This window comes from Micromonospora yongxingensis (assembly GCF_052601155.1).
Map to the genome: position 1 here is coordinate 228,193 of NZ_JBQXEO010000001.1, position 111,689 is coordinate 339,881.

General features: G+C 73.4%; 113 protein-coding genes, 1 pseudogene and 2 riboswitches (2 of these 116 only partly in view). Of the genes and pseudogenes, 64 read left to right on the plus strand and 50 right to left on the minus strand.

Going from position 1 to position 111,689, the window contains the following annotated elements:
* The 3 genes from ACTWLT_RS01055 to ACTWLT_RS01065 form a co-directional block, all read left to right on the plus strand.
* Window positions 1-1,667 carry the 3' portion of a M4 family metallopeptidase gene (locus ACTWLT_RS01055; protein WP_445316762.1) on the plus strand. The gene continues 727 nt to the left of window position 1, outside the view, so 1,667 of the gene's 2,394 nt are visible here — the last part of the coding sequence; its start codon lies off the left edge, out of view; its stop codon occupies window positions 1,665-1,667.
* Between the two features lie 135 nt (window positions 1,668-1,802).
* Window positions 1,803-2,576, plus strand: coding sequence for an enoyl-CoA hydratase/isomerase family protein (locus ACTWLT_RS01060; protein ID WP_445317035.1), 774 nt, complete (start codon window positions 1,803-1,805; stop codon window positions 2,574-2,576).
* 96 nt (window positions 2,577-2,672) lie between these two features.
* Window positions 2,673-4,247 carry a serine/threonine-protein kinase gene (locus ACTWLT_RS01065; protein ID WP_445316763.1) on the plus strand — a complete coding sequence of 525 codons (1,575 nt, stop codon included), beginning with the start codon at window positions 2,673-2,675 and terminating at the stop codon, window positions 4,245-4,247.
* Between the two features lie 69 nt (window positions 4,248-4,316).
* Here the strand turns inward: ACTWLT_RS01065 and ACTWLT_RS01070 are convergent, their stop codons facing one another.
* From ACTWLT_RS01070 to ACTWLT_RS01085, 4 genes are all read right to left on the minus strand, one after another.
* Complete coding sequence (locus ACTWLT_RS01070; protein WP_252417264.1) at window positions 4,317-4,760, minus strand: HNH endonuclease; 444 nt, start codon at window positions 4,758-4,760, stop codon at window positions 4,317-4,319.
* A 226-nt stretch (window positions 4,761-4,986) separates the two neighbouring features.
* Window positions 4,987-6,198: a hypothetical protein gene (locus ACTWLT_RS01075; RefSeq protein WP_445316764.1), complete on the minus strand. Its 1,212-nt coding sequence runs from the start codon at window positions 6,196-6,198 to the stop codon at window positions 4,987-4,989.
* A gap of 66 nt (window positions 6,199-6,264) precedes the next feature.
* On the minus strand, window positions 6,265-7,827 hold the full coding sequence (locus ACTWLT_RS01080; protein WP_445316765.1) for an FAD-dependent oxidoreductase: 1,563 nt from the start codon (window positions 7,825-7,827) through the stop codon (window positions 6,265-6,267).
* Window positions 7,828-7,876: 49 nt separating this feature from the next.
* Window positions 7,877-8,365 (minus strand): MSMEG_6728 family protein, encoded by a 489-nt coding sequence (locus tag ACTWLT_RS01085; protein ID WP_445316766.1) that lies wholly within the window; start codon window positions 8,363-8,365, stop codon window positions 7,877-7,879.
* 94 nt (window positions 8,366-8,459) lie between these two features.
* On the opposite strand from ACTWLT_RS01085, the pseudogene ACTWLT_RS01090 reads away from it, so the two are divergent.
* A pseudogene (locus ACTWLT_RS01090) lies at window positions 8,460-10,427 on the plus strand (potassium channel family protein); the annotation flags it as partial.
* On the opposite strand, the gene ACTWLT_RS01095 reads toward ACTWLT_RS01090, so the two are convergent.
* Both ACTWLT_RS01095 and ACTWLT_RS01100 read right to left on the minus strand, forming a co-directional pair.
* A complete protein-coding gene (locus ACTWLT_RS01095; RefSeq protein WP_445316767.1) occupies window positions 10,350-11,588 on the minus strand; it encodes an APC family permease in 1,239 nt (412 codons plus the stop codon). The pseudogene ACTWLT_RS01090 and the gene ACTWLT_RS01095 overlap by 78 nt on opposite strands.
* A 10-nt stretch (window positions 11,589-11,598) precedes the next feature.
* Window positions 11,599-12,336: a phosphatase PAP2 family protein gene (locus ACTWLT_RS01100; RefSeq protein WP_445317036.1), complete on the minus strand. Its 738-nt coding sequence runs from the start codon at window positions 12,334-12,336 to the stop codon at window positions 11,599-11,601.
* Window positions 12,337-12,468: 132 nt separating this feature from the next.
* On the opposite strand from ACTWLT_RS01100, the gene ACTWLT_RS01105 reads away from it, so the two are divergent.
* Entirely contained in the window at window positions 12,469-13,680 is a 1,212-nt protein-coding gene (locus ACTWLT_RS01105) for a DUF4032 domain-containing protein (RefSeq protein ID WP_374558480.1), read from the plus strand.
* 381 nt (window positions 13,681-14,061) lie between these two features.
* On the opposite strand, the gene nagA is transcribed toward ACTWLT_RS01105, so the two are convergent.
* The 3 genes from nagA to ACTWLT_RS01120 are packed head-to-tail and all read right to left on the minus strand — an operon-like array spanning window position 14,062 to window position 17,065.
* Window positions 14,062-15,171, minus strand: coding sequence for an N-acetylglucosamine-6-phosphate deacetylase (gene nagA / locus ACTWLT_RS01110; protein WP_445316768.1), 1,110 nt, complete (start codon window positions 15,169-15,171; stop codon window positions 14,062-14,064).
* The gene (locus ACTWLT_RS01115; protein ID WP_445316769.1) at window positions 15,168-16,139 is read right to left on the minus strand and encodes an ROK family protein; all 972 of its coding nucleotides are present in this window, start codon (window positions 16,137-16,139) and stop codon (window positions 15,168-15,170) included. Before ACTWLT_RS01115 ends, nagA begins: the two co-directional genes overlap by 4 nt.
* The gene (locus tag ACTWLT_RS01120; RefSeq protein WP_252417258.1) at window positions 16,136-17,065 is read right to left on the minus strand and encodes an SIS domain-containing protein; all 930 of its coding nucleotides are present in this window, start codon (window positions 17,063-17,065) and stop codon (window positions 16,136-16,138) included. The genes ACTWLT_RS01115 and ACTWLT_RS01120 overlap by 4 nt, the downstream gene beginning before the upstream one ends.
* 200 nt (window positions 17,066-17,265) lie before the next feature.
* Between ACTWLT_RS01120 and ACTWLT_RS01125 the strand changes: the two genes are divergently transcribed.
* From ACTWLT_RS01125 to ACTWLT_RS01215, 19 genes are all read left to right on the plus strand, one after another.
* Complete coding sequence (locus ACTWLT_RS01125; RefSeq protein ID WP_252417257.1) at window positions 17,266-18,051, plus strand: DeoR/GlpR family DNA-binding transcription regulator; 786 nt, start codon at window positions 17,266-17,268, stop codon at window positions 18,049-18,051.
* Window positions 18,052-18,171: 120 nt separating this feature from the next.
* Window positions 18,172-19,182: an ABC transporter ATP-binding protein gene (locus ACTWLT_RS01130; protein ID WP_445316770.1), complete on the plus strand. Its 1,011-nt coding sequence runs from the start codon at window positions 18,172-18,174 to the stop codon at window positions 19,180-19,182.
* Window positions 19,179-20,195: an ABC transporter permease subunit gene (locus ACTWLT_RS01135; RefSeq protein WP_445316771.1), complete on the plus strand. Its 1,017-nt coding sequence runs from the start codon at window positions 19,179-19,181 to the stop codon at window positions 20,193-20,195. Before ACTWLT_RS01130 ends, ACTWLT_RS01135 begins: the two co-directional genes overlap by 4 nt.
* 104 nt (window positions 20,196-20,299) lie before the next feature.
* Window positions 20,300-20,704 carry a DUF3263 domain-containing protein gene (locus tag ACTWLT_RS01140; protein WP_445316772.1) on the plus strand — a complete coding sequence of 135 codons (405 nt, stop codon included), beginning with the start codon at window positions 20,300-20,302 and terminating at the stop codon, window positions 20,702-20,704.
* Between the two features lie 135 nt (window positions 20,705-20,839).
* Window positions 20,840-21,502: a hypothetical protein gene (locus tag ACTWLT_RS01145; RefSeq protein ID WP_445316773.1), complete on the plus strand. Its 663-nt coding sequence runs from the start codon at window positions 20,840-20,842 to the stop codon at window positions 21,500-21,502.
* Window positions 21,499-21,894: a phage holin family protein gene (locus tag ACTWLT_RS01150; protein WP_445316774.1), complete on the plus strand. Its 396-nt coding sequence runs from the start codon at window positions 21,499-21,501 to the stop codon at window positions 21,892-21,894. The genes ACTWLT_RS01145 and ACTWLT_RS01150 overlap by 4 nt, the downstream gene beginning before the upstream one ends.
* 20 nt (window positions 21,895-21,914) lie before the next feature.
* Window positions 21,915-22,634 carry a DUF3618 domain-containing protein gene (locus ACTWLT_RS01155; protein WP_445316775.1) on the plus strand — a complete coding sequence of 240 codons (720 nt, stop codon included), beginning with the start codon at window positions 21,915-21,917 and terminating at the stop codon, window positions 22,632-22,634.
* Window positions 22,603-23,493, plus strand: coding sequence for a hypothetical protein (locus ACTWLT_RS01160; RefSeq protein ID WP_445316776.1), 891 nt, complete (start codon window positions 22,603-22,605; stop codon window positions 23,491-23,493). The genes ACTWLT_RS01155 and ACTWLT_RS01160 overlap by 32 nt, the downstream gene beginning before the upstream one ends.
* 141 nt (window positions 23,494-23,634) lie before the next feature.
* Complete coding sequence (locus ACTWLT_RS01165) at window positions 23,635-24,144, plus strand: GNAT family N-acetyltransferase (protein ID WP_252417250.1); 510 nt, start codon at window positions 23,635-23,637, stop codon at window positions 24,142-24,144.
* Between the two features lie 275 nt (window positions 24,145-24,419).
* A complete protein-coding gene (locus ACTWLT_RS01170) occupies window positions 24,420-24,839 on the plus strand; it encodes a hypothetical protein (RefSeq protein ID WP_445316777.1) in 420 nt (139 codons plus the stop codon).
* Between the two features lie 2 nt (window positions 24,840-24,841).
* Window positions 24,842-26,083 carry an SRPBCC family protein gene (locus ACTWLT_RS01175; RefSeq protein WP_445316778.1) on the plus strand — a complete coding sequence of 414 codons (1,242 nt, stop codon included), beginning with the start codon at window positions 24,842-24,844 and terminating at the stop codon, window positions 26,081-26,083.
* Window positions 26,080-26,514, plus strand: a complete 435-nt coding sequence (gene gvpJ / locus ACTWLT_RS01180; protein WP_445316779.1) for a gas vesicle protein GvpJ — start codon at window positions 26,080-26,082, stop codon at window positions 26,512-26,514. The genes ACTWLT_RS01175 and gvpJ overlap by 4 nt, the downstream gene beginning before the upstream one ends.
* A 2-nt stretch (window positions 26,515-26,516) precedes the next feature.
* Window positions 26,517-27,293 (plus strand): GvpL/GvpF family gas vesicle protein, encoded by a 777-nt coding sequence (locus tag ACTWLT_RS01185; RefSeq protein ID WP_445316780.1) that lies wholly within the window; start codon window positions 26,517-26,519, stop codon window positions 27,291-27,293.
* Window positions 27,294-27,296: 3 nt separating this feature from the next.
* Window positions 27,297-27,656 carry a gas vesicle protein GvpG gene (locus ACTWLT_RS01190; RefSeq protein WP_445316781.1) on the plus strand — a complete coding sequence of 120 codons (360 nt, stop codon included), beginning with the start codon at window positions 27,297-27,299 and terminating at the stop codon, window positions 27,654-27,656.
* 5 nt (window positions 27,657-27,661) lie between these two features.
* Window positions 27,662-28,009 (plus strand): gas vesicle protein GvpO, encoded by a 348-nt coding sequence (locus tag ACTWLT_RS01195; protein WP_445316782.1) that lies wholly within the window; start codon window positions 27,662-27,664, stop codon window positions 28,007-28,009.
* 1 nt (window position 28,010) lies between these two features.
* On the plus strand, window positions 28,011-28,394 hold the full coding sequence (locus ACTWLT_RS01200) for a gas vesicle protein (RefSeq protein ID WP_445316783.1): 384 nt from the start codon (window positions 28,011-28,013) through the stop codon (window positions 28,392-28,394).
* Complete coding sequence (locus ACTWLT_RS01205; protein WP_445316784.1) at window positions 28,378-29,205, plus strand: GvpL/GvpF family gas vesicle protein; 828 nt, start codon at window positions 28,378-28,380, stop codon at window positions 29,203-29,205. The genes ACTWLT_RS01200 and ACTWLT_RS01205 overlap by 17 nt, the downstream gene beginning before the upstream one ends.
* Complete coding sequence (locus ACTWLT_RS01210) at window positions 29,202-29,414, plus strand: gas vesicle protein (protein ID WP_252417242.1); 213 nt, start codon at window positions 29,202-29,204, stop codon at window positions 29,412-29,414. The genes ACTWLT_RS01205 and ACTWLT_RS01210 overlap by 4 nt, the downstream gene beginning before the upstream one ends.
* Window positions 29,411-29,764 (plus strand): gas vesicle protein K, encoded by a 354-nt coding sequence (locus ACTWLT_RS01215; protein ID WP_445316785.1) that lies wholly within the window; start codon window positions 29,411-29,413, stop codon window positions 29,762-29,764. The genes ACTWLT_RS01210 and ACTWLT_RS01215 overlap by 4 nt, the downstream gene beginning before the upstream one ends.
* A gap of 49 nt (window positions 29,765-29,813) precedes the next feature.
* Here ACTWLT_RS01215 and ACTWLT_RS01220 read toward each other — a convergent pair whose 3' ends face one another.
* The 8 genes from ACTWLT_RS01220 to ACTWLT_RS01255 all read right to left on the minus strand — a co-directional run bounded on the left by ACTWLT_RS01220 (window position 29,814) and on the right by ACTWLT_RS01255 (window position 39,269).
* Window positions 29,814-30,746 carry an SMP-30/gluconolactonase/LRE family protein gene (locus ACTWLT_RS01220; RefSeq protein WP_445316786.1) on the minus strand — a complete coding sequence of 311 codons (933 nt, stop codon included), beginning with the start codon at window positions 30,744-30,746 and terminating at the stop codon, window positions 29,814-29,816.
* Window positions 30,747-30,849: 103 nt separating this feature from the next.
* Complete coding sequence (locus ACTWLT_RS01225; RefSeq protein WP_445316787.1) at window positions 30,850-33,096, minus strand: AAA family ATPase; 2,247 nt, start codon at window positions 33,094-33,096, stop codon at window positions 30,850-30,852.
* Window positions 33,097-33,132: 36 nt separating this feature from the next.
* Window positions 33,133-33,663, minus strand: coding sequence for a hypothetical protein (locus tag ACTWLT_RS01230; RefSeq protein ID WP_445316788.1), 531 nt, complete (start codon window positions 33,661-33,663; stop codon window positions 33,133-33,135).
* Window positions 33,664-33,701: 38 nt separating this feature from the next.
* Entirely contained in the window at window positions 33,702-34,460 is a 759-nt protein-coding gene (locus tag ACTWLT_RS01235; protein WP_445316789.1) for a GTP-binding protein, read from the minus strand.
* Window positions 34,438-34,905 carry a DUF742 domain-containing protein gene (locus tag ACTWLT_RS01240; RefSeq protein ID WP_445316790.1) on the minus strand — a complete coding sequence of 156 codons (468 nt, stop codon included), beginning with the start codon at window positions 34,903-34,905 and terminating at the stop codon, window positions 34,438-34,440. Before ACTWLT_RS01240 ends, ACTWLT_RS01235 begins: the two co-directional genes overlap by 23 nt.
* Window positions 34,902-35,378 (minus strand): roadblock/LC7 domain-containing protein, encoded by a 477-nt coding sequence (locus ACTWLT_RS01245; protein WP_252417235.1) that lies wholly within the window; start codon window positions 35,376-35,378, stop codon window positions 34,902-34,904. Before ACTWLT_RS01245 ends, ACTWLT_RS01240 begins: the two co-directional genes overlap by 4 nt.
* Window positions 35,375-38,095, minus strand: coding sequence for a sensor histidine kinase (locus tag ACTWLT_RS01250; RefSeq protein ID WP_445316791.1), 2,721 nt, complete (start codon window positions 38,093-38,095; stop codon window positions 35,375-35,377). The genes ACTWLT_RS01245 and ACTWLT_RS01250 overlap by 4 nt, the downstream gene beginning before the upstream one ends.
* On the minus strand, window positions 38,082-39,269 hold the full coding sequence (locus tag ACTWLT_RS01255; RefSeq protein ID WP_445316792.1) for a hypothetical protein: 1,188 nt from the start codon (window positions 39,267-39,269) through the stop codon (window positions 38,082-38,084). The genes ACTWLT_RS01250 and ACTWLT_RS01255 overlap by 14 nt, the downstream gene beginning before the upstream one ends.
* Before the next feature lie 373 nt (window positions 39,270-39,642).
* Here ACTWLT_RS01255 and ACTWLT_RS01260 point away from each other — a divergent pair, with 373 nt between their 5' ends.
* Together ACTWLT_RS01260 and ACTWLT_RS01265 are read left to right on the plus strand one after the other, a co-directional pair.
* Window positions 39,643-42,507 (plus strand): alpha/beta fold hydrolase, encoded by a 2,865-nt coding sequence (locus ACTWLT_RS01260; protein ID WP_445316793.1) that lies wholly within the window; start codon window positions 39,643-39,645, stop codon window positions 42,505-42,507.
* The gene (locus ACTWLT_RS01265; RefSeq protein ID WP_445316794.1) at window positions 42,507-43,403 is read left to right on the plus strand and encodes an ABC transporter permease; all 897 of its coding nucleotides are present in this window, start codon (window positions 42,507-42,509) and stop codon (window positions 43,401-43,403) included. The genes ACTWLT_RS01260 and ACTWLT_RS01265 overlap by 1 nt, the downstream gene beginning before the upstream one ends.
* Here the strand turns inward: ACTWLT_RS01265 and ACTWLT_RS01270 are convergent.
* Complete coding sequence (locus tag ACTWLT_RS01270; RefSeq protein WP_445316795.1) at window positions 43,393-44,052, minus strand: DUF4232 domain-containing protein; 660 nt, start codon at window positions 44,050-44,052, stop codon at window positions 43,393-43,395. The genes ACTWLT_RS01265 and ACTWLT_RS01270 overlap by 11 nt on opposite strands.
* A 307-nt stretch (window positions 44,053-44,359) precedes the next feature.
* The gene (locus tag ACTWLT_RS01275; RefSeq protein ID WP_445316796.1) at window positions 44,360-44,665 is read right to left on the minus strand and encodes an ArsR/SmtB family transcription factor; all 306 of its coding nucleotides are present in this window, start codon (window positions 44,663-44,665) and stop codon (window positions 44,360-44,362) included.
* 91 nt (window positions 44,666-44,756) lie between these two features.
* On the opposite strand from ACTWLT_RS01275, the gene ACTWLT_RS01280 reads away from it, so the two are divergent.
* The 3 genes from ACTWLT_RS01280 (at window position 44,757) to ACTWLT_RS01290 (ending at window position 48,525) form a co-directional block, all read left to right on the plus strand.
* Complete coding sequence (locus tag ACTWLT_RS01280; RefSeq protein ID WP_445316797.1) at window positions 44,757-45,740, plus strand: DMT family transporter; 984 nt, start codon at window positions 44,757-44,759, stop codon at window positions 45,738-45,740.
* A gap of 20 nt (window positions 45,741-45,760) precedes the next feature.
* Window positions 45,761-45,896, plus strand: a riboswitch (SAM riboswitch).
* A gap of 11 nt (window positions 45,897-45,907) precedes the next feature.
* Entirely contained in the window at window positions 45,908-47,194 is a 1,287-nt protein-coding gene (gene thrC / locus ACTWLT_RS01285; protein WP_445316798.1) for a threonine synthase, read from the plus strand.
* Window positions 47,195-47,505: 311 nt separating this feature from the next.
* The gene (locus ACTWLT_RS01290) at window positions 47,506-48,525 is read left to right on the plus strand and encodes a GNAT family N-acetyltransferase (protein WP_445316799.1); all 1,020 of its coding nucleotides are present in this window, start codon (window positions 47,506-47,508) and stop codon (window positions 48,523-48,525) included.
* 8 nt (window positions 48,526-48,533) lie between these two features.
* Here the strand turns inward: ACTWLT_RS01290 and ACTWLT_RS01295 are convergent, their stop codons facing one another.
* Entirely contained in the window at window positions 48,534-50,726 is a 2,193-nt protein-coding gene (locus ACTWLT_RS01295) for a hypothetical protein (protein WP_445316800.1), read from the minus strand.
* Window positions 50,727-50,849: 123 nt separating this feature from the next.
* On the opposite strand from ACTWLT_RS01295, the gene paaN reads away from it, so the two are divergent.
* Window positions 50,850-52,523: a phenylacetic acid degradation protein PaaN gene (gene paaN, locus ACTWLT_RS01300; protein ID WP_252417224.1), complete on the plus strand. Its 1,674-nt coding sequence runs from the start codon at window positions 50,850-50,852 to the stop codon at window positions 52,521-52,523.
* A 171-nt stretch (window positions 52,524-52,694) separates the two neighbouring features.
* Here paaN and ACTWLT_RS01305 read toward each other — a convergent pair whose 3' ends face one another.
* Window positions 52,695-53,150 (minus strand): GNAT family N-acetyltransferase, encoded by a 456-nt coding sequence (locus ACTWLT_RS01305; protein ID WP_445317037.1) that lies wholly within the window; start codon window positions 53,148-53,150, stop codon window positions 52,695-52,697.
* Between the two features lie 361 nt (window positions 53,151-53,511).
* Between ACTWLT_RS01305 and ACTWLT_RS01310 the strand changes: the two genes are divergently transcribed.
* The 3 genes from ACTWLT_RS01310 to groL all read left to right on the plus strand — a co-directional run bounded on the left by ACTWLT_RS01310 (window position 53,512) and on the right by groL (window position 56,779).
* Window positions 53,512-53,715 (plus strand): cold-shock protein, encoded by a 204-nt coding sequence (locus ACTWLT_RS01310; RefSeq protein ID WP_007073263.1) that lies wholly within the window; start codon window positions 53,512-53,514, stop codon window positions 53,713-53,715.
* 100 nt (window positions 53,716-53,815) lie between these two features.
* Window positions 53,816-54,889 carry a hypothetical protein gene (locus ACTWLT_RS01315; protein WP_445316801.1) on the plus strand — a complete coding sequence of 358 codons (1,074 nt, stop codon included), beginning with the start codon at window positions 53,816-53,818 and terminating at the stop codon, window positions 54,887-54,889.
* 267 nt (window positions 54,890-55,156) lie between these two features.
* Window positions 55,157-56,779 carry a chaperonin GroEL gene (gene groL / locus ACTWLT_RS01320; RefSeq protein WP_089018750.1) on the plus strand — a complete coding sequence of 541 codons (1,623 nt, stop codon included), beginning with the start codon at window positions 55,157-55,159 and terminating at the stop codon, window positions 56,777-56,779.
* Window positions 56,780-56,835: 56 nt separating this feature from the next.
* On the opposite strand, the gene ACTWLT_RS01325 is transcribed toward groL, so the two are convergent.
* From ACTWLT_RS01325 to ACTWLT_RS01335, 3 genes are all read right to left on the minus strand, one after another.
* A complete protein-coding gene (locus ACTWLT_RS01325) occupies window positions 56,836-57,078 on the minus strand; it encodes a hypothetical protein (protein ID WP_445316802.1) in 243 nt (80 codons plus the stop codon).
* Between the two features lie 86 nt (window positions 57,079-57,164).
* A complete protein-coding gene (locus ACTWLT_RS01330) occupies window positions 57,165-58,100 on the minus strand; it encodes a GNAT family N-acetyltransferase (RefSeq protein WP_445316803.1) in 936 nt (311 codons plus the stop codon).
* Window positions 58,101-58,115: 15 nt separating this feature from the next.
* On the minus strand, window positions 58,116-60,587 hold the full coding sequence (locus tag ACTWLT_RS01335) for a S8 family serine peptidase (RefSeq protein ID WP_445316804.1): 2,472 nt from the start codon (window positions 60,585-60,587) through the stop codon (window positions 58,116-58,118).
* Between the two features lie 80 nt (window positions 60,588-60,667).
* Here ACTWLT_RS01335 and ACTWLT_RS01340 point away from each other — a divergent pair, with 80 nt between their 5' ends.
* Together ACTWLT_RS01340 and ACTWLT_RS01345 are read left to right on the plus strand one after the other, a co-directional pair.
* Window positions 60,668-62,485: a glycerol-3-phosphate dehydrogenase/oxidase gene (locus ACTWLT_RS01340; RefSeq protein WP_252417474.1), complete on the plus strand. Its 1,818-nt coding sequence runs from the start codon at window positions 60,668-60,670 to the stop codon at window positions 62,483-62,485.
* 88 nt (window positions 62,486-62,573) lie between these two features.
* The gene (locus ACTWLT_RS01345) at window positions 62,574-63,113 is read left to right on the plus strand and encodes a hypothetical protein (RefSeq protein WP_252417218.1); all 540 of its coding nucleotides are present in this window, start codon (window positions 62,574-62,576) and stop codon (window positions 63,111-63,113) included.
* Window positions 63,114-63,146: 33 nt separating this feature from the next.
* On the opposite strand, the gene ACTWLT_RS01350 is transcribed toward ACTWLT_RS01345, so the two are convergent.
* Window positions 63,147-64,547 carry an FAD-binding oxidoreductase gene (locus ACTWLT_RS01350; RefSeq protein ID WP_445316805.1) on the minus strand — a complete coding sequence of 467 codons (1,401 nt, stop codon included), beginning with the start codon at window positions 64,545-64,547 and terminating at the stop codon, window positions 63,147-63,149.
* Between the two features lie 69 nt (window positions 64,548-64,616).
* On the opposite strand from ACTWLT_RS01350, the gene ACTWLT_RS01355 reads away from it, so the two are divergent.
* Window positions 64,617-64,901, plus strand: coding sequence for a DUF4031 domain-containing protein (locus tag ACTWLT_RS01355; protein WP_445316806.1), 285 nt, complete (start codon window positions 64,617-64,619; stop codon window positions 64,899-64,901).
* On the opposite strand, the gene ACTWLT_RS01360 is transcribed toward ACTWLT_RS01355, so the two are convergent.
* Window positions 64,873-65,529 (minus strand): HD domain-containing protein, encoded by a 657-nt coding sequence (locus ACTWLT_RS01360; protein WP_445316807.1) that lies wholly within the window; start codon window positions 65,527-65,529, stop codon window positions 64,873-64,875. The genes ACTWLT_RS01355 and ACTWLT_RS01360 overlap by 29 nt on opposite strands.
* 105 nt (window positions 65,530-65,634) lie before the next feature.
* On the opposite strand from ACTWLT_RS01360, the gene ACTWLT_RS01365 reads away from it, so the two are divergent.
* Complete coding sequence (locus tag ACTWLT_RS01365; RefSeq protein ID WP_445316808.1) at window positions 65,635-66,870, plus strand: FUSC family protein; 1,236 nt, start codon at window positions 65,635-65,637, stop codon at window positions 66,868-66,870.
* 20 nt (window positions 66,871-66,890) lie between these two features.
* On the opposite strand, the gene ACTWLT_RS01370 is transcribed toward ACTWLT_RS01365, so the two are convergent.
* A complete protein-coding gene (locus ACTWLT_RS01370; protein WP_445316809.1) occupies window positions 66,891-68,156 on the minus strand; it encodes an aminotransferase class V-fold PLP-dependent enzyme in 1,266 nt (421 codons plus the stop codon).
* Between the two features lie 46 nt (window positions 68,157-68,202).
* A riboswitch (SAM riboswitch) is annotated at window positions 68,203-68,323 on the minus strand.
* A gap of 22 nt (window positions 68,324-68,345) precedes the next feature.
* On the opposite strand from ACTWLT_RS01370, the gene ACTWLT_RS01375 reads away from it, so the two are divergent.
* Window positions 68,346-69,827, plus strand: a complete 1,482-nt coding sequence (locus tag ACTWLT_RS01375; RefSeq protein WP_445316810.1) for a PrsW family intramembrane metalloprotease — start codon at window positions 68,346-68,348, stop codon at window positions 69,825-69,827.
* A gap of 12 nt (window positions 69,828-69,839) precedes the next feature.
* Here the strand turns inward: ACTWLT_RS01375 and ACTWLT_RS01380 are convergent, their stop codons facing one another.
* Together ACTWLT_RS01380 and ACTWLT_RS01385 are read right to left on the minus strand one after the other, a co-directional pair.
* Complete coding sequence (locus ACTWLT_RS01380; protein ID WP_210912563.1) at window positions 69,840-70,007, minus strand: hypothetical protein; 168 nt, start codon at window positions 70,005-70,007, stop codon at window positions 69,840-69,842.
* Between the two features lie 93 nt (window positions 70,008-70,100).
* Complete coding sequence (locus tag ACTWLT_RS01385) at window positions 70,101-70,439, minus strand: GroES family chaperonin (RefSeq protein WP_089018760.1); 339 nt, start codon at window positions 70,437-70,439, stop codon at window positions 70,101-70,103.
* Between the two features lie 105 nt (window positions 70,440-70,544).
* Here ACTWLT_RS01385 and ACTWLT_RS01390 point away from each other — a divergent pair, with 105 nt between their 5' ends.
* Window positions 70,545-71,897 (plus strand): AI-2E family transporter, encoded by a 1,353-nt coding sequence (locus tag ACTWLT_RS01390; protein ID WP_445316811.1) that lies wholly within the window; start codon window positions 70,545-70,547, stop codon window positions 71,895-71,897.
* A 4-nt stretch (window positions 71,898-71,901) separates the two neighbouring features.
* Here ACTWLT_RS01390 and ACTWLT_RS01395 read toward each other — a convergent pair whose 3' ends face one another.
* A complete protein-coding gene (locus ACTWLT_RS01395) occupies window positions 71,902-74,091 on the minus strand; it encodes an ATP-dependent DNA helicase (RefSeq protein ID WP_445316812.1) in 2,190 nt (729 codons plus the stop codon).
* Between the two features lie 103 nt (window positions 74,092-74,194).
* Between ACTWLT_RS01395 and ACTWLT_RS01400 the strand changes: the two genes are divergently transcribed.
* Window positions 74,195-74,701: a DUF402 domain-containing protein gene (locus tag ACTWLT_RS01400; protein ID WP_445316813.1), complete on the plus strand. Its 507-nt coding sequence runs from the start codon at window positions 74,195-74,197 to the stop codon at window positions 74,699-74,701.
* Between the two features lie 22 nt (window positions 74,702-74,723).
* On the opposite strand, the gene sigJ is transcribed toward ACTWLT_RS01400, so the two are convergent.
* The gene (gene sigJ / locus ACTWLT_RS01405; protein WP_445316814.1) at window positions 74,724-75,689 is read right to left on the minus strand and encodes an RNA polymerase sigma factor SigJ; all 966 of its coding nucleotides are present in this window, start codon (window positions 75,687-75,689) and stop codon (window positions 74,724-74,726) included.
* A 144-nt stretch (window positions 75,690-75,833) separates the two neighbouring features.
* Between sigJ and ACTWLT_RS01410 the strand changes: the two genes are divergently transcribed.
* The 3 genes from ACTWLT_RS01410 to ACTWLT_RS01420 all read left to right on the plus strand — a co-directional run bounded on the left by ACTWLT_RS01410 (window position 75,834) and on the right by ACTWLT_RS01420 (window position 78,548).
* A complete protein-coding gene (locus tag ACTWLT_RS01410; protein WP_445316815.1) occupies window positions 75,834-76,775 on the plus strand; it encodes a PPK2 family polyphosphate kinase in 942 nt (313 codons plus the stop codon).
* Between the two features lie 128 nt (window positions 76,776-76,903).
* Window positions 76,904-77,530: a DUF47 domain-containing protein gene (locus tag ACTWLT_RS01415; protein ID WP_030327784.1), complete on the plus strand. Its 627-nt coding sequence runs from the start codon at window positions 76,904-76,906 to the stop codon at window positions 77,528-77,530.
* A 10-nt stretch (window positions 77,531-77,540) separates the two neighbouring features.
* The gene (locus ACTWLT_RS01420; protein WP_445317038.1) at window positions 77,541-78,548 is read left to right on the plus strand and encodes an inorganic phosphate transporter; all 1,008 of its coding nucleotides are present in this window, start codon (window positions 77,541-77,543) and stop codon (window positions 78,546-78,548) included.
* 71 nt (window positions 78,549-78,619) lie between these two features.
* Here the strand turns inward: ACTWLT_RS01420 and ACTWLT_RS01425 are convergent, their stop codons facing one another.
* The gene (locus tag ACTWLT_RS01425; RefSeq protein WP_445316816.1) at window positions 78,620-79,588 is read right to left on the minus strand and encodes a Gfo/Idh/MocA family protein; all 969 of its coding nucleotides are present in this window, start codon (window positions 79,586-79,588) and stop codon (window positions 78,620-78,622) included.
* A 190-nt stretch (window positions 79,589-79,778) separates the two neighbouring features.
* On the opposite strand from ACTWLT_RS01425, the gene ACTWLT_RS01430 reads away from it, so the two are divergent.
* Window positions 79,779-80,612 (plus strand): NUDIX hydrolase, encoded by an 834-nt coding sequence (locus ACTWLT_RS01430; protein ID WP_445316817.1) that lies wholly within the window; start codon window positions 79,779-79,781, stop codon window positions 80,610-80,612.
* A 69-nt stretch (window positions 80,613-80,681) separates the two neighbouring features.
* On the opposite strand, the gene pstB is transcribed toward ACTWLT_RS01430, so the two are convergent.
* The 7 genes from pstB to ACTWLT_RS01465 form a co-directional block, all read right to left on the minus strand.
* The gene (pstB, locus tag ACTWLT_RS01435) at window positions 80,682-81,458 is read right to left on the minus strand and encodes a phosphate ABC transporter ATP-binding protein PstB (protein ID WP_445316818.1); all 777 of its coding nucleotides are present in this window, start codon (window positions 81,456-81,458) and stop codon (window positions 80,682-80,684) included.
* Between the two features lie 17 nt (window positions 81,459-81,475).
* Entirely contained in the window at window positions 81,476-82,564 is a 1,089-nt protein-coding gene (gene pstA / locus ACTWLT_RS01440; RefSeq protein WP_445316819.1) for a phosphate ABC transporter permease PstA, read from the minus strand.
* Complete coding sequence (gene pstC, locus ACTWLT_RS01445; protein ID WP_252417202.1) at window positions 82,561-83,652, minus strand: phosphate ABC transporter permease subunit PstC; 1,092 nt, start codon at window positions 83,650-83,652, stop codon at window positions 82,561-82,563. The genes pstA and pstC overlap by 4 nt, the downstream gene beginning before the upstream one ends.
* Window positions 83,653-83,690: 38 nt before the next feature.
* Window positions 83,691-84,797, minus strand: coding sequence for a phosphate ABC transporter substrate-binding protein PstS (pstS, locus tag ACTWLT_RS01450; RefSeq protein WP_445316820.1), 1,107 nt, complete (start codon window positions 84,795-84,797; stop codon window positions 83,691-83,693).
* A gap of 321 nt (window positions 84,798-85,118) precedes the next feature.
* Window positions 85,119-86,045: a mycothiol synthase gene (gene mshD / locus ACTWLT_RS01455; RefSeq protein ID WP_445316821.1), complete on the minus strand. Its 927-nt coding sequence runs from the start codon at window positions 86,043-86,045 to the stop codon at window positions 85,119-85,121.
* A 51-nt stretch (window positions 86,046-86,096) separates the two neighbouring features.
* Window positions 86,097-86,963, minus strand: coding sequence for a polysaccharide deacetylase family protein (locus ACTWLT_RS01460; RefSeq protein ID WP_445316822.1), 867 nt, complete (start codon window positions 86,961-86,963; stop codon window positions 86,097-86,099).
* Window positions 86,964-87,116: 153 nt separating this feature from the next.
* Window positions 87,117-87,836, minus strand: a complete 720-nt coding sequence (locus ACTWLT_RS01465; protein WP_179781168.1) for a winged helix-turn-helix transcriptional regulator — start codon at window positions 87,834-87,836, stop codon at window positions 87,117-87,119.
* 243 nt (window positions 87,837-88,079) lie between these two features.
* Here ACTWLT_RS01465 and ACTWLT_RS01470 point away from each other — a divergent pair, with 243 nt between their 5' ends.
* From ACTWLT_RS01470 to ACTWLT_RS01500, 7 genes are all read left to right on the plus strand, one after another.
* A complete protein-coding gene (locus ACTWLT_RS01470) occupies window positions 88,080-89,138 on the plus strand; it encodes a hypothetical protein (RefSeq protein WP_445316823.1) in 1,059 nt (352 codons plus the stop codon).
* A 102-nt stretch (window positions 89,139-89,240) separates the two neighbouring features.
* Window positions 89,241-90,029, plus strand: a complete 789-nt coding sequence (locus ACTWLT_RS01475; protein WP_252417197.1) for an LmeA family phospholipid-binding protein — start codon at window positions 89,241-89,243, stop codon at window positions 90,027-90,029.
* 106 nt (window positions 90,030-90,135) lie between these two features.
* Complete coding sequence (locus ACTWLT_RS01480) at window positions 90,136-90,213, plus strand: Ms5788A family Cys-rich leader peptide (RefSeq protein ID WP_310503780.1); 78 nt, start codon at window positions 90,136-90,138, stop codon at window positions 90,211-90,213.
* A 208-nt stretch (window positions 90,214-90,421) separates the two neighbouring features.
* Window positions 90,422-91,270 (plus strand): sulfurtransferase, encoded by an 849-nt coding sequence (locus ACTWLT_RS01485; protein ID WP_252417196.1) that lies wholly within the window; start codon window positions 90,422-90,424, stop codon window positions 91,268-91,270.
* A gap of 2 nt (window positions 91,271-91,272) precedes the next feature.
* Window positions 91,273-91,593, plus strand: coding sequence for a DUF1416 domain-containing protein (locus tag ACTWLT_RS01490; RefSeq protein ID WP_445316824.1), 321 nt, complete (start codon window positions 91,273-91,275; stop codon window positions 91,591-91,593).
* 211 nt (window positions 91,594-91,804) lie between these two features.
* Window positions 91,805-92,263 carry a winged helix-turn-helix domain-containing protein gene (locus ACTWLT_RS01495; protein WP_445316825.1) on the plus strand — a complete coding sequence of 153 codons (459 nt, stop codon included), beginning with the start codon at window positions 91,805-91,807 and terminating at the stop codon, window positions 92,261-92,263.
* A gap of 88 nt (window positions 92,264-92,351) precedes the next feature.
* Window positions 92,352-93,215 (plus strand): hypothetical protein, encoded by an 864-nt coding sequence (locus ACTWLT_RS01500; RefSeq protein WP_445316826.1) that lies wholly within the window; start codon window positions 92,352-92,354, stop codon window positions 93,213-93,215.
* 12 nt (window positions 93,216-93,227) lie between these two features.
* Here the strand turns inward: ACTWLT_RS01500 and ACTWLT_RS01505 are convergent, their stop codons facing one another.
* From ACTWLT_RS01505 to ACTWLT_RS01515, 3 genes are all read right to left on the minus strand, one after another.
* On the minus strand, window positions 93,228-95,279 hold the full coding sequence (locus ACTWLT_RS01505; RefSeq protein WP_445316827.1) for an amylo-alpha-1,6-glucosidase: 2,052 nt from the start codon (window positions 95,277-95,279) through the stop codon (window positions 93,228-93,230).
* Window positions 95,276-95,659: an SCP2 sterol-binding domain-containing protein gene (locus ACTWLT_RS01510; RefSeq protein ID WP_252417191.1), complete on the minus strand. Its 384-nt coding sequence runs from the start codon at window positions 95,657-95,659 to the stop codon at window positions 95,276-95,278. The genes ACTWLT_RS01505 and ACTWLT_RS01510 overlap by 4 nt, the downstream gene beginning before the upstream one ends.
* Window positions 95,660-95,740: 81 nt before the next feature.
* Window positions 95,741-96,115 carry a DsrE family protein gene (locus ACTWLT_RS01515; RefSeq protein ID WP_445316828.1) on the minus strand — a complete coding sequence of 125 codons (375 nt, stop codon included), beginning with the start codon at window positions 96,113-96,115 and terminating at the stop codon, window positions 95,741-95,743.
* Window positions 96,116-96,127: 12 nt separating this feature from the next.
* Between ACTWLT_RS01515 and mtfM the strand changes: the two genes are divergently transcribed.
* On the plus strand, window positions 96,128-96,232 hold the full coding sequence (gene mtfM, locus ACTWLT_RS01520; RefSeq protein ID WP_030327764.1) for a small membrane protein MtfM: 105 nt from the start codon (window positions 96,128-96,130) through the stop codon (window positions 96,230-96,232).
* Between the two features lie 5 nt (window positions 96,233-96,237).
* Window positions 96,238-96,828 carry a heme-binding beta-barrel domain-containing protein gene (locus ACTWLT_RS01525; protein ID WP_252417471.1) on the plus strand — a complete coding sequence of 197 codons (591 nt, stop codon included), beginning with the start codon at window positions 96,238-96,240 and terminating at the stop codon, window positions 96,826-96,828.
* Between the two features lie 3 nt (window positions 96,829-96,831).
* On the opposite strand, the gene ACTWLT_RS01530 is transcribed toward ACTWLT_RS01525, so the two are convergent.
* Entirely contained in the window at window positions 96,832-97,707 is an 876-nt protein-coding gene (locus ACTWLT_RS01530) for an aminotransferase class IV (protein WP_445316829.1), read from the minus strand.
* A gap of 74 nt (window positions 97,708-97,781) precedes the next feature.
* On the opposite strand from ACTWLT_RS01530, the gene ACTWLT_RS01535 reads away from it, so the two are divergent.
* The 4 genes from ACTWLT_RS01535 (at window position 97,782) to ACTWLT_RS01550 (ending at window position 101,224) form a co-directional block, all read left to right on the plus strand.
* Window positions 97,782-98,210, plus strand: a complete 429-nt coding sequence (locus ACTWLT_RS01535) for a Fur family transcriptional regulator (RefSeq protein WP_445316830.1) — start codon at window positions 97,782-97,784, stop codon at window positions 98,208-98,210.
* On the plus strand, window positions 98,207-99,319 hold the full coding sequence (ygfZ, locus tag ACTWLT_RS01540) for a CAF17-like 4Fe-4S cluster assembly/insertion protein YgfZ (protein WP_445316831.1): 1,113 nt from the start codon (window positions 98,207-98,209) through the stop codon (window positions 99,317-99,319). Before ACTWLT_RS01535 ends, ygfZ begins: the two co-directional genes overlap by 4 nt.
* 23 nt (window positions 99,320-99,342) lie before the next feature.
* On the plus strand, window positions 99,343-100,170 hold the full coding sequence (locus ACTWLT_RS01545) for a beta-keto acid cleavage family enzyme (RefSeq protein WP_445316832.1): 828 nt from the start codon (window positions 99,343-99,345) through the stop codon (window positions 100,168-100,170).
* A gap of 94 nt (window positions 100,171-100,264) precedes the next feature.
* The gene (locus ACTWLT_RS01550; protein WP_445316833.1) at window positions 100,265-101,224 is read left to right on the plus strand and encodes an asparaginase; all 960 of its coding nucleotides are present in this window, start codon (window positions 100,265-100,267) and stop codon (window positions 101,222-101,224) included.
* A 52-nt stretch (window positions 101,225-101,276) separates the two neighbouring features.
* On the opposite strand, the gene ACTWLT_RS01555 is transcribed toward ACTWLT_RS01550, so the two are convergent.
* On the minus strand, window positions 101,277-102,074 hold the full coding sequence (locus ACTWLT_RS01555) for an alpha/beta fold hydrolase (protein ID WP_445316834.1): 798 nt from the start codon (window positions 102,072-102,074) through the stop codon (window positions 101,277-101,279).
* A 112-nt stretch (window positions 102,075-102,186) separates the two neighbouring features.
* On the opposite strand from ACTWLT_RS01555, the gene ACTWLT_RS01560 reads away from it, so the two are divergent.
* The 5 genes from ACTWLT_RS01560 (at window position 102,187) to ACTWLT_RS01580 (ending at window position 105,530) form a co-directional block, all read left to right on the plus strand.
* Window positions 102,187-102,813 (plus strand): helix-turn-helix domain-containing protein, encoded by a 627-nt coding sequence (locus ACTWLT_RS01560; RefSeq protein WP_445316835.1) that lies wholly within the window; start codon window positions 102,187-102,189, stop codon window positions 102,811-102,813.
* Window positions 102,810-103,511 carry a hypothetical protein gene (locus tag ACTWLT_RS01565; RefSeq protein ID WP_445316836.1) on the plus strand — a complete coding sequence of 234 codons (702 nt, stop codon included), beginning with the start codon at window positions 102,810-102,812 and terminating at the stop codon, window positions 103,509-103,511. The genes ACTWLT_RS01560 and ACTWLT_RS01565 overlap by 4 nt, the downstream gene beginning before the upstream one ends.
* 71 nt (window positions 103,512-103,582) lie before the next feature.
* Window positions 103,583-103,897, plus strand: coding sequence for a DUF2516 family protein (locus ACTWLT_RS01570; protein WP_030327754.1), 315 nt, complete (start codon window positions 103,583-103,585; stop codon window positions 103,895-103,897).
* A complete protein-coding gene (locus tag ACTWLT_RS01575) occupies window positions 103,894-104,781 on the plus strand; it encodes an alpha/beta fold hydrolase (RefSeq protein WP_445316837.1) in 888 nt (295 codons plus the stop codon). The genes ACTWLT_RS01570 and ACTWLT_RS01575 overlap by 4 nt, the downstream gene beginning before the upstream one ends.
* 11 nt (window positions 104,782-104,792) lie before the next feature.
* Window positions 104,793-105,530, plus strand: coding sequence for an alanyl-tRNA editing protein (locus tag ACTWLT_RS01580; protein ID WP_252417180.1), 738 nt, complete (start codon window positions 104,793-104,795; stop codon window positions 105,528-105,530).
* A gap of 46 nt (window positions 105,531-105,576) precedes the next feature.
* Here the strand turns inward: ACTWLT_RS01580 and ACTWLT_RS01585 are convergent, their stop codons facing one another.
* Window positions 105,577-106,200 (minus strand): CGNR zinc finger domain-containing protein, encoded by a 624-nt coding sequence (locus ACTWLT_RS01585; RefSeq protein WP_445316838.1) that lies wholly within the window; start codon window positions 106,198-106,200, stop codon window positions 105,577-105,579.
* Window positions 106,201-106,267: 67 nt separating this feature from the next.
* On the opposite strand from ACTWLT_RS01585, the gene ACTWLT_RS01590 reads away from it, so the two are divergent.
* Complete coding sequence (locus ACTWLT_RS01590; RefSeq protein ID WP_445316839.1) at window positions 106,268-106,717, plus strand: VOC family protein; 450 nt, start codon at window positions 106,268-106,270, stop codon at window positions 106,715-106,717.
* Window positions 106,718-106,801: 84 nt separating this feature from the next.
* A complete protein-coding gene (locus ACTWLT_RS01595; protein WP_445316840.1) occupies window positions 106,802-107,716 on the plus strand; it encodes an SDR family oxidoreductase in 915 nt (304 codons plus the stop codon).
* On the opposite strand, the gene ACTWLT_RS01600 is transcribed toward ACTWLT_RS01595, so the two are convergent.
* The 5 genes in view from ACTWLT_RS01600 to ACTWLT_RS01620 are tightly spaced (at most 23 nt apart) and all read right to left on the minus strand, a layout consistent with a single transcriptional unit that may run on beyond the window.
* Window positions 107,707-108,675: a helix-turn-helix transcriptional regulator gene (locus ACTWLT_RS01600; RefSeq protein ID WP_445316841.1), complete on the minus strand. Its 969-nt coding sequence runs from the start codon at window positions 108,673-108,675 to the stop codon at window positions 107,707-107,709. The genes ACTWLT_RS01595 and ACTWLT_RS01600 overlap by 10 nt on opposite strands.
* Window positions 108,676-108,698: 23 nt before the next feature.
* Window positions 108,699-109,340 (minus strand): response regulator, encoded by a 642-nt coding sequence (locus ACTWLT_RS01605; protein WP_305884697.1) that lies wholly within the window; start codon window positions 109,338-109,340, stop codon window positions 108,699-108,701.
* A complete protein-coding gene (locus tag ACTWLT_RS01610) occupies window positions 109,337-110,608 on the minus strand; it encodes a sensor histidine kinase (RefSeq protein ID WP_445316842.1) in 1,272 nt (423 codons plus the stop codon). The genes ACTWLT_RS01605 and ACTWLT_RS01610 overlap by 4 nt, the downstream gene beginning before the upstream one ends.
* Window positions 110,609-110,618: 10 nt before the next feature.
* Complete coding sequence (locus ACTWLT_RS01615; protein WP_445316843.1) at window positions 110,619-111,353, minus strand: ABC transporter permease; 735 nt, start codon at window positions 111,351-111,353, stop codon at window positions 110,619-110,621.
* 11 nt (window positions 111,354-111,364) lie between these two features.
* A protein-coding gene (locus tag ACTWLT_RS01620; protein ID WP_445316844.1) for an ABC transporter ATP-binding protein crosses the window boundary here: on the minus strand, window positions 111,365-111,689 show its final stretch. The gene runs 584 nt beyond the window's last position; only the last 325 of its 909 coding nucleotides appear in the window; the start codon falls outside the window, past its right edge; it ends in the stop codon at window positions 111,365-111,367.

The window sequence follows — 111,689 nt, forward strand, 5'->3', positions numbered from 1 at the left end:
GCACCACCTTCACCGACGCGGACAACACCTGGGGCACCGGCGCCACCTCCAACCGGCAGTCCGCCGCGGTGGACGCGCACTTCGGCGCCGCCAAGACCTTCGACTACTTCAAGAACACGCACGCCCGCAACGGCATCTTCGGCAACGGCACCGGCGTGCCGAGCCGGGTGCACTACGGCAACAACTACGTCAACGCCTTCTGGGACGGCTCCCGGATGACCTACGGCGACGGCTCGGGCAACTCCCGCCCGCTGGTCTCGCTCGACGTGGCCGCGCACGAGATGAGCCACGGCGTGACCGAGAACGTGGTCCCCGGCGGCCTGACCTACTCCGGTGAGTCCGGCGGCCTCAACGAGGCCACCAGCGACATCTTCGGCAACATGGTCGAGTTCTACGCCAACACCTCGGCCGACCCGGGTGACTACCAGGTCGGCGAGAAGATCAACATCAACGGCAACGGCACGCCGCTGCGCTACATGTACAACCCGTCGCTGGACGGCTCGTCCGACACCTGCTGGTCCACCAGCACCAAGAACAAGGACGTGCACTACTCCTCCGGAGTCGCCAACCACTTCTACTTCAACCTCGCCGAGGGCACCGGCGCCACCGCGTACGGCACCTCGCCGCTCTGCGGCTCCGCACCGGCGATGACCGGCATCGGCCGGGCCAAGGCGGAGAGGATCTGGTTCCGGGCGCTGGACGTCTACTTCACGTCCAACACGTCGTACGTCAACACCAGCAACCCGGCGAACACCGCCCGGGCCTACAGCCTGCGGGCCGCCACCGACCTGTACGGCAGCTGCTCCACCGAGTACCGGGCCGTGCAGGCGGCCTGGACCGCGGTGAACGTGGCCGGCAACGACGCACCCTGCTCGACCGGCAACGACTTCTCGGTGTCGCTCTCGCCGACCGCCGGCTCGGTGAACCCGGGCGGCTCGGCCTCCACCACCGTGGCCACCGCGACCACCAGCGGTTCGGCGCAGACGGTGACGTTCTCCGCGTCCGGCCTGCCGAGCGGGGCGAGCGCGGCGTTCAGCCCCGCCTCGGTGACCTCGGGCGGCTCGTCCACCCTCACCATCAGCACCTCGGCCGGCACCCCGCCCGGCACCTACTCGGTCACCGTGAACGGCGCCGGGTCGGTCACCCGGAACGCGACGTACAAGCTGACCGTGAACGGCACCGGGGGCGGCTGCACCGCGCCCGGCCAGAAGCTCGCCAACCCGGGCTTCGAGTCCGGCGCGACCGGCTGGACGGCCAGCTCCGGCGTGATCACCAACTCCAGCGGCCAGGCCGCCCGCACCGGGTCGTACAAGGCGTGGCTGAACGGGTACGGCACCACCCGCACCGACACGCTCGCCCAGTCGGTGAGCCTGCCGTCGGGCTGCTCGTCCTACACGGTCAGCTTCTGGCTGCACATCGACTCCGCCGAGACCACCACCAGCGTCGCGTACGACACGCTGCGCGTGCAGGTGCTGAACTCGGGCGGGACGGTGCTGGCCACGCTGGCGACCTACTCGAACCTGAACAAGGCCACCGGCTACAGCCAGAAGTCCTTCTCGCTGGCGGCGTACGCCGGCCAGAGCGTCAGCCTGAGGTTCACCGGCACCGAGGACTCCTCGCTTCAGACGTCCTTCGTGGTCGACGACACCGCGGTCACCGTCTCCTGACCTGACCGAGCGCCGACAGGACCTGGCGGCCACCCCTCGACGGTGGTCGCCGGGTCCGCGCCGTTATGGTCGCCGCACCGGCGCACGCCGCCGGCCGGCCAGATCGGCGGCGTCGGACAGGTGACGCGGAAAGGGGTGGACGTGTCGGACGCGGAGTTGACCGTCGAGGTAACCGGACCGGTGGCGACCGTGGTCATCCACAACCCGGCTCGGCGCAACGCCATGACGGCGGCGATGTGGCGCCAGCTCCCCGAGCTGCTCGACCGGTTGGAGCCCGACCCCGACATTCGCGCGCTGGTGCTCACCGGTTCGGGCGACGCCTTCTGCGCCGGCGCCGACCTGGGCGACCTGGCCGAGCTGCTGGACGCCGGTGACGCCAGCATCGCGGTGGCCGCCGAGGAGCGGCTGGCCGGCTTCAGCAAGCCGACCGTGGCGGTCATCCGGGGTGCCTGCGTCGGGGGTGGCTGCCAGCTCGCGGTCGCCTGCGACCTGCGGATCGCCGCCGACGACGCCCGGTTCGGCGTACCGCCGGCCCGGCTCGGGCTGGTCTACCCGGCGCCGACCACCCGCCGGCTGGCCCGGCTGGTCGGCCCGTCCGCCGCCAAGCACCTGCTGTTCACCGCCGAGTTGATCGACACCGGGCGAGCGCTCCGGATCGGCCTGGTCGACGAGGTGCTGCCCGGCGACAAGCTCGACGCGCGGGTGGACGACCTCACCGCGACGATCGCCCAGCGGTCGCCGCTGAGTGTCGCCGCCGCCAAGGAGATCGTCGACGACCGGGCCGGCCCGGCCCGGATCGCCTGGTGGCACCGGAAGGTGGCGACCAGCGGCGAGGCCCGGGAGGGGGTGGCGGCGATCGCCGAGCGGCGGCCGCCCCGCTTCGCCTGGCGGCCTCCGGCCGGCGACTGATCCAGTCGCGGACGACCTCGTCAGCGGGTGGTCCGTATCGGGTCGGTTCAATACCCGGTTGGCGCGTGACCGTGGTGGTGCGGCAGGCTGTCGGTCGTGCAGCGTGATCAGTTGCTTGCGGGCCGCTACCGGCTCCTGGAGCGCCTCGGCAGCGGCGGCATGTCCGCGGTCCACCGGGCGTACGACGAGGTGCTCGAACGGGATGTGGCGGTGAAGGTGCTCGTCGCCTCGGACGTCAACGCCAGGCAACGGATCCGGGCCGAGGCCAAGGCGGCGGCGCGGCTGTCGCACCCGCACGTCACCAGCGTCTACGACTACGGCGAGTCGTCGTTCAACGGCGCGCACGTTCCGTTCGTGGTGATGGAACTGCTCGGCGGCCACACCCTCGAACAGCGGCTGGCGACCGGGCCGCTGCCGCCCCGCGCGGGCCTGCGGGTCTGCGCCGAGGTGGCGGCCGCCCTGGCTGCCGCGCACGCCCGAGGGCTGGTGCACCGGGACATCAAACCGGGCAACGTGATGCTCACCCCCACCGGCGTCAAGGTGCTCGACTTCGGCATCGCGGCGGCCGTCGGCGATTCGGAGATCGACTTCGAGGGGCGGCTGCTGGGCACACCGGCCTACCTCGCGCCCGAACGGCTGGAAGCCGGCGACGTGCTGCCGGCCTGCGACGTGTACGCGCTCGGCCTGCTCCTGCACCGGGTGCTGACCGGCCGGCTGCCCCGGCGTACCGAGGCGACGACCGGGATGCCGAGCGCACACGCGCACGTCGAGCCGGACCCGCTGCCCGCGATCGACGGGGTGCCACCTGAGATCCAGCGGCTCTACCGCTGGTGCCTGGCTCACGACCCTGCCGACCGCCCGCCGGCCGCCGAGGCGGCCCGCATCCTGCTCACGGCGGGCGAGGCGGTCGCCGTCGCGAGCGGATCGACGGCGACCGGTGCCGAAGCGACCGGTGCCGAAGTGACCGGCGGCGCGCGTGAGCCGGCCCAGGTCCGGGCCGAGGCGGTTGCCGGCGTGGACGGACCGAGCCCGCCGCCCGGTGAGAACGCGGACGTGCCGACCACCCGGTCGGCCGGACCGGTGGGTGGTGCCGTGCGGCGGGAATCGTGGCGTCGACGGCGAGCCGTCCTGGCGGTCGGCGGCGCGGTGGTCGCCGCGGTGGCGATGGGCGGGTCACTCGGCGACCCCGGCGGCCGACGACAGGAATCGGGCGCGCCCCGCACCGGCACCGGGCCGGACGGCACGACCACGGTCGGGCTGCCACGTACCGCCGAGCAGATCGAACCCGCCGAGCCGATCGAGCCCGCCGTTCCCCGCCCGCCCGCCGTCGCGCCGACCGGCCCACCGACGGGTCCGGCGGGTACACGTTCCCCGAGTCCGGCCACCAGCACCTCCGCGCCGGCCCCGACCGGAGCCCCGCCGCCCGCTCCCACTCCCGGACCGGGCGTGCCGGTGGACGCCCGGGGCGGGACGGTGACCGTTCGCTGCCTCGGGGGGTCGGCCGAGGTCCTGGCGGTGACGCCCGCCGCCGGCTACCGGGCGGAGGCGTACGACCAGGGCCCGGCGAAACAGATCCGGGTCGAGTTGACCTCCGCCGAGCACCGCAGCGAGATCCGGGTGCACTGCGCCAACGGGCGCCCGAAGCCGAACGTCAAGGAGCGCACCGGTTGACCGGGGGGCCGGCGGGTGCCACGCCGGGGCGTACCCCGACGCGGCCCCCCGTTCCCGCCGGCCGGTCCGTCACCGCCCGGCCAGTGCCGCCCAGCCCGGGTTCACCGGCTCCCGGCGCAGCGGCATGCCCGCCTCGGCCGGCGTGCGGTCGCCCTTGCGCTGGTTGCAGCCGTAGCAGGCGGCGGTGGTGTTACGCCAGGTGTTCCGGCCGCCGCGCGAGCGGGGCAGGATGTGGTCGATGGTGGACGCCGAGCCGCCGCAGTAGGCGCAGCACCGGTCGTCGCGGCGCAACACCCCGGCCCGGGACCAGGCCGGCCCGGAGCTGAACCGCCACCGGGTGACCACGTAGCGGACGAGCCGCACCACCCGGGGCATCGGGAAGACCCCGATCACCTGGTCCGGCTCCGCCTCGTGGATCTCGGCCACCCGGCGGCAGAGCATCCGGACGGCGTGCTGAACGGTGACCCGGTGCAGCGGGCCGAGGTCGGCGTTGATGACGAGGACGGCGTCCACCGGGATCTCCCTCCAGAGCAGTGACGGACGAGTTGCTCCGGACAGCGAAGAGCCGCCCGGTCCGGCTGTCGGACGGGCGGCTCGGCGCGTACGGACACGCGTCAGTCGGGCCGGCCCGCCCGGGGACGTTCCGCTCGGCAACCGTCTCCGGGCAGCGCAGATGGCACGGTGGTGACGTGCGACATCGTCATGATCTGCTCCCGCGGCGGTGGTTGACCTTGCGCGCTCACGGTAGGTCCGCACCGGAGAGGTGGGCAACGTATTTCGATCGCCCGTCCGGCTCGTCCGGGCGGCGCTGACGGCTCCTCCGGGCGGTGGTTCCGGCCGTCTGCCGGGCGGTGGCCAGCGGGCGGTCCACCCGCACGGCCATCCGCGCGGCGAGTTCGCTGTCCAGCAGCGGCCGGTTGACCTCGCCGGCGACCGCCAGAGCGGGCCCGGAGACCGACCGCCAGATGGCGGCCAGCCCGGCACCGAGTCCCAGTAGGGCGACGGTGGCCCGGGTCGCCGGCGAGCCGGACGCCGCGGCGGCACTCACCCCGACCACCGCGAAGAGCACCACCAGCAGGGGCACCAGCACCGGCCAGAAGATGCCCCGGGCCGCCTGCGCCACCAACCGGCGGTCCCGGATGATCAGGTTGCGGGCGACCACCGCGTAGTCCTCCTCGTCGAGCAGGTCGCGCGGATGCAGGCCGCCGGTGAGGACGCCACGCCACAGGTCGCCCTGGTTGCGCAGCTCCCGGGCCAGCTCGGCGAGGACGGGTTCGGTCGGGTCGCCCCGGCCCGCCTTCTCCACGGCGGTCGCCCAGGTGGTCAGCGAGCGGCGCACCACCGCCGCGGAGTACGGCGGCAGGACGCTGGCCAGTTCCTCCAGCCACCGGCTGATCTCGATCTGCCGCCCGCCGAAGCGCCGCGCCAGTTGGGCGGCGTCACCGGACCGGACGGTGTCGGCCAGCGACCGGCCGAGCCGGTAGGCGAGACCCACCCGGTGGTTGGTGGCCATCGCCCAGCGCAGGACCTCCATGTTGAGGTCGTCGAGGGCGAGCAGCAGCGGGCCCGGGTCGGCGGGGCCGGGTCGGTCCAGGTCGGGTAGTCGTTCCCGGGAGGCCGAGGTGTCCGGCAGTGGCCCGGTGTGCCGGGTCAGCTCGGCGATCTGGCCCAGCGCGACGTCCACTCCGTCGAGGTACATCCGCATGCGCCGGGGCGCGGACATCTCGGTGAAGTTGGAGAGCTTGGCCGGTGGGCCGGGCGAACGGGCGTCGGCCGCCCGGCCGAGTTCGGCGTGCTGGCCGTGGTGGTACGCGTCCGCCATCCACCAGCCCAGCCGCAGGGCGGTGACGATGCAGGCGCGCTCGTCGCGGATCAGGGGGTACGCGTCGTCCCGGCCGATCTCCTCGACCGGTGGTCCGCTCTGCGCGCCGGCGCGGTGCAGTGGCGACATCTCCCGCTGCCTCCCGCCCGGTCGATCGACGGATGATCAACCGAGCGTACGGCAGCAGATTGTCCCTTATGGCAGTTTTGATGGTTTTTCGTGGTGAGGTCGGCCCCGCCCGGCGAGCAGGCCCCGAGGCCGGATCGAGCGCACCGGCTCGGCCGCGCCACCCTCGGCACGCAGGATGTGGTTCGCGGCGATGATGCCGGTCGCCGCGGAGCGTTCCATCAGGGCGCTCGGGAAGTCCGTGGCGATCCCGTCCCCGGCCAGGTAGAGGCCGCTCGCGTCGGTGCGTACCCCCGGTCGCCAGGCGTGGCTGCCCGGGGTGAACGCCGGTGCCTGCGCCTCCACCCGAGTCCGCAGCTCGCGCACCCGCAGGCCGGCGGCCTCCGGCCAGAGCGTCACCAGTTCGCGGCGCATCCGCTCGGCCAGCTCCTCCGGCGGCAACCCCGGCTCACAGGCGTACGCGTGCAACTCGACGACCGACCCGCCGTTCCGTCGCGCCCAGCGCCGTGGCTCGTTCTCCAGCCGGTGGTAGAGCGTCACCGAATCCAGCGTGGGCTGCCTCGACACCCCACTGAACACCGCCCGGTCGGCGGCCACGTCCCCGTCGCACCAGTACCGCGCCACCGCGTACGGCGGCCCGGGCGTGCCGAAGGCGGGCATCCGCGCGACCAGCTCCGGTGCGTGCTCGACCAGGTCGGGGGATGCCCCGACCAGCGCGGCGAGCGCCGGTGGATCGACGGCCAGCACCACGTGGCCAGCCGGGTGGCTGCCGCCGTCAGCGGTCGTCACCCGCCAGCCGTCGCCGTCACGGTGCACCCCGGTCGCGGCGGCCCCGGTGAGCACCGTGCCGCCGTGCTTCTCCACGTGCCGGGCCAGCGGCTCCCAGATGGCCGTGCCGTAGTCCTCGTCGGGGCAGTCGAAGGCCAGCCCCTCCGGGTTGCCGAGCAGGTAGAAGTGGAACTGGGCGACCATCTCGGCGGCCGACATCTCCGCCTCGTGGTTGAAGAACGAGTGTGAGAAGACCTCGAACAGCATCGCCCGGGCGCGGTCCGGCAGCCGCAGCGAGGCCAGCAGCTCGTCGGCGGTGCGGTCGTCCAGCTCGGCGTAGGTGCGGACCGGGTCGTAGGTGAGCAGCGGCAGCGCGGCGTCCCGGTCCATCGACCGCAGGTCCGCCAGGCGCAGGCTGGGGCTGCGCAGCAGCAGCGCGAGCAGGTTCGCCGGCGGTGCGGGCGGCAGCTTGCCGAACTCCTCGGTCGGCCACTGTTCACTGAGGATCGGGTAGCCGGGGATCGCCGTGAGGAAGCCCAGGTCGGGGTCGATCCGGCGCAGGATCGACCGCCAGTTGTAGTACTGCCGGAAGAACGCGTGGAAGCCGTGCTCGTTCTGCTGGGTGCCGTCGGCGAGGGTCTCCGGCCAGGCGCCCAGCCGGCCGCCGAGGGTGGGCGCGGCCTCCAGCACCGTCACCGCCACGCCGCGCTCGGCCAGCACCACGGCCGCCGACATGCCGGCGATGCCGCCACCCACCACCACCGCCGCGACCGGTCCCGGCACGCGGTCGGCGCCACCGCCGCCCGGGTCCACCTGGTGCTGGCGTACGCCGATGAGCCGCCCCACCACTTGCGACAGTGCCATGAGCATCTCCCCAGGACTGACGGAGTCTCCAGTCTGCCGCACCGGCCGGTCAGGCGGGCGGTAGGCAGCGGCGGGCCCGGTCGGAGGCGGGCCAGACGTACTCCAGGTCCTCCGGCACGTCGTCGCCGAAGATCGGGCGGTAGTGCCCGGGGTCCTTGCGCAGCAGCGACGACCGGTGGCTCAGGTGCAGGTCGTCGCGGCCCAGCCAGGGCGGCAGCTCGCCGGCCTCGGCCAGCTCGGTCTGGGTACGCACGACGCCGGCTCCGCAGGCCGCGGCGAGGTCGACGGTCATCGTGGCGGCGCAGGTGTCGGCCCGCCCCGGCTCGGTCCAGACCGCGCACATGTCCAGCCCGTAGCGGGTCAGCGCCTCCTCGTACCCGGCCCACATCTTCACCGCCGGGTGGTTGCGCCAGCCGTACCCCGGCCGGGTGAGCCCGCGCAGCACCTGGATGGCCTCCACCCGCTGCTTGCCCAGCCGCTTCTGGTCCAGCGTCCGGGCGCTGGCCAGGAAGTCCGGGTACGGGAGGAAGGTCTGCATGCCGCTGCTCTACCCGCCGCCAGGGGTGGCATGCCTGGCCGGGGATGATCCGGACGGGGTCGCCCACCGTGGTGGTGCTGACTACGATCCGGGCATGGCGGAGCCGTGGCGGGACCGGGCGCGACGGGCGGTCGAGTGGAACTGGCGGCTGCGCTCCGCCGGTGACCCGCGACCCCACTACGTGATCTGCGGTCGGGATGCGCTCGCCTACTACGTGGCCCGGGCGATGCTCGAATCCGACCTGCCGGCCGGCGGGGCGCGGGTGACCGTGGTGGTGCCGGAGCGTTACCGCAGCAACGGGCCGGACGTGGCCGGGCTGCGCGGGGTCCGGGTGGTCCGGTCGGACCGGCTGGACGTGGCGACCTTCGAGGCCGCCGGGCTGGCCGGTGCGACGGGGTTGGCCCTGCTGCACCAGGACGATGTGGGCAACCTGCATGCGGCGCTCTGCGCGCAGGCCGTCGACCAGCGGGTCCGTCAGGTGCTGCGGATGTTCAACGGCACGCTCGCCGACGGCGTGCGCAAGCTGCTCAAGGCGCCGGTCGAGGTCCTCTCCGACGCCGAGATGGCCGCGCCGGCGTTCGTGGCCGCCGCGCTCGGCGAGGTCGACCCGAGTTCCTTCCAGCACCGGGACAAGACGCTGCGGGTGGCCCGGCTCGGCGACGTCCGGCCGCAGGACGTGGTCTGCGCGTTGGCGCACTTCACCGAGCAGCAGGGGGTGGAGCTGTTGCCGGCCGACCAGGCCGGCGCCGACCTGGTGCTGGCCGAGGCGACCGGGCAGCCGCCGGGCACGGAGGTCGCCGCCCGCCGGCTGGTCCGGGCGCGTCGGCGGCGCCGTCCGATGGCGGTGCTGCTGCGCGCGGTACGCGGCTTCGCCACCCGCAAGATCGGCATCGCGGTGATGCTGGTGCTCGCGGTGATCGCGGTGCTCGGCGCGTTGATCTCGAGGGCCGAGGGCGTCTCCCCGGCCGAGGCGCTCTACCTGACGTTGGTCACGACCCTCAGCGGCGCCGACCCGGACACCGCGAAGGCGGCCGACGCGCAGATCATGCAGGTGGTGCTCAACCTGGCCGGGTTGGCGCTGATCCCGCTGATCACGGCGGTCGTGGTGGACGGCATCGTCAACGCGCGGCTGGCCCTGCACACCGGCCGGCTGCAGCCCTCCCGCGAGGGCCACTTCGTGGTGGTCGGCCTCGGCAACGTGGGCACCCGGGTGATGGCCCAGCTCCGCGAGTACGACGTCGAGGTCGTGGCGATCGACAAGGACCCGGAGCCGCGGGGCGCCACCCTGGCCCGGCAGTTGGAGGTGCCGCTGATCGTCGGTGACGCGGCGCTGCCCGAGACCCTGGCCGCGGCGTCCGTGGCGAACTGCCAGGCGCTGGTGGTGGCGTCGACCGACGACGTGGCCAACCTGGAGGCGGCGTTGGCCGCCCGGGACCTCCGCGACGACCTGCGGGTGGTGCTGCGGCTCTTCGACGGTGACTTCGCCGAACGGGTGGAGGAGACCTTCGCCCTCGGAGTGTCCCGCTCGGTGTCCTACCTCGCGGCCCCGGCCTTCATCGGAGCCCTCACCGAACGCGCCGTGATCACCACCATCCCCGTCGACCGGCACGCGCTGCCGGTCGCCGAGGTGCCGGTCGCCCCCGGCTCCGAGCTGGACGGCCGGCCGCTCGACGTGGTCAACCGGGACGGGCAGGTCCGCCTGATCGCCCGGACCCCGGCCGGCGGCGCCAGGACCATCTGGTGGAAGGACCTCGACCCCCGACAGGTGATCTTCGCGGGCGACCGGCTCACCGTGGTCGCCCGCCGGCGCGGGTTGGACTGGCTGACCAGGCAGTGCGCCCCGCCCGCCCGTACCGGCTCGGTGCCCCGGCCGGCCGGGGCCGTCCCCGGTGAGCCGCCGACGGTGCCGAGGCCGGTGCCGGCGGACTGGGAGGTCGCCGCCTCCGCTCCCGGCGCGGCTCATCCGGTGCGGACTCCGGTGCCGTCACCGAGCCCGCTGCCGCAGGAGGTGCCAGGCAGCGCCGACGGCGAGCACGCCGAAGCCCGCGAGGACGCTGCCGAGTGGCAGGTTGACCGCCAGCAGGAGGCAGCCGGCCAGCCCCAGCCCGGCGAGCACCTGAACCGGTAGCCTCCGCCCCGACTCCCGGCCCAGTGTCAGCGCCGCCGCGTTGGTGATCGCGTAGTAGACGAGCACCGTGCAACTGGAGAAGCCGATGGCGTCCCGCACGTCGCCGAGCAGGACCACCACGATCACCACGGCGGCCACCGCCACCTCGGCACGGTGCGGCACCTGGTACACCGGGTGCACGGCGGCCAGCGCGCCCGGCAGGTCGCGGCGGCGGGCCATCGCCAGCGTGGTCCGGCCGACCCCGGCGACCAGGGACAGCAGCACCCCGATCACCGCGATCGTGGCCCCGGCGCGGACCACCCAGGCCAGGCCGGGTTGCCCGGCGACGGTCACCACGTCGACCAGGGGCGCGGCGGAACCGGCCAGCCGGTCGGCGCCGAGTACGCCGAGCGTGACCACGGCCAGCACCAGGTAGATCGCGAGCACCACGCCGAGCGCCAGCGGCACGGCGCGGGGGATGGTCCGTTGCGGATCGCGGACCTCCTCGCCGAGGGTGGCGATCCGGGCGTACCCGGCGAAGGCGAAGAAGAGCAGCCCGGCGGCGGTGAGCACGCCCCGGCCGGAGCCACCCGGGTCGCCGAGCCGGTCCAGGACCAGGTCGCCACCGGCGACGCCGACGACCGCGACCAGGGCCAGCACCGCGAGCACCAGCGCGACCAGGCCCCTGGTCACGGTGGCCGTCTTGCCGATGCCGCGCAGGTTCACAGCGGTCACCGCGAGCACCGCGCCGACCGCGACCAGCCGGGCCTGACCCGGCCACAGGTACGCCCCGATGGTCAGGGCCATCGCCGCGCAGCTCGCGGTCTTGCCCACCACGAAGCCCCAGCCGGCGAGGAAGCCGGCGAACGGCCCGAGGCGCTCGCGCCCGTAGACGTAGGTGCCGCCGGATTCCGGGTAGCGGGCCGCCAGCCGGGCCGAACTGGTCGCGTTGCAGTACGCGATGAAGCCGGCCAGCACCAGGGCGGGCAGCAGGCCGGCACCGCCGGCCGCCGCGGCGGCGGGGCCGAAGACCACGAAGACGCCCGCGCCGAGCATCGAGCCCAGACCGATGATCACCGCATCGGGTACGCCGAGCCGCCGAGCCAGTTGGTTCACACGCCGCACCCTAGGAGGACGAGGTGAACGGCCGGTCCCATTCACGGAGCCGGCCGGGTAGCGGCAGGTCGTCCCACGGCATCCGGTGCAGCAGCCGGTCCAGCAACAGCCCGAGCAGCAGCCCGGCCACCGAGTCGGTCAACCAGTGCCAGCCCAGGTAGGTGGTGGTGGTGAGCACGACCAGGGGTGGCACCACCCGGACCACGGTGACCAGCCGGGCCGGCAGTTGCCGGCCGAAGCTGCGCGCCAGCGGGGCGAGCAGCAGCGCGATGACGCCGTACCAGACGATCGCGTTGGCGACGTGCCCCGACGGGTAGGACTGGGCGAAACGGACGGGCAGGTCGTCGTGGAACAGCGGCAGCGTCTGCTCGGGCGGCAGGAAGGGCTCCTTGACGCTCGCGCTCGGCGCCGCCCGGGCGGTCCACACCTTGAGTGGGCCGATGGTCAGATAGGTCAGCACGAACCCGACCACGGCCGGCAGGATCGGACGCACCGACCGGAGCCGGACGGCCAGCAGCACGCCCAGCCCGGCGGCGATCAGGGTGAGCGGGGTGCCCTGGCCGAGCAGGTTCAGCACCCGGGCCACCCAGTACGCGACTGCCGGCCGGTGCCCGTCGGCCCAGTCCGCCACCGCCCGGTCCAGCCCGAAGAGCTGGTCCGCGGCGAGCGCCACGGTCAGCCCGACCAGGACCGCCAGAAGCAGGGCATCGAACCACCAGCCGGCCGGCCGGACCGGCCGTAGCCGCAGGTCACGTCGTACCGCCGTGGCTTTGAGCACGGGACCACGCTACCGGCCCCGGTCGAGGCCGGGATGTCCGGCGCTGTGTGCCCAGCCACGATGGGAGGCGGATGCGGGGGGCGACCAGTCATGCTTGTGCCCGTGCGGATCACGTCTGCCCTCGTGGACCCGGCGCTGCTCGACCTGCCCTGGTCGACACCGCTGGAGGAGTGGCCTGCCCAGCACCTGGTGGCTCTGCCGCAGGGCATCTCCCGACACATCGTCCGGTTCGTCCGGCTGGGTGACTACGTCTACGCGTTCAAGGAGACCCGCGAGCGGATCGCCGAACGGGAGTACGACCTGCTCCGGGCCCTGGAGCGGATCGACTTCCCGTCGGTCGAGGCGGTGGCGGTCGTCGCCGACCGGCAGACCGAGGACGGGGAAGCCCTCGAATCGGTGCTGATCACCCGGCACCTGCAGTTCTCGCTGCCCTACCGGGCGCTCTTCTCGCACACCCTGCGACCGGAGACGATGAGCCGGCTGCTCGACGCGCTGGCCGCGTTGATCGTGCGGATGCACCTGACCGGCTTCTTCTGGGGCGACTGCTCGCTGTCCAACACGTTGTTCCGACGGGATGCCGGCGCCTTCGCCGCGTACCTGGTGGACGCCGAGACGGGCGCGTTGCACAACTCGCTCTCCAACGGCCAGCGCGGCGAGGACCTGGAGATCGCGCGGGTCAACATCTTCGGTGAGGCGCTGGACCTGCAGGCCGCCGGCCTGCTGCACGAGTCCATCGACCCGGAGGTGGTCTGCGAGGAGGTCGTGCAGCGCTACGAACGCCTCTGGCACGAGATCACCTACGAGCAGGCGGTCGAGCGGGAGGCCCGGCACGACATCGAGGGCCGGATCCGCCGCCTCAACGACCTGGGCTTCGACGTGGCCGAGGTGGCCATGTCGACCATCGACAACGGGCGTTACCTGATCCGGCCGAAGGTGGTCGACGCCGGCTACCACACCCGGCGGTTGCTGCGGCTGACCGGCCTGGACGCCGAGGAGAACCAGGCCCGCAAGCTGCTCAACGACCTGGACGCGTACCGGGCCGAGAGCGACCTGACCGACGAGCAGCAGGCGGCGCACCGCTGGCTCACCGAGGTCTTCGAGCCGGTGGTCCGGGCCGTTCCCGCACACCTGCGCCGCAAGCTGGAGCCGCAGGAGTTGTTCGCGCAGATCATCGAGCACAAGTGGCTGCTCTCCGAGCGGGCCGGCCGCGACGTCGGCATGCGTCACGCGGTCCACTCGTACCTGGCCGACGTGCTGGTGCACCGCCCCGACGAGCAGGCCGTGCTCGGCGTCGAGGTCCCCACCGCCGGCTGACCCGGGCGTCGCGGTGCCCACCCGGGCCGGCGAGCCCTGCGCCCGCCGCCCTGCCGACCCCCTGGGTAGGTGCGGCTGCTGCCTTTGGAGCTGATGTCGCAAACGATTCAGCGCACCGCATTCGTCAACCGTCGGGGCCTATCGAGCCGTCGGTCGTGCGCCGTCGCCGTCCAGCCGGTGGCCGTCCGGTCGGGCCCGCCGCTCGGACTGCGGCACCCCCAGTCGTCCTGCGGGCGCCGGAGCTCACCGCCGGACGGCGCGATGTCACAAGCGATTCAGCTCCAAAGGGGCCCCGGGGTGCAACCCAGGCCGGTCAGGCCGCGGTGCTCGGCCGGGGATCGGCGCCCCAGGACCCGCCGGGCACGAACCAGCGAACGGATGTCACTCCATCCAGGAGCCGGCGCGTAGCACCCGGACCACGTTCAGGTCATCGTCGAGGACCACCAGGTCGGCGCGGAGGCCGACCTGAACGGAGCCGACCCGGTCGCCCAGGCCGATGGCGCGGGCCGGGGTGGTGGCCACCATCCGGGCCGCGTCGGCGATCGGGATCCCCGCGTCCACGGCGTGCCGCAGAGCGGCGTCCATGGTCAGGGTGCTGCCGGCGATCGCGCCGTCGCGGGCCAGCCGGGCCACCCCGTCGGCCACCGTGACGGCCTGGCCGCCCAGCTCGTACTCCCCGTCGGCCATGCCGGCGGCGGCCATCGCGTCGGTGATCAGCGCGGCCCGGTCCGGGCCGGCGGTCGCGGTGGCGAAGGTCAGTGTGCCGTCGTGCAGGTGCACCCCGTCGGCCACCAGCTCGCAGACGACGGTGGGTGCGTCGAGCAGGGCGATCACCGGGCCGGGCTCGCGGTGGTGCACCGGCCGCATGCCGTTGAACAGGTGGGTGCCGACGCTGGCACCGGCGGCGACCGCCGCGCGGGTCTGGTCGTACGTGGCGTCGGTGTGGCCCACCGCGGCCACCACCCGCTGGGCGGTGAGCAGCTTGATGGCCTCCAGGGCGCCGTCCCGCTCGGGGGCGAGCGTGACCATCCGGATGGCGCCTCCGCCCAGCTCGATCAGTTCGGCCAGCTCGTCGGTCGACGGGTCGCGCAGGTACTCCGGGTTCTGCGCTCCGCAGCGGGCGGCGGAGAGGTACGGCCCCTCGAAGTGGATGCCCGCCAGCACACCCTCGTCGACCAGCGGGGCGAACGCCTCGGTGGCCGCGCGCATCAGCGCGAAGGGCGCGCTGACCAGGCTGGCGAGCAGGGTGGTGGTGCCGTGGCCGAGGTGGAAGGCCGCCGCCGCGCGGGCCTGGTCGGCGTCGCCGGTGGTGAAGGTGTGCCCACCGCCGCCGTGCGTGTGCATGTCGACGAAGCCGGGCAGGATCCAGTGCCCGTCACGCACCGACGGGTACTCGGCCACCGCCGTGATCCGGTCGCCGTCCCACTCGACGCAGCCCTGCCGGATGACACCGTTCGGGGTCACCACTCGGCCGTTCACCCGCACGGTCATCGCTTCTCCTGAGGGACGAGGACGCCCGCGGCGTCCAGGGCGAGCAGGGCGGCGCCGAGGCAGCCGGCCTCGTCGCCGAGGGCCGCCGCGACCAGGCGCGGCTCCCGGTGGAAGGTCATCCGTTCGTGCACCGCGGCCCGCAGTGGGACGAGCAGCCGGTCCCCGGCCTGGGCCAGGCCGCCGCCGAGCACGATCGTCGCCACGTCGAAGAGCGCCTGCCCGGAGGCCAGCCCGTCGGCGAGCGCCTCGACCGCCTCCTGCCAGACCCGGCCGGCGAGAGGCTCGCCGGCCGCGGCCCGCTCGGCCACCTCCGCCGCCGTCACCGGGCCGTCGGGGGTCCCACCGGCCAGTTCGGCGTAGCGGCGGCCGATCGCGGCGGCCGAGGCGACCGCCTCCAGGCAGCCGGGCCGTCCGCAGCCGCAGCGCGGGCCGTCGGGACGTACCAGGATGTGGCCGATCTCGCCGGCGGCGCCGTGCGCGCCGACGGCGGCCGTGCCGTCGACCACGTGCGCGGCGGCGATGCCGGTGCCGATCGCCACGAAGAGCACGTGCCCGGTGCCGCGACCGGCGCCGAGCCGGGCCTCGGCGAGGCCGCCGACCCGCACGTCGTGGCCGAGCGCCGTGGGCAGGCCGAGCCGCCGCACCGCCAGGTCCCGCAGGGGTACGTCCCGGAAGCCCACGTTCGCCGACCAGACCGCGACGCCGCGTGCCTCGTCCACGACCCCGGGCACGGCGATGCCGAGGGCGACCGGGGTGAGCCCGTCGGCGCGGGCCTTGCCGGCCAGCGCTTCGGCGATGTCCAGGATGGTGCCGACCACGGCGGCCGGGCCGCGCGCGGCGTCGGTGGGGTGCCGCTCGGAGCGGACCACGACGCCGTCCGGCCGGACCAGGGCGCACTTCATGCCGGTGCCGCCGACGTCCAGCGCGACGACCACACGGTCGGTGGCCACGGCGTCGCCATCGCTCACGCCAACACCACCGACCGGGTCAGGTGCCGGGGGGCGTCCGGGTCGAGGCCCCGGCTGGTCGCCAGCGCCACCGCGAAGCGCTGGGCGAGGATCAGGTCGGCCATCGGGTCGACGGGGGTACGGCCGGCGGCCCAGCTGCCCAGCACCGTGCGGCAGCCGTGCGTGCGGCTGTGCACGAAGGCCGCGCCGGTGGCGGCCACGTCCTCGGGCAGCCCGTCGGGCAGCTCACCGAACGCCCAGACCAGGCGGCCGGGCGCGGCGATCGAGATGGGACCGTGCCGGTAGTCCATCGCCGGGTACGCCTCGGCCCAGAAGGTGGCCGCCTCGCGGCACTTCAGCGCGGCCTCCTGGGCCAGCCCGACCGTCCACCCGCGACCGAGGAAGGTGACCTGCTCGATGGTGGCCGGATCGATCGGCAGCGGGGCGCGGACGGCCACCTCCGCGTCGGCGGCGAGAGCGGGCACCGGGTCGCCGAGGTGGGCGCGGAGCAGGGCCAGCGCGGTCGTCGCGAAGCGGGTCTGCACCACCGACCGCTCGTCGGCGAAGGGCATGGTCACCGCGGCGCTGGCCAGGTCGACCGCCGGTGACGCCGGGTCGCCGACGATGACGGTGCTGGGCACCAGACCGCGCAGCGCGGTGAGCAGCTCCAGCACCTCGGTGGTGGTGCCGGAGCGGGTGATCGCGATCAGCCGGTCGTAGCGGCGGCCGGCGGGGAACTCGGACGCCTGGAACGCGTCGGTCTCGCCCTGGCCGGCCTGCTCGCGGCGGGCCGCGTACGCCATCGCCATGAACCACGACGTGCCGCAACCGACGACGGCGACCCGCTCGCCGGGGCGGGGCAGGTCGCCACGGACGACGCCGGCCAGGTCGGCCGCCTCCCGCCAGCAGTCGGGTTGGCTCGCGATCTCCGCGTCCACGTACGCCATGGGAAACTCCTCGCAGGGCCGACCGGTGCGCAATACGGCTCGTTACACCCGTATTTCGCGCGTCATTCTGCGCGAACCCGGGTGGCCGTGGCAACCGACCGGCCGATCGCGCAGGCCGGTCTTTTGCGCCAGCCTAGTTTCGCGCACTAGTGTGCACGCAATCAATCACCGTCCGTGCAATCACTGGGAGGGCCCCCGCGGTGGACCGGTACGCCAGATGGAACGCCCTGCTCGAAATGCTGACCGACAACGGTCGGGTCAGCGTCGAGGCGGCCGCCGAGCGGCTGGACGTTTCCCAGGCCACCATCCGCCGTGACTTCGACCAGCTCGCCCAGCAGCAGATGATCACCAGGACCCGGGGCGGCGCGGTGGCCAACGGGGTCTCCTACGACCTGCCACTGCGCTACAAGACGGCCAAGCACTCGGCGGAGAAGCAGCGGATCGGCGCCGCCGCGGCCGCGCTCGTCACGCCCGGCACCGTGGTCGGCCTCAACGGCGGCACCACCAGCACCGAGGTGGCCCGGGCGCTGGCCGTCCGGCCGGACCTGAACACCAGCGCCGAGGGTGCCCAGCTGACCGTGGTGACCAACGCGCTGAACATCGCCAACGAGTTGCTCGTCCGGTCCCGGATGAAGGTCGTGGTGGCCGGCGGGGTGGTGCGCCCCAAGTCGTTCGAGCTGGTCGGTCCGCTGGGCGGAGCGTTGCTGCGTGAGGTCACCCTGGACGTCGCGCTGCTCGGCGTGGACGCGATCGACCCGCAGCTCGGCGCCGCCGCCCACCACGAGGGCGAGGCGGCCATGAACAACCTGATGGTGGCCCGCGCCAAGCGGGTGGTGATCATCGCGGACTCGTCCAAGTTGGGCGGTCACGCCTTCGCCCGGATCTGCCCGGTCGAGCGGGTCGAGACGCTGGTGACCGACTCCGGCGCCGCACCGGCGGTGGTGGAGGCGTTCCGCGCCGCCGGTGTGCAGGTCGTCTGCGCCTGACCGGTCACTCTCCGTAGATCAAGGACCTCGTTCGGCGCGTCGATGCATACCCGGTATTGCACGCGGCTGCATACCGCGTATGGTGTCGCCTGTCACGCCCATCATCGGGGGAGGTGCAGCTTGCCAGCTGTCCTGGAGATCGAAGGTCTACGTAAGACGTACAAGAGTCGTCGACGCGGCACCCGCAACGCGCTCGACGGTTTCGACATGCGGGTCGACGCAGGGCAGGTGCACGGCTTCCTGGGCCCCAACGGGTCCGGCAAGACCACCACGCTGCGTACCCTGCTCGGCCTGATCCGGCCCGACGGCGGCCGGATGACGCTGCTCGGGCACGAGGTGCCCGCCGCGCTGCCCACCGTCGCCGGTCAGGTCGGCGCGATCGTGGAGAGCCCGCAGTTCTTCCCGCACTTCTCGGCACGGGACACGCTGTCCCTGCTGGCCGGTGCCGGTGAGGTGCCGGCCACCCGGGTCGACGAGGTGCTGGAGCTCGTCGGGCTGCGCGACCGGGCCGGCGAGCGGGTCAAGACGTACTCGTTGGGCATGAAGCAGCGGCTCGCCGTCGCCTCCGCCCTGCTGAAGAACCCGAAGCTGCTCATCCTCGACGAGCCGGCCAACGGCCTCGACCCGGGCGGCATCCGGGAGATGCGCACGCTGATGCGGACGCTCGCCGAATCCGGGATGACCGTGGTGCTGTCCAGCCACATCCTCGGCGAGATCCAGCTGATCTGCGACTCGGTCACCATCATCTCGCTGGGCCGGCGGGTCGCCTTCGGTCCGGTCGACGAGGTGCTCGCGCAGCACTCCTCCGGCGCCGTCCGGGTCCGGCTGGAGGCGGTCAGCGACCTGGCGACGGCCACCGAGGCGCTCACCCGGGCCGGGATCCGGGTCACCGGTCACCCGGACCACCTGATGCTGGCCGGCGTCGACAAGCCGGCCATGATCACCCGGCTGCTGGCCGAGCAGAACCTCTACGTCAGCGAGCTGGCCCCGATCGCCGTCGACCTGGAGAGCGTCTTCCTCGAACTGACCGCCACCGCGCCGGTACCGGGGCAGCACCGGCAGGTCGACGAGTCCACGAAGGTCGGTGGGACGGGGCAGCCCGGCACCACCGGAGGAGGGTGGGGCGCGTGAGCCTCTATCGTACGGAGCTGCGTCGGCTGGCGAAGCGGCGCTTCACCCGCTACATGTCCCTGCTCGGCCTGCTGGTGCTGGCCGCCGTGGTGATCGGGGTCTTCTTCACCAACCAGAAGATCGGCGCCGATCAGCTCGCCCAGGCCGAGCGCCAGGCCGAGCAGAGCTACCAGGAGCAGGTGCGCTGGAGCGAGCAGGAACGCGCCGCGTGTGAGCAGGCCAAGACCGCCGGTACGGCGACCGACGGCCGGTACCCCGACGACTGCTCGGTGATCACGCCGCCGCCCCGCGAGCAGATCGAGGCGGAGTGGTTCCTGCCCTCCACGTTCAACTTCCGGGAGACGTTCGACGAGACGCTGATCCCGTTCGCGGCGATCCTCGCCCTGGTCGGGTTCGTGGTCGGTGCGTCCTTCGTCGGTGCCGAGTGGAGCACCGGCGGCATGATGAACCTGCTGCTCTGGCGGCCGAAGCGGCTCACCGTGCTGCTCACCAAGCTGGCCGCGCTGCTCACCGGCATGCTGGCGGTGACGCTGCCCGCGGCGGTGCTCTGGTTCGCCGGGTTCTGGGCGGTCGCCTCGTTCCGGGGCAGCACCGAGAAGATGACCGCCGGAGCCTGGCAGTCGTCCGCCCTCACCGGGCTGCGCGGCGTCGTGCTGGTGCTGGTGCTCACCACCATCGGCTTCGCGCTGGCCTCGCTGGGCCGGCACACGGCGATGGCACTCGGCGGCGTGGTGGCGGTGATGGTGGTCGGCCAGTTCGGCCTGGGCATCCTGCTGTCGATGGCGAGCGTCCGGTTCACCGAGGCGTGGCTGCTGCCCACGTACGCGGCGGCCTGGATGCAAAAGAAGATCACGTTGCAGGACTGGAACTCCTGCAACGCCACCTACTACGGGGAGTGCAAGCCGGACACGCTGGACATCACCTGGCAGCAGTCCTCCGTGCTCCTCTCTGTCGGCCTGGTGGTGATCCTCGGCGCCGCTCTCTGGGCCATGCGCCGACGCGACATCTCCTGACCGGTGGTGCGGCGCGGCCGGCCCGGCCGTCGGGGTTCCCGGCGGTGCGGGGCCGGCCGCGTCGGCTGCTGCGACCCGGGTCGTCCCTGGTTAGGCTGAGCGTCATGCCCGCCGACGCCACCCCGACCGCCCCCGAGCCGTCCACCGACGCTCGTCCGGGCGCCGTGTCGACCGGTGGTGGGCCGACCGTCCCGACACCCCGGCCGGCGCCGTCCGTCGAGAGCACCGCTGATCCCGCCCCGGATGCCGGGGCCGAGGCCGAACCGGCCGCCCCTGCGGCGGGGCTGACCGAGCGGGAACGCGCCATCCTCGCCTTCGAGCAGCAGTGGTGGCGGCACGCCGGCGCCAAGGAGCAGGCCGTCCGGGACACCTTCGGGGTCTCCTCGACCCGGTACTACCAGCTGCTCAACGCGCTGCTCGACAATCCCGCGGCGCTCGCCGCCGACCCCGTGCTGATCGGCCGGCTCCGCCGGCTCCGGTCGTCCCGCGCCCGCAACCGCCGTCGCTGACCGCCCGTCTGAGAGGTCCGTCCCCGGTGTCCGACCCGTCGCGACCGGCGAAAGCATGTCGCTGCCTGCGACGGGTAGGCGGGACGGGTCCCGGGTCGCTGTCGCGCGGCTTCGGGCCGAGGAAGGGAGCGGGCTATGACGGGTATGAACCCGAGCCGGCCATCGCAGGGTGCGACCGGAACCGGGCAGCAGGCTCGGCAGGAAGCATCCCGGGTCGGACAGCAGGCCACGCAGGCCGGCGGCCAGGTTGCGCACGCCGCCGCTGAGCAGGGCGGGCAGGTGGCGACCGAGGCGCGCCAGCAGGCGCGGCACCTGACCGGGGAGGCCACCAACCAGCTGCGTGAGCAGGCCCGGTCGCAACAGCAACGGGCCGTTGACGGGCTGCGCGATCTGGGCCAGGGGCTCAACTCGATGGCCGAAAGGGACGGCGACTCCGGGTTGGCCAACCAGGCGGTACGCCGGGCGGCCGACGCCGCCCAACGCGCCGCCGGTTGGCTGGACGGACGGGAACCCGGTGAGGTGCTGCATGACGTGCGTACGTACGCACGGCAGCATCCCGGCACCTTTTTGGCCAGTGCGGCGGTGGCCGGTCTGCTGGTCGGGCGGCTCACGCGTGGTCTGACCAGTGGTGGCGGCGGCGGAATGTCCGGCGGTGCACCGGCTCCGCAGGGCCAGGCAGCCGGGACCGGGACGCAGCCGTACGAGCCCGATCAGCCGTACACCGGGACCGCACGGGCGCAGAACGTCTCGCCGGCCGGGCGCCGCGACCCGGACGTACCGGGCGGGGTGGCACTGTGAGCGCCCCGGAGAAGGAGCGGACACAGGCTTCGGTCGGCGACCTGCTGGGTGACGTGACCCGGGACCTCTCCACGCTGATGCGCAAGGAGGTCGAGCTGGCCAAGGCCGAGCTCCGCGAGGAGGCGAGCCAGGCCGGCAAGGCCGGCGGCATGTTCGGCGGGGCGGGGCTGGCCGGGTTCCTGGCCATCCTGTTCGTGTCGTTCGCGGCGTGGTGGGGGCTGTCGAACACGATGGACCAGGGCTGGGCGGCACTGATCGTCGCGGTCGTCTGGGGCGTCGTGGCCGCTGGCCTCTTCGTCAACGCCCGGAGCGAGCTGCGCCGGGCACGTGCGGTGTTGCCCCGGACGAAGCAGACCGCCAAGGAGATGCCGGACGCCCTGCGCGGCCGGTGAACAAGTCGGAGGTAGCGGTCATGTCGAGTGATCCTGATCAGATCCGGCGGGAGATCGAGAGCACCCGCAACGAGTTGAGCAGTGACGTCGACGCGCTGACCGACAAGGTCAACCCGCGTCGGATCGCCGGTGACCGCGTCGGGCAGGCCCGGGGCGTGTTCACCCGAGCGAAGGAGAAGGTGATGGGCACTTCGAGTCACATGGGGCAGGAGACCAGCGAGCGGATGTCGCACATGGCCGGTTCGGCACGCGACCAGGCCCGGTCCCTGGGGCAGGAGACCGGCGATCGAATGTCGCACATGGCCGGCTCGGCACGCGACCAGGCCCGGTCACTGGGGCAGCAGTCCCGGGGCGCGGTGTACTCGGCGCGGGACGAGGCCCGCTCGCTCGGGCAGCAGTCCCGTGAGCAGGCGCAGGGCAACCCGCTGGCGGCTGGCCTGGTTGCCTTCGGCGTGGGGCTGCTGGCGGCCTCGCTGGTTCCGCCGAGCGGCCGGGAGCGGCAGATGGCCGGCCGTGCCCGGAACATGGTGAGCGAGCACTCCGGTGAGCTGCGCGAGCAGGCGAGCCAGGTCGGCAACCAGGTCCGGGACAACATGCGGGAGCCCGCGCAGCAGGCGGCGCAGTCCGTGCGGTCCACGGCCCAGCAGGGGGTGTCCGCCGTCCGGGATCAGGGCCGCTCGGCCGCTGGTCAGGTACAGGGGCAGGCGCATGCTGCCGCCGACGACCTCCGGCAGCGCTGAGGTGACCCGGGGGCCGGCGCCGATGATGCGGGTGAGTTCCGCGTCGGCGCCAGCCCCGGGCCGGCCCGTCAACGAGGATCTGGTCTTCCGGTTCGGCCCGCTGGTCGGCGTCCTGGACGGTGCCACCGTTCCGGAAGGTTTCGACACCGGCTGCGTACACGGGCCGGAGTGGTACGTCCGGCACCTGGCCGCCCGCCTCGGCGTCGCCGAGGCGGCGCGCCCGTCGGCCCGGCTGACCAGCAACCTGGCCGCGGCCATCCTCGCCGTGCGGGCCGACCACGGCGGACAGTGCGACCTCGACCACCCGGGTACGCCGTCCAGCACGGTCTGCCTGCTGCGGGACTGTGGCGATCAGGTGGACTACCTGGTGCTCTGTGACAGCCCTCTGGTGCTGGACGCGGGCGGCCAGGTCAGTGTGGTGACCGACGACCGGCTGGAGACGGCGATGGCGGAGCTGCGCCGTACGGTCGCCACCGTGCCGGCCGGCGGTACGGACCCGGTCACCCGGTTCCGCCACGCCGTGGGGGTCCAGCGGGAGCGGATGAACCGCACACACGGCTACTGGGTGGCGGCGGCCGATCCGGACGCGGCCTTCCACGCGGTGACCGGGACGTTGCCGCAGCGGGGGCCGGCGGCGGTGCGGCGGGCGGCGCTGCTCAGCGACGGCGCGTCCAGCGCGGTCGAGCAGTTCGGGCTGACCGACTGGGCCGGGCTGCTGGACATGCTGAGCGCCGACGGGCCGGGCGCGTTGGTCGATCGGGTCCGGGACGCCGAGCGCGACCATCCCGACCGGCTGCGGCGGCACAAGCCCACCGACGACGCCTCGGTGGTGTTCTGCGAGTTCGGGCCGGCGGTCTGAGCGCCGCCCCGACCGGCTGGGTGGCAACGGAGCGTGAGGTGGAACACCCTGGCCGCCCGACCGGCCGATACCGGTGACCGGACCGCCAGTGGATGGCCAATGGGGTGGACTTCGGCCGATGAGGGCGGCAGACTGCGGCACGTGGCGGGTGCGGTCCGGCTGGAGCCGGTGGACGAGCGGAACCTGGAGCCGTTGCTCTCCGTAGCGGCTGCCGAGGCCGAGCCGGGCGACGTCATGCCTCCGGTCGACGCTCCCGCCGGCTGGTCGCTCGCCCGTCGGGAGGCCTTCCGCGAGTTCCACCGCGCGAGCTTCGGCGGCCTGGCGGGCCCGACCCGCTCCCAGATGTACGCCATCCTCGTGGGCGGCGAGGTCATGGGAATGGTCCGCATGACGCGCTGTGACGAGCCCGGCACGGTGGAGGCCGGCATGTGGCTCGGGCGGTCGGCACGCGGGCAGGGGATCGGCGCGACCGCCCTGCGGGAGTTGCTGAACGCCGCTGCCCGGGCCGGCATGCGCGCCGTGGTGGCCGAGACGACGCCGGACAATGTCGGGGCGGTGGCCGTGCTGAGGAAGTGCGGTGCGAAATTGCGCGAGGATGGCGACAAGGTGCGCGCCGAAATCTGCCTCGATTCGACGCCGCCGGCCCTCTGACCTTCATTCAGCGGTTTCGCCTTTCTGTCGTTCTCCCTGCTCATTGTCGCCCGAAGTCCGATCTGAGTCGTCTGGTGCCTCATTTCCAGATGGCCTTTCCGGCGTGCTGACGGGAATTGCCGACAGGGTTTCGGCGGAATGTCGGCGGGTACTGCCCGCCGGGTCCGCAGATACGGGACGCCTGATCCAAGGAATGGTTCGCGCAATTCCCCGGTAGCCCTTCTCGGCCCCCACCGGGCAGGCGTCCGGACCCTTCGGGGAGCGAAGGAGAGCTGATGAAGACCGGAACACGAATCGGACTGGCGGTGGGCTTCGGCTACCTGCTCGGTCGGCGCCGCAAGCTGCGTACCGCGCTCACCCTGGCCGCCGCGGTCGCCGCGGGCCGGGCCAGCCGCGACGCGGGCGGGCTGGTGAAGCGGGGCACCGACGTGCTGCACGCCTCCCCCCAACTGAGCAGTCTGGGCCGCCTCGGCGGGCCGCTCGTCAACGCCGGCAAGGCGGCCGCCACCGCCGCGGCCGGCAGCCGGGTGGACGCCCTCACCGGTCGGCTGCGGGGCTCGGCCGACGCCCTGCGCAGCCGTTCCGGCCACCAGAGCGGTGGCGGCGACGAAAGCGCGGGTCGGGACAGCGACCGTGACGCGACCGACCAGCCCGACGGGGACGACGCGGCGGCCGAGCAGCGGCGGGGGCGGTGACCATGGCGGCGAACACGAACCCCGGCGGTCTCGGCGACAAGCTCCGCGGCCAGTTGGCCGACGAGGTGCGCAACCTGGCCGGGGCGATCGGCGAGCGTGCGATGAGCGTGGTGAGCGAGCGGATCACCGGTGCGACCGGCCGGCTCAGCGAGTACGCGCGCCAGGGCGGCGGGCCCGGTCTGATCGCCGCCGCGACCGGCGCGCAGAAGCTCGCCGAGGGCGGGTCACCGGTGAAGGCGATGGTGCATGCCGGGATGGCCGGCGGTAAGGAGAAGGTGATGTCGGCTCTCGGCCGCGTAGGCGGGAAGGGCGGCGACAAGGGCGGCAAGAAGCAGAAGGTCACCAACATCGTCGAGACCATCGAGGTCGGCGTGCCGGTGCGGGCCGCGTACAACCAGTGGACGCAGTTCGGTGACTTCCCCAGCTTCATGAAGAAGGTCGAGAACGTCGACACCGCGTCGGACGAGAAGCTGACCTGGAAGGCGCAGGTCTTCTGGTCACACCGGACCTGGGAGTCCACCATCGTCCGGCAGGTGCCCGACAAGCTCATCCACTGGCGGTCCAAGGGCGAGAAGGGCTCGGTCGACGGCACGGTCAGCTTCCACGAGGTCACCCCGGACCTGACGCGCATCCTGGTGGTGCTGGAGTACCACCCGCAGGGCCTCTTCGAGCACACCGGCAACCTGTGGCGCGCCCAGGGCCGGCGGGTGCGGCTGGAGTTGAAGCACTTCGTCCGGCACGTGATGACCTCTACCGTGCTGGACCTGGACTCGGTCGAGGGCTGGCGCGGCGAGATCGAGGACTCCCAGGTGGTCAAGGACCACGAGACCGCGCTCCGCGAGGAGCAGGAGGCCCGCGAGGAGCAGGGCCGGGCGGAGGAGCGGGAGGAACAGCCGGAGGAGGAGCGGCGCCGGCCCGCCGAGCGCGGCCGCCGTCGGCCGCCGGAGCGCCGCCGGCCCCCGGAGGAGGAGGAGTACGAGGCGTACGACGAGGGCGAGGACTACGACGAGGGGTACGAGGAGGAAGAGCCCGAGGAAGAGCAGCCTCCACCCCGCCGGCGCCAGCCGGAGCGGGCCCGCCGCCCCCAGCCGCGCCAGGAGCGAGAGCCCCGGCAGGGACGGGAGTCGCTCGAGGAGCGGGAGTCGCGTGAGGAGCCGCAGCGCCCCCGCCCCGCCGCCCGTCGGGCGCCGGAGGCACCACGACGGCCGGTGGTCCGCCGTCGACGTGAGGACCGTGACCAGTGAGCATCGCGACGACTAGCGGACGCCAGGGCGGCGCGTTGGAGCGCGGCGGCGGCGGAGGAGGCGGCGGGGGCACTCTGGCCGACGTCGTGGAGACGGTGCTGGACAAGGGCGTGGTGATCGACGCGCAGGTGTCGGTGGCCGTGGTCGGCATTCAGCTGTTGGAGATCAACGCCCGGATCGTGATCGCCAGCGTCGACACCTACCTGCGGTTCGCCGAGACGGTCGACCGGCTGAGCATCGTGCCCAAGGGCACGAAGGGGCTGCCCGACCTGGCGGGAGACGCGGCCGGGGCGGCGACCAAGGGCAAGGCGATCTCCGGCCTCGGCAAGGCGGCCCAGGAGATCAGCGGGGCGGTCGCGGACTCATTGAGCGACCGCGGCTCCGACCGGGGGCGGGAGCGGCCACGCCGACGCCGGGACGAGGAGCGGTGAAGATGACCGACGAGCAGGCCCAGCCGGCCGGCGAGGCCGGGCTGTTCATCTACGGCATCGTGCCGTCCGACGTGGAGCCGACCGCGGACGCGGAAGGGGTCGGCAACCCGCCGGGCGAGGTGACCGTGGTCCGGCACGGCGACCTGGCCGCGCTGGTCAGCGAGGTCGGGTTGGAGGAGCCGATGGGCCGCCCGGCCGACCTGACCGCGTACCAGACGCTGCTGGACGGGACGGCGGCCGTCGCCCCCGTGCTGCCGGTCCGGTTCGGCACGGTGGTGACCGGGCCGGACGCGGTCCAGGACCTGCTGGAGGCCCACCACGACCGGTTCGCCGCCGCCCTCGACGAGTTCGAGGACCGGCTGCAGTACACCGTGCACGGCCGCTTCGACGAGGAGGAAATGATCAGCGAATTCCTCGCCGAGAACCCCTCCGCCGCCGCGCTCGCCGACCACGTGCGTGGCCGGCCGGAGGCGGAGAGCCGGGAACAGCGGATCCGGCTCGGCGAGATGATCAGCCAGGGGGTGGAGCTGCGCCGGGAGGCGGAGAACCGGACGCTGATCGACCTGCTCACCCCGTACGCGGTGACGCACGCGCCGCGCCCGCCGAGCAGCGAACTGGACGCGATGAACGTCGCCTTCCTCGTGGCCGCCGACGACGAGGAGGAGTTCGTGCGGGTGCTGGAGGAGTTCGCCGAGCAGCGCCGGGACCTGATCCGGATGCGGCTGCTCGGGCCGCTCGCCCCGTACGACTTCGTCAGCGCCCATCAGCTGGTGGAGTGACGCATGGACATCCTCTGGGGGCTGCTGACCCTGCCGTACGCCCCGATGCGAGGGCTGACCGCCGTGGTGAAGGTGATCGCGCGGGAGGCGGAGTCACAGCGGTACGACCCGGCCAACATCCGGCGTGAGCTGGAGGAGTTGGACGCGGCGGCGGCCGCTGGCGACATCACCTCGCAGGAGCGTGACCTGAGACAGCAGCAGGTCCTGGACCGGCTGATTGGCACGGGTGGCGGCGCTCGTAGCGCTGCCCCGGGCGCGGGCCGGGAGGGTGACCGCCCGGCCCGCTCCGGGGGGCCACGGGGGACCGGCCAGCGACGGCGTGCCGACCGGCCGGGTGACCCGGACCGGCGGCGGGGGAGGTGAGCGAGGTGGCAATCCGCAGCGACGGCGAACGCACCCGCCGGCGGGAGCCGGAGGGCGCCGACGCCGATCAGTACGACGAGGAGGAGTACGTCGAGCCCGTGTCGGCCGCCGAGGCGGTCCGGGAGGGGCTGCGCCAGGTTGTCGAGCTGTCCGGCCGGGACCCGGTCGGAGCCACCTCGGTCCAGGCCACCGACGACGGCTGGCTGATCGGGGTCGAGGTGGTCGAGGATCACCGGATTCCCGCGTCGACCGATCTGCTCGGCCTCTACGAGGTCGAACTCGACATCGAGGGCGGGCTGCTCGGCTACCGACGGGTGCGGCGCTACCAGCGCGGGAAGGGCGAGGTGGGCTGAGATGACCAGACCGCAGGCTCCGTCGGTCGTGCAGAACTCCGGGCAGGTCCTGCCGGCCGGCCACGAGCCGGCCAATCTCGGCGACATCCTGGAGCGGGTGCTCGACCGGGGCATCGTGATCGCCGGCGACATCCGGGTCAGCCTGCTCGACATCGAGCTGCTGACGCTGAAGTTGCGGCTCGTCATCGCGTCGGTCGACACCGCGCGGCAGATCGGCATCGACTGGTGGGAGCACGACCCGTGGCTCAGCTCGCGGGCCCGGCCTCCGGTGGAGCCGGGACCGCGTGACCCGGAGCAGGTCGAGGCGGAGCGCCGGCCGCGGGTGGCGGCCCGGGCGCGACGCCGGGACGCCGAAGTGGAGGAGTGGGATGAGTTCGACGGCTGAGCTGGCCGCCGACCGGGCCACCCCGGCCGCCGGGGCCTGGCTGCACGGTGTGGTCCGGGACGCCGATCCGGCGGCGCTGGCGGCGATCCCCGGAATGGACGGTGCTCCGGTCCGTACGGTCTCCGCGGCCGGGCTGGTCGCCGTGGTCAGCTCCGCGCCGCTGGACGAGTACGGCGAGCAGCCGCTGCGCCGCAACCTGGAGGACCTGGCCTGGCTGGAGCGGGCGGCCCGTGCGCATCACGCCGTGGTCGAGGCGCTGACCCGCCGGGGGCCGGTGGTGCCCGCCCGCCTCGCCACCGTGCACAGCGACGACAGCCGGGTGGCCGAGTCCCTCGCCGCCCGTCGGGCCGAACTGGTCGCCACCCTGGATCGTCTCACCGGGCGCGGCGAGTGGGGTGTGAAGGGTTACCTGGTGCCGGGTGCGGCCGCCGCGAGCGCCGCGGCGGCCGGCGGCGGAGGGGTGGGGACGGCGTACCTGCGCCGCCGCCGGGCGCAGTTGACCGCCCGGGAGGAGGGCCAGCAGGCGGCCAGTGCGGCGGCCGAGGCGGTGCACGCCGCCCTGTGCGAGCTGGCCGTGGCGGGCCGGCGGCACGCCCCGCAGGACCGGCGACTGTCCGGGGTGGCGACCCCGATGGTGCTCAACGGGGCGTACCTGCTGGACCTCGCGGCGCTGCCCGCCTTCACCGACCTGGTCCGCGTGCTGGGCGACCGGCATCCCGAGATCCGGCTGGAGCTGACCGGGCCGTGGCCGGCGTACTCCTTCGTGGCGGAACGGCCGGAGCCGGCGCTCACCGTGCGGGAACCGTGGTGACCACGGCGCTCGCGCCGAGCAGCGCGGACGATCCGCTGGCGTACCGCCCGGTCGCGCTGGTGGACCTGCTCGACCGGGTGCTCGCCACCGGGGTTGTGATCAGCGGCGACATCACGTTGGCCATCGCCGAGGTGGACCTCGTCCGCATCTCGCTGCGTGCGCTGGTCGCCTCGGTCGGCGCGCTGGCCCCGCCCGAGGACGCGGCGTGAGCGGGCGGGACGAGGCGGCGGAGCTCACCGCCGCGCTGGGCGCGGAGTCGTGGCGACCGCCCCGGGTCACCCCGCTGGACGGCCGGATCGCGGTGGACCGGGAGTCGGTCGAGCGGGGGCTGGCCAGCCTGGTGCTCACCGTCGTCGAGTTGCTGCGGCAGTTGATGGAGCGGCAGGCGCTGCGCCGGGTCGACCTCGGTGACCTGACCGAGGAGCAGGTCGAACGGATCGGGGTGACGCTGATGGCGCTGGAGGAGCAGATGGCCGGGCTGCGCGAGCACTTCGGCCTCGCCCCGGAGGACCTGAACCTGGACCTCGGCCCACTCGGTCCGCTGCTGCCCACGGACTGACCCGACCCGGCCGGCGGCAACCCGAGAGGGCCGCCGCCGACCGCGTGGATCAGGCCGGCACCCGGACGATGTCGTAGTCGGTGTCCGGCGTCGACTCGACGTCGAACCGGCCGTTCACCACGTACAGCGACGAGCCGAGCAGGTCACCGGTCGCCGGTACCCGCAACTGCGGGCCGGTGATCTCCCGCTGCACCACACCGGCGGTGTAACCGGCGTTCAGCCGGACCACCGCGATGACACTGGTCAGGTTCCGGATCACGTAGAGGGTGTGCCCGCGCAGCACCAGCCCGTCGGCCCGCTCCACCGAGTAACCACCGAGGTCGACGAGGCGGCTGCCGCCGGTGCGGGGGTCGATGCGGACCAGCCGGCCGGGCAGCATCTGCGCGACCAGCAGATCGCCATCCGGCAGCGCCACGATCCCGTTGTGGTAGACGTCCGGCGTGGCGGCCGGGCCGGTGAGCGGGAGCACCCGGAAGTTGCCGGCGGCCGGCAGGCGGCCACCCGGGCCCAGGGGCACCACGTACAGCACCTGGCGGGCCGAGTCGGTGAAGTAGACCGCCCGCTTGGTGATCACCAGGTCGTTGACGAAGCTGCCCGGCTCGTCGGTGAACTGGTAGTGGGCCAGCTCGGCGCCGGTCCCCGCGTCGTACACGCTGGCGCCGCCGCCGGAGAAGTCGGCGGTCCACAGCCGGCCCTGCTGGTCGAGCTTGAGGCCGGCCTTGTCCTTGCCGGGCACGCCCGGGATCAGCACCGAGCCGCGTCCGGTGCGTAAGTCACCCCGCCAGACCGCACCGTCCAATATAGACCCTACGTACACGGTGGTGCCGTGTCCGATCGTCAGTCCCTCCGGGGTGAACCCGTCGGGCAGGGCGATCCGGGCCGGAAACGGCTTCGCCGGATGGGCGGTCGCGGGCGAACCGACCGTGGCGAGGGTGGCCGCCGCCACCAGGGGAACGGCGAGAAGAGCGAGCAGCTTGCGCAAGAAGCACCGCCTGACGTCGTCGTGGATGTCTCCACTGGGGAATCTGACGTCGTAGGAACACCCTGGCCGTCGCGAAAGGTTGACTCCTCGATCAATTTTGTGATCAGGATCGGTCGGCGGCGTACGCGGCCAGCGCAGCGACCTGTGCCGGGTCCAGGGACGGACGAACCCGGCGTCGGGCCGCGGCCACGTGCGCGGCGGTCACCGTGGCGGCGGTCAACGACTCCCGCATCGCGGCGAGTGCCGCCTCCCGGACCAGCGCCGCGCAGTCGGCGGCGGAGAACCGGTCCAGCTCCCCACCGAGCGCGGCCAGATCGACGTCCGGTGCCAGCGGCACGTTCCGGGAGGAGGCGCGCAGGATCTCCGCGCGGGCCGCGCCGTCCGGCGGCGGCACGTACACCAGCCGCTCCAGCCGGCCCGGCCGCAGCAGCGCCGGGTCGACCAGGTCCGGCCGGTTCGTCGCGCCGACCACCACCACGTTGCGCAGCGTCTCCACCCCGTCCAGCTCGGTCAGCAGCGCGGCGACCACCCGATCCGTGGTGCCCCCGTCGCTGGCCTGGCCACGGACCGGCGCCAGCGCGTCCACCTCGTCCAGGAAGATCAGCGTGGGGGCCGCCTCCCGGGCCCGCCGGAACAGCTCGCGGACGGCCCGTTCGCTCTCACCCACCCACTTGGAGAGCAGCTCCGCGCCCTTCACCGAGAGCACGTTCGCCCGCCCCGAGCCGGCCAGCGCCGTGACCAGGTACGTCTTGCCGCAGCCCGGCGGCCCGTAGAGCAGCACGCCGCGCGGCGGCTGCACGCCCAGCCGGGCGAACGTGTCCGGGTACGTCAGCGGCCAGAGCACCGACTCGGTCAGCGTCTGCTTCACCTCGACCAGGTCACCCACGTCGTCGAGGGTCACCGAGGCCAGCTCCAGCGTGGACGCGGCCATCGTCGTCGGCCGGACCACCTCCAGGGCTGCCGCGAAGTCGGCCATCGACACGGTCGGCGTCTCGGCCGACTTCTGCCGCAGCGCCGCCCGTACCCCGGCCTCCCGGACCAGCGCCGCCAGGTCCGCCGCGACAAATCCGGGGGTACGCCCCGCCACCTCGTCCAACCGGACGTCGTCGGCGAGCGGCACCTGCCGGGTCAGCACGGTGAGCTGCTCGCGGCGCAGCGCCGGGTCGGGCAGCGGGATGCTGATCCGCAGCGACAGCAGGTCCGGCGCGCGCAGGGCCGGGTCGACTGCCTCGGGCCGGCCGGTGGTGCAGACCACGGCGACGCCGGCCCGGACGGTCTCCGCGAGCACCTGCCGGAACACCGTGGCCACCGGGCCGGGCTCGTCCGCCGGGGCGAGCGCCTCCACGTCGGTCACCAGCAGCACGGCCGGCCCGCCCGCCCGGACCGCCGTGGCCGCGGCGCGCAGCCGGTCGGCGGCAGCCTGACTGGCCAGTGCGGCGACCTCCGGCGCCCAGAGCGGGTGGACGCGGGCGCCGACCCGGGCCGCGACCGCCCGGACCAGCGCGGACTTGCCGGAGCCGGCCGGCCCGCTCAGCAGCACTCCCAACGAGATGGTGGTGCCCAGCCGGCCCAGCACCTCCCGGTGGTGGAAGCCGAGGTCGAGCAGCTCGGTCAACTCCTCGGCCTGGGCCCGCAGGCCGGGCAGCTCCTCCACGTCGGGCGCGTCGTCGTCCACCGGGTCGACCGCCGCAGCCGCAGCGGCCGGCCGGTACCCGCCGGCGTCCCCGCGGGGCCGCTCCGCCGGCGCGAGCCGGCCGGGGACGGAGCCGTGGGTGACCGAGCCGTGCTCCCAGCCGACCAGGGTGTCCATGGTGACCAGCGCGCCGCCGGCCGGCTCTACCGCCACGACGGTGAGCAGGGTGCTGGTCCAGGCGAACCCGACCGTGTTGGCGAGGCTGCGCCGGGCCGCCTCGATCAGCGCGCGTACCGAGGCGTCCGGCAGCACGTCCTGCGGCAGCAGCGACACGTCGTCGCCCGCGGTGACCACCTTGCCCAGCAGGGCGAGCCGGAGCATCTCCGGAGCGACCGCCGCGACGACCTCCACCGGCCCGGCCAGGGTCACCCGGCTCGCCGGGGTCAACGGCACCGGGGTCACCCGCACCTGACCGCCGTCCCGGAGGCCGAGGTTGCCCAGCGTCAGATCGTCGGCGTACAGGAGGCCGGCGCCCGCGCCCGGCTCCGCCGCCGCCACGATTCCGGCCGTCTCCCGGCGGCCGGCCAGCCGCACCGGATCACCGGGCCGTAGCCCGAGCGCGGCCAGCACCTCCGGGTGCAGCCGCACGATGCCCCTGCGGGCGTCCAGCGCCGCCGGCCGCAGGCTCGCCGTCAGGGTCAGGTCAGGTTGCGCCACCGCCCGACCGTACGCGCCGCCGGCCAGCCCCGCCGGTCACCGCCGGGGATCCAGCTCGTCCAACAGCGACGGGTCCCGCCGGATCAGCTCGGCCAGCCGGGCCGCCGGATCAGGGGTCAGCCCGTCCGGGCCGGGCGCCCAGGCCGGCACCGTCCGCCCCGACAGCGGCCAGGCCGGCGGGGGTTCCACGGGGGCCGCCGAGGGTTCCGGACCGACCGTGACGTCCGGACCGCTCCAGGAGACCCGCAGCGGGTACGTCCGACCGGCGTGCTCGACACGGACGGTCACCGCCAGCCCCGGGTGGGCGCCGACGACCTGCCGTACCGCCTCGGCCACCTCCTCGACCGGACCCCACCCGGCCACCTCGTGGGTCTCCCGTCCCGCGTGCCGGGCGTCGTGCCGGCCCGGCCCGGCGTTGCGGGCGTCGGTCCGCCCGGCTGCGGGCTGGACCGGCCCACCCACCGGACCCGGCGGTGGTTCGCTGTCGTCACGGTCGTTGGCCCGCCGGCGCAGCGCCTCCTCGCGCCGGGCCAACCGGGCCAGCGTCTCGTCCAGGTCACCCCTCACCAGATCACCCCTTCCCGTCACGGCCGGAGCCGGTCGGCTCAGGCCCTCCTGTCCCGGGTGGCCCGGTCCAGCGCACGGTCCAGGACGACCAGCAGGGCGTCCCGTACCGAAAGCCGGTCCCGGGCGTCGAACTGCACCAGGGGTACATGATCCCCGATGGCCAACGCCCACCGGATCTCGGCGAGCTCCAGGGCCAGCCGCCCGTCGAAGGCGTTGACCCCGACCACGAACGGCAGCCCGGCCCGTTCGAAGAAGTCGATCGCCGGGAAGCAGTCGTCCAGCCGGGCGCTGTCCACGACGACCAGGGCGCCGAGCGCACCCCGGGCCAGGTCGTCCCACATGAAGCCGAAGCGGGTCTGCCCCGGCGTTCCGAACAGGTAGAGCTTCAGGCTGCGGTCGATGGTCACGCAACCGAAGTCCATCGCCACCGTGGTGGTCGTCTTCGTCGACCGGCTGCCCGGGTCGTCCACACCGATCCCGGCGGTGGTCATCTCCGCCTCGGTGGTCAGCGGCGCGATCTCGGAGATCGCGCCGACGGTGGTGGTCTTGCCCACCCCGAACCCGCCAGCGACCAGGATCTTCACCGGGACCGGAGGCGCGGCCGGTGGCCGGCCGGCCCGAGGCGGCGATCCGGTACCGGTCGGTTGCCCGTACGGCGGTGGCGCGGCCGGTGGCTGGTCGATGCGTCCGAGCGCGGGAGCGGGCACCGGCGAGGTGCCGTAGCGGGCGGCGGCGCTGTTGCCGGCGAGCCCCCCGAGTGGGGCGACCGGCCATTCAGGAGATCGCACGGAGTCCATCAATCACTCGCAGGATGAGGTCGGGGTCGTAGGCGTCGTCGGTGACGTGCACGTCCAGGTGCCCGGCGGCCCGCAGGTCGCCGACCAGGACGCGGGTCACGCCGAAGTGCAGCCGGGTCCGGGCCGAGATCTCGGCCACCGAGATCGGGTCGACGCAGAGCGCGATGATCGCCTGGAGTTCCGGTGCCAGCAGGGCGGCCGGCGCGCCGGCCCACCAGCCGCCGTCCGCGCGGGCGGTCACCTGCGTCTCCAGGCCGATCGCCGGATCAGCACCGGACACCCGCCCGGAGGTGAGGACGAACGGACGGGGACCGCCCGGCCCCTCACCGCCCGGCTCGGGCAGCGCCGCCGACGCGCCGCCACCGGTGGGCGGCGTACGCAGGTAGGGGCGGATCCGCACCCCGGGTTCCGGATCCGGATCCTCGCCGGCGACCTCGGGCGTCACTGCTGGACGGCGTTCTTCAGCTCGACGATCAACCGCGGCGTGAGGGCGCCACCGGCCCGTCCGGCGAAGAGCGTCATCTCGTACGCGACGGTGCCCAGGTTCGCCGACCGGTCGGCGACCACGCCGAGGACCGATCCGCTGCTGATCGCGCTGATCAGCAGGTAGCCGTCGGCCATGTCGACGATGACCCGGTTCAGGCCGCCCAGGGCGTACCAACTGGCGGCGCCGCCGGCGAGGCTCGTCATGCCGGAGACGACGGCGGCGAGCCGCTCGGCGTTGGAACGGTCCTTGATCGCCGACATGGCCATCAGCAGCCCGTCCGAGGAGACCGCGATCGCCTCCAGCACGCCGGCCGTGCTGGAGGTGAAGGAGTCCAGCAGCCAGTTGAACGTGCGGGCCTCCGGGCTGAGGTCACCGACGGCGCCGGACTGGCTCTGGTGGTCGACGTTGTCGTGCAGGAAGGGGCTGGTCACCGTGATGATCCTTCTTCGTTCCGACGGTCTGGGCTGACTTCACGCAGAGCACGGGCGACGCCCGCCTCGAACTCCGTGATGAGATCGCGGACCTCGGCCGGGTCCCCGAGGTGCGAGCTGGCCGCCTGGCAGGGCGGGGTGACGGTGAGGTTGGCTCCCGGTACCCGACGGCTCAGCCGGGGCCGGCCCGAGATGGCCCCGGCCGAGCCGTCGGTGTCCGCCGCCGTGGGGCCGAGACCGCCCGGCGTGGCCGGCAGGTCGAGGGTCACGCTCGGATCCACCACCACGGCCGATCCGGCTCCGGCCGTCGGCACACTCCGCTCGGCCCGGCGTACGCCGGCCTGGAACGTCTCGACCAACGCGCGGGCGGCGGCCGGGTCGGCGTTGGTGGCGTCCACCGGCCCGACCGGCGCGACGGTGGTGGGCAGGCTGGCGCCGGGCACCCGCTGCCGGACCCGTGGGCCGGCCGTACCCGTTGGTTCCGGGCTTCCCGGCCCCGTACGGCCCGGCTGGCCGATGCCGGCACCGGCGATACCCGGGCCGCCGGCCGTGCCACGCGCCGGTCGGCGGGGGAGGCCCGAGTCGGTTGCCGGGAGGTCGACCGGGGCGGGCGCCGCCGAGGCGTCGGCGGGCGCGCCGATCTGCCGCGGCACGGAGGCACCGGCGCCGAACGCGTCCCACGACCTGCCCGACTCCAGGCTGCGGCTGGCACGGCTGAGCAGGTCCGAGTCGAAGCCGGCGGCAGCCGCGGGGGCGGCCGGCGTGAGGGACCGCGTACCCCGGTCGCGGTCGTGCGCGGCCGGCGAGCGGCGGTCCCGGTCCGGTACCGCGGCCCGTGCCACGGTGACCCCGGCCCGGTCGGCAGGTCGCAGCACCAGCGACGCCGGCGGGATCTCCAGCCGGGCTGTCACCCCGCCACCGGGGGTGGCGGCCAGGTTCACCGTCCAGCCGTGGCGGCGGGCCAGCCGACCCACCACGAAGAGACCGAGCACCTCGGTCGGCGTCAGGTCGAGGCGTTCCCGGCGGGTGAGCCGGGCGTTCTCCTCGGCCAACCGTTGGTCGTTCATGCCGATGCCGTTGTCCACCACCGTGATCCGGGCGCCGAGCCCGGACGACTCGCCGACCACCAGCACCCGGGTGTGCGGCGGGGAGAAGACCGTGGCGTTCTCCATCAGCTCCGCCAGCGCCAGCACGAGGTCGCCGACCACCGCCGGTGCGGCCGAGATGCCCGCCGGCACCCGCACCTCCACCCGGGTGTAGTCCTCGATCTCGCCGAGCGCCAGCCGGACCACATCCGCCAGCGGCACCGGCGCGGTGTGCGCGTCGGCCCCGGCGGAGCCGGAGAGCACCACGAGGCTGCCGGCGTTACGACGGAGACGGCTGGAGATGTGGTCGAGCCGGTAGAGGTGCTCCAGCCGGCCCGGGTCGGCCTCCTGCTGCTCCAGCCGGTCGATCAGGGCGATCTGCCGACCGACCAGGTTCTGGGTGCGGCGGCCGACGTGGCCGAACATCTGGGCCACGTTGCGCCGGCCGGCGACCTGCCGCTCGACCAGCCGGGCCGCCGTGCTCTGCACGCGGTCGAAGGCCCGCGCCAGGTCCCCGATCTCGTCGCGGGCGCGGATGTCCACCGGATCCAGCCGGACCGGCTGGGCGATCTCCGTCTCGTCGTCGGCGACCCGGACCAGCTCCGCCTCGGCGAGCCGGGCGACCCGGTCCGCCGAGAGGGTGAGCCGGGTCAGTGGCCGGGCCACCGTCCGGGCGACCACCGCACTGAGCAGCACCACCATCGCCAGGATCAGTGCCGCCGCGCCTCCGACCAGGTACGCGGCGGTCAGCGCCCGCCGCTGTTCGGCGGTCACCTCGGCCAGTACGTCGGCGACCAGCTTCTTCTCCACGAACTGGCCGAGCCGGATCATGGAGCGGACGGACGGGAAGAGGGCGTCCAGCGGCACGTCGCGGATCGCGCCGGCCGGGTCCCGGGAGCTGCTGACCAGGAAGTCGGGGCTCGTACGGGCGGCCACCGCCACGTCGTTGAGCCGCGCCACCGTCAACTGCTCGGGCGTGATGAGGGCGCGGAAGCGCTGGCTGTCCACCTGGAGGGCGGCGATGCACGCCACGTAGGCGGCGCTGGCCTGTGGACTGTCGGTCGCCTTGACCAGCACGATCAGGGTGGCGCAGGCGCCCAGCCCCTCGTCGGCCCGCAGCAGCCCGTCCAGGGCCAGCACCTGGCGGCCCGGCCGCGTGTCGGTGTCCACGCTGAACGGCAGCCGCAGCGACTCGATCATTCCCCGGTTGACCGGGCCGAAGGCGTCCATCACCTGGGTCGGGCTCGCCGAGCGGGCGAGCACGGCGGTCCGCAGGTCGACGAGGCTGGACACCCCGTACAGGGCGTGGTCGATCCGGTCGGTCAGCGCCTCGCTGCCCGCGGCCCGCAGGTCGGCGACCCGGTCGTCCACGTCCGCGGTCTTGCGGATCAGCTCGGCGCGTTCCACCCGGCCGAGCAGGAAACCCACCGACAGGATGCGTTCCTGCTGGAGGTCCTGCACCAGGCTGCCGACCCGGCTGGCGAGCCGCACCCGCTCGGCGATGTCGTCGGCGCGCTGCGCCGCGGCCACCCGGTCGAGGACCACGGGCACGGCCAGGCCGACCATGCTGAGCAGGGGGATCAGCACGAGCAGCGCGAGCTTGCCCCGGATCCGGAGCCTAGCGAGCAGCATCGAAGGGCCCCCACTGGGCGGATTCCGGGTTGTGCGTCGCGCCCACCGGTTGCAACGGCCGCGCGTCGCCGGGTCGGCCGGCGCCCACCGGCGGCTGCCAGGGGTCGCCCGGCGGCGTACTGTCGCGGCTCTCCGCGGGCGGGGCGGGCATGGCGGCCCGGCGACGGGCCCGACGGGCGGCTGCGGTCAGCAGTGCGGCGAGCCAACCCAGCAGCAGCACGGCGGCCGCCCCGGCGCCGATGGTCACCCAGCGGTCCCGGTCCAACCCGTCGATGCGTTCGACCAGCAGGGCGTCCAGCTCACCGAGGATGACCGGCTGGAGCTGGAGGGCGGCGGTGTGCGCATCGAGCCGGGCGGCGGCCAGCCGGGCCGGGTCCAGCGTGCCGGCGGCCGGGGCGGAGGAGGCGGCCAGCGCCTCCACCGAGCGCTGGTAGGTGTCCAGCGGGGTCAGCACGTTCGCACCCAGGTCCGTGCTCTCCGAGCTGTCCACCGCGGCGCGCAGGTTGTCGACCAGGTCGGTGGCGGGCGTCAGGGCGGCAACCCGCAGACCGGTCAGCTCCAACAGGCTGCGGGTCCGCTGGTCCGCCGGACGCCGAGCGGCGAGCGTGCCCAGGTCGGCGAGTCGGCCGGCGGACACCACCGCCTCGGGCAGCTCCTGACCGGCGCTGTCCTGGAGGAAGAAGGAGTCGGCGCCCGGGTCGCGCACCAGCCCGGAGCTTTCACGAACCTTGCGGTGCAGGGCCAGCAACAGGTCACTGACCTCGCCGTAGGCCGTGTAGGCGGACTCGGGGTCGGTGGGGACACGGTCGCGCAGCGCCTCCAGTTTGGCCCGCAGCCCGGCCCACCGTTCCTGGCTGCGCAGCTCGGCGCCGATCCGGCCGTCCACCGCGGCGGCCTCCTCGACCGCGCGGGTCAGCGCCTCCCGGGAGACGGGACGGCCGCCGACGGCGGCGGACTGGGCGTCCACCAGTGCGCCGGTGACCGGGGCGAGGGCGCGGAGGTACTGCACGCCGAGCCGTTCCCGGGCGGCCAGGTCCCGGTCGTCGCCGGTCTGCCGCCAGGTCTGCGTGAGGAGCAGACCCACCGGCGCCAGCAGCGCCGCGATCAGCAGCAGCGGCAGCAGCCGACCCACCATGGACGGCCGTCGACGGACCCGCGGCGCGGGGACTGTCATGTGTGTCTCCTCCGGCGTCGGGCAGGGGGTCGCGCGGTGTCGGGTTTCGCCGATGAGTCCCGTGCACCGGACCGGAAAACTAACCGAACCCTCCGTTGGCCAACCGGTCGTCGGTGAGTCAGTTTTGCGTCAGTTCGAGCGATGTCACTGTTCGTCCGTGTTGCCGGCACGCTGTGTTCCATCGGCGGGTGTGACATGAAGGGATCGAGGTGGATATCCGCCGAAGATCGGAATTCACGTGATGCGAACTCAACTCCCTGGGCCGCGTCGGACGGTGCGCGGTCGCAGCCGTACGGTCGCCGATCGGGGCAACCGGACGGACGTACGGCGGATCTCAGCCAACGCTCAGGCTGTGGCCCGTACCGTGTGCCGCATGAGATCGCCGTCGCCGGCCGCGTGGTTCCGGCGTGCACTGCCCACCCGCCGCCGTGCGATCGCCGCAGTCGTGGTCGTCGTGCTGTTGGCGGCCGCCGTCACCTGGGCGGTGTGGCCGCAGGGACCGGGCGTACGCACCGAGAGCGCGATGCTGACCGTCCGCTCCGGACCGGCCGGTAACCAGCCGGTGGACCTGGACACCACCCTCTACCTGCCGGACGACGCGTCGTCCGGCCGGAAGGTGCCGGCGGTGTTGCTGGCACACGGGTTCGGAGGCACCAAGGAGTCGGTGCGGTCCGACGCGGAGGAGTTCGCCGGGCGCGGCTACGCGGTGCTCACCTGGACCGCGCGGGGCTTCGGCCGCAGCGGCGGCGAGATCCACCTGGACAGCCCTGACTACGAGGTTCGCGACGCGCAGCGCCTGCTGGACTGGCTGGCAGCCCGGCCGGAGGTGCGTACCGACGCGGCCGGCGACCCGAAGGTCGGCGTGGTCGGCGGCTCGTACGGCGGTGGGTTGGCGCTGCTGCTGGCTGCCCAGGACCGTCGGGTGGACGCGATCGTCCCCATGATCACCTGGAACGACCTGTCCCGGGCGTTCCTGCCGGAGAGCACCGGCGGGGCGTCGACCGAGGGCGTGTTCAAGAAGGGCTGGGCCGGCCTCTTCTTCGGCGGGGGCGGCAACGTGGGCACCGGCCCGGCCGGGATCTCCGGAGGGACCGCCGCCCAGCCGCAGGGCGCACCGGCCTCCGCGGGCCCGCCCAGCCCGGGGCCGGGCTCCGGCCCGGGCACGGGTCCAGGTGGTGCCCCGGCCGGCGCCGCCGACCCGTCCTGCGGTCGGTTCGCCGCCGACGTCTGCGCCGCGTACCTGCGGATCGCCACCACCGGGCGGGCCGACCAGGCGGCCGTGGACCTGCTGCGCCGCTCCAGCCCGGCGGGCGTACTGGACCGGATCACGGCACCCACCCTGCTGGTGCAGGGCGAGGCGGACACCCTCTTCCCACTCGGCGAGGCGGACGCCAACGCGCGCGGTATCGCCGCTGCCGGCACTCCGGTGCGGGTCGCCTGGTTCACCGGCGGGCACGACGGGGGCGCTGGCCCCCGCTCGGATTCGGACCGCGTGAAGTTCCTGACCGTCCAGTGGCTCGACCACTACGTCAAGGGCGAGGGCGACGCGCCCGGCGACGACTTCACCTGGTCCCGGATCGCCGGCTTCGACGCGCTCGACCGGGGTCTCGTCGCCACCGGTTTCCGCCGCGCCGACTACCCGGGCCTGACCGGCAACGCCCGCCAGGAGGTCGCGGTCGCCGGCCCGGCACAGCCGATCGCGAACCCGCCGAACGGCAACCCGGCCGCCATCTCCTCGATCCCGTTCGCGGGCGGGCTCGCCTCGCTGCTGGACGGGGTGGCCGGCGATGTGCCCGGCCAGCACGCCCGGTTCGAGTCGGCGCCGCTGACCGAGGCGGTGGACGTGGCGGGCGCGCCCACCGTCACCCTGCGGGCCGCGTCGCCGACCGGCGAGGCGGTGCTCTTCGTCAAGCTCTACGACGTCGACCCGGAGGGCGCGGCCACCCTGCCGAACGGTCTGGTCGCCCCGGTCCGGCTCACCGGCCTGCCGCAGCGGGTGCAGGACGCCCGCCCGGTCACCGTCACGCTGCCGGGGATCGTCCGCCGGGTCGAGGCCGGCCACCGCCTGCGGCTGGTGGTGGCCAGCTCAGACCAGGCGTACACCACACCGGCCCAGCCCACCGTCTACACGGTGGCGGCGGACGGCGCGGTCAGCCTGCCCACGGTCAGCGGCGAGCCGATTCCGACCGCGGCGACGCTGTGGCGCTGGGTGCTGGCCGGTCTGCTCGCCGCCATCGCGATCGGCCTCGTCGTGGTCGTGGCCGTGGTCCGCCGCCGGCATCGCCGGCAGGACCGCTCCGTGCATCCGGAGTACGCGGACACGCCGCTGGCCGTGCGCAGGCTGCGCAAGGAGTACGCGGACGGCTTCGTCGCGGTGTCGAACGTGGACTTCGAGGTGCACCCGGGTCAGGTGGTGGGCCTGCTCGGGCCGAACGGCGCGGGCAAGACCACCACCCTGCGGGTGCTGATGGGGCTGACCCAGCCGACCGCCGGGGAGATCTACGTCTTCGGCCGCCGACTGGTGCCCGGCTCGCCGGTGCTCTCCCGGATCGGCGCGCTGGTGGAAGGGCCCGGTTTCCTGCCGCACCTGTCCGGCCTGGACAACCTGAAGGCGTACTGGCGGGCCACCGGACGCCCGTGGGAGGACGCACAGTTCGACGCGGCCCTGGAGATCGCCGGGTTGGGTGACTCCGTACACCGGAAGATCAAGAACTACAGCCACGGGATGCGCCAGCGCCTCGCCATCGCCCAGGCCATGCTCGGTCTCCCCGAACTGCTGGTGTTGGACGAGCCGACCGACGGGCTCGACCCGCCGCAGATCGCCGAGATGCGCCGGGTGCTCCAGCGGTACGCCACGGACGGTCGGGCGGTGCTGGTCTCCAGCCACCTGCTGGCCGAGGTGGAGCAGACCTGCACGCACGCGGTGGTGGTCAACAAGGGCCGGATCGTGGCGTCCGGGCCGGTGGAGGAGATCGTGGGCGAGTCGCCCAGCGTGCTCTTCGACGTCACCGATCCGGTGGCGGCGCGGGCGGTGCTGGACCGGCTGCACGGGGTCCGGGTGTTGCCGGAGAGCGACGGCCAGTTGGTGGTCGACACCAACGGCACGGCCCGCAGCGAGGTGGTGGCCGAGCTGGTGCGTGCCGGCATCGGAGTGGACCGGGTGGTGCCCCGGCGGCGCCTGGAGGACGCGTTCCTCGCCCTGGTGGGCGAGAACTCTCGGGGAAGCGGTGACCGGTGATGGCTGGTTCGTCCGTCGAGGCGCCGGTGGGCGTCGCCGACCCGTCCGGTGCGGCCCGGGGCTACCGGCCGTCGGCCACAATGCCGTTCGGCGCGGAGTTCCGCCGCCAGGCGTCGCGGCGCCGGACCCAGCTGGCGCTCGGGTTCATGGTGCTGCTGCCGCTGATCATCCTGGTCGCCTTCCAGTTCAACTCCGGCGGCGACGACGACAACGGCAACAACGAGTTCGCCAGCCTGGTCGACCTGGCCACCTCCAGCGGGCTCAACTTCACCCTGTTCTCGATCTTCGTGTCGGCATCGTTCCTGCTGGTGGTGGTCGTCGCGCTGTTCTGCGGCGACACGGTGGCCAGCGAGGCGAGCTGGGGAAGCCTGCGGTACCTGCTGGCGATCCCGGTGCCCCGGGCCCGGCTGCTCACCGTGAAGCTGGTGGTCGCGCTCGCGTACTCGGGGCTGGCCCTGTTGCTGCTGGCCGGTACCGCCCTGGTCGCCGGCACCCTCCGGTACGGCTGGTCGCCGTTGCGGAGCACCGTCGCCGCCGAGCTGGAGCCGACCGAGGGGTTGCTGCGGCTACTGGCGGTACTCGGCTACCTGGCGGTCGTTCTGCTGGTGGTGGCCGGTCTGGCGTTCCTGCTGTCGGTGACCACCGACGCCGCGTTGGGCGCGGTGGGCGGCGCGGTGCTGCTGTGGATCCTGTCCAGCATCCTGGACCAGATCACCGCCCTCGGTGCGCTGCGTGACTTCCTGCCCACCCACTTCAGCACCGCCTGGCTGGGGCTGCTCTCCACCCCGGTGCAGACCGACGACGTGGTCCGCGGCTGCATCTCGGCGATCAGCTACGCGACGCTGTTCTGGGGGCTGGCCTTCTGGCGCTTCACCCGCAAGGACATCACGTCGTAGCTGGCGGCCTCACAGCCGGCTGCACCGGTGTGGACGGGTCGTCCTTCTTCCAGGCGCTGACGCCGATCCGGCCGGTGTTGCCCACGTCGATCGGGCCGTCCGGGTCGACGTCCTCGGCCGGCTGCCCGGCAGCGGGGGCGACCCGCAGGTACGTCCCGTTGGTGGCCACCACGGTCGAATCGGTGACCAGGTTGCGCCAGAGGACGGTGGCGACGGCCCGTTCACCAGGACCGAGGACGACCTCGCGGGGCGGCTGGTCGAAGCCAGCGGTGATCTCCTTCGCCCCGGGCAGCACGCGCAGGATGATCGGCTTGCGGTCCTCGTCCAGCACGCGCAGCGACGGGTGTCCCTCGATCCGGTAGGGGCGGTCGCCGCAGTTGACCAGCTCCAGGCCGAGTGCGCGCAGCCCCATGGCGGCGTCCGATCCCCTCGACCGGATCCGCACGCCCGACTCCGGGCACCAGAACGGCGGGCTCACGTACGCCGAGGGCGTCGGACTGGGCGCGGTCGTGCGCCCGGGCGGCGGGCTCGTGGCGTCCCCGGCCTGGCCTCGGTGGTCGGCGGGAGCACAGGCGCCGAGCAGGAGAGCCGTCGCGACCGCCGCGCCGGGGATCGTGCGTCGCCGTGCTGCCGTGCCTCGCGAAATCACCCGCCGATCATCGCTCACGTCAGCGTCCCGCCGCCGTCCGGCCCGGCTCCGGGTGCAACCTTTGGAGCTGAATCGTCTGGGACATCGCTCGCCTGGTGATCCGCTTCCGCGCGGCCGTCGCGGTGTCCCAGTCACCTGGACGCGCAACATCGCTGACCCGGAGTGGATCATGCGAGCGAGGCGGCGTGGCGGGTCGGGAACCCGCTCCGGTGCCCTGGCGATGTCGCAAACGATTCAGCTCTAGAGCACGGTGCCCAACGGTGCGCAGCGCGAGGACCGTCGCCGCGCGAGCGAGCCTGACATGGCGTCAGGCAGGGGTGCGGGGGTCGAGGAGGGCGTTCAGCAGGCCGGGGTAGAGGCGGTCCAGCTCGTCCCGGCGGAGCCGGACGTAACGGCTGGTGCCGGCGGCCCGGGTGCGGGTCAGGCCGGCCTCGCGCAGCACCTTGAGGTGGTGGCTGCGGGTCGCCTTGGAGACGCCGAACTCGAAGGTGCCGCAGGAGCGCTCGCCGCCCTCGGCGAGAGCCCGCACGATCTGTAGCCGCACGTCGTCGGCGAGTGCGGCCAGCACGGCGGTGACCGGTACGTCGGCCAGATCGGGTTCGTGCGGCTCCATGTGACCAGTGTAACCGTTGTTCGACAATCGTCGAACATCCCCCTAGGGTCGGTGTCGTTGGTTCGAAGATACTCGAACATTGGAGCTGACGATGCGATCCCGTGCCGCCGCCTTTCCGCTGCTGGCCGCGCTGAGCTGGGGAGTGATGTTCCCCGTGCTGGCCAGCGCGCTGACCCGGGTGGACCCGCTCAACCTGACCACCGCCCGCTACCTGCTGGCCGCCCTCGTCCTGGTCACCATCCTGCTGCTCCGCGAGGGCGCCGGCGCGCTGCGACTCGGCGGTCGGGCCGTCGAGGTGGCGGTGCTCGGTGTGGTCGGCTTCGCCGGATTCAACCTGCTCACCAACCTGGCGCTCGAACACGCGGCCCCGCAGCAGATCGCCCTGTTCGTGGCCACCACCCCGGTGATCACCCAACTGGTCCGCTGGGCGCGCGACGGCGTACGCCCGAAGCCCCTCCTGCTGGTCCTCTCCCTGGTGGCGCTCCTCGGCGTCGGACTGGTGATCACGCGCGGGAGCCTGACCGGGCTCGGTCAGTTCGGCGTCGGCGGGCTGATGATGATCGGCGCGGTGCTGGGCTGGGCCATCTACACCCACGGTGCCGGCCGGTTCGGCACCTGGTCCCCGCTGCGCTACACCACCCTGACCGCCGTCGCCGGCACGGCCGCCATGCTGGCCGCGAGCGTGCTCGCCGACGGCATCGGATGGCAGCACGCGCCGGCCGCCGCCGACCTCGTGGCGGTCGCCCCGCAGTTGGCGTACGCCGTGATCGTGGCCGCCGTCATCGCGGTGCTGGCCTGGAACACCGGCGTGCAGCGGCTCGGAGCCGCCAACGCCGCCCTGTTCATGAACCTGGTCCCGGTGACCACGTTCGCGGTGCAGATCGCCCGCGGCTACCGGCCGGAGCCGGTCGAGCTGGTCGGGGCCGCCGTCACCATCGCCGCGCTGGTCGCCGCGAACCTCGCCACCCGGGTCCGCAGCGGCGCCCCGTCGCTGCCCCAACCGACCGCGGTCACGGACCCGGTGGCGGTGGTCGACCCCGTAGCCGCGGTGGCCACAGCGCGCGGCGTTGCCTAGACTCGACGGCACAACTGCATACCTCATCCAGAGGGGCTGAGGGATACGGCCCGACGACGCCCCGGCAACCACCCCGCGCGCTCACCGCTGAGCGACCCGCGGGGCAGGTGCCAATTCCGTCCCCGCCGCACCGTGCGATGCGGGGAAAGATGAGAGGACTCCTCGACATGACGTCGACGTTCGCCGCCTCCGGCATCGACACCTCCGCCAGCCCCGCCCGCGCCCTGGTCTGCCGCGCCTGTTCGGCCCGCTACCCGCTCGCCGCCCAGCACGCCTGTTACGAGTGTTTCGGGCCGCTGGAGGTCGACTACGACACCGCCGCCCTGGCCACCGTCACCCGTGAGCAGATCGAGGCCGGCCCGGACAACATCTGGCGGTACGCCGCGCTGCTGCCCGCCGGCCAGGAACCGTCCACCCGGGTCACCCTCAACCCGGGGCTCACCCCGCTGGTGGCGGCCCCGCACCTCGCCGCCGAACTGGGCATCACCGCGCCGCTCTGGGTCAAGGACGACAGCGCCAACCCGACCCACTCGTTCAAGGACCGGGTCGTGTCGGTGGCGCTGACCGCCGCGAGGGCGCTCGGCTTCAACCGGTTCGCCTGCGCCTCCACCGGCAACCTGGCCAACTCGGTGGCCGCGCACGCCGCCCGCGCCGGGGTGCCCTCGGTGGTCTTCATCCCCAGTGACCTGGAGCAGGGCAAGGTCATCACCACCGCGGTCTACGGCGGCGAGCTGGTCGCCATCGACGGCTCGTACGACGACGTGAACCGGCTCTGCGGCGAGCTGGTGGAGACCGACGAGTTCGAGGACACCGCGTTCGTCAACGTCAACGTCCGGCCGTACTACGCGGAGGGCTCCAAGACGCTCGGCTACGAGGTGGCCGAGCAGCTCGGCTGGCGGATCCCGGCGCAGGTGGTCATCCCGATGGCCAGTGGCGAGCTGCTCACCAAGATTGACAAGGCGTTCTCCGAGCTGGTCGAGATCGGTCTGGTCGAGGCGCCGGCCGGCGGCTGGAAGGTCTTCGGCGCCCAGTCCGCCGGCTGCAACCCGATCGCCACGGCCCTGCACGCCGACACCGACACGATCACCCCGGTCAAGCCCACCGGCATCGCCAAGTCGCTCAACATCGGCGACCCGGCCGCCGGCCTCTACGCCCTGGAGGCCGTCCGCCGCACCGGCGGCTGGATGGAGTACGCCGACGACGACGAGATCCGCGCCGGCATCCGCCAGTTGGCCCGGACCACCGGCGTCTTCGCGGAGACCGCGGGCGGCGTCACCGTGGCGGTGCTGCGCAAGCTGGTCGAGTCCGGTCGGCTCGACCCGGCGGCGGAAACCGTCGTGTTCAACACCGGCGAGGGCCTGAAGACCATCGACGCGGTAGCCGGGCAGGTCGGCCCGACCCACCACATCAAGCCCTCCCTCCGCGCCGCTCGCGACGCCGGCCTCCTCGGCTGACCGCACCTGACCGCCGCGACGGGTCAGCGGGCTCGACGGACGAGGGAGGATCACCCGGAAGGGGGATCAGGCCGATCCGCCGGGTAACTGGCTTTTCGCGTTGAGTGTGGAAAACCCGCCGCTCTGGACTTGACGACAGGAACCGGACGGCGCAAGATGCTCCGTGCGGGAGGGCATTTCGCCGAAGACTTTTGAAGTTCTTGCGACCCAACGCCGGAGGCGTTGTGCGAGTGCCCCTCCCGACCACGTCCGATCGGGCCAGCGAAATAATTCGCTGGCCCGATCGTTTTTCCCGGTGCACGCTCGGCGGCATGAGCATCACCATCGCGTCGTTCGACGGCGCCGACCGGGCCGCGGTCGACGAGGCGTACCGGATCGGCGCGGCGGCCAACGACGCCGACCTGCCGGACTTCCCGCCGTTCTGCCGGCGGCGCTTCGACGCGTTCTTCCACACGCCGATGCCCGGCACCGCCACGCTCTGGGCCCTGGCCCGGCTCGACGGCGTCCCGGCCGGCTACCTCCAGCTGGACCTGCCCCAGCTCGACAACACCGACAACGCCACCGCCGAGCTGGTGGTGCATCCCGAGCTGCGGCGGCGGGGCGTCGGCCGGGCACTGCACGAGTACGGGGTGCGCCTGCTGCGCGAGCACGGGCGCAAGCGGGTGGTCGCCATGACCGTCTCGGCGCTGCCGGACGGGCCGGCCCGGACGGGGGCGGGTGACGCGTTCGCCGCCGCGACCGGAGCCCACTCCGCGCTGGCCGAGGTGCGTCGCCGGCTGGAGGTCGCCGCCATCGACCGGGTCGCGCTGAGGGCGGCCCTGGCCGAGGCCCACGCGCTGGCCGAGGGTTACCAGTCGGTCTGCTGGCAGGGCGCGACCCCGCAGGAGTACGTGGCGGACGTCGCCTACCTGGACGGCCGGCTGCTGATGGACGCGCCCATGGGCGACGTGCAGTGGGAACCGGAGCAGGTGGACGCCGAGCGGATCCGCGGCACCGAACGCGCTCTGGACGCCAGGGGCCGGCGGCGCTACCACCTCGGGGTACGCCACGAGGAGTCCGGCCGGTTGGTCGCCTGGACGCTGCTCGACGTGGGCGCCTCCGCCGACTGGCACGCGTTCCAGCAGATCACCATCGTCGACCCGGCCCACCGTGGGCACCGGCTCGGCCTGCTCGCCAAGATTGAGAACCTGCACCATCTGCTCACCCACGAGCAGGAGGTCCGCGTCATCGACACGTTCAACGCGGCCAGCAACAGCTACATGGTGGCGATCAACGAGCGGCTCGGTTTCCGCCCGGTGGACTCCTGGAACAACTGGCAGCTCACGCTCTGACCCGCCGGTCAGCCGTCCGGCCGGTCCAACCGCCCGACCAACTCGCTGACCGCGGCGTGGAAGTCCTCGTCCGGGGTGAACGTGTGACCCCGCACCGGGGGCGGCACGGTGTCGGTCGGCGGGATGAGCAGGCCCTTCGGATCCCGTACCCGGCGGTCGACCCGGGCGGCCGGGTCGTCGGGTCCGCCGGGGAACGGGGCGAACACCGGCCCACCCACCGCGTCGGTGTAGCGCCAGAGGTTGATCCACCGCCAGGACAACCGGTTGCCGACCTCGCACAACATCTCGTCGCTGACGTACGCGGGGAAGACGCGGCGGTACCGGTTCCCGAGCGGGGTGGCGTAGGTGAGCAGGGCGACCCTCCGGCGGCAGTCGTCCGGAAGCTGGAGGACGGTCACCGCGGCCAGCACGCTGCCGTGGCTCTGCCCGGAGAGCACCACCCCGTTCCCGTCGGCGGTCAGCTGCCTGATCCGGCGGGTCAGCTCGGGGATCGCCCGCTCGACGTAGCAGGGCGGGGCGAGCGGGTGCGCGGCGCGTGGCCAGAAGGTGGCCAGTTGCCAGAGCACCCCGACCAGCCGGATCGCGCCGGACCGGTAGGCGAAGAGTCCCAGCACGGCGAGGACCAGGGCGAACAGGCCGATCAGCAGGGCGCCCAGGTCGGTCACGAAGATCACCGGACGGGCCAGTGACTCGCCGCCGAGCCAGAGGGCGAGCACACCCGGCCCGTGGCCGGTGACCGACAGTCCGGCCGCCGCCAGGGTGAGCAGCACCAGCACCACGTACGCGGTGGACAACAGCCGCCCGAGCCGCTCCGTCAGCCCGGCCCGCACGATCGCGTCGCGGACGGCCCGGACCCGCTCCGGGGGCACCTGTGACGATTCCGGGTAGTCCCGCCGGACCAGCTCCTCGGCCGCGCGGCGACGGCGGGCCCGCTGGATGCGGGGGACGAGCAGCGCCGTCACGACCACCACGAGCACCGCCAGGGAGAACCCGAGGGTGACCCAGCGGTAGGCGACCGGCGGCGACAGCGGTGGCGCGCCGGGCGGCAGCGGCCGGGCCGGAGTCGGGCTGGAACCACGGTCCAGATATTCGGCGAGCCCGTAGGTCAGGCCCGAGGAGTAGGCCACGCCCAGCCCGATCGCGACGGAGATCAGCACCGGTGCGCCCAGCCCGCTGAGCAGGAACCGAGGCCGTGGCAGGTGGCGGCGCTGCACCACGACCACCAGGCCCAGCACCGCCAGCAGCGCCAACTGCCCGGCGAAGAGGCCGGCCACCAGCACGCCGTACCCGGGCAGCGTCCCCTCGGCCGACCACGGCGGCCGGGGCGCCAGCGCGTACCCCAGGGTCAGTGCGGTGAGCGCGATCGCCGCCCACCGGACACCCCGTGCGCTCACGTGGTCCTGCTCGCCGCGCCGCTCGATGGCCGGGCGGCAGAGCAGCGCCACCGCGCCGGCGAGCAGCACCACGTCCGCGGCCAGCAGCAGCCAGCCGGGCAGGGCGGCGTCGTGCGGGGCCAGAGCCAGCAGCAGGGCGACGTCGAGCGTGCCCAACGCCACCGCGACGTGGACCGAGCGCAGCCGGCGCAGCAGGGAACGGGTGTCCCAGAAGGCGGGCGAGTCGAGCCGGTCCGCGCCCACCCCCGGCACGGGGGCACCATCCTCGGGGAGCTGCCAGGTCCGGGCACCGAGCCGCCAGATCACGACGATCGCGATGATCGGCGGTACGGCCAGCAGCGCGAGGCGCTGGCCCGGCGGCACGCCGCCCAGCCAGGAGATCTCCCGGCGCCCGTCCATGCACCTCGGGTAGGCCGCGCACTGCCACGCGATCAGGTCGAGGGACACCCCGACGGTGGAGAGCACGTACATCGCGGTCATCGTCGCGGCCAGTAGGCGGCACAGCGCCCGCGCGGCGGCACCTCCGCGACCGGGAACCGGCAGCATCCAGACCGCGATGTTGCTGAGCATGAACGGCAGAAGCAGGACCAGGGAGAACGTCCGCGTCGCGGTGCCGCCGGCCAACCGGCTCCAGCGGTACGCCTCAAGGGTCGCCCCACCCCGGTCCGTGGCGTCGCCGTAGCCGGGCCGGGGCCGGTAGAAGCCGGCGTTGTCGTCTCCCGCGACCCGTACCACGATGGGCCGGTCGAGGATCGCCTCGGGACCCCTGTCGGCGACCCCGTGCACGCGGATCTCGGTGATCCCCACCCGTCGCCCTCCCTGGCCGGAGGCCCGCGGTTACCCGCTGCCGCCCCGGGCAATCCCGCCCCGCCCGCACGGTCGGACATCGGCGCTACTGCTGCACGGCGTGGCTCAGGCATGATGGCGGGCATGACGGAGACCCCGCATCCCCTGTACGACAGGCACGCCGACACCCTCAACCGTGCGCTGACCGCGATCACGGAGCGGGGCTACTGGTCCGCCTATCCCGAGTCCCCCAGCCCCCGTGTGTACGGCGAGACCGCGGCCGCCGACGGCAAGGCCGCCTTCGAGGCGTACCTGGGTGGCGACTTCCCCCTCGACCAGCCGGGCACGGGTGACCGGGTCGCCACCGAGGCGAGCCCGTTCGGCGTGGAGCTGGCGGTGCGCTACCCGCATGCCGGCGCCGACCAGTTGGTCGCCGCCGCCTCCGCGGCGCTGCCGACCTGGCGCGACGCCGGCCCGCAGGCCCGGGTGGGGGTCTGCCTGGAAATCCTCGACCGGCTGCACAAGCACATCTTCGAGCTGGCCAACGCGGTGCAGTTCACCAGCGGGCAGGCGTTCGTGATGGCCTTCCAGGCCGGCGGCGCCCACGCTCTGGACCGGGCGCTGGAGGCGTTGGCGTACGCGTACGCCGAGATGACCCGGCACCCGGCGACGGCCGGTTGGGAGAAGTCCGCCGGCAAGGGTGACCCGCTGCGGATGACCAAGACGTTCCACGTGGTGCCGCGTGGTGTGGCGCTGGTGATCGGCTGCAACACCTTCCCGACCTGGAACTCGTACCCGGGGCTGTTCGCCTCGCTGGTCACCGGCAACCCGGTGCTCGTCAAGCCGCACCCCCGCGCGGTGCTGCCGCTGGCCATCACCGTGAAGTACGCCCGGGAGGTGCTCGCCGAGGCCGGCTTCGACCCGAACCTCATCATGCTGGCGGCCGAGGCGCCCGGCGAGAAGCTCGCCAGCGACCTGGCCCTGCACCGGTCCGTCAAGATCGTCGACTTCACCGGTTCCACCGAGTACGGCGACTGGCTGGAGACGCACGCCCGGCAGGCGGCGGTCTACACCGAGAAGGCCGGCCTGAACACCGTGGTCATCGACTCCACCGACGACTTCGCCGGCATGTGCCGCAACCTCGGCTTCACGCTGACCCTCTACAGCGGCCAGATGTGCACGACCTCGCAGAACATCCTCATCCCGGCGGGCGGCATCGAGACCGACCAGGGGCACAAGAGCTTCGACGAGGTGGCCGGCGGGATCGCCGCGGCGGTCGGCAAGCTGACCGCCGACCCGGCCCGGGGCGTGGAGCTGACCGGCGCCATCGTCAACGACGGCGTGCTGGAGCGGCTGGCCGAGGTGACCAAGGTCGGCGAGCCGGTGCTGGAGTCGCGGGCCGTGACGCACCCGGCGTACGCGGACGCGGTGGTGCGTACCCCGACGATCGTGAAGTTGGGCGCGGACGACGCCGAGACGTACGGCCGGGAGTGGTTCGGGCCGATCTCGTTCGCCATCGCCACCGAGTCCACCGCGCACAGCCTGGAGCTGCTGCGCCGGACGGTCGGCGAGAAGGGCGCGCTCACCGCGGGGGTCTACTCCACCGACGAGTCGGTGCTGGACGCCACCGAGGCGGTGGCTGTCGAGGTCGGTGTGCACCTGTCCTGCAACCTGACCGGCGGGGTCTTCGTGAACCAGTCGGCGGCCTTCTCCGACTTCCACGGCAGCGGCGCCAACGCGGCGGCGAACTCGGCGCTGACCGATGGGGCGTACGTGGCCAACCGGTTCCGGATCGTGCAGTCGCGGCGTCCTGTCTGATCTTTGGTTGCTGTCGGGGTTTCCGGGGCAGCCCGCCCCGCTCCGGGCGGTCAGGCTTGATCCCTGCGCGGGGCGGGCTGCCCCGGAAACCCTCCCGGGTCGCGCTGGTCGCGACCGTCCGGGTCTCGGGTGTGGATCATGGGGCTTCTGCCCTGGGAGGGTGTCTTTGGTTCAGGCGGGTCTGCGCATCTGGAGTTCGGTCAGTGCGGGGATGGTGGGGTGGGGGACGCGTACGCCGGTGTCGGTGAAGCCCAGCCGCTGGTAGGCCCGGTAGGCGCGGTCGTTGCCGACCACCACCTCCAATAGCAACTCCGGCCGGCCGCAGGCGCGCGACCAGGTGGCCACCTCGTCGATCAGGTCGCCGAGCAGCCCGGTGCCCCGCCAAGCGGGCGTGACGTAGACCGCGTAGATCACCGTCAGCCCCGCCTCGCGCGGCGCGACCGTGCCCCCGGCGTGCCCGACGAACCGGCCGCCGGGATCCGCCACGAACTGGGCGGTCTCCGAGCCGCGTGAGGTGTACGCCACGCGGGCGGCGAACTCGGCGTGCGGTCGGGCCGCCGCGTCGGCGATCGTCTCCAGGAAGGCCAGCGGGGCGTCGGCGAGCATCTCCAGCCGGAGCGCGCGCATCCGGGCCGCGTCCGCCGGACGTACCCGCCGGATCGGGACGCGTGGCGCCGTGCCCACCGTGCCGCCGGCGCCGTCGCGCCGTTCGGGCGCGCCGCTGTCGGTGCCGCTGCCGTCCGCCCGGCTGGGCGCGCTGTTCATGCCGCATACCTATCACAGCGATGGTTGACAATCCCGCGGCACCCGTCACGGACCCGAAATATGCCCGGTTTGTGGTCGTGCGCGGCCGTCACTCCTCGTGTAGCGTGCGATTTCGGTCACCTGCCTCAGCGGCCGTCATCGATCGCCGGGGTGGTGGTCCGATGGCGCTCGGCCGTGCCGTGTGCCGGGGCAGGGAACGCCGCGCAGAGTGAGGAAGTGCACCGTGGCACAGGGCACCGTGAAGTGGTTCAACGCCGAAAAGGGCTACGGCTTCATCGCCGTCGACGGCGGTCAGGACGTGTTCGTCCACTTCTCCGCGATCGAGATGGACGGCTACAAGGCGTTGGACGACGGTCAGCGGGTGGAGTTCGAGATCGCCCAGGGCCAGAAGGGTCCGCAGGCGGAGCGGGTACGCGTCGTCGCCTGAGCGGGACGCCGCCGCTGAGGGCGCTGCCGGCCCGGGGCAGCGGCGCGCGGCCGGACCCTGGAAGATCGTGAACCATTCCAGCCGTCGCTGAGGAGGGTTCATGTCCGACCAGCCACCCCCGGCCGTCCCGCCACCGGGCCAGCCCGATCCGTCCGGCCCTCCGCCCGGCTGGGATCCGACCGTGCCACCTGCCTGGGGGCCGCCCCCCGGGCCGCCGCCGCAGGGCTGGGTGTTCCCACCCACCGGCGGCTATCCGGTCGGTGCCGGCCCGTACGGCGGGCAGCCCTGGTATCCGGGCCCGCCGCCCGGCGGCTGGTACCCGCCGGGCGTCGACCCGTCCGACCGGCTGGTCACCCCGCCCGGCGCCGGGTTGAGCGGCTGGTTCGAGCGGTGCACGGGCGCGGTCCAGCGCGGTTGGCGTCTGCTGCTGCCCATCCTGCTGCTCACCCAGGTGTTGCCGGCGGCGGTGCTGTCGGTGCTCTCGCTCGGGCTGGACCCGAGCGCGGACTGGGAGACCGGCGCCATCGACGAGTCGACCGCGCTGCCCGACACCTTCTTCACCGACCTGGCCTCCATGTTCCTGGTGCTCATCGGCGGCAGCCTGCTGATCGGGCTGGTGCAGGCCGTGGGTTGGGCCGCCGGCACCTGGGTGATCACCCGGCAGGCGGCCGGCGAGCCGGTGAACCTGGGCGACGCGCTGCGCTTCGGTCTGCGCCGGGCGCTCGGGCTCTGGGGCTGGACGCTCCTGGTCGGCGTGATCGTCGGCCTCGGCGTCTGTTTCTGCGTCCTGCCCGGCATCTACCTCGCCTTCGCGCTCAGCATGGCCGGGCCGGTGTATCTCTTCGAGCGGTACAACCCGATCGGCCGGTCGTTCCGGATGTTCCACGACCGGTTGGGGCTGCTGCTGGGTCGGGTGGCGCTGGTGGCGGCCGCGGTGATCGTCGTCAGCGTGGTCGCCGGCGTGCTGGAGGGCGTGGGAACCGCCCCGTTCGGCGTTGACCCGCTCGCCACCCCGGGTTCCGCCGTCGGCGTGGTGCTGGTGATCGCCCTCAGCGCGGTGCTGGCCCTCCCCGCCCATCTCGCGCAGCTGGTGGGGCTGCTGGTGACGTACGCCGAGCAGCGGGTTCATGAGAGGCCGGTGAACAGCCCCGGACTGGTTGCGGAACTCGGCTGACGACGGCGGTCGTGCTTGCACTCGGCAGGGGAGAGTGCTAAACAAGGTATTGGCACTCGCATACCGCGAGTGCCAATGGTCGGGACGGTGGGGCCAGTTGCACCGGCGTGGAGACGCCGGGGCGGCATGGCCGGTCGTCGCGGGCTATCCGGCCCGGCCGAAGGACGTCGTCGTCGCCAGGTGGCGACGTCCCAAGGTGCGTACACCAGGCGGCCCATCCGGGGCACATCTCGGGTGGCCCGTGAGTGTCCAGGAGGACAACGCCGTATGGCCAAGATGATCGCGTTCGACGAAGAGGCGCGCCGCGGCCTCGAGCGAGGCATGAACCAGCTCGCTGACGCCGTAAAGGTGACCCTCGGCCCCAAGGGCCGCAACGTCGTGCTCGAGAAGAAGTGGGGTGCCCCCACCATCACCAACGATGGTGTGAGCATCGCCAAGGAGATCGAGCTCGAGGACCCGTACGAGAAGATCGGCGCCGAGCTGGTCAAGGAGGTCGCCAAGAAGACCGACGACGTTGCCGGTGACGGCACGACGACGGCGACCGTCCTGGCCCAGGCCCTGGTTCGCGAGGGCCTGCGCAACGTGGCCGCTGGCGCCAACCCGATGGCCCTGAAGCGGGGCATCGAGGCCGCGGTCGCGAGCGTCTCGGAGGAGCTGTCCAAGCTCGCCAAGGACGTCGAGACCAAGGAGCAGATCGCCTCCACCGCCTCCATCTCCGCTGGCGACAGCACCGTCGGCGAGATCATCGCCGAGGCGATGGACAAGGTCGGCAAGGAAGGCGTCATCACCGTCGAGGAGAGCAACACCTTCGGCCTGGAGCTTGAGCTCACCGAGGGTATGCGCTTCGACAAGGGCTACATCTCGGCCTACTTCATGACCGACCCGGAGCGCATGGAGGCCGTCTTCGACGACCCCTACCTCCTGATCGTCAACAGCAAGATCTCGTCGGTCAAGGACCTGCTCCCGATCCTGGAGAAGGTCATGCAGTCGGGCAAGCCGCTGCTGATCATCTCCGAGGACATCGAGGGCGAGGCTCTGGCCACCCTGGTCGTCAACAAGGTCCGGGGCACCTTCAAGTCCGTCGCCGTGAAGGCGCCGGGCTTCGGTGACCGCCGCAAGGCCATGCTCGCTGACATCGCCATCCTCACCGGTGGCCAGGTCATCAGCGAGGAGGTCGGCCTCAAGCTGGACGCCGTCGGCCTCGACATGCTGGGCCGCGCCCGCAAGGTCGTGGTGACCAAGGACGAGACCACCATCGTCGACGGTGCCGGTGACGCCGAGCAGATCCAGGGCCGGGTCAACCAGATCCGGGCCGAGATCGACAAGAGCGACTCCGACTACGACCGGGAGAAGCTGCAGGAGCGGCTGGCCAAGCTGGCCGGCGGCGTTGCGGTGATCAAGGTCGGCGCGGCCACCGAGGTCGAGCTCAAGGAGCGCAAGCACCGCATCGAGGACGCCGTTCGCAACGCGAAGGCGGCCGTCGAGGAGGGCATCGTCCCGGGTGGTGGCGTCGCGCTGGTGCAGGCCGGCAAGACCGCCTTCGACAAGCTGGACCTGGTCGGCGACGAGGCGACCGGTGCCAACATCGTCAAGGTGGCGCTGGACGCGCCGCTGCGGCAGATCGCCGTCAACGCCGGCCTCGAGGGCGGCGTCGTGGTGGAGAAGGTCCGTAACCTCGAAGCGGGTCACGGCCTCAACGCCGCCAACGGCGAGTACGTGGACCTGCTGGCCGCGGGCATCATCGACCCGGCCAAGGTGACTCGTTCGGCGCTGCAGAACGCCGCCTCCATCGCGGCGCTCTTCCTCACCACCGAGGCCGTCGTCGCGGACAAGCCGGAGAAGACCCCGGCTGCCCCGGCTGGCCCGGGTGGCGGGGACATGGACTTCTGAGTCCAGTTCCGACACAGAACGGGGCGGGCCGCTGACGCGGTCCGCCCCGTTCGTCGTCAGGTGGGCAACGGGCGCTGGTTGCGCCGCTTCTGCGCCCGGTCGTACGGCGGTGGCAGCTGGATGGGTGCGTCCACCATCTCCTGCGGCTCCTCGATCACCGGCTCACCGGCGGTCATCTCGGCCAACTGCTCGGCGTCGCCGAAGTCGAGCCGGTCGAACGGCGGTTGGCCGGGGAGTTCGCCGACCGGTTTCCAGGTCACGGGCGGGCCGTCCTCGGTCTGGTCGTCATCCGTGGTCATGGCTGCCTCCTCTACCGAAACGGTAGGGGGCGTCGATGCCCAAGGCAGGGTGAATGGCGTTATCCAGGTCTATATCCCATTCGTCCTTATTCAGCGTTGAGTGTCCGGCGGTACAGGAAGAAGACCCGCTCGATCCGGGCACCCGCGCTGCCCGAGTAGAACGGCACCGGGCCGACCCAGCCGATCTGCGCCCGGTCCAGGCCCGCCGCCTGCTGGTCGCGGAGGCAGCGACGCAGCAGCACGCCGCCGATGCCCGAACCCTCGGCGGCCGGCGCCGTGCCCATCGGCCCGAACCAGCTCGGCCGGGACGAGCCGTAGGCGGCGAAGCCCAACAGCTCGCCGCCCCGCTCCGCCAGGTGACAGCCGGCGCCCGCGCGGCCCACCGACTCGGCCAGCTCGCCGTCCCACGTACCGCCGAAGGTGGACCGGGCGAACGCGGTCAGCGCCGGCAGGTCGCCCGGCTCAGCCCGGCGTACCGTGATGCCCTGCCCGGCCAGCCGCTGCTCCGCCGCCTCGGTGGAACGCAGCGCCGGCGACCCGTCGTACGACAGGTCGGCGGTCATGTTCCAGGCCGTCCGGTCCTGCCGGTAGCCCAGGGCCACGGCGGCACAGACGGCCGGCGTGTACCGCACGTCGACGCCCGGCCAGGCGTAGTACGGCGGGTTCCCGGCCAGCAGCACCTCGGCCACCCCCCGCTCGGCGAGCACCCGCTCGGCCCGCGCCAGCAGGGCCCGACCGACGCCCCGGCGACGCTGCTCCGGGAGCACCGCGACCAGGTCCACGTGCCCGAGACCGGGGTCGGTCGACGACACCGAGCAGAGCAGCACACCAACCAGGTCCGCACCCCGGTACGCGCCCAGCCCGACCACCAGCCGCTCGGCGGCGGCCCGGGGCCAGAGCGCGTCCACCACGGGACCCGCCTCGGTGGCGTCCTCCGGCAGGTCGAGCGCCTGCTCGCAGAGTCGTACGACGGCGGGGGTCAGGTCGAGGGTCAGCTCGGTGATGGTGATCTCGGCGTCCATGGTCGCGACCCTAGATCACCGCTGGGCGGCGCGGACGGCAGCCAGAGCGTCGACCTGGCCGGCGCCGGTGACGTTCGCCGGGCCGCCGCAGGCGTCCGCCGGGTTGCGGGAGCGGTAGGTCGCCTCGGCGGGCGTCGCGGTGTCCCGCAGGATCTGCCGGGTCCGGGGCAGGTCGCCGACCAGCGCCGGGTTCGCCGACCACATCAGCGCCACCACGCCGGCCACCTGCGGGGTCGCCATCGACGTGCCGTCGAGCGCGGCGTAACCGCCACCCGGCATGGCCGACACCACGCCCACGCCGGGCGCCAGCACGTCCGGCTTGTGCAGGCCGCCCGGCACCGGCCCCCGGGCGGAGAACTCGGCCACCCGTCGCTGCGCGTCGACGGCGCCCACGGTCAACACGTCCGGGTACGGCGCGGGCGGGTCGTCGATCGACGCGCACCACGGGCCGGTGTTCCCGGCGGCGGCGACCACGAAGATCCCGGCGGCGTCCAGCGCGGCGGTGGCCGGCCGCAGCACACCCGGGTCGCAGCCCTCGATCGCCGGGCAGCCCCACGAGTTGGTCAGCACCTGGGGGGCGCGTTCGGGCCGGCCGTCGGTGAACGGGTCACCGCCGGTGGGGAAGGGGGCCAGCATGAACTGGAGGCAGTCCAGGTAGTGCCCGGGGCTGCCCAGGTTGCGGTCGAGGTTGACGCAGCCCACCCACTGGGCGTCCGGCGCCACCCCGATGCCGCCCCGCCCGACGGCGCTGCCCACCGTGTGGGTGCCGTGCCCGCCCTTGTCGGTCGGCGTCCGGGCGCCGTCCCACGGGTCGAACCAACTGTCGTCCCCGCCCCGGAACCCGGCCCGCAGCGCCGGGTGGTTGCCGTCCACCCCGGAGTCGGAGCTGCCCACCACGACGCCCGCGCCGGTCACACCGAGCTGCGACCAGACCTGGTCCGCGCCGAGCTGGCGGATGTTCCATTCCGGGCCGGTGGGCGCGGGCGCGGTGCCCCGGCTGTGCCCGGCCGGGGCCGGCAGTGGCCGCAGCCGCTGGCTGACCAGCACCCGGGCCACGCCCGGTCGGCTGCCGAGCCAGGCCCGCACCGCCGGGCCGCCGTCCACCTCGATCGCGTTCACCAGGTAGTACGGCACCGGGTTGAGTCGCAGCCGGGTCAACTCCCGACGCAGGTCGGCCTGGCTCCGGTCGGCGGTGGTCACCAGTCGCCGGTAGACCTCCGCCGCTCGGGCGTCGCGCCCGGCCCGCCCCGGTGCGCCGGCCGGAAGGCCGGTCAGGTCGGCCTGCTCGCGCAGCACCACCAGCAGCCGCTCGCCGTACAGGCCGGGTTGACCGGGACCGGCGTCGACGACGCCCACCCCCACCAGCAGCACCACCGCGGCCAGCGCGGCGACCCGCCGGCTGGGCGTACGGGCCGCACGCCGGGCCAGCAGCACCGCGTACCCGATGGCGACCAGGACCGCGACGGCGAGCCCGACGCCGGCGGCGACCGCCACCCAGAACGGCACGTCGCGGGTGCCGACCAGCAGCAGGCTGATCTCTTCCGGATCGGTGAAGGCCAGCGGGCCGAGCGCGGCCAGACCCACCAGCCAGCCGGTCGCCGCCCGGCCGGCGCGCACCGCGTCCGCGGCCTGGCGCTCGGACTCCGTCGTCCCGTCAGCGGTCGGACGCCAGATGGCGGCCCACAGGGCGGCCAGCGCGAAGCCCACCGGTGGCAGGGTCAGCAGCGCGGGTAGCTGCGCCCCGGACTGGCCCGTGCCCGCGGCGAGCAGCAGCAGCGCCACCCCGGCGACCAGGCCGCCGAGCAGCACCAGACGGGCCGGCCGTGGCGGCCGGCCGATCGCGAACCGGGACCAGAAGGCGGCGTCCAGCAGCGTCGCGGCCAACGCACCGAGCGCGGCCGCCGCCAGCAGGGCGAGAACCGTCTCCAGCGGCCCGCCGAGCGCGCCCAGCCACACCCACGGCAGCAGCAGCGCCAGCCCGGCGGCCACCGCGAGCAGCGGCACCGCGCCGACCGGCCCCCCGCCCACCGACGTGGCGGGCGCCGACCGGCGTGCCGACAACCGCACGACGAGCGCGGTGAGCGCCGCCGCGACCGCCAGTGCGGCCAGGTACGCCTCGTGGTGCACCTGCGGCACGACCCGCAGCAGCGTGAGTACACCGAGCGCGAGCGCCGCGCCCAGCCAGGCGCGGCCGGTGGCGCGGACCGCGGCCGACCGGGGCAGCGCGGCCAGCAGCAGCGCGGGCGTGCCCACCAGCACGACGGTGGCCAGGCCCAGCACCGGCCAGAGCCAGCCCACCCGGTCCCGTCCGAAGCCCAGCAGGACCTGGTCGGTGAGCCAGCCACCCGCCTGGGTCGCCACCGTGACAGCCACCGTCCAGCAGCCGGCGAGCACGGCCGCGACCGCCGGCCACGGACTGGCCCGGCCCGGCGGCGACGGCTGGTGAGGCCATGGTTGACCAGCGGGTGACGGGAAGCCGGCCTGCATGACTCGCACAGTACGGGGCGGGCGGCGCATGTCGACACCATGGCCTCGGCGGATACGGTGGACAGGTGCGCGACCCCAATATCTCCCGATCCGTCGCCGGGCAGCTCTCGCCGGTCCGCCGCGCCGCCGACCTGCGCAGGCTCCGCGCCGAGCGCTTCGACGTGCTGGTCATCGGGGGTGGTGTGACCGGTGCCGGTGCCGCCCTGGACGCCGCCTCCCGGGGCCTGAAGGTGGCCCTGGTCGAGGCCCGTGATCTCGCCTCGGGCACCTCCAGCCGGTCCAGCAAGCTCATCCACGGCGGCCTGCGCTATCTGGAGCAGTTGGAGTTCCACCTGGTCCACGAGGCGCTGACCGAGCGCGGCCTGCTGGCGACCCGGCTCGCGCCGCACCTGGTCCGCCCGGTGCCGTTCCTCGTGCCACTGCCGGCCGGTCGGGGCCTGCGGGGCCTGCCCGCGCGGGTCTTCCGCCGCTCGTACTACGGCGCCGGCGTGGCGACCTACGACGCCTTCGCGGGGATCTTCGGCGGTGGCCGGGGCATGCCTCTGCACCGGCACCTGACCCGGGAGGGCGCGCGGCGGATCTTCCCGAGCCTGCGGGCCGACGCGCTGGCCGGGGCCATCCGGTACTACGACGGGCAGGTCGACGACGCCCGGCTGGTGGTCACCCTGGCCCGCACCGCGGCCAGCCTCGGCGCCACGGTGGTCAGCAGCACCCGCGCGGTCGGGCTGATCCGGCAGGCGCGTGAGGTGACCGGCGTCCGGGTCCGCGACCTGGAGGCGCCGGCCGGCTCACCGGACGCGGAGTTCGAGGTGCAGGCCCGCACCGTCATCGCCGCCACCGGGGTGTGGAGCGACGACATGTCCCGGATGCTCAACGACGTGGGGCTGCGGCCCGGCGTCCGGGTGCGCGCCTCGAAGGGGGTGCACCTGGTGGTGCCCCGCTCGGCGATCACCGGTGAGACAGGGCTGATCCTGCGTACGGCGACGTCGGTGCTCTTCGTCATCCCGTGGGGTGGGCACTGGATCATCGGCACCACCGACACCGACTGGCGACTGGACAGGTCCCACCCGGCCGCCTCGGCCCGCGACATCGACTACCTGTTGCAGCAGGTCAACGCCGTGCTGGACCGCCCGCTGACCACCGCTGACATCGAGGGTGTGTACGCCGGGCTGCGCCCGTTGCTCGCCGGCGAGGCCGACTCCACCTCGAAGCTGTCCCGGGAGCACGCGGTCTTCGAGCCGATGCTCGGGCTGCTGCTGGTCGCCGGCGGCAAGTACACGACGTACCGGGTGATGGCCTCCGACGTGGTGGACCGGGCCGCCCGCAGACTGGGCGGCGCGCGCCCGTCGCGCACCGCCGACCTGCCGCTGCTCGGCGCCGACGGGTACCCGGCCATGTGGCGGGACCGGGCCGACCTGGCCCGCCGGCACGGCGTGCCGGTGGGCGTGGTGGAGCACCTGCTGGAGCGGTACGGCACGCTCACCCTGGACCTGCTGGCGTTGATCGACGCCGATCCGCTGCTCGCCTCCCCGCTGGCCGGCGCCCCGGAGTACCTGGCCGCCGAGGTCACGTACGCGGCGCGGGCCGAGGGTGCGCTGCACCTGGAGGACGTGCTGACCCGGCGGACCCGGATCTCCTTCGAGACGAGCCACCGGGGGTTGGAGTCGGCGGAGCACACCGCCGAGCTGATGGGCGCGGTGCTCGGCTGGGACGCGGCCACCCGGGCCCGTGAGGTCGAGCACTACCGGGCCCGGGTGGAGGCGGAGCGGCAGTCTCAGCTGATGCCGGACGACGCGGCCGCGGACGCGGCCCGGCTCGGCGCTCCGGACGTGCGGGGCTACGCGGCCGACCGGGGCGGGGACGACGATCAGGCTGAGTTGCGCCCGTCCAATCGGTGACGAAAAGAGACGTTACCGAAGGGTAACTATCGATAGCGGCCCGGATGGTGGTTTCCGTCGCTACCTACGGTGGGGTAGGTTTCCGCGCGTGCTTTACCGCGCGCGCTTCCGTCTCCTCGTTCCCGTTCTCGCCGTAGCGCTCGCCAGCGCCCTGACCGGGTGTTCGCTGCTCGACCAGGACGGCGGCGACACGCCTCCACCAGCGGCGCAGTCGGCCGGCGCCGCAGCCGGCGGTCAGGCACTCGACGTTCCCACCACCGTTGCCGCCGGGCAGGTCAGCCTGCTCCAGCGGCTCGGCGCCGACGGCCCGCTGCGCACGCTGAGCGTCGAGCGCAACGGGGCGTGGCAGTGCATCGACTGTGCCGGCGACGGGGTCACCTCCCGAGGCACTCTCGCTCCGGAGCTGACCGAACGGCTCCAGGTGCTGCTCGCCGACCCGACGCTGGCCAAGGAGACCGATCAGAACCGGCAGTACCGGCCGACCTGCATCGACGCGCTGACCTCCAGCCTGCTCACCTCCGCCGGGCTGGTCACCTCACAGGACTGTCCGGGCGAGGAACGCCCGCCGGTCGCCGGGGAGATCCTGTTGCTGCTCACCCAGGCGACCCCGGCCGAGGTCAAGGGCTGACCCTCGCCGGGCGCCGCCGGTGCGGCCCCGAGGTCAGAGCACCTTACCGGGGTTGAGCAGGCCGTCCGGGTCCAGCGCCGACTTGATCGCCTGGTGCACCCGGACCCCGACCGGGCCGATCTCCCGGGCCAGCCAGTCCCGCTTGAGCAACCCCACCCCGTGCTCGCCGGTGCAGGTGCCGCCCAGGTCCAGGCCGAGTCGCATGATCTCGTCGAACGCCCGCCGACCCCGTTCCACGCTCGCCGGGTCGGCCCGGTCGACCACGATGTTCGGGTGCATGTTGCCGTCCCCGGCGTGCCCCACCACGCCGATCGGCACGTCGCACTCCGCCGCGATCCGGGCCACGCCGTCCAGCAGCGCGGCCAGCGAACCGCGGGGCACCGCCACGTCGTCGATCACCAGGCCGCCGTTGCCGCCCGGGTACGCGTCGGCGGCGAACTTCTCCATGGCCGGGTGGGCCAGGCGCCGGGCCTGCAGCAGCGCCGCCGCCTCCACCGCGTCGGTGGCCGCGTACACCTCGTCGGCACCGGCCGCCTCGCACACCTCGGCCAGGCCGGCCAGGTCGTCCGCAGCCCGGCTGCCGGTGTCGGCGGCGGCCAGCAGCAGGGCCTGCGCGTCGGTCCGCAGCCCCATCGGCTGGTACGCCTCGATCGCCCGCAGGTGCGTCTGGTCCAGCAGCTCCAGCAGGCTGGGGGTGAGCCCCCGGGCGGCGATCTCGGCCACCGCCGCGCCGGCCGCCGCCGTGGACGGAAAGACCGCCACCAGGGTCAGCGAGTCGGCCGGAGCGGGGCGCAGCGCGACGGTCACCTCGGTGATCACCCCGAGGGTGCCCTCCGAGCCGACGAAGAGCCGGGTCAGGTCGTAGCCGGCCACCCCCTTGGCGGTACGCCGGCCGGTGCGCAGCACCTCGCCGGAGGCGAGGACCACCTCCAGGCCGAGCACGTACTCGGTGGTCACGCCGTACTTGACGCAGCACATGCCGCCGGCGTTGGTGGCCACGTTGCCGCCGATGGTGGACGACTCCCAGGAGCCGGGGTCCGGCGGGTACCAGAGCCCCTGCTTGGCCACCGCCCCGGCCAGCGCCGCGTTGACCACCCCCGGCTGGACCACCGCGATCCGGCTCACCGGGTCGATCTCCCGGATCTCGTCCATCGCGACGGTGCTGAGCACCACCGCGCCGTCCACCGCGTTCGCCGCGCCGGCCAGCCCGGTCCGCGCGCCCTGCGGCACCAGGGGCACGCCGTGTCGCGCCGCCGCCCGGACCACGGCGACCACCTGTTCGGTGGTGCGTGGGCGGGTCACCACCAGCGGCGTGCCGGCGGCGCAGAGGTCGGCCTCGTCCCGCTGGTGCATGCGCAGCAGGTCCGGGTCGGTGAGCACGGCGTTCTCGCCCAGCGCGGCGCGCAGGTCGTCGAGGAGCGGGGTGGGGGCCATGCAGCTGAGGCTAGGTCGCCGACCGCCGATCATCAACATGATCGACTGCGACCGGCTAGCTTGGGCACCATGCTCTACCTGGACCGGCCAGCCTGGCCGTGGCGCGGTCGGCTCTGGTCGCACCTGATCAGCGACGTCTCCTACGCCGAGCTGCACGCCTTCGCCGAGGCGCTGGGCGCACCCCGGCGTGGCTTCGACCGGGACCACTACGACATTCCGGCCGAGCGGTTCGCGGCGGCGGTGTGGCTCGGTGCCCGGGTGGTGCCGAGCCGGGAGCTGGTCCGGCTGCTCCGGGACGCCGGGCTGCGCCGTCCGAAGCATCTGGTCAGCGCGCCGGCGGCCCGGGTGGGTTGAGGGTGGCCAGCTCGCGGCGCAGGTTCGCCCGGGCCGACCGCTCCCACCGGTCGGCCAGCGGCGGCAACCGGAACAGGGCGGGCAGCTCCAGCAGATGTCTGAGCACCGCGGCCCGCCCCGCACGGAAGGCCGGCTCCGGCACGTGCGCGTACTCCCGGCGGATGGCCGCCGCGTAGCGGTCGTAGGTCGCCGGCTGGGCGGCCAGCACGGCGAGGTCCGCGTCGCAGAGCAGCGCGCCGTCGCGGTCGCCGGGGGCCACCACGTGCCCCGCGGTGAGCAGCACCAGCCGCTGCACCTCGGCCACCGCGGGCGCCGGCACCCCGAGCCCGGCGAGCAGACTCCCCGCCAGCGTGGCGCTGTCCCGTTCGTTGGCGTCGCCATCGGCCCGCGGGTCGTAGACCGCGTCGTGGCACCAGGCCGCCAGCCGGACCAGGTCCGCCCGGTCGGCAAGCCCGGCGTGCTCGTCGACCACGTCGAGCACGGCGGTCAGGTGGGCGACCGTGTGATAGTGCCGGTGCGGCTCCTGCCAGCGGGCGAGCAACTGCCGCCCGACCCGCGTCGAGCCGGCGCCGGGCCCAGCCCCGACGCCCCGGGCCGCCGCCCGCCACCGGTCCAGCAGATCGGTCACCGCCCGAGTCTGCCGCATCCGGCCGCAGCGCGGGAACGGCAGGATTCAGCGGCCCCGGCACGGGTAGTCGCGCCCATGGCTGTGGCCCGGGACAAGCGACCTCCGATGGTGCGGCGTACCCCGCTGCGCGAAGGACTGGTGGACGTCGACGGCGCCCGGATCGCGGAGGCCACCGAGGAACTGCGGCACCGCGGCCGAGCCACCCTGCACGACCGGCTGCACCGGGTGCGGATGGCTGGCGGGCTGGCCGTGCAGGCCGGGCTGGCGGCCGGGCTGGCGTACTTCATCTCGCACCGGCTGCTCGGCAACCCGCAGCCGGTGTTCGCGCCGATCTCCGCGGTCGGCACGCTGGCCGCGTCGGTCGGCCAGCGGTTCCGACGGACCGTGGAACTCATCGTCGGGGTGGGCATCGGGGTGGCCATCGGCGACCTCCTGATCTACCTGCTCGGCACCGGGGCGTGGCAGCTCGGCCTGGTGGTGACGGTCGCGATCCTGCTCACGATCTTCGCCGGGGCCAGCGTGGCCATCGTCATCCAGGCGGCGGCCACGGCGGTGCTGATCGTCACGCTGAGCCCGTCGACCCAGAACCTGGAGATCCCACGCTTCGTGGACGCGTTCCTCGGCGGTGGGATCGCGCTGCTGGTGACTGCGGTGCTGCTGCCACTGAACCCGCTCCGGGTGATCAATCGCGCCGCCCGGCCGGCGCTGGACCTGCTCGCCGCCCAACTCGACATGACCGCCGACGGGCTGCGCAAACGGGACCGCGCCACCGTCCAGCGGGCGCTCGAGCGGCTGCGCGACAACAAGGAGGAGCTGGCCACACTGGCCGAGGCGATCGAGGGCGCCAAGGAGACCGCGACCCTCTCCCCGGCCCGCTGGCACCGGCGGGACGAACTGACCCACTACGCGGAGGCCGCCGAGCCGATCGACCGGGCCATGCGCAACAGCGGCACGCTGATCCGCCGGTCCGTCACGCTGATCGAGGACGAGGAACCGGTGCCGGACCCGATGCCGGACGGGATCGGCCACCTCGCCGAATCGGTCCGGCTGCTCAAGCAGGAGTTCGCCGCGGGCGAGGAGCCGGAGAAGGCCCGGGAACGGTCGTTGCGGGCGGTCAGCGAGGCCGGCCGGGCGTACGGCGCCGGGGTCGGCTTCTCGGGCAGCGTGGTGATCGCCCAGATCCGGACCACGGCCAGTGACCTGCTGGTGGCCTCCGGAATCGAACAGGAGGAGGCGAACCGGTGGATCCGCACCGCCTTCGGGGAGCAGGAGCGGCCGATGGGTGAACCGGCCGAGCCGGGCGAGGGGCCGAAGCCCCCCACCGCTCCGCCGGTCGGCTGACCGGGGCGCGTCGTGCCGGCCTAGCCCAACGCGGCGAGCGCGGCGAGCAGCCGGTCCACCTGGGCCTGGGTGCTGCCCAGGCCGAGGCTGGCGCGCAGCGCGGTGGGCGGCAGGTCCCGCCGGCCGGTACGCCCCGCCGCCTCGCTGAGCAGCCGCCGGGCCAGCGGGTGGGCGCAGAACAGCCCGTCCCGCACCCCGATCCGGTGCTCGGCGGCCAGCCGGGCGGCCACCTCGGCGGAGTCCCACCCGGCGACCACGAACGAGACGATGCCGACCCGGGGCGCGTCCGGGCCGAAGGTGCGCAGTTCCACCACGTGCGGCAGGGCGGCGAGGCCCGTGCGCAGCCGTGCCAGCAGCGCCTGCTCGTGGGCGGCCAGCGCGGCGCGGTCCGCGTCGTCCAGTGCTGCGCACACCGCGGCCAGCGCCACCGCGCCGACCAGGTTGGGGGTGCCGCCCTCGTGCCGTGCCGGCCCGGTCGCCCAGGTCACGTCGTGGGTGGCCGGCCCGACGTGGCTGGTGGCACCCCCACCCGCCAGGTACGGAGGCGCGGCGTCCAGCCAGTCCGCCCGGCCGATCAGCACGCCGGCGCCGAACGGCGCGTACAGCTTGTGGCCGGAGACGGCCACGTAGTCCACGTCGAGCGCGAGCAGGTCGACCGGGGCGTGCGGGGCGAGCTGCGCGGCGTCCAGGGCGATCCGTGCCCCGTGCCGGTGGGCCACCCGGGCCAGTTCGGTGACCGGCCACCGCTCGCCGGTCACGTTGCTCGCTCCGGTCACCGCGACCAGCACCGGCTGCGCCGGGTTGCTGTCCCGGCGCAGCTCGGTGAGGGCGGCGGCGAGGGCGCGTACCGCCCCGGCGGGGTCGCTGGGCACCGGCAGCCGGACCGAGCCGCGCGGCCAGGGCAGCAGGTTGGCGTGGTGCTCGCCGGCGAAGGTGACCACCGTCGTGCCGGCCGGCACCGCCCGGGCCAGCAGGTTGAGCGCGTCGGTGGTGTTGCGGGTGAAGATCACGTGATCGTCGGCGCGGGCGCCGAAGAAGTCGCCCACCGTCTGCCGGGCACGCTCGTAGGCCAGCGTGCAGTGCCGGGACAGCGCACCCGCACCGCGATGGACGCTGGCGTACCAGGGCAGCAGTTCGGCCACCGCGTCGGCGGCGGCCCGCGCGCACGGCGCGCTGGCCGCGTAGTCGAGGTTGATCTCGCCCGGCACGCCGAGCACGTCGAGCGGCGCCGGCGCGGACGCGACGGCGGACGGGATGGGAAGCGAGGGTGCGAGGGTGACGGACACGCCGGAACCTCCGGGGTCAGGGACCCCGGGTCTGGTGTCGGGACGGGGTCCGCGCTTGCCCAGCACGCCGATCGGGCTGGGCCCGGTCATCACCCGGGGCACCCCACCGCGAACTCGACGAGGGTTGCCGGCCAGCAAGCCGGGGCTTGACGCTGGCGCTCGTGACCTGCTGGCAGCATAGCGCTGCCGATGCGACCGAACCAGCCGGCGGCGGATGGCTACGCTGACCGCATGGCCGACACCCCGCCCGGTGCACCCCTGCCGTCGTCGCCGCCTACGCCCGCGGCTCCGTCCGCCGGCGAGGCGCCCCGGATGCCGCTGCGCCGACTGGGCTGGCGGCGGTTCCTGGTGCTGGCCGGGGTGGTGCTCTTCATCGCCGCGTGCGCGGTCTTCATGGTCTTCACGCTCGGCCAGTCGCTCGGCGTACGGGCGCTGCTGATCGGGGTGGTCGCCGCCATCCTGCCGGTGCCGGTGCTGGTCGCCTGCTTCCTCTGGCTGGACCGCTACGAGCCGGAGCCGCTGAAGTACCTCATCTTCTGCTTCGCCTGGGGAGCGTTCGTCTCCACCGCCGCCTCGCTCACGGTGAACGAGTTCGCCGCCGCGCGGTTCGACGACTGGGGGCTGCCGGCCGCCCTCACCGGCGTGCTGGTGGCGCCGTTCATCGAGGAGCTGACCAAGGCCCTCGGCCCGATCCTGCTGCTGGTGTTCCGTCGCCGTGAGTGGTCCGGGATCACCGACGGCCTGGTCTACTGCGGGCTCTCCGCGGTCGGCTTCGCCATGGTGGAGAACATCCTCTACCTGGGCGGGTACGGCTACGCCGCCGGTGCCGACCGGTACGGCCCGGCCACCGGCACCCAGCAGGTCATCGCCATCTTCATCGTCCGGATCCTGCTGTTCGGGTTCGCCCACCCGCTCTTCACCTCGATGACCGGTGTGGGCCTGGGTGTCGCGGCCCGGACGGCCGACCGTCGGGTCCGTGTGCTCGCTCCGGTCGCCGGCCTGCTGCTTGCGATGATGTTGCACGGCACCTGGAACCTGCTGCCCACGCTGACCCAGGCCACCGGCGAAGCGGTGATCATGCTGTACGGCTTCCTGGGCCTGATGGTGCCGGTGTTCTTCGGGATGGTGGGGCTGGCGGTGTGGCTGCGTGCGTGGGAGGGGCGGCTCACCGAGCGGACGCTGCCGGACTACGTGCGCGCCGGCTGGCTGAGCCCGCCCGAGGTGGCCTCGCTGAGCAGCCTGGGCCGTCGGCACGCGGCCCGTACCTGGGCGCGCCGGGTGGCCGGGGACGCCGGGGTGCGGGCGATGCGGGGGTACCAGTTCGCCGCCACCCGGTTGGCCCTGCTGCGCGACGGGACGCTGCGCGGCCTGGACCGCAAGCCGGCCGACCTGGAGCGGACGGCCCGCGAGGAGCGGGAGCTGCTGGAGGCGATCACCTCGTACCGGTCGTTCTTCGTGGGTCGGGACCCGCAGGCTCCGGTCGGCGTCTGGGACGGCAGTCGCTACCACCTGCGCTTCCCGGACGGTTCCCAGCGTCCGGTGGCCGCGCCGGACGAGCCGGTGGTGCCGATCCCGGTGGTGCTGGCCGCGCCGCCGCCCCCCGTGGGGTACGCGCCGTCCGGCTGGCAGGGCCTGCGGCCGGCGGCGCCCTGGCCGCCCGGTCAACCCTGACGCGCCGGCGGCTCAGGTCATCAGGGTGGTGAGGAAGTCACCGAGGCCCTGGGCCATGGCGACCAGCGCCGCGCCGATCGCCTTGAACATCTGCGCGGCGCCGTCCGGCCGGAACGCCATGAAGTAGATCAGGAACGCGACGCTGCCCCAGGCCAACAGCTTCTTCACGAATACCGGCATCGTCCCTCCCCAGGGCCACGGTCGCCGGATGGCTTCCCGTCGTGCGCCGGGACAAACGGGCGTGCCGCCGGGGGCGGGTGGCCGGGGGAGCTGTCAGAGGTAGAGGCCGGTGGAGTCGTTCTCGATGCGCTCGGCGGCCACGGCGTGCACGTCGCGCTCCCGCAGCAGCACGTATCCGCGGCCGTGCAGCTCGACCTCGGAGCGGTCGTCCGGGTCGAAGAGCACCCGGTCGCCGGAGACGATGGCGCGGACGTTCGGCCCCACCCCGACGGCGGTGGCCCAGGCGAGGCGCTTGCCGACGGCGGCGGTGGCCGGGATGACGATGCCTGCGGTGGAGCGGCGCTCGCCTTCGCTGCCCTCCATGCGTACCAGCACCCGGTCGTGCAGCAGGCGGATCGGCAGGCCGGCGTCGAGATCCTGGTCGGCGGTCACGCCGGAGACGCTACCGTGTCGGCGGCGGCCGTCCGCCTGTGGTTACGCGCGAGGTGACCCGGGCAATGTGTGGCGGAACTGCCCTACGGTGTCGGAGACGGACGTATGCTGTCCGACCTGTCGCCGTGGGCGGACCGATTCTTCTGCCAGGAGGTGCGCTTGAGCCGCTTCGAGCGGGTACGCGGACGACTGCGCCGCGCCTACCAGTCAGGACGGGAGTCGGTTCGGGCCGACCGGAGCGAGTCGAACGACGTTCCGGAGCCCGCCCGGGTGGCCTCGCCCGCCGCCCCTGGGCCGGCCGCGTCACCGACGGCCACGGTCGTCGGCGCGGAACCTCCCGCGGATGTGCACACCTCGACCTCCAGCCGGGACGACGCGGACGTCCCGCACGGTCTGCGGATCGCGGCCGCCTGGTGCTGGCGGCTGATCGTGATCGGCGTGGTGGCCTGGGCGCTGCTCCGGATCGTCGGCACGGTCAAGATCGTGATCATCCCGCTGGCCGTCGCGCTGCTGCTCTCGGCGCTGCTCGCTCCGGCGGTGGGCTGGCTGCTGCGCGCTCGGCTGCCCCGCTCGCTGGCGACGGCGGTGGTGCTGGTCGGCGGCCTGGCAGCGGTGATCGGCACGCTCACCCTGGTGGTCAACGAGTTCATCCGGGGGGTGCCGGAGCTGAGCGAGAAGTCCTCCGAGGGCGTCCGGCAGATCCAGAACTGGCTGAAGACGGGCCCCCTGCACCTCTCCGACACCCAGCTCGACCGCTACATCGACGAGGCGCAGGGCTGGATCGAAAACAACACCCGCGATCTCACGAGCGGCGCGCTGAGCACCGCCGCGACGCTCGCCGAGGTGCTGACCGGCGCCATCCTGGTGCTCTTCGCGACGTTCTTCTTCCTGCGCGACGGCAACCGGATCTGGCGCTTCCTGGTCCGGCTGCTGCCGGTGGCCGCCCGCTGGAAGGTCGACGACGCCGGCCGGGCCTCCTGGCAGACGCTGGGCGCCTACGTCCGGGCGACCGTCCTGGTGGCCTTCATCGACGCCGTCGGCATCGGCATCTTCCTGGTCGTCTTCGACATCCCGTTCGCGTTCCCGCTGGCGGCGCTGGTCTTCCTCGGCGCGTTCATCCCGATCGTCGGTGCGGCGCTCTCCGGCGGCGTGGCGGTGCTGGTGGCGCTGGTCGACAGCGGCCCCGTCACCGCGTTGATCATCCTGGGCGCCGTGATCGGCGTGCAGCAGTTGGAGGGGCACGTGCTCCAGCCGCTGATCATGGGACGGGCGGTGGCCCTCCACCCGCTCGCGGTGATCATCGGTATCGCCGCCGGTGTGGTGCTCGCCGGGATCACCGGCGCGCTGGTGTCCGTGCCGCTGATCGCGGTGCTGAACACCGCGGTCCGCCGGTTGGCCGCCCGGACGGTCCCGGACACCCCGCCCGACGCCGTGGTCGTCGCCGCACAGGCTCCCTGACCCGTCAGGAGCCGGCGAGGCGTTGCAGCGCGCCGCGGGCCACCTCGGGGCGGGTCGTGTACCAGAACGGCGGCAGCGAGCGACGCAGGAAGGGCCCGTAGCCGCGGGCGGTCTCCAGCCGGGAGTCGAGCACCGCGACCACGCCCCGGTCACCGGTGGCCCGGATCAGCCGGCCCACGCCCTGGGCCAGCCGCACGGCCGCGATGGGCACGCTGACCGCCGCGAAGCCGGAGCCGCCGCCCGCGTCCACGGCGGCGGCGCGTGCCGCCGCCAGCGGCTCGTCCGGCCGTGGGAACGGCAGCCGGTCGATGACCACGAGCTGGCAGGCGTCGCCCGGGACGTCCACCCCCTGCCAGAGCGACATCACCCCGAACAGGCAGCTGGCGCGCTCCTCACGGAACCGGCGGACCAGCAGTGGCAACGCCTCCTCGCCCTGCAACAGCACCGGCAGGTCGGTGCGCGCGCGCAGCAGCTCCGCCGCCTGCTGCGCCGCCCGCCGGGACGAGAAGAGCCCGAGAGTACGCCCACCGAGCGCCTCGACCAGCGCGACCAGCTCCTCCCCGGCGGCCTCGGGCAGCCCGGAGACGCTGGGCCGGGGGAGGTGGGCCGCGACGTACAGGATGCCCTGCCGGGCGTAGTCGAACGGCGACCCCACGTCCAGCGACCGCCAGCCCGGGCCTTCCGTCGCCGGGACGGTGGCGGCGTCGGTCAGCCGGCGGCCCGGCGTCTCGGCGGCCGGGCGACCCGGGCCGGTGCGGGCCGCCAGCGAGGCGGCGGCCGGGCGCGCCGGGACCGGCGGCGCGTCCAGCCCGAGGGCGCGGGCCACCGTGTCGAAGCGGCCACCGAGCGCCAGGGTGGCCGAGGTGGCGACCACGGTGCGCTCGTCGTACAGGTGGGTGGCGAGGGTGCCGGCCACCGACAACGGCGCGACCACCAGAGCCCGGCGGCTGCCGCTGTCGTTCTTCTCCACCCAGGCCACGTCGTGGTCGGCCTCCTCCAGCAGCCGCTGCGCGGTCGTGGAGAGTTCGTCCAGCGCCGCCTTGGCCTGCTGTTTGCGGACCGGGTCGGGATCGTCGGACTTGACCTCGCCGATCGCGTCCAACGCGGCGCGGGTGGCCGCGTCGAGCAGCGTGCACGCCTCGCGGAGCGGGCCCGGCAGCCCGGCGGTGATCCGCCCGGCCGGCGCCTCGGCAAGCCCGACCGCGAGGGCGTCGCCGGCCGCGGTGAGCGCCTCGGCGGTCTCCGGACGCAGCAGCGGGCGGGCCCGCCGGGTGGACCGGTCGATCGACTCCGGCACCAGCTCCGCCTGCGCGGCCGAGGAGACGCGGTCGGCCAACTCGTGCGCCTCGTCCACGATGAGCAGCTTGTGCGGCGGCACGATGTGCCGGTCGGCCAGCATGTCGACGGCGAGCAGGCTGTGGTTGGTCACCACGATGTCGGCCTCGCGGGCCCGGGCCCGCGACGCCTCGGCGAAGCACTCCGCCCCGAACGGGCAGCGGGTCGCGCCGACGCACTCCCGGGCCGGCATCGACACCAGCCGCCAGGCCTGGTCGTCGACGCCCGGGTCCAGCTCGTCCCGGTCGCCGGTGGCGGTCCGCTCGGCCCAGTCGCGCAGCCGCTCGATCTGCTTGCCGATCCGGCCCGCCTCGCCGAGCCACTTCGTCCCGCCGCCGGGGCGGGCGGCCGGGGCGTCGAAGAGCGTGTCCTCCGGTTCCTCCTCGGTGGAGTTGTCCAGTCGCGCCAGGCAGAGGTAGTGGTGGCGGCCCTTGAGCACCGCGAAGGTGGGGCGGCGGCCGAGCAGCGGCTCGACCGCGTCGGCCAGCCGGGGCAGGTCGTGGTCGACGAGCTGGGACTGCAACGCCAGGGTGGCGGTGGACACCACCACCGGGCCGTCCACGGTGAGCGCCGGCGCGAGGTAGGCCAGCGACTTGCCGGTGCCGGTGCCCGCCTGGACGAGCAGGTGCTCGCCGCTGGTGACGCACTCCTCGATCGCCGTGGTCATCTGCTGCTGGCCGGGGCGCGCCGCGCCGCCGGGCACCGCGCCCACCGCCGCCGCGAGAAGCTCCGTGCCGCTGGGCCGGGCACCCCGCCGCCGGCTGCCGCCACGGGCCGACGGGGTGGCGGAACCGGTGGCGGTGCGGGGCGGAGTCACCGTGCGACGGTACCCGTCGCGCCCGACACCGGCTGCGCCCATCCGCCCGCGTGGCGCGGCGCCGTCGCTCCTCGCCCGGTCGGTCCAGGCCGTCCGGTTACGGCCGCGCTACGACGCGTGGGCACTATCGGTTAGGGTGCGAATCATGCCGAGCGACGTGGTCCGAGTGATCTACCGCAAGTACGACGGCAGCGCCCACCGTGACTACCCGGCCCGCCGGCTCGCCGAGGACGACCTCGGCATCTGGCTCGGCGTCCCCGCCGGCACCGAGTCGGTCTACCACGGCCGCCCGTCGGTGGAGAAGATTCCGTTCGTCCTGCTGGTGCCGCACCACGCCTGGTGGACGGGGATGTTCAACCCGCCGCCGCGCACCAGCGAGGTCTACTGCGACATCGCCACTCCGGCCCGCTGGGAGTCCGACGACACGGTCCACCTCATCGACCTGGACCTGGACGTGGTGCGGCGTCGGGCCACCGGCCTGGTGGAGTTGCTCGACGAGGACGAGTTCGCCGAGCACCGGGTGCGGTACGGCTACCCGGACGACGTGGTGGTCGAAGCCGAGGCGGCGGCCCGCTGGCTGTACGGCGCGCTCGGCGACGGCACCGAGCCGTTCGCCACCTCGTACCGCAAGTGGCTGGCCCTGGTGGTCTGAGCCCGCGCGGCCCCGGGCCGGCTCACCAGCGGGGCGGCCACGGGTCGTCGTCGCCCAGCGGCGGTACGTCGGTCAGCTTGTCCGGGTTGAGCTGGTTGAACAGGCCGGTGATCCGACCCTGGTCGACGGCGAACGAGGTCACCATGCGGATCGGCCGACCGTCGGTGTACACCGTCTCCAGTTGAAGGCCGAGCACGCCGTCGACCAGCACCGGTCGGGCCAGCACCCGCTGGGCGTACCGGCCGGCCCGGCCGAACAGGCCGAGCGCGAAGCGGCCCACCTTGTCGGCGCCGACCACCGGCCGGCGGGCGGCCGGGAAGTGCCCGCCCGAGTCGCCGATGAAGACCACGTCCGGTGCGAGCACGCGGAGCAGCGGGTCCAGCTCACCGGACTCGGTGGCGGCGACGAACGCCTGGAGCACCCGGCGCTGTTCGGCCGCGTCGGCGGTGTGCCGGGGCAGGTCCGGTGCGGTGACCGCCCGCCGTGCCCGGGAGGCGAGCTGCCGGGCGGCCACCTCGGTGGTGCCGAGCACGTCGGCGACCCGGGCGAACGGCACCGCGAACACGTCGTGCAGCACGAAGGCGACCCGCTGCTCCGGGGCGAGCTGCTCCAGCACCACCAGCAGCGCGGTGCCGAGCTGGTCGGTGCGTACGGCCCGCTCCGCGGGGTCGGGGGCGTACCCGTCGGTCGGCGGTGCGGTGCCCAGCGGGCTCACCACCGGCTCCGGCAGCCACTCCCCGGGGTACGCCTCGCGGCGGACCCGGGCCGAGCGCAGCACGTCCAGGCAGATGCGGGCGCAGGCGGTGGTCAGCCAGGCGGACAGCTCGCGGATCTCGGCGCGGGCCGCCGGGTCGGCGAGGGCGCCGGCGTAGCGCAGCCAGGTCTCCTGCACCGCGTCCTCGGCCTCGCTGCGGCTGCCCAGCATCCGGTGGGCCACCGCGAGCAGGCGGCCCCGTTCGGCCTCGAACTCCGTCGCCAGGTCCCGCACGACCCACCATCCTTCCCGGCCGGCACCGTCCCGGCGTACATCCTCCTGCCAACTGGACGCGCCGGTTGCCCCGAACGTGACAGCCGGCCCGTCGCGGAGGGCGCTCGGCGGGCGGATGGCCCGCGGGTGGGTGATGATCCGAGGATGAGCGAACCCGAGCAAGCGCAGATCGTGGCGCCGGTCGGCGGTTCCGTGCGGGAGCTGCTGCGGGTCACCGCACCGGTGGATCTCGGCGCGATCGGCCCGCGGTCCACGCCCGGTCTGCCCGACGCGGAGGTGACCGGGGAGCACCGCAAGGCCTGGGCCCGTGAGCAGGTGGAGCTGGTCGGCGGCGAGTTGGGCCGGCAGCAGGAGATGCTCTTCGCGATGGCCAAGGCCGGGTCGGGCCGGCCGGCGCGCCGGGTGCTGCTGGTGCTCCAGGCGATGGACTGCGGCGGCAAGGACGGCACGATCAAGCGGGTGGCGGGCGCGATGAACCCGCTGGGCCTGCACATCCGCTCGTTCGGCCCGCCGACCCCCGAGGAGCTGCGGCACGACTTCCTGTGGCGGATCCGCCGGTCGCTGCCGCCGCCGGGGTACGTGGGGATGTTCAACCGTTCGCACTACGAGGACGTGCTGATCGCCCGGGTGGGCTCGCTGGTGCCGGAGACCACGTGGCGGGCCCGCTACGACGAGATCAACTCTTTCGAGCGTGAGCTGGTCGAGGACCGCGTGACCCTGGTCAAGGTGATGCTGCACATCTCCTACGCCGAGCAGGGCGAGCGGCTGCTGGAGCGGCTCACCGATCCCCGCAAGCACTGGAAGTACAACCCGTCGGACGTCGACTCCCGGGCCCGGTGGGACGACTACCAGGCCGCGTACGCCGAGGCGCTGAGCCGGTGCGGCACGGACGCCGCACCCTGGTTCGTGGTGCCGGCGGACCGCAAATGGTACCGGGACTGGGCGGTGGCCCACCTGCTGCGAGAGACGTTCGACACGCTTGATCTGGGGTATCCGGCTGCCGATTTCGACGTGGCGCACGAGCGGGAGCGGCTGTGTGCTGGGGGCGTGGGGGCGGATGGGACGCCCGAGATGAACGGCAGGTGAACGAACGGTGAATGAGGCCCGACCAGGGGTGGGCCGACGAATTCGCTGTTCCGCCGTTTCCTAGCATTCACCGGGCGGGTACCCCACGGGCGCCGCCACCCTTCCACCGACGCGACGAGGTCTGTGCTGTGAAGTTTTCCTTCCGCCCCACCGAGGGCGCCTTCTACGAGCTCTTCACCAGGGCCGCGCAGAACCTGGTCCGGGGCACCGCGCTACTGAACGAGCTGGCCCTGCCCGGCGTCGACGTGCAGTCGGTCAGCGAGCGGCTGACCGAGGTCGAGCACGACAGCGACCAGATCACGCACGAGCTGTACAAGAAGATCAACTCCACGTTCATCACGCCGTTCGACCGGGAGGACATCTACCGGCTCGGCTCGCTGCTGGACGACGTGATGGACCACCTGGAGGCGGTCGGCGACCTGCTCTACCTGTACGGGCTGACCGAGCTGCCGGCGCTGCCCCGGGAGCTGCACGAGATGGTGAACGTGCTCGACCAGCAGGCCAAGCTGACCGCCGACGCGATGCCGCGCCTGAAGTCGATGAAGGACCTCGAGGACTACTGGATCGAGTGCAACCGGCTGGAGAACGAGGGCGACCGGATCAACCGGCAGTTGCTCGTGCGCCTCTTCTCCGGCGAGTACGACGCGTTGACGGTGCTGAAGATGAAGGAGGTCGCCGACGAGCTGGAGGCCGCCTGCGACGCCTTCGAGCACGTGGCGAACACGGTCGAGACCATCGCGGTCAAGGAGTCCTGATCCTGTGACTGTGACACCCGAACTCATCGCCGTGCTGGCGGTGATCGGGGTAGCCCTGGCGTTCGACTACACCAACGGCTTCCACGACGCCGCCAACGCGATCGCGACAAGCGTCTCCACCCGGGCGCTGACACCCCGGATCGCCCTGGCACTCGCCGCGGTCGGCAACTTCATCGGTGCCCACTTCGGCGCCGGAGTGGCCAAGACCGTCGGCGACGGCCTGGTCACCCTGCCCACCGGCGTGAGCAGTCTCGGCGTGGTCTTCGCCGGGGTGCTCGGCGCCATCGCCTGGAACCTGATCACCTGGTACTTCGGTCTGCCCTCGTCGTCCTCGCACGCGCTCTTCGGCGGCCTGGTCGGCGCGACCCTGCTCTCCGCCGGCGGCATCGTGCAGTGGGGCAACATCGGCGTGAAGGTGCTGCTGCCGATGGTGCTGTCGCCCATCGTCGGCCTCACCCTCGGTTACCTGCTGATGCTGGCCATCCTCTGGCTGTTCCGGAAGGGGCAGCCGGGCAAGCTCAACCGGGGCTTCCGCTGGGCGCAGACCGCCTCGGCGGCCGCCATGTCGGTCGGCCACGGCATGCAGGACGCCGCGAAGACCATGGGCATCGTGGTGCTGGCGCTCTACACCGGCGGTTTCCAGGAGAGCAAGACCCACATCCCCGGCTGGGTGTTCTGGACCTCGGCGACCATGCTGGCCCTCGGCACGTACGCCGGCGGTTGGCGGATCATCCGGACCCTCGGGCGCAAGATCATCGACCTGGGGCCGCCGGAGGGCTTCGCCGCCGAGACGGTCGCCAGCGCGGTGCTCTACTTCAACGCCCTGGTGCTCAAGGCGCCGATCTCCACCACCCACACGATCACGTCGGCGATCATGGGTGTGGGCGCGACCAAGCGGCTCTCCGCGGTCCGGTGGAACGTCGCCGGCAACATCGTGATCGCCTGGATCATCACGTTCCCGGCCGCCGCGCTGATCGCCTGCGTCACCTACCTGCTGGTCCGGCCGCTCTTCGGCTGACCCGACCGGGCTCGTCGACGGCCCCGGCTCCCGCGTGACCCGCGGTGGCCGGGGCCGTTCGCCAACCGGCCTCAGATGTACCGCACGCCGATCTGCTCACGGACGGCGTCCAGCAGGGCCATGACCTCAAGCGTGGTGGTGTGCGGCACCAGCGGGCTCTCGGTCAGCCCGGCGGCCAGGCAGCGCTGCACCTCGATCGCCTCGTACTGGTAACCGTTGCCGGACCCGTCGGCGACGATCGTCTCCGGCTCCGCGCCGGCCCGGTGCAGGGTCACGGAACCCGGACGGAAGAACGGCTCCGGCAGGTCGATCCGCCCGGTGGTGCCCGTGATCGAGGCGGTCTGCCCGCTCAACCCGACCATGCCGCAGCTCAGGGTTGCCAGCGCTCCGGTGTCGTAGCCGAACAGCATGCCGGTGTTCTCGTCCGTCCCCTCCGGGCCGAGCTGCGCCCAGGAGCGGATGTGCTGCGGCACGCCGAGCAGCAGGTGGGCCAGGCTGATCGGGTAGATCCCCAGGTCGAGCAGGGCGCCCCCGCCCAGCGCCGCGTTGCGCATCCGGTGCTCCGGCGCGAACGGTCCGGACACCCCGAAATCGGCCCGGACGCTGCTCACCGTGCCGATCGCCCCGTCCGCGATCAGCTGCGCCACCTGCCGGATCATCGGGTTCGTCCGCATCCACATGGCCTCCATGAGGAAGACCCCGGCCGCCCGGGCGGTGTCCACGACCTCGGTGCTGGTGGCCAGGTCGAGGGTGAACGGCTTCTCCAGCAGCACGGCACGCCCGGCGGTCAGGCACGTCATCGCCGCCTCGTGGTGCGCGGCGTGCGGGGTGGCCACGTAGATCACGTCGACCTCGGGATCGGCGGCCAGCTCCACCCACGAGCCGTACGCGCGCTTCGCGCCGTGCTTGTCGGCGAAGCGCTGGGCGCTGTCGGCGGCGCGGGAGCCGACCGCGACCAGTTCGGCGTCCGGCACCAGCCGGAGGTCTTCGGCGAAACGGCTGGCGATGTGGCCGGTGGCCAGGATGCCCCAACGAGTCATGCCGGCACGCTAGCCGAGCCAGGTGAACCGCCCGCTGCCCGGCCCGTCGCCCGAGGGCTCATCCGCCGGACCACTGTGCCGCTCGGTAGTCCGCCACCCCTGCGCACGCGGTCGGGTGTGGTCGGGCGGCCGAGCGGAGGTGCCCGGCACACCAGCCGGCCCCTCCGGTCGAGGGAACTAGGCTCGCGGCATGACGATCGACAGCGACGGCTTCGCCGCCCCCGCCGCCCTGGTCGAGCACGCCCGCCGGTTCCAGGCCGAGGGTGGCACCCCGGCGGTGCCGCGGGTCGCGGCCACCGTGCTGCTGCTGCGTCCGACCGGCGCCGACTTCGAGGTGTACGTCATCCGCCGGGTCGCCGCGATGACCTTCGGCGGGATGTACGCCTTCCCCGGCGGCGGGGTGGACCGCTCCGACTCCGAGGCGCACCTGGACTGGGCCGGCCCGGTGCCGAGCGAGTGGGCCGGCCGGCTCGGGGTGGCCCCGGATGCCGCCCAGGCGGTGGTCTGCGCCGCCGCCCGGGAGGTCTTCGAGGAGGCCGGCGTGCTGCTCGCCGGCCCGGACCCGGCGACCGTGGTGGGCGACGTCAGCGGCGACGACTGGGAGGCCGCCCGGCAGGACCTGGAGGGGCGCCGGCTCGGCTTCGCCGCGCTGCTCGCCGAGCGCCAGCTCACCCTTCGGTCTGACCTGCTGCTGCCGTGGAGCCGGTGGATCACTCCCGAGTTCGAACCACGCCGCTTCGACACGTACTTCTTCGTCGCCCTGCTGCCGGAGGGGCAGCGGACCCGGGACGTCTCCGGCGAGGCCGACCACACCCTGTGGATCCGGCCGGCGGACGCGCTGGCCCGTGCCCAGGCGGGTGAGCTGACCATGCTGCCGCCCACCCTCGTGACGCTGGCCCAGGTGGCGGCGGCCGGTGATCTGGCGGGGGTGGCGCAGGCGGCGGCCGAGCGGGACGCCGCCACCCCGATCACCCCACGCCTGGACCTCCCGGCCGACGGCGAGCCCCGCTTCGTGCTCGGCTGAGCGCGCCGGGGTACGCCGAGGGGCGCCGGTCAGGTCGACCGACGCCCCTCGCGGACCGGAGCCACCGGCTCAGCCGAAGCGGCCGGTGATGTAGTCCTCGGTCTTCTTCACGCTCGGGTTGCTGAAGATCTTCTGGGTGTTGTCGTACTCGATCAGCCGACCCGGGTCGCCGGTCTTCTCGATGGAGAAGAAGGCGGTCCGGTCCGACACGCGCGCGGCCTGCTGCATGTTGTGCGTCACGATGATGATCGTGAACTTGTCCTTCAGCTGGAACATCAGGTCCTCGATCGCCAGCGTGGAGATCGGGTCCAGGGCCGAGCACGGCTCGTCCATCAGCACGACCTGCGGCTCGACCGCGATGGTCCGGGCGATGCAGAGGCGCTGCTGCTGACCGCCGGAGAGGCCCGCGCCGGGCTTGCCCAGCCGGTCCTTGACCTCGTCCCACAGGTTCGCCGAGCGCAGCGCCTTCTCGGCCGCGTCCTCCAGGATCGACTTCTTGCGGACCCCGTTGAGCTTCAGCCCGGCCACCACGTTCTCGAAGATGCTCATGGTGGGGAACGGGTTCGGCCGCTGGAAGACCATGCCGATCATCCGCCGGACCGCGGTGACGTCCACGTCCCGGTCGTAGATGTCCTGGTCGTCGATGGTCAGGTTGCCCTCGACCCGGGCACCCGGCAGCACCTCGTGCATCCGGTTGATCGACCGCAGGAAGGTGGACTTGCCGCAACCGGACGGGCCGATCAGGGCGGTGACCGTCTTCGGCTCGACGGTCAGGTTGATGTTCTCGATCGCCTTGAAGCCGCCGTAGTAGGCGGTGACGTTCGAGGCTTCGACGCGCTTGGCCATGGTGGTACCTCCGGGGTTCATCGGCTGAGCCGGTTACGGCGGGCCAGCAGCTTCGCCGCGATCGTCAGGATGAGCACGAGGGCGACCAGGGTGAGTGCCGCCGTCCACGCCCGTGCCGGCGCGTACCTCGACGCGTCACCGGCCTGCTGGTAGACGAAGAGGGACAGCGACGACTGGTTGTTCTCGAAGGGGTTGGTGTTGATCGCGGCACCGCCGCCGGCGACCAGCAGCACCGGCGCGGTCTCGCCGGCCGCCCGGGCGACGGCGAGCATCACGCCGGTGACGATGCCGGGCAGCGCGGTCGGCAGCACCACCCGCAGGATCGTCTTCCACTTGGGTACGCCGAGCGCGTAGGCACCCTCGCGCAGTGGCGGCGGGACGAGGCGGAGCATCTCCTCGGTGGACCGGACGATGGTCGGCAGCATCAGCACGCTCAGTGCCAGCGCGGCGGCGAAGCCGGAGAAGCTGGGCCGGCCGTCGTTGAACCACGGCGACACGATCAGCACCCAGAACGCCAGCACGAAGAGGCCGGAGACGATCGACGGGATGCCGGTCATCACGTCCACGAAGAACCGGATCGCGAACGCGAACTTGCCCCGGCCGTACTCGACGATGTAGATCGCGCAGAGGATGCCGAGCGGCACGGTGATCAGGGTGGCGATGCCGACCTGCTCCAGCGTGCCGAGGATCGCGTGGTACGCGCCGCCGTTCGCGTCGCGGGCCCCGATGTTGTTCATCGAGGTCTGGAAGAAGTTGACGTCCAGCCGCTCGGCGCCCTTGCTGACCAGCGTCCAGACCACCGACACGAGCGGCAGCACCGCCAGCACGAAGGCGGAATGGATGAGCGCGCTCCAGGTGCGGTTGCGAGCCGACCGGCGCCCCTCGACCGCGTTGGCGGCGGCGAAGAGCCCGACCAGGTAGAGCACCGCGGCCAGGACGACGACGAGGACCGGGCCGCCGATGTCGGTGCCGTAGACGATCACGGCGGAGAGCGCCAGGGCCGCCACGGCGATGGCCGGTGCGGCGTACCAGGGCAGCCGCCGCGCCCGCAGCGTGGCGGGCTGGGCCGGCGGACGGGTGCGGTGGGAGGTGACGGTGGTGGTCATGCGGCCGACTCCGTGAACTCCCGGCGACGGTAGATGATCGCCCGGGCGGTGATGTTGACGATCAGCGTGATGGTGAAGAGCACCAGGCCGGAGGCGATCAGAGCGCCACGGCCGGTCTCGTTCGCCTCGCCGAACGCGTTGGCGATGTTGGCGGCGATCGTGTTGCCGCCGTTCTGGATCAGGTTGAACGAGATGCCGAAGGTGATGCCGAGGGTCAGCGCCAGGGCGATGGTCTCGCCGAGGGCGCGGCCCAGGCCGAGCATCACCGCGGCGATGATGCCGGGACGGCCGTAGGGGAGCACCGCGGTGCGGAGCATCTCCCAGCGGGTGGCGCCCAGGGCGAGTGCGGCCTCCTCGTTCGCGGTCGGCGTCTGGAGGAACACCTCACGGGAGAGCGAGGTGATGATCGGCAGCACCATGATCGCGAGCACCAGGGCGCCCAGCATGATGGAGGCGCCGAACGGGCCGTCGCCGCCGAAGAGCGGGATCCAGCCGAAGTGCTGGTTGAGCCAGATCGAGAAGTCCCGCACCGGGCTGCTGAAGACGTCCCGCCCCCAGAGGCCGAAGACCACGCTCGGCACGGCCGCCAGCAGGTCGACCAGGAAGCCGAGCGCGGTGCCCAGCCGGCGCGGTGCGTAGTGCGAGAGGTAGAGCGCGATGCCCAGCGCCACCGGAACCGCGATCAGCAGGGCGAGCGCCGAACTGAGGACGGTGCCGAAGGCGAGGGTGCCGATGCCGAACTTCGGCTCCGGGTCGTTGGGGGACCAGCCCTCGTAGGACCAGAAGTTCTCGGTGTTGGCGCGCAGGGCCGGTACCGCCTTGGCGACCAGGAAGATCGCGATGGCGGCGATGATGACCAGAACGGCGGTGCCGGCGGCCAGTGTGAGACCGCGGAAGGCCCGCTCGGCCCCGAACTTGCGGCTGCGCGGCAGCGCGCCGCCGCCGCCCAGACCGGCGCCGCCCGGGGAACGGGTGCTGACTGGTGCCTCGGCCACACGCGCCGAGGCACCGGCGGGCCACTCGTGACTCTGGGTCACGCGCGTCCCGCCGGTGCCGGCGTCGGCCGAGCGGTGAGGGGTTTCACCCATCTGCTCGCTCGATTCGGTTGCTGAGGTGGTGGGTCGGGTCAGGAGAGGTTCTTGACCGCGGTCTCGACCTTGGTGCGAACCGTCTCCGGCAGCGGGGCGTAGCCCAGGTCGGTCAGCGAGTTCTGGCCCTCGGTGCTGGCGGCGTAGCCCAGCAAACCCTTGACCAGCTTCAGCTTGTCGGCCGCGAGGCCCTTGCTGCAGACGATCTCGTACGTCGCCAGGACGATCGGGTAGGCCCCGGCCTCCTTGGTGTTGTAGTCGATCGACAGCTTGAGGTCGTCGCCCTGGCCCTCGACCTTGGCGCCGGCGATGGTCTTGCCGGCCGCCTCGGCGGTCAGCGCGGCGAACTCGCCGTTGCCGTTGCCGATCTTGGACATCTTCAGGCCGGCGTTCTCGGCGAACGACCACTCCATGTAGCCGATGGAGCCGTCGGCGCCCTTGACCCGGCTGGCCACGCCGTCGGAGCCCTTGGCGCCGGTGCCGCCCGGGGCCTTCCAGGCCTTGGCGTTGCCCAGCGTCCAGTCCGCCTCGGCGGTCTTGGAGAGGAACTTGGTGAAGTTGTCGGTGGTGCCCGACTCGTCCGAACGGTGAACCGTCTGGATGGTGGTCGCCGGGAGCTTGGCGTCCGGGTTGTCGGCCTTGATCGTCGCGTCGTCCCACTTGGTGACCTTGCCGGCGAAGATCTTCGCCAGGGTGGCCGGCTTGAGCTGGAGGTTGTCCACGCCGCTGACGTTGTAGGCGACGGCCACCGGGCCGATCACCATCGGCAGGTGGATGGCCTTGCCACCGACGCACTTGGCGTCGGCCAGCGGCTGCTCCTCCGGCTTGAGCGCGGAGTCGGAGCCGGCGAAGTCGGCGGTCCCGGCGTTGAACGCCTGGATGCCGGCGCCCGAGCCGGAAGCCTCGTAGTTGATCGTGGTGCCCTGGCACTTCTGCTGGTACGCCTTGATCCATTCCGCCATGGCGTTCTTCTGGGCCGACGAGCCCTGGGCGTTCAGCGTGCCGGTGGCGCAGTCGACCGCGGCGGCCGAGCCCGAAGCGTTGGCGCCGGGAGTGGGCTCGTTGTTGTCCGAGCCGCATGCACTGAGGCCGAGCGTCGCGGCGAGAGCGAGGCAGGCAATAGTGCCGTACCGCTGGAGCTTCACCTGAGGGGTTTCCCTTCGCGTCTGACTTGGCGCCCCGATCCCGGGGGGCCGAGGACCGGCACTGACCGGCTGACACGAAAGTTAGAAGTGCCAGGTAGCCGGTTCGCCGGTCGCAAGTGAACGCGAGGTGAACACGTACGGCCCCCGAGGTGACCGCTCGCTGAGGGTGAGTTGTCCGTTAAGTGAACCGAGGTACGCCTGTCGGAAGTATGGCCATATTTCCGGTAGGGTGTTATCCCGCCGACGCATGGGCGTTATCCGCCGGTGACCCGGTCGCGGCGGTCAGCCCCGGACGGACGGACGCCCGCTCCGCGCTGTCGCTCAGCCGAGGTGGTAGTTGATGTGCGCGGACCAGCGGGCGAAGCCCAGCCGCTCGTAGAGCGCCACCGCGCCGGTGTTCGAGTCGTCCACGTAGAGCATCACCCGGTCCAGCCCTCGCCGGTCCCGCAGGTAGGCCAGCCCGGCGGTGGTCAGCGCCCGGCCGAGCCCGCCGCCGTGTGCGGTCGGCTCCACGCCGACGACGTACACCTCGCCGATCCGTGCCGATCCCGGGCGCTCGTGCACCTTGGTCCAGTGGAAGCCGAGCAGCCGGCCGGTCGCGGTCTCCTCGGCGAGCAGGAAGCCGGCCGGGTCGAACCACGGCTCGGCGAGACGGACCCGCAGGTCGTCCGACGTCCACCGGCCCTGCTCGGGGTGCTCGGCGAAGGCCCGGGCGTTGAGGGCCAGCCAGGCCGCGTCGTCCGCGCCCGGCCGGAACGCGCGCAGCGCCACCCCGTCGGGCAGCCGTGGCTCGGGCAGCGGTGCGGCCAGTGGCCGGCGCAGCTGCCAGAGCACCCGGGCCCGGGTGAACCCGAGGTCGACGGCGAGCGCGGCGGCCGACGGGTGGTCGCCGTGCGCCCACGCCCGTAGCGGGCCGGTGGCCGAGGCGAGCACGCCCCTGGCCAGTGCGCGACCGGTACCCCGCCGCCGGTACGCCGGATGCACCACCAGCTCCACCCCGATCCCGCCGACCTGGTCGGTGGTGTCCAGGTGCGCGTACCCGGTGAGGGTGCCGTCGTCGGCGCGGGCGATGAGGTGCACGGCGGGGGCGTCCGGGTCACGCAGCCGGAGCAGGACGTGCTCGTCGAGCGGGTCCGCCCCGTCGGTGTCGCCCGCGGAACGGGCCAGGGCCAGCACGTCGGCGATGTCCGCCGGGGCCAGTCGGTCTGTCCGGGTCACCTGGTCGCTGGTCGGCTCCGCGCTGCTCATCCCGTCACCGTAGCCGCCGGGGGCGGCGGTCGGCCCGGATCCTCGACCGGCTCACGTCGGGTCGGTGGGCAGCGCCTCCAGCTCGAACCGTTCGGTCAGGTCGACCAGGATGCGGCGCAGCGCGTCCACCGTGCCCTGTCGGTCCCCACCCGCGTCGTGCAGCAGCACCACCGAGCCCGGCGCGGCCTGCGTGACCACCGCCGCGGCGATCTTGCCTGCGCCGGGCGCCTCCCAGTCCGACGGGTCCACCGACCAGTGCAGGGGGGTCATGCCGAGCTGCTGCGCCACCGACACCACGGGGTAGGTCCAGGCGCCGCCGGGCTGGCGGTACCAGACGATCGGCGCGTCCGGCACCGCTGCACGGATCGCCTCGTTGGTGCGCAGCAGGTCGGCGCGAATCGTCTCCGCGGAACGGGTGCCGAGGGTGACGTCGTGGTGCCAGGAGTGGTTGCACAGGGTGTGTCCGTCGCCGACGATCGCCTGGATCAGGTCGGGATGGTCCTGGGCGTTCTCGCCGACCACGCAGAACGTGGCCTTGACGTCGAACTCGCGCAGCGTGGCGAGGACCTGCGGGGTGTAGCGCGGATCCGGCCCGTCGTCGAAGGTCAGCGCGATTCGCGGTGTGCCGGTGGTGGAGTGCGCGCCGAACAGCTTGTCGCCCTCGGCGTCGCGCCGCGATCCGTCCTGACCGCCCTCGGTGGGGCCGCCACCACTGGCGGTCGGGGCGCCGCTCGGCGCCTCGTCGGTCGGTTGGTCGGCGTAGTACGGCCCGTCGGCGTTCGTGTTGACCCCGGTCGCCTGCCGCTGGGGCTGGTCGGGGATGAGGCTGCGGCCCAGCAGGTACGCCGAGCCGAGCAGCGCCGTCACCACCAACACCACGATCCCCGCCGCTCGGGCGGTCGAGTTGACCCGCGTCACGGCTTCAGCCCGGCTGACCGGTCACGCCGGCCCCTGGTCCCCGTGGTCACTGCGCGCACCGTCGCCCCCTTTTCCGACAAACCCGGCAGTCAGAATAGAGCCGACGAGCCGCACAAAAAGGGCATATGGGGAATCGTCCCCGGTTGGTGAGGCTCAGACGGGCAGCGGCGCGTGCTCCGCCTCGGGCAGCGACCGCGACGGCGGTACGACGAACTTGTAACCCACCTGGCGGACCGTGCCGATCATCGACTCGTACTCGGAGCCGAGCTTGGCGCGCAGGCGTCGGACGTGCACGTCCACGGTGCGGGTGCCGCCGAAGTAGTCGTAACCCCAGACCTCGCGCAGCAGCTGGTCCCGGGTGAAGACCCGGCCGGGGTGCTGGGCCAGGAACTTCAGCAGCTCGAACTCCTTGTAGGTGAGGTCGAGCGGGCGTCCCTTCAGCTTGGCCGCGTAGGTGTCCGGGTCGATGGTCAGCTCGCCGGCCCGGATCGAGCCGCCGGCGCCGGCGGTCGCGTTGCTCAGTCGGCCCACCGCCAGCCGCAGCCGCGCCTCCACCTCGGCGGGGCCGGCCGAGGCGAGGATGACGTCGTCGACGCCCCAGTCGGCGTTCAGGGCGATCAGACCGGCCTCGGTCACCACCGCGACCAGCGGCACTCCGAGCCCGGTGGCGTGCAGCATCCGGCAGGTCGCCCGGGCCTCGCTCAGCTCCGACCGCGCGTCCACCAGCACCGCGTCCGGGCTGGGGCCGGCGACCAGGGTGCGGACATCGCGCGGCGCGGTGCGGACCGAGTGTGGCAGCAGGTCGAGTGCCGGCAGCACAGCGGACGGTTCCCCTGCGCGTGCGGTCACCAGCAACAGGATCTCCACGATCACCTCCGTCCCGGCGGCACGTGGCCGCGCGCGACCAGACACACTCGTGAGGGGAGTGCGCTGAGAAATTGCGTGGTCCCGGCGTCGCTGACGGGCGGGGTAACGGGTTGAGCGTAACCGATCGCCCTCGCTGCGCCTCCGGGCCATTTCCCGTTTGTCCAGCTTGCCCCTGATCGTGGCCCAGGTTTTAACGTTGCCGAAACCCGTGACCACCGCGTCGGGGGGTCGGTCTGGCACGATCGGGGCGTGTTTTCCTCCACCTCGGCCGACGCCGGCCGCGAATCGTGGCCCGACGGGCCCCGTCCGGGCCCGGCCGCACCGACCCGTGGCCACCCGCCCGCGCCGCGCACCGGCCCGGCGGTCACCGACGGCGACCGCCCCCGCGAACGGGGCGGGCCCCGCCGGGCACGCCGCGCCGGCGAGCCGGCCCGCCGCTCCGAGGACGACATCGACGAGCCGGAGGAGGAGGTCGTACCCCCGGTCGAGGTGCGCCGCCCGCTGGCGCTGACCATCGCCGGCTTCGCCGCCCTGCTCGGCGTCGGCCTGGTGCTCGGCGCGCAGACCTCGGGCCCCGGCCACCGGCTGCCGTTCGCCTTCATCATCTTCGGCGTCCAACTGCTGTTCGTGCTCGCCTGGACGATGGCCATGCGCCCACCGGCGCTGCTGCTGGTCGCCGGGATCAGCGCCGCGGTCGCCGCGCTCGCGGACGTCGCGGCGGTGCAGACCGACATCGCCGGCCTGGCGCCCCTGGGCTACCTGGCCGCCGGCGGGTTCCTCGCCGCGGTGCTCGGTCAGCTGGTCCGCCGGGTCGACCGGGTCCGTGTCACCGACTCGCTCGGCGCCACGCTGCTCATCGTGGTCGGCGTGGTGGCCTTCGGCACCCTCATCGTGCTCAGCAGGATCCCGGCCGGCACCCAGGCGATCACGGTCTGCCTGACCGCGAGCGGGGTCGCGCTGACCGTCGCTCGACTCACCGACGCGGTGCTGCCCTGGCCCCGACTGGCCCCGCAGGTCCCCCGGGGCGCCGCCGGCGTGGTCGCCGGCGCGATGGTCGGCACGCTGGTCAGCGCGGTCCTCGGCAGCTACCTCGTGGCACCCTTCACGCCGACCCGCGCCGCGGTGATCGGTCTGGTCGCGGCCGTCACCGCCGTGCTCTCCGACCTCGCCGTCGGGTACGCGGAGGCGGGCCGGCTGATGGCCGGTGAGCCGCCCACCATGTGGGTCGCCCGGCACATGCAGGGTCCGCTCGGCGGTTTCGCCCTGGCGGCCCCGGCCGCGTACGCCATGTGCATGCTGTTCCTCTGAGCCACGCTTGAGCCCGGGACCGGTCGGGTACCTAGGGTGCGCCGCGCTGCGGCACCGGCACGGACGACCCGTCGTACGCGGCGGGCGGAGACAGGAGGCGGCGTGACGCAGGAGTATCCGGCGGATGAGGTCCGGCCCCGACGCCGCGGTCGCAAGCTGCTGATCGGCCTGGTCGTTCTGCTCCTGCTGGTGGGGGTGCTGCTGGTGGTCGCCGACCGGGTCGCGGTCGGGGTGGCCGAGCGGGCCATCGCCGACCGGGTCAGCCAGGAGGTCACCAAGCAGGGGGCGCAGTCGGCCGCGCCCGATGTGGAGGTCGGCGGGACCCCGTTCCTCACCCAGGTGCTCGACGGCCGCTACGAGCGGATCTCCATCAAGCTGCGGGACGTGCAGGCCTCGGTCGAGGGCGACGCCGTGCGGCTGCCCGTGCTCGACGTGGACGCCCGTAACGTGCGGGCCTCCTTGGACACTCTGCGCACCGGGCAGGGCGACGTCGTCGCGGACACCGTCAACGGCACCGGCACGATCAGCTACGACAGCCTCGCCGCGTTGCTGGACCGGCCCGGGCTCACCCTCGGCGAGCAGGGCGGCAAGCTGGCCGTCACCGCACCGGTCGACGTCCTCGGCCAGAAGTTCACCGTCAGCGGCACCGCCGACGTGACGGTGGCCAAGAGTGGTGCGGTCGCCCTGCGTTTCAACGACCTGGACGCCGCGGGCCTGCCGAACCTGCCGTTGGCCCGCGCGGTGCTCAACAACTACGCCAAGGGCATCTCCGTCGACGTGCCCCTGCCCGACCTGCCGTTCCAACTCGCCGTGCGGGAGGTCCGGCCGCTGCCCGAAGGGCTGGCGGTCACCGCCGACGCGAAGAACGTGCCGATCAACTCCGCCGGCTGAGCGGCCGACCAGTCGACCGGTGCGGTGGAACGCCCGCCGGTCGGCGATTCCCGGATGCTGGTCGGCCCGGTGGCAGCACGGTCACTGGCTGGTAGGCTCCGTTGCCATGGGGACCCACCTCACCAAACGGCGCGCGGTCGACCTGTGCCGCGTGGCCACCTGCCTGTGTCGCCCCGTCATCTGACGGCGGGGCTGTTTCCGGCCGCCTGACGGCGGCCACCGGCACGCAGGGTTCTCGTAACCTCCGGTGATCCCACCGCACGCCCGGCAGCGGCGCCGTCGCACGAACCCGTGATCCCGTCCTTCCGCTGGGTCCCGCGCGCGGTGCGACAGTTAAACACCTCGATATTCGCGCGTTGGCTCACCATCCATCCTCACCAGGGAGTGATTCGATGAGTCGCGACACCGCACTCGTTTCGGCCGAGTGGGCCGAGAAGAACCTCGACGCCCCGGGCGTCGTCTTCGTCGAGGTCGACGAGGACACCTCGGCCTACGACACCGGCCACATCGCCGGTGCCATCAAGATCGACTGGAAGACCGACCTGCAGGACCAGGTCCGCCGGGACTTCGTCAACAAGACCCAGTTCGAGGCGTTGCTCTCCGAGCGGGGCATCAGCAACGACGACACCGTCATCCTGTACGGCGGCAACAACAACTGGTTCGCCGCGTACGCCTACTGGTACTTCAAGCTCTACGGCCACCGCGACGTGAAGCTGCTCGACGGCGGTCGCAAGAAGTGGGAGCTGGACGCCCGTCCGCTGGTGACCGACACGGTGACCCGCCCGGCGACGCAGTACGTCGCGCAGGAGCCGGACACCTCCATCCGGGCCTTCCGCGACGAGGTCGTCGCCGCGATCGGCACCAAGAACCTGGTCGACGTGCGCAGCCCCGACGAGTTCGCCGGCCGGCTGCTCGCCCCCGCCCACCTGCCGCAGGAGCAGGCGCAGCGGGCCGGTCACATCCCCACCGCGATCAGCGTCCCGTGGTCCAAGGCGGCCAATGAGGACGGCACCTTCCGGTCCGACGACGAGCTGCGCAGGATCTACGGCGACGCGGGGCTCGACGACGGCAAGGACACCATCGCCTACTGCCGGATCGGCGAGCGCTCCTCGCACACCTGGTTCGTGCTCCAGGAGCTGCTCGGCCACCGCAACGTGAAGAACTACGACGGATCCTGGACCGAGTACGGCTCGCTGGTCGGCGTGCCGGTCGCGCTCGGCGACGAGCCCGGGGAGGCCTGACCATGACCGCTCCCACCGCTGCCGGTTGCGCCGCACCGGACCAGGCCGCGCCGCTGCCGGCCAGTCTCGACCTGGAGAAGGAAACCGTGATCACCGGCATCGTCCGTTCCGCGGGGGACGAGGCCGTGTCGGGCGCGTACGTCCGGCTGCTCGACTCGACCGGTGAGTTCACCGCCGAGGTGGTCACCTCGGCGGCCGGGCAGTTCCGGTTCTTCGCCGCGCCGGGTTCCTGGACGCTGCGCGCGCTGTCCCGCCACGGCAACGGCGACGCCGCCGTCACCGCCGGCCGGGGCATCAACGAGGTCAGCGTCACCGTCGCCTGACAGCCCACCGGACGATCGACCGGGGCCGGTCACCCTCGCGGGTGACCGGCCCCGTCGTTTCCGGGCGGATCGGATGCGCCGCCCCCCGAAATCCATCGGCGTACGTCACTATCGTCGGGTGGTAGTCACGGTCAGTACGGCTGGTGCCGGTGGAGGCGCCGTATCCGATGAAGAGGTCCCGATCGTCGTCTGCGTCAGCGCGGACGTCTCGGTGCGGGAGCGGGTGGTACGCCAGCTCGACGGGGTCGGCCCGGTGCTGAGCTGCGCCAACCTGACCGAACTGCGGGCGATGCTGTTCCCGTCGCCGCCCGGTGGCCCGGCCCGGCCCGGCCCGCCGATCGGGTCGGCGGCACCGAAGGGGCCGGTCACCTGGGGCGACCTGGTCGTGGACGCGGCCGGACACCGGGTCACCTGGTGCGGTGACCCTCTCCGGCTCACCCGCACCGAGCGGGAACTGCTCGCCCGGCTGATCGGCCCGCCGCTGGTGGTGTGGAGCTACGAGCAGCTCCTCTCCGCCGTCTGGAACGGCACGCACCGGGGCGACACCGCGACCCTGCACTCGGCGATCAGGCGGCTCCGGCACAAGCTGCGCAGCCTGCCGGGCGGGCCACAGGTGCACACCGTGCGCGGGGTCGGCTACCGGCTGGACCCGCCACCCCCGCCCGCCTGACCCACCGCCCGCCGGCCCGCGCGTCCGGCCGCCGCCGCGGGCGCCGGTCGCCGCCGGGCCGGCGGATCGCCCGTGACACCATGGCCGGGTGAGCGGTGCTGTCCGGACGGGGTGGGCCCCGTCGACCGGTCCCGCCGAGCCGGCACCCACGCGGCGACGGCGGCACTGGCTGCTGATCGGGAGCGTGGTCTGGGCCGTGCTGCTGGCCCTGCTCGTCTGGACGTCGGTCCGCGACGATCCACCGACCGTGCGGGAGCAGCGCTCCCTCGACCAGGCCGGCCCGGTGGTCGACCGCGCGGTCGGCGAGCTGGCCCGGGCGGCTGGTGCGGCCGCGCTGCTGGAGCTGAGCCCACCGCGAGTCGGGTCGGGTTGCCGGGTCACCCCGCTCGCCGACGGTGCCACGCTGCGGCGGGAGGTCGGTGTGCTCGCGCCCGCCGGCACCGAACGCACCGTCCTGGCCGGGATCGCCGAGCGGCTTCCGGCCAGCTGGCGGGCCGGGGTCGGGCCCGGGCGGGACGGCCCGGTGCTGCGCGCCGACGCCGGGGAGTTCGTCGCCGTCCAGGGACGGCCGACCGGGGACGGTCGGATCCGGTTGAGCGTCGACACCGGCTGCCGACCGGTCGGCTCCGGCTACACCCCGGCCCCGTCCACCGCTGGGGACCCTGAGGCCGCCGCCCTGACGGCCGCACTGCGGGCGCTCGGCCGGCCGGCCGACGCCGCGCCGGAGCTGGTCACCGCGCCCTGTCCGGGCGGCGCGCTGGCCCGTACCGCGCGGTCCGCCGCCGGTCCCGGCCCGGCCGCGTCGGAGGGCGGGCTCGTCCCGCTGGCCGGCGGCAACCCCCTACTGGACAACCCACCGGTGTACGCGTACCGCACCGGCCCGGTCACCGTCCTGGCCGAGATCACCCCGGACGCCGCCCGGCTCGCCGCCACCGTCGGCTGCCCCGGCTGAGCCGGGCGCCAGTCAGCGGCCCTGCTGTTCCTCCGGGCCACGGCTGCGGCCCAGCGCGTCGACCCGGCCCCAGCGACCGGGGATGTCCAGCAGCTCGACCCGACCCATGCCCGGTGGCACCGCCGGGTCGATGATCAGATGATCACCCTGCGGCTCCAACCCCAGCATCACCCGCAGCAGCAGCAGCGGCGTGCCGGTCGACCAGGCCTGCGGGCTGCACGCGGTCGGGTACTCCACCGGGTAGTCGGTGAGGTCGCGGGCGTAGCCGGCGAACGCCTCGGGCAGCCGCCCGTCGAAGTAGTGGGACGCGGCCAGCATCGCGTCGCAGATCAGCCCGGCCTCGTCCCGGAAGCCGTACCGCCACAGGCCCCAGGCGATGATCGAGTTGTCGAACGGCCAGACGGTGCCCACGTGGTAGCCGATCGGGTTGTACCGGCTCTGGTCCTCGGCGAGGGTCCGCACCCCCCAGCCGGAGAAGAGCCGTGGCCCGAGCAGGTGCTCGACCACCTTGCCGGCCCGGGACTCGTCGACGATCCCGCTCCACAGCAGGTGGCCGATGTTCGACGTCAGCGCGTCGACCTGTTTCCCGTCGGCGTCCAGGGCGAGCGCGTAGTACTCGCGGTCGGCGATCCAGAAGTCGTGGTTGAACCGCTGCTTGAGCGCGGCGGCCTCCCGCTCCAGCCGGTCGGCGAAGGCCGGGTCGTTCCAGAACGTCCGGGCCAGCCGGGCGGCGCGTATTTTCGCGTCGTACGCGTAGCCCTGCAGTTCGCAGGTGGCCCGGGGGAAGTCGGGCATCCGGCCGTCGGCGTACGAGATGGCGTCCCAGGAGTCTTTCCAGCACTGGTTCTGCAGGCCGGTCTGCGGGTTGCGGGTCTGGTACCAGAGGTAGCCGGTGCCGAGCAGGTCGCCGTAGGTGTCGATCCACTCCAGCGCCGCGCGCACCTGCGGCTCCAGCCGCCGGATCAGCTCGACGTCGCCGGTCCAGCGCTCGTACTCGTCGAGCAGGATGATGAACAGCGGTGTGGAGTCGGCCGACCCGTAGTACGGCGAGTGTGGCTGCTCCTCGAAACCGGCCGTCTCCCCGTACCGCAGCTCGTGCAGGATCTTGCCCGGCTCCTCGTCCCGGAAGTCGTCCACCCGGTGCCCCTGCAGGCCGGCCAGCATCACGATGGTCGGCGGGATCAGCTCCGGTAGGAACGGCAGCACCTGCAACGAGGTGATGATGCTGTCCCGACCGAACAGGGTCATGAACCAGGGCAGCCCGGCGGCGATGAGCCGTACGCCCAGGGCGATCGACTCGTAGCGCAGCGCGGCCAGGTCGTTGAGGCTGCGCCGGTACGCCCCGGCCAGCGGCTGGCAGTCGCAGCCGAGCTTCGGCGCCCGGTCGATCAGCTCCTGCTGCTCGGCGCGGATGGCGTCCGCGCTGCGGCTGCCGCCGTACGGCAGGGTGGCCCGGATGTCCTCCCCCCGCGCCCCGTAGACGACCGTGGACACGTGCAGCCGGGTGCTCCACTCGCTGTTGCGCGCGATCCGGATCTGGAAGGTCATCCCGCCGGCGTCGACCATGGCCGGCGCGGTGGAGGTGATCAGCGTCTCCCGGTGGAACGCCTCCCGGCGGTAGGTCAGCCGCAGCTGGTCGTCGGCCACCGTGACCGTCGTCTGCCCCCGCTTCTGCAGGGCGTCCTTGATCTCGAACAGGTCGGCGAAGTCGGCCGCCATCTCGATCCGGACGGTGAACTCGACGTCCTCGCCGCTGTGGTTGAGCACGGTCAGCTCTTCCTCGAAGCTGCCCACGATCGCGCGGCTGCGGATCACCGACGCCTTGGCGTCCAGGTAGTGCGTCGGCTCTCCGGGGGCCAGGAAGAACTTGGTCCGGTACGACTCGGAGGTGTCCATCGAGAGGGCGTGCAGCCGCTTGCCGTTGAGGCTGAGCACCCAGTTGGACAGGAAGCGGGTGTCGAAGGAGAACAGCCCGGTCGGGAAGTCGTAGGACGGTTCGATGTCGCCCGTACGGTCGCTGACCAGGAAGGTGTTGCCGTCCAGGATGCTGACCAGGTCGTTCACGTCGGCCGCCCGGCCTGCCTCCGGGCGACCTCGCGTGGGTCGCGGGTGCCCGGTGGGTTCGGGAAGAACCGGCGGAAGGCCAGGAAGAGCACCACGTTGCCGCTGAACGTGCTCTCGTTGCGCAGCACCGCGGCGACCCCCTGGGCCTCGCCGGTCACCAGCCGGTCGAACAGGGCGGCGCTGCTGTACCAGATGGCGTCGGCCGGCCCGCGGTTGCGGCTGACCTCCACCGTCCCCGGGCGCATCCGGACCAGCCAGTGCTCGGTCGTCTGCTCATCGGTGGCGAGGTCGATCTGCAGGGTTCCGGCGACCAGGCCGCGCAGGACCTCCGGGGCGCGCGCCGGCAGTGATTCGAAGAACCTCTCCGCCGCCTCGGTCACATCCGAATCGTAGGCAGTCGTCCGAGATGTCGGGTCGGTATCGGTACTCCGCCCGTACCGGCCGCGGCAACCGCCGTCGCCTCAGTAGACGAGGGCCTGCGCGCCGTCGGCCAGCGCCTCCTCGACGAAGGCTGCGGCGCCCGCGATCCGGACGCCGGGCAGCACGTCGTCGGGGCCGATACCCCGCCGGGCCGCGCACTGGGTGCAGGCGGTCACCCGGCCACTGGTCAGGATGACGTGCAGCAGCTCGGCCAGCGGCGCGGAGTGCGGCAGCTCGAACTCCTGGGCACGGCCGGGCAGCGCGAACCAGGTCGACTCGCCGGTCAGCCAGAGCGACACGTCGACACCGGCCGCGACCGCCGTGGCGGCGACCGTGAACGCCTGCGCGCACCGCTCCGGGGCGTCCGCCCCCGCGGTGGCCTTGACGACGAGATTGCGGGCCATGGGGCCCAGCATAGGATGGTCCGGATGGTTACCGAGATCGGGTTCGTCAGCCTGCTGGTCGCCGGCCTGGGCGGGCTCGCCGGTGGCCTGGTCTACCTCGCCGTACGCATATCGAGAGGACGTTGGTGACGCTGGTGAGCGACGAGAACCCGCTGCAGCCCCCGTGGCTGAACGCGCCGCCGGTCGAGCCGTACCCGTTCGAGGAGAGCCACGACCTGCGGGTCGGGCCGAAGCTGCACCCGGCGCTGGACGGCCTGCTGCCGTACATCGGCCTGTGGCGTGGCCGGGGCAAGGGTGGTTTCCCCACCATCGAGGACTTCGACTACGCCCAGGAGATCCGGATCAGCCACGACGGCCGACCGTTCCTGCACTACGAGTCCCGTGCCTGGATCCTCGACGAGGAGAGCAAGCCGGTCCGCCCCGCCGGGCGTGAGGTCGGCTGGTGGCGGCCGGTGCTGGTCGACGGCCGGGCCACCGACGAGCTGGAGGCCCTGCTGACCACCCCGACCGGGATCATGGAGCTGCATCTCGGCAAGCGCACCGGCACCCAGGTGGAGTTCGCCACCGACGCGGTGGTCCGGCCCGCGACGGCCAAGGAGGTCACCGGCGGGCACCGGCTCTTCGGCATCGTCGAGGGCGCGCTCCTCTACGCCCAGGAGATGGCCGCGATGGGGCACCCGCTCAGCCCGCACCTCTCCGCCCGGCTCGTCCGGGTCGGCGGCTGACGCTCAGACGACGGGGAAGCCCAGCAGCGCTTGCAGGGCGGGGGTGCGCGGGCTTCGGTCGCGGCGCACCCCGTCCAGGGTGTGGACCTCGATGATCCCGCGCACGGACGAGCTGAACCAGACGCCGTCCGCCGCGTGCAACTCGGCCGGGGTGACCATCCGCTCGTCGGCGGTCAGGCCCACCTCGCCGGCGTGACCGAGCAGCCACGCGACGGTGGTGCCGGGCAGGATGCCGGTGGTGGCGGCGGGCACGGTGCAGAGCGTGCCGCCGGTGAGCCACACCACGTTGGCCGTCGGGCCCTCCAGCGCGTACCCGTCGGAGGAGATCCAGAGCACGTCGTCGACCCCGGCGCGGCCGGCCCAGCGGCGGGCGGCGCTGTTGACCGCGTACGAGGTGGATTTGATCCCGGCGGGCAGCCAGTCCAGCCCGGTCCGCGCGTCGGCGGGCACCCCCAGCGGCAGCGTGGCCACGGTGATGCCGTCGCGGCGGGCCGCCCGGGACGACGCGGGCACCTCGGTCAGCGTGGCGTAGACGGTCGGCGGGCCGCCGACCTCCGGGCCCCGGGTGCAGACCAGCCGCAGCGCCCCCTCCACCTGCGCCGGCCAGCCCTCGCACACGTTGTCGAGCAGCTCGATCAGCGTGGCGGTGGGGGGCAGGGTCAGCTCGAAGGCGGTGGCCGCCGCGGCCAGCCGGGCCAGGTGCTCGTCGCGCAGCCACGGCCGGCCGTGGCGCAGGTGCATGGTCTCGAAGAGGCCGTCGCCGCGCAGAACGCCGAGGTCGTCAGCGCGGAGGACGGGCTCGCCGGCTGGCACCGGGCCGCGCCCGAGCACGGCGATCCGCGCGGTCGGATGGGCCGCGACCTTTTCGACGGACGACATCACCATGACCGTCGAGCGTAGCGGCGGTCCGCAGCGCGCGGAGACCGGCACGGTTGTCGAACTATGATCGGACGGTGTCCGAATCCTCCCTCGCGGAAATGCTCCGGGCCCGTGGGCTGCGGCTGACGGCCCAGCGGCAGCTTGTCCTCCAGGCGGTGCTCGATCTGGGCCACGCCACCCCGGAGCAGGTGCACACCGCGGTCCGGGAGGTCGCCGCCGGCGTCAACATCACCACCATCTATCGCACGCTGGAGCTGCTGGAACGGCTCGGCCTGGTGACCCACACCCACCTCTCGCACGGCTCGCCGACCTACCACGCGGCCGGTGAACACCAGCACGTCCACCTGGTCTGCCGGGAGTGCGGCGCGATCGACGAGATCGATCCGGAGCTGCTCCGCCCGCTCGCCGACCAGTTGGCCGTCCAGCGGGGGTTCCGGGTGGACATCGGGCACGTGTCGCTCTTCGGTGTCTGCGAACGCTGCCAGAACGGGGACCACAAATGATCGACATCGCGGGTGCGGTGGCCGTCGAGAGCATCGACGAGGCCAGCCGGGACCAGCCGGAGCCGGCGCACGTCGCGGCCGGGGTGCGGGGGGTCGCCGCGCACTACGGCGACCCGCTGCGCGAGCAGCGCATCCTGGACACCGAGGTCGGCCTGGTCGACCGGTCGCACCGCGGCGTCATCGCGGTGCCGGGGGAGGAGCGGGCCGGCTGGCTGCACACCATCACCTCGCAGCACCTGGCGACGCTGGCCGCCGACGAGGGCACCGAGCTGCTGGTGCTCTCCCCGCACGGGCACGTCGAGCAGCACGCCGTGGTCGCCGAGGACGGCGAGACCACCTGGCTGGACACCGAGCCCGGAGCGACCGCCGGCCTGCTGGCGTACCTGGAGAAGATGCGGTTCTTCAGCAAGGTCGAGCCGCGCGACGCCACCGCCGACCGGGCGCTGCTGTCGCTGGTCGGGCCGGCGGCGACGGACGTGCTGGGCACGCTCGGCGTGACCGGGCTGGCCGCACCGGACCTGATCGCCGTGCCGGGTCCGAAGTTCGCCGCCGGTGCCGTGCCACCCCGGGCGACCGTTCGGTACGACGTACGGCCACTGCCGACCGGCGGCTGGGCTCGCCGTGGCCCGCTCGGGATCGACCTGCTCGTGCCCCGGAGTGCGATGGAGCAGGTGGTCGCGGAGCTGCGCGGCGCGGGTGTGCCGGTCGCCGGTCTCTGGGCGTACGAGGCGATCCGGGTGGCCGCCCGGCGACCCCGGGTCGGGGTGGACACCGACCATCGGACCATCCCGGCCGAGGTGGACCTGATCGGCCCGGCCGTGCACCTGGACAAGGGTTGCTACCGGGGGCAGGAGACGGTCGCCCGGGTGCACAACATGGGCCGGCCGCCGCGTCGTCTGGTGCTGCTGCACCTGGACGGGGTGACCACCGACCAGCCGCCGACCGCCGGTACGCCGGTGACCCTCGACGGCCGGACGGTGGGCTTCGTCGGCACCGCCGTGCTGCACCACGAGTTGGGCCAGATCGCCCTGGCGGTGCTGAAGCGCAACGTCCCGGAGGACGCCGTGCTGCTGATCGGCGAGACCGCGGCGGCGATCGACCCGTCCTGACCGGGCCGTCTAGGATCGCCGGCATGACGACAGGGACGTTGATCACGGTGGCCCCGACCGGCGCTGAGTCGGCCAAGGCGGAGGTACCGGCGCTGCCGGTGACGCTCGACGAGCTGCTGCTCACCGCCAAGGAGTGCGAGGCGCTCGGCGCCGCTGTGATCCACGTTCACATCCGCGACGACGCGGCGCGGCCCACCCTCGACCCGGTGCGCCTGCGGGAGACGGTGGCGGCGCTGCGGGAGGGCACCGACCTGATCGTGCAGCTCTCCTCCGGCGGCGCGGTGACCGACCCGGAGGCGTCCCGGCTGGCCGTGCTCGACGCACAGCCGGACATGGCCTCGTGCACCATGGGCACGGTCAACTTCGGCGACGACGTCTTCCTCAACCGCTGGGAGTTCATCGTCGACCTGCACACCCGGATGCAGGAACGCGGGATCGTGCCGGAGTACGAGATCTTCGATCTCGGCCACCTGGCCGCGTTGCAGCGGCTGCTCGGCAAGTACGGGCTGCCGGCCGGCGGGCACGTGCACGTGGACTTCGTGATGGGTGTGCCGGGCGGCATGCCGGGCACCACCGAGACGCTGGTCGCGGCGCACCGCATGCTGCGGGACCTGCCCGACGGCACCACCTTCTCGGCAACCGGCATCGGCCGCAGCACGATTCCGGTCATGCTGGCCTCGCTCTCGACCGGTGGGCACCTGCGGGTCGGCATGGAGGACACCGTGACCTACGCCAAGGGTCGGCCGGTGGAGTCCAACATGCAGCTGGTCGCCCGCGCGGTCGGCTTCGCGCAGCTCGCCCAGCGTCCGCCGCTGACCACCACCGAGGCCCGCGAGCTGCTCGGGCTGTAAGGCCGGGTCTGTCCGGCGCCCCTGTCACCCGGGCGGTGGACGACCTGGTCACCCCGCCGTCGGGCAGCCCAGTGGCGTGGGTACCGTCCAGCACGTGGGAAAGACGTACGAGGGCGGCGCGCCGCTCGCCGAGGTGATCCGGTCCGGTTTCGTGGAGGGTGCGCACCGCGGCTCGGTGGTGGTGCTGGACGCGACCGGTGCGCCGGTGGCCGCCGCCGGGGACGTGACCTCTCCGATCTTTCCCCGCTCGGCCAGCAAGCCGATGCAGGCGATCGGGATGCTCCGCGCCGGCCTGCCGCTGACCGACCCGGCCGACCTGGCACTGGTGTCGGCGAGCCACGCGGGTGAGGACTTCCACCTGGCCCGGGTGGGCGCGCTGCTGGGGCGGGCCGGGTTGGACGCCTCGGCCCTGCACTGTCCGCCCGACCTGCCGGTGGGCGCGGTGGCACGCGAGGCCGTGCTGCGCTCCGGGGGCGGTCCGACCCGGGTGCAGATGAACTGCTCCGGCAAGCACAGCGGGATGCTGCTCACCTGCCAGGCCGCCGGGTGGCCACTGGACGGCTACTGGCGGCCGGAGCACCCGTTGCAGCAGCGGTTGCGGGAGGCCATCGAGGAGTTCACCGGCGAACAGGCGGCGGCGGTGGGCGTGGACGGCTGCGGCGCCCCGGTGCTCGCGGTGTCGCTGACCGGTCTGGCCGGGGCGTTCCTCCGGCTGGTCGACGCCGAGCCCGGTTCGGTGCCGCGCACGGTGGCCGACGCCATGCGCGCCAACCCGGAGATCGTGGGCGGCACGCGGGCCGACGACACCCGGCTGATGCGCGGCGTTCCGGGACTGCTGGCGAAGGTCGGCGCCGAGGGCGTGATCGCGGTGGGACTGCCGGGCGTCGGTGCGGTGGCACTGAAGATCGACGACGGCGCGGACCGCGCCCGGATGCCGGTGCTGGTCTCCGCGCTGCGCCGGCTCGGCGTCGACGCCCCGGTGCTGGCCGAGTACGCCGAGGTGCCGCTCTTCGGCGGCGGCGTTCCGGTCGGCGCGGTCCGTCCGCTCTGGTGAGTGGCGGCTGGTCCCGCTCGTCCGCCCGACACCCCTGAAGGGCTCGGCAGGGTCAGCTCAGGAAGTCGAGCAGGGCGGCGTTCACCGGCTCGGGACGCTCCAGCGGCAGCAGGTGCGCGGCGGCCGGCACATCGGGCAGCCGTACCGCGCCGGGCACCTCGGCGGCGATCCGGTCGGCGAGCCGGCGGATGTCCGGCACGTCGGCGGCGCCGGCGGTGACCAGGACGGGCACCCGCAGCTCGCCGAGGCGCTCGATCGCCGGCGGCGTCAGCTCGCCCACCTCGACGGCACCCAGGGCCAGTTCGGCGGCGAGCGCCCGCTGGTCCATCTCCTGCGCGAACGCGATCAGGCCGGGGTCGACGTCGGCCGGCTGGCGGCCCGGGCCGACCACCCAGAACCGCACCTCACCGGCCGCCCCGGCGGTGAAGTCGTCCGGGTCCACCTCGCCGACCAGATCGTCCCAGAGGTCGTTGGCCTCCTCGGACCACTCGTTGCCGGAGACGGCCGTGTCGAACAGCGCGAGCGCGCTCACCCGGTCGGGGTGTGCCAGCGCGGTGTCGATGGCGACGGACCCGCCGAAGGAGCAGCCGACCAGGGCGGCTCGGGGAACGTCGAGCGCGTCCAGCAGGCCGGCCACGTCGTCGTGGTGCGCGAACGGGGCCGGGGGCAGTTCCGAGTCGCCGTAGCCGCGCAGGTCCGGGACGATCACCCGGTGCCGGGCGGCGAGCGCGGACAGTTGTCCCCGCCACATCCGTCGGTCGGCGATGCCGGCGTGCAGCAGCACGACGGGCGATCCGCTGCCGGCCTCGTCGTACGCGATGACTGCTCCATTGACTGCGATCTTGTGCACGGACGGACGGTACGGATCGAGCGGGCGACGCGCAAACAGGATGCTGAGACCTTGCTAACTCTGGCTAGCGTTTTGCTTGCAGGAGTTAGCAACGCCGGTTAGCGTCAGCGTCATGGCCACACCGAAGGACCTCCCCGACGTCGGCGGGTTCATCCGCGATCTGCGGCGCAACGCGAAGATCTCGCTGCGGCAGCTCGCTGAGCAGGCAGGGGTCAGCAACCCGTACCTCAGCCAGATCGAGCGCGGCCTGCGCAAGCCGAGCGCCGAGGTGCTCCAGCAGCTCGCCAGCGCCCTGCGGGTGTCCACCCCGGCGATGTACCTGCGGGCCGGGCTGCTCGACGACAAGGAGGGCCACGGTGTGCTCGCCGCCATCGCGGTCGACACCGACCTGACGATGGCCCAGAAGCAGTCGCTCAGCCAGATCTACGAGACCTTCCGCCGGGAGAACGTCCGCCTGGCCGAGGCCGAGGGCACCGGCACCGACACCGACACCACCGGCGGCGGGGCCCGGATCACCACCCCGACCGACGTCGCCGACGAGCCGGCCGATGTGGCCAACCTGGCCGCGACCGGCCCCACCACCGCGGGCGGCACCCCGACCGAGGCCGTACTCGAGTCGGTGGCCGTCACCGAGGCGGGCTCCACCCCCGCCCCGACCAGCACCAACACCCCCGAGAAGAAGGCCGCCGGTCCGGCGGTCCGGAAGGCCGCCGATGCGGCCGAGGAGGAAACCTCATGACCGAGCCGAAGACCAACCGCATCCCCGCCCCGATCTACGCCGCCGCCGGCGCCGGGGAGCTGGCACTCCAGCAGCTGCGCAAGCTGCCGAGCGTGGTCGGCGTCCTCGGCACCCGGGTCGTCGCCGACCTGGGTGGCCGGGCCGTGCTGACCGGCTTCGAGCTGCGCCAGAAGGCCACCGAGACCCTGCGTACCGCCAACGAGACCGCCGAGAGCCTGCGCGGCCGGGCCCAGGCCGAGCTGGACCTGGCCAAGCTCCGCGAGTCGGCCGACCTGGCCAAGCTCCGCGAGGTCGCCGACCTGGACCGGCTGCGCGCCGCAGCGACCCGCAACGCCGCTGTGGTGGTCGCCGGTGCCCAGGCCGCCCAGGAGCGCGCGTTCGCCGCGTACGGCGCGCTGGTCGCCCGCGGTGAGCGGGTCGTCGGCGCCGGCGTGCTGGAGGCCGCCGAGACGGTCAACGCCGACATCGAGGCGACCCAGGCTGTCACGCCGGCCGCCACCCCGGCTGCCCCGACCGAGGCCGCCACCCCGGCCAGCCCGGCCGACGTGCCGAGCCCGGCCGAGGTCGCCGAGATCGCCGAGGCCAAGCCGGTCGCCGTCAAGAAGGCCGCCCGGGCGCCGAAGGCCGCCAAGCCGGCTTCGACCCCGTCGGCGAAGCTGCCCCGGGCCACCAAGCGGACCCGCCCGGCGGCCGAGTAGTTCGTGCTGTCCGCGACCCCGGCGGCGTCCTTGTCGGACGTAGTCGGGGTCGTGGACATAAGCTTGCCGGCATGGCCAACGCCGCGCCGATCTTCGCGTTCGAAGTCCGCTACGTGATCGAGCTGATCCTGCTCGTCTTCGCGCTGATCATCCAGGGTGTCGCGCTGGTGCATGCCGTCACGCAGCGCTCCGACGCCTTCCCCGCCATCGGGACGCTGCCGAAGGGTGGCTGGATCGCCATCCTGGCGGTCTGCCTCGTGCTCACCCTGCTGGGCTTCGGTCCGATCAGCCTCTTCGGACTGATCGGCATCGCCGCCGCCCTCATCTACCTGCTCGACGTCCGGGTCGGCCTGCGCGACCTGAGTGACGGCAAAGGGTTCTGGTGAGGGGTTTCCGCTGGCCGCCTCCACCGGACGGCGGGCCCCGCACGTGGGGGCCCGGTCCGGGTGGTCCGCGTACCGGCCGGCCGGCGCTGCCGGAACCGGAGACCGAGCTGATCACCACGCCGCACGGCGTGCGGTTGGAGCGGCTGGTCACCGGCACCGGTGAGCCGGTCACCGTCTTCGCGCACGGGCTGGGCAACGGCATCGCCACCACCCGCCCGTTCGGCAGCGGGGTGACCGGTCGCAAGGTGTTCTTCCAGTTCCGCGGGCACGGCCGATCCGACGCGCCGGCCGGGCCGTGGAGCTACCTCGACCTGGCCCGGGATCTGCGCGCCGTGGCGGATCTCGGCGGTGCCAGCCGGGCGTTCGGCGCGAGCCTCGGCGCCGGCGCGCTGTGCCGGCTGCTGGTCGAGAGCCCGGACCGCTTCGAGAAGCTGGTCTTCTTCCTGCCGGCGGTGCTCGACCAGCCGCGCGGGCCGGTTGCCCGGGAACGCGTCACGGCCCTGCTGGAGGCGGTGGAGAGCGGTGACGCCTCGGCGGTCGCCGACGTCGTCTCGCTCGAGCTGCCGACGGCGGTCCGCAACACCCCGGCCGGTTGGGCGTACCTGCGGCAGCGGCTCGACCAGTTGCTCCGCGACGGTCTGGCCGAAGGGCTGGCCACTCTCCCGGAGCAGGCGCCGCTGCGCGACGCCTCCGCCCTGGCGGCGGTCACCGCACCGGCGTTGGTGATCGGCTGTGCGGGCGACGACCTGCACCCGGTGGAGGTCGCCGAGCAGCTCGCCTCCGCGCTGCCCCAGGCCACCCTGCACGTGTACGACCGGCCCGGCGTGCTCTGGACGGAACGCGCCGACCTGCGGGAGCGCCTGTCCAGCTTCCTCAACGAGTAACGTCCCCTGCCATGGGTGTCACACAGCATGGCCGGACGCACCGGCTGGACCTCGCCGACCCGACCCTGCGCGAGTGGACCTGCACCGTTCTGCACGCCGACCCGGAGCAGGGCATCGTGCTGGACCGGTCGGCCTTCTACCCGGGCGGGGGCGGTCAGCCGCCGGATCACGGCGTGCTGCTCTGGCAGGGCGTGCAGACCCGGATCGTCGGCACCCGCAAGGGCGACGACCCGTACCTGATCCCCGCCGAGGGTGACCCACTGCCGCCGGCCGGCACCGAGGTCGTCGGCGCGGTGGAGGACGAGCGCCGCACCCGACTGATGCGCACCCACTCCGGGCTGCACGTGCTCTGCGGGGTGGTGTTCCGCGACTTCGGCGCACTCGTCACGGGCAACTCGATGGAACCGGGCGAGGCCCGGATGGACTTCAACCTCCCCGAGGTGCCGGCCGACTTCAAGAGCCGGATCGAGGAGCTGGTCAACGCCGAGGTGGCCGCCGACCGGTCGGTCGCCGTCCGGGTGCTGCCGCGCGCCGAGGCGCTGTCCCTGCCGGACATCATCCGCACCCAGTCCAACCTCATTCCGCCGGACGAGCAGGAGGTCCGGATCGTCGACATCGTCGGCCTGGACGTGCAGGCCGACGGCGGCACCCACGTCGCGTCCACCGCCCAGATCGGCAAGGTGCAGGTGGTCAAGGTCGAGAGCAAGGGCCGGGCCAATCGCCGGGTTCGCGTCCGCCTGGCGGACTAGGCGGCGCTGTCGCCTGGCGGACTAGGCGGCGCTGTCGCCTGGCGGACTAGCCCTCCTGACGGGCGCGCAGAGTTCGGATCTTGTGCCGGTTGCCGCAGCGCTCCATGGAGCACCAGCGGCGCCGCCCGGGGCGTGAGGTGTCCACGAAGACCAGGTAGCAGTTGTGCGCGCCGCACTCCCGGATCCGGTCGGCGTACGGCCCGCTGAAGAGCTCGACCGCGTCCCGGGCGATGCTGGCCAGGGCCTGCCGGCCGCTGGCCGGGAGCACCCAGCGCCGCGTGCCGTCCGGGTCGAGCCGGGGGGCCAGCGGTGCGGCGGCCGCCGCTTCGTTGAGGATGTCGAGGTCGTCGGGCGTCGCGTCGAAGTCGGTGGGTGTCTCGGCGGGTGGCCGGGTGCCGGTGCGGGCGCAGACCAGTCGCCACAGCGCGTCCCGCAGCCGCCGGGCGTCGGCCAGCTCCGCCGGTTGGACGTCGACCTGAGCCGGGTCCAGGCGCAGGCGGGACCGCGCCAACCAGTCGGCGAGATCCGCCGGAGCGTGCAGCACCTCGTAGCGAGCGCCGATGCCAGGCCCGCCGGTGGTGAGGAATTCCAGGCAGAGTGCGCCGGGATCGAAGAGAAAGCTGGTCCCTCTCAGCGACACCAGGATGATTCCACTTGCGACGTCGGTCACGTAACCACTATAAACGGTTACAGGACCGGTCCGCATGGCGCGGTCGTCACGAAGGTGAGGAAACCCGATGGCTCTGGAATGGAAGCTCGTCGTCGACTGCGCGGAGCCGATCGCGTTGGCCCGGTTCTGGGCGGCCGCGCTCGGTTACGAGGTCGAGGACAACAGCGCCCTGATCGATCAGCTGGCCACGTCCGGGGCGATCGGGCCGGAGGCGTACGTCGAGACCGACGGTCGCCTCGCGTTCCGGGAGCTCGCGGCGGTCCGTCACCCCGAGGACCCGGTCCAGCCGGTCAGCGGCATGGGTCTCGGCCGCCGGCTGCTGTTTCAGGCGGTGCCGGAGCCCAAGCAGGTCAAGAACCGGCTGCACATCGACCTGCACGCCGGCCCGGACGAGCGGGAGGCGACCGTGCGGCGGCTGGTCGGGCTCGGTGCGACCGTGCTGCGCGAGGTCGCCGACCGGGGCAGCCGGCACACCACGATGGTCGACCCGGAGGGCAACGAGTTCGACGTGCAGTGACACCCGGGCGACCACCGGGCCGGGCAGCACCGGATTCGTAAAATCGGACGGCGGCTGTCAGGTATAGCTGACAGCCTCGGAGGCATGACACAACCGCTGACAGGAAAGATCGCGCTCGTCGCCGGCGCCACCCGGGGCGCGGGGCGGCAGATCGCGGTCCAGCTCGGCGCGGCCGGGGCCACCGTCTACGCCACCGGCCGCAGCAGCCGGGCCGGCCGCTCGGAGATGGACCGGCCGGAGACCATCGAGGAGACCGCCGAGTTGGTCACCGCCGCCGGCGGCACCGGCATCGGGGTCCGGGTCGACCACCTGGTGCCCGAGCAGGTCCGCGACCTGGTCGCCCGCATCGACTCCGAGCAGGGGCGCCTCGACGTGCTGGTCAACGACATCTGGGGCGGCGACCCACTGGTCACCTGGGAGAAGCCGGTCTGGGAGCAGCCGCTCGACGCCGGCTTCCGCACCCTGCGGCTGGCCATCGACACGCACATCATCACGAGCCACTTCGCGCTGCCGTTGCTGATCCGCAGGCCCGGCGGCCTGGTCGTGGAGATCGGCGACGGCACCAAGGCGTACAACGACCAGAACTACCGTCTCTCGGTCTTCTACGACCTGGCCAAGACCTCGGTCAACCGGCTCGGCTTCAGCCAGGGGCACGAGCTGAAGCCGCACGGCGCCACGGCCGTCGCGCTGACCCCCGGCTGGATCCGTTCCGAGGCCATGCTGGAGCACTTCGGCGTGACCGAGGAGAACTGGCGCGACGGGGCCGCCACCGACCCGCACTTCCTCATCTCGGAGACCCCGGCTTTCGTCGGACGCGCGGTGGCCGCGCTCGCCGCGGACGAGGAGAAGGCCCGCTGGAACGGGATGTCGGTCGACGCCGGCACTTTGTCCAAGGTGTACGGGTTCACCGACGTCGACGGCAGCCAGCCGGAGGCGTTCCGGTACATCACGGAGGTGGTCGACGCGGGTAAGCCGGCCGACGTCACCGGCTACCGGTAGAGCGCGCGGAACCGCTCGGCCGCCTCAACGAACATCTCCCGCAGCTCCGGCGGGTCGAGGGCCTCCACCTCGGGGCCGAGTCCGAGCAGTTGGTGGTACGCCACCGCGACGGATTCGACCGGCAGTCGGGCCGTCACCCAGCCCCGCCCGTCGGGCTGGGTGGCGGCGGCGACCACCTCGTCGTACACGAAGGGGGCGTCCACCAGGTGCCGGAGCTGGCGCAGGCCGGCCGGGCTGAACCGGACGGTGACCTCGGCCCGCAGCATGGTCCGCAGGAACGACCCGGCCTGCTCACGCCAGTATCCGGCCAGGTCGAAGTCCTCGTCCCGGTCGAAGCTCTCCTCGCCCACCTCTACCCCGGTGACCCGGTCCACCCGGTAGGTGCGCGCGTCGTCGCCGACCCGGCCGACCAGATACCAGACGGCGTTCTTGAGCACCAACCCGTACGGCTGCACCCGGCGGGTCACCTCCCGGTCGCCGCGCCGGTAGCGCAGGTGCACCACCCGGTCCCGCCAGACCGCCCGGGCCAGCTCGGCCAGCCAGGGCGGCGGTCCGGTCTCCCGAAACCAGCCCGGCACGTCCAGGTGGAACCGCTGTCCGGCGCGGGCCGGCGCGTCCCGCAGTGCGGGCGGCAGCGCGGCGAGGACCTTCAACTCGGCGGCGGCGACCGCGTCGGCGAGCCCCATGTCACCGGCGGGCCCGGGCAGCCCGGCGAGGAAGAGCGCCTCCGCCTCGTCCCGGGTCAGCCCGGTCAGCCGGGTCCGGTAGCCGCCGAGCAGTCGGTACCCGCCGGCCCGACCCCGGTCGGCGTAGACGGGCACCCCGGCGGCGGAGAGCGCCAGCACGTCCCGGTAGACGGTGCGCTCGGAGACCTCCAGCTCCCGCGCCAGCTCAGCCGCCGTCATCGACCCGCGCGCCTGCAACAGCAACAGCAACGAGATCAGTCGGGAGGCGCGCACCCGCCCATCCTGCCCGGTCCCACTCACCGCCCGCCGGGGGTGAGCAGGCCCCGGTCGTACGCGGTGGCCACGGCCGCGGCCCGGTCGTTGACCCCGAGCTTGGCGTACACGTGCAGCAGGTGCGTCTTGACCGTGGCCTCGCTGATGAACAGGCGGGCCGCCGCCTCCCGGTTCGAGGCGCCCCGGGCCACCAGGGTCAGCACCTCCAACTCGCGGTGGCTGAGCGGCTCCTCGGCCGGGGCGCGCAGCCGTCCCATCAGCCGGCCGGCCACGCTCGGCGCGAGCACCGACTCACCCCGGGCGGCGGCGCGTACCGCTCGGACCAGGTCCTCGCGGGGCGCGTCCTTCAGCAGGTAGCCGGTCGCGCCGGCCTCGATCGCCGGCAGCACGTCGGCGTCCGTGTCGTACGTGGTGAGCACCAGCACCCGGGCAGCGCTGCCCGAACGGGCCAACCGGCCGATGGCCGTCACCCCGTCCATCCCGGGCATCCGCAGGTCCATCAGCACCACGTCCGGACGCAGCGTCTCGACCAGGGCCAACGCCTCGGCCCCGTCCGCGGCCTCGCCCACCACGTCGAACCCCGGGTCGCCGGTGAACATCCCCCGCAGCCCGTCCCGCACCACCGGATGGTCGTCGACGATCAGCAGCCGGACCGGGGTGGTCAACCGGCACCCCCGGCGAGCGCCGGGACAGACGCCGAGACCGCCGTGCCGCCGCCCGGCTCGGACTCGACGGCCAGTTCACCGCCGACCCGGTTCACCCGTTGCCGCATGGCGGTCAGGCCGTACCCGCCGCCCGGCTCCCGGGACGCCGGCTGGTTGGTGACGTCGAATCCCGTCCCGTCGTCGCGGACGTCCAGGGTGACCACGTCCTCCATGTACGACAGGGTCAGCCCCACCCGCGACGCGGCGGCGTGCCGGGCCACGTTGGCCAGCGCCTCCTGGGCGGCCCGCAGCAGGGTCACCTCGACCTCCGGGTGCAGCGGACGGGGCGTGCCGGTGGTGGCCACCTCGGCGCGTACACCGTTGAGGGCCGACCAGCGGCCACCCAGCTCGGCGAGGGCGTCCGGCAGCCGAGCCGTCTCCAGCGGCTCCGGGCGGACCGCGCGCACCGAGCGGCGGGCCTCGGTGAGGCTTTCCCGGGCGAGGGCGATGGCGTTGTCCACGTGCCGGCGCCAGTCGGCGGAACGGTCGCGGGTCTGCTCGGCCGCCTCCAGTTGGGTGATGATGCCGGTCAACCCCTGGGCCAGGGTGTCGTGGATCTCCCGGGCCATCCGCTGCCGCTCGTCCAGGATGCCGGCCTCCCGGGCCTGGGTGAGCAGTTGGGCGTGCAGCCCCACGTTCTCCCGGGCGGTGTCGGCGAGCCTCCGGTTGGCCTCGGCCAGTTCCTCCACCAGCAGTTTGCGGTTGGCGTTCTGCCGCTCGGTGACCGTGCCGAACCAGCTCACCGCGCCGGCCGCTCCGGCGTTGAACAGCACCAGCACCGACCAGAGCAGCCAGTGCGCCGCCGAGGACGGTGGGCCCGCGCTCTGCGCGGTGGCGACCAGTACGCCGGTCACGGCCACCCCGGCGAACCGCCATCGGCCGGGAAGCACGAGGAACGCATGCACGAAGCCGACCCAGGCGAAGAAGCCGTACCACGGGCTGGCGACCACCAGCACGGCGCTGGAGACGAGCAGGCCGACGTAGTAGACCGCCATCAACGCCCGCCGCGTGATCCACCCGGGGTGCAGGGTGATGAACCAGGCGACCCAGCAGCCGGCCGCCACGGCGATGGCCAGGGTCGGAGGGAACGGCAGGCTGCCCGGGGCCGGCGCGAAGCGTGCCAGCACCGTCCCGACCAGCAGCCCGAGGAATGGCGCGACCCGGTAGACGTTCGCCTCGCGCGCCTCCCACACGGCCAGCCGGTCGACCTGTTCGGCGATGCTGGTCATCGGTCTTCGCTCACTCCCAACGGAAGAGTTTCGAGGCGGTCGCACCGGCGGCCACCGCGACCACGGCCATTATCCCGAGGTGCAGTGGGTGTGGCGACGTCCCGGTCCAGGCGTCGAGCAGCGCCTGCACCCCGGGTGGCGTGTAGTCGCCGATCCGCACCAGGAAGTCCGGCAGGAGGAACCGGGGCACGTAGACGCCGCCGAAGAACATGACCGCCATGAACAACGGCACGGCCAACCCCTGCGCCGACTTGGCCGTCCGCGCCACCGCCGCCACCAGCAGGCCCAGCGCCAGCAGGGCGGCCGTACCGAGGACGAGGGCCAGCGTGAAGCCCAGCGGACGCCGGGGCAGTGGCACGTCGAACGCCAACCGGCCGACCACGATGAGCAGCACGGCGCTGACCAGGATGGTGGCGAGCGAGATGACCAGTTGGGCGGCCAGCAGCGCGGCGGGGCTGGCCGGCGTCGTGGCGAGCCTGCGGAGCACCCCACGTTCCCGGTAGGTGGCCAGCACCGTGGGCAGGATGTTCACCGCCGACATGGCGAGCGTGATCACCAGAAGCGAGGGGGCGAAGTACTGGATGAAGGACAGGTCGCCGTACGTCGGGTCCGGCTCGCGCATGGCCGGGATGAGCCCGAACACCACCAGCAGCGCGAGCGGCAACACGACGGTGGTGAGCGGCGAACCGAAGTCCCGCAGGAAGAGTCTCGTTTCGATCTTGAGGATCTGCCCGAAGGCGTGCATGTCGCTCTCTCTCACTTGGCGGGCCGGTGCCCGGTCAGCTCGACGAACGCGTCGTCGAGGGTGGACTGCTCCAGCCGCAGGTCGGCGGCGACGATCTGGTTGCGGGCGAGCACCGACGTGACCGCGTGCAGCACGTCACCGGTGCCGGTCACCACCACCTGGCTGCCGGTGCGGTGCACGGCGGTCACCTCGGGCAGGTCGGTGAGGAGCCGGTCGTCCATCGAGGCGGACGGTCGGAACCGGATCCGCTGCTCCGGCGCCACCGTCGACACCAGGCCGGCCGGGCTGTCCAGTGCGACGACCCGTCCCCGGTCGATCACGGCGACCCGGTCGCAG

Coding starts and splice junctions, on each gene's coding strand:
- ACTWLT_RS01075 (WP_445316764.1), bottom strand. CDS start 6,198: ATGTCGCCACTGCACCGCGCCGGCGCGCAGAGCGGACCACCGGTCGAG.
- ACTWLT_RS01080 (WP_445316765.1), bottom strand. CDS start 7,827: ATGGCACTGTCGCAAGTGGTGGGGCGGCTCATCGGCGTACGCCAGCAC.
- ACTWLT_RS01085 (WP_445316766.1), bottom strand. CDS start 8,365: ATGCAGACCTTCCTCCCGTACCCGGACTTCCTGGCCAGCGCCCGGACG.
- nagA (WP_445316768.1), bottom strand. CDS start 15,171: ATGACCGTGCGGGTGAACGGCCGAGTGGTGACCCCGAACGGTGTCATC.
- ACTWLT_RS01120 (WP_252417258.1), bottom strand. CDS start 17,065: ATGGCGTACGTGGACGCGGAGATCGCGAGCCAACCCGACTGCTGGCGG.
- ACTWLT_RS01140 (WP_445316772.1), top strand. CDS start 20,300: ATGCCCGCCGACGCCACCCCGACCGCCCCCGAGCCGTCCACCGACGCT.
- ACTWLT_RS01145 (WP_445316773.1), top strand. CDS start 20,840: ATGACGGGTATGAACCCGAGCCGGCCATCGCAGGGTGCGACCGGAACC.
- ACTWLT_RS01155 (WP_445316775.1), top strand. CDS start 21,915: ATGTCGAGTGATCCTGATCAGATCCGGCGGGAGATCGAGAGCACCCGC.
- ACTWLT_RS01160 (WP_445316776.1), top strand. CDS start 22,603: ATGCTGCCGCCGACGACCTCCGGCAGCGCTGAGGTGACCCGGGGGCCG.
- ACTWLT_RS01170 (WP_445316777.1), top strand. CDS start 24,420: ATGAAGACCGGAACACGAATCGGACTGGCGGTGGGCTTCGGCTACCTG.
- ACTWLT_RS01175 (WP_445316778.1), top strand. CDS start 24,842: ATGGCGGCGAACACGAACCCCGGCGGTCTCGGCGACAAGCTCCGCGGC.
- ACTWLT_RS01185 (WP_445316780.1), top strand. CDS start 26,517: ATGACCGACGAGCAGGCCCAGCCGGCCGGCGAGGCCGGGCTGTTCATC.
- ACTWLT_RS01190 (WP_445316781.1), top strand. CDS start 27,297: ATGGACATCCTCTGGGGGCTGCTGACCCTGCCGTACGCCCCGATGCGA.
- ACTWLT_RS01200 (WP_445316783.1), top strand. CDS start 28,011: ATGACCAGACCGCAGGCTCCGTCGGTCGTGCAGAACTCCGGGCAGGTC.
- ACTWLT_RS01205 (WP_445316784.1), top strand. CDS start 28,378: ATGAGTTCGACGGCTGAGCTGGCCGCCGACCGGGCCACCCCGGCCGCC.
- ACTWLT_RS01235 (WP_445316789.1), bottom strand. CDS start 34,460: ATGGACTCCGTGCGATCTCCTGAATGGCCGGTCGCCCCACTCGGGGGG.
- ACTWLT_RS01250 (WP_445316791.1), bottom strand. CDS start 38,095: ATGCTGCTCGCTAGGCTCCGGATCCGGGGCAAGCTCGCGCTGCTCGTG.
- ACTWLT_RS01255 (WP_445316792.1), bottom strand. CDS start 39,269: ATGACAGTCCCCGCGCCGCGGGTCCGTCGACGGCCGTCCATGGTGGGT.
- ACTWLT_RS01260 (WP_445316793.1), top strand. CDS start 39,643: ATGAGATCGCCGTCGCCGGCCGCGTGGTTCCGGCGTGCACTGCCCACC.
- ACTWLT_RS01265 (WP_445316794.1), top strand. CDS start 42,507: ATGGCTGGTTCGTCCGTCGAGGCGCCGGTGGGCGTCGCCGACCCGTCC.
- ACTWLT_RS01275 (WP_445316796.1), bottom strand. CDS start 44,665: ATGGAGCCGCACGAACCCGATCTGGCCGACGTACCGGTCACCGCCGTG.
- ACTWLT_RS01280 (WP_445316797.1), top strand. CDS start 44,757: ATGCGATCCCGTGCCGCCGCCTTTCCGCTGCTGGCCGCGCTGAGCTGG.
- thrC (WP_445316798.1), top strand. CDS start 45,908: ATGACGTCGACGTTCGCCGCCTCCGGCATCGACACCTCCGCCAGCCCC.
- ACTWLT_RS01290 (WP_445316799.1), top strand. CDS start 47,506: ATGAGCATCACCATCGCGTCGTTCGACGGCGCCGACCGGGCCGCGGTC.
- paaN (WP_252417224.1), top strand. CDS start 50,850: ATGACGGAGACCCCGCATCCCCTGTACGACAGGCACGCCGACACCCTC.
- ACTWLT_RS01305 (WP_445317037.1), bottom strand. CDS start 53,150: ATGCGCGCGCTCCGGCTGGAGATGCTCGCCGACGCCCCGCTGGCCTTC.
- ACTWLT_RS01315 (WP_445316801.1), top strand. CDS start 53,816: ATGTCCGACCAGCCACCCCCGGCCGTCCCGCCACCGGGCCAGCCCGAT.
- groL (WP_089018750.1), top strand. CDS start 55,157: ATGGCCAAGATGATCGCGTTCGACGAAGAGGCGCGCCGCGGCCTCGAG.
- ACTWLT_RS01325 (WP_445316802.1), bottom strand. CDS start 57,078: ATGACCACGGATGACGACCAGACCGAGGACGGCCCGCCCGTGACCTGG.
- ACTWLT_RS01330 (WP_445316803.1), bottom strand. CDS start 58,100: ATGGACGCCGAGATCACCATCACCGAGCTGACCCTCGACCTGACCCCC.
- ACTWLT_RS01335 (WP_445316804.1), bottom strand. CDS start 60,587: ATGCAGGCCGGCTTCCCGTCACCCGCTGGTCAACCATGGCCTCACCAG.
- ACTWLT_RS01350 (WP_445316805.1), bottom strand. CDS start 64,547: ATGGCCCCCACCCCGCTCCTCGACGACCTGCGCGCCGCGCTGGGCGAG.
- ACTWLT_RS01355 (WP_445316806.1), top strand. CDS start 64,617: ATGCTCTACCTGGACCGGCCAGCCTGGCCGTGGCGCGGTCGGCTCTGG.
- ACTWLT_RS01365 (WP_445316808.1), top strand. CDS start 65,635: ATGGTGCGGCGTACCCCGCTGCGCGAAGGACTGGTGGACGTCGACGGC.
- ACTWLT_RS01375 (WP_445316810.1), top strand. CDS start 68,346: ATGCGACCGAACCAGCCGGCGGCGGATGGCTACGCTGACCGCATGGCC.
- ACTWLT_RS01380 (WP_210912563.1), bottom strand. CDS start 70,007: ATGCCGGTATTCGTGAAGAAGCTGTTGGCCTGGGGCAGCGTCGCGTTC.
- ACTWLT_RS01390 (WP_445316811.1), top strand. CDS start 70,545: ATGCTGTCCGACCTGTCGCCGTGGGCGGACCGATTCTTCTGCCAGGAG.
- ACTWLT_RS01395 (WP_445316812.1), bottom strand. CDS start 74,091: ATGGGCGCAGCCGGTGTCGGGCGCGACGGGTACCGTCGCACGGTGACT.
- ACTWLT_RS01400 (WP_445316813.1), top strand. CDS start 74,195: ATGCCGAGCGACGTGGTCCGAGTGATCTACCGCAAGTACGACGGCAGC.
- ACTWLT_RS01410 (WP_445316815.1), top strand. CDS start 75,834: ATGAGCGAACCCGAGCAAGCGCAGATCGTGGCGCCGGTCGGCGGTTCC.
- ACTWLT_RS01425 (WP_445316816.1), bottom strand. CDS start 79,588: ATGACTCGTTGGGGCATCCTGGCCACCGGCCACATCGCCAGCCGTTTC.
- ACTWLT_RS01430 (WP_445316817.1), top strand. CDS start 79,779: ATGACGATCGACAGCGACGGCTTCGCCGCCCCCGCCGCCCTGGTCGAG.
- pstB (WP_445316818.1), bottom strand. CDS start 81,458: ATGGCCAAGCGCGTCGAAGCCTCGAACGTCACCGCCTACTACGGCGGC.
- pstA (WP_445316819.1), bottom strand. CDS start 82,564: ATGACCACCACCGTCACCTCCCACCGCACCCGTCCGCCGGCCCAGCCC.
- pstC (WP_252417202.1), bottom strand. CDS start 83,652: ATGGGTGAAACCCCTCACCGCTCGGCCGACGCCGGCACCGGCGGGACG.
- mshD (WP_445316821.1), bottom strand. CDS start 86,045: ATGAGCAGCGCGGAGCCGACCAGCGACCAGGTGACCCGGACAGACCGA.
- ACTWLT_RS01480 (WP_310503780.1), top strand. CDS start 90,136: ATGGGGACCCACCTCACCAAACGGCGCGCGGTCGACCTGTGCCGCGTG.
- ACTWLT_RS01485 (WP_252417196.1), top strand. CDS start 90,422: ATGAGTCGCGACACCGCACTCGTTTCGGCCGAGTGGGCCGAGAAGAAC.
- ACTWLT_RS01490 (WP_445316824.1), top strand. CDS start 91,273: ATGACCGCTCCCACCGCTGCCGGTTGCGCCGCACCGGACCAGGCCGCG.
- ACTWLT_RS01515 (WP_445316828.1), bottom strand. CDS start 96,115: ATGCTGGGCCCCATGGCCCGCAATCTCGTCGTCAAGGCCACCGCGGGG.
- mtfM (WP_030327764.1), top strand. CDS start 96,128: ATGGTTACCGAGATCGGGTTCGTCAGCCTGCTGGTCGCCGGCCTGGGC.
- ACTWLT_RS01530 (WP_445316829.1), bottom strand. CDS start 97,707: ATGTCGTCCGTCGAAAAGGTCGCGGCCCATCCGACCGCGCGGATCGCC.
- ygfZ (WP_445316831.1), top strand. CDS start 98,207: ATGATCGACATCGCGGGTGCGGTGGCCGTCGAGAGCATCGACGAGGCC.
- ACTWLT_RS01545 (WP_445316832.1), top strand. CDS start 99,343: ATGACGACAGGGACGTTGATCACGGTGGCCCCGACCGGCGCTGAGTCG.
- ACTWLT_RS01560 (WP_445316835.1), top strand. CDS start 102,187: ATGGCCACACCGAAGGACCTCCCCGACGTCGGCGGGTTCATCCGCGAT.
- ACTWLT_RS01565 (WP_445316836.1), top strand. CDS start 102,810: ATGACCGAGCCGAAGACCAACCGCATCCCCGCCCCGATCTACGCCGCC.
- ACTWLT_RS01570 (WP_030327754.1), top strand. CDS start 103,583: ATGGCCAACGCCGCGCCGATCTTCGCGTTCGAAGTCCGCTACGTGATC.
- ACTWLT_RS01580 (WP_252417180.1), top strand. CDS start 104,793: ATGGGTGTCACACAGCATGGCCGGACGCACCGGCTGGACCTCGCCGAC.
- ACTWLT_RS01590 (WP_445316839.1), top strand. CDS start 106,268: ATGGCTCTGGAATGGAAGCTCGTCGTCGACTGCGCGGAGCCGATCGCG.
- ACTWLT_RS01595 (WP_445316840.1), top strand. CDS start 106,802: ATGACACAACCGCTGACAGGAAAGATCGCGCTCGTCGCCGGCGCCACC.
- ACTWLT_RS01610 (WP_445316842.1), bottom strand. CDS start 110,608: ATGACCAGCATCGCCGAACAGGTCGACCGGCTGGCCGTGTGGGAGGCG.
- ACTWLT_RS01615 (WP_445316843.1), bottom strand. CDS start 111,353: ATGCACGCCTTCGGGCAGATCCTCAAGATCGAAACGAGACTCTTCCTG.